Annotated in this window: 106 protein-coding genes, 2 pseudogenes and 1 riboswitch (2 of these 109 only partly in view); of the genes and pseudogenes, 54 read left to right on the forward strand and 54 right to left on the reverse strand. The window is 63.0% G+C overall.

The window, feature by feature from the left end:
- Both AC6LJY_RS05715 and AC6LJY_RS05720 read right to left on the reverse strand, forming a co-directional pair.
- A protein-coding gene (locus tag AC6LJY_RS05715; RefSeq protein WP_498135454.1) for a glycosyltransferase family 4 protein crosses the window boundary here: on the reverse strand, positions 1–602 show its 5' portion. Its footprint begins 553 nt before the window's first position; 602 of the gene's 1155 nt are visible here — the first part of the coding sequence; its start codon is at positions 600–602; its stop codon lies beyond the left edge, outside the window.
- On the reverse strand, positions 599–1006 hold the full coding sequence (locus AC6LJY_RS05720; protein WP_498135455.1) for a hydrogenase: 408 nt from the start codon (positions 1004–1006) through the stop codon (positions 599–601). Before AC6LJY_RS05720 ends, AC6LJY_RS05715 begins: the two co-directional genes overlap by 4 nt.
- Before the next feature lie 353 nt (positions 1007–1359).
- On the opposite strand from AC6LJY_RS05720, the gene nhaA reads away from it, so the two are divergent.
- From nhaA to AC6LJY_RS05745, 5 genes are all read left to right on the forward strand, one after another.
- The gene (gene nhaA, locus AC6LJY_RS05725; protein WP_498135456.1) at positions 1360–2592 is read left to right on the forward strand and encodes a Na+/H+ antiporter NhaA; all 1233 of its coding nucleotides are present in this window, start codon (positions 1360–1362) and stop codon (positions 2590–2592) included.
- A gap of 172 nt (positions 2593–2764) precedes the next feature.
- Positions 2765–3550 carry a 3-hydroxybutyrate dehydrogenase gene (locus tag AC6LJY_RS05730; protein WP_046803029.1) on the forward strand — a complete coding sequence of 262 codons (786 nt, stop codon included), beginning with the start codon at positions 2765–2767 and terminating at the stop codon, positions 3548–3550.
- Between the two features lie 45 nt (positions 3551–3595).
- A complete protein-coding gene (locus tag AC6LJY_RS05735) occupies positions 3596–4357 on the forward strand; it encodes a uracil-DNA glycosylase (protein ID WP_498135457.1) in 762 nt (253 codons plus the stop codon).
- 278 nt (positions 4358–4635) lie between these two features.
- A complete protein-coding gene (locus AC6LJY_RS05740) occupies positions 4636–6432 on the forward strand; it encodes a DEAD/DEAH box helicase (RefSeq protein WP_046803027.1) in 1797 nt (598 codons plus the stop codon).
- A 152-nt stretch (positions 6433–6584) separates the two neighbouring features.
- Entirely contained in the window at positions 6585–7772 is a 1188-nt protein-coding gene (locus tag AC6LJY_RS05745; protein WP_498135509.1) for a class I SAM-dependent methyltransferase, read from the forward strand.
- Positions 7773–7877: 105 nt separating this feature from the next.
- Here the strand turns inward: AC6LJY_RS05745 and AC6LJY_RS05750 are convergent, their stop codons facing one another.
- From AC6LJY_RS05750 to AC6LJY_RS05760, 3 genes are read right to left on the reverse strand one after another with little or no spacing between them, the layout of a single operon-like run.
- The gene (locus AC6LJY_RS05750; protein WP_498135458.1) at positions 7878–8987 is read right to left on the reverse strand and encodes a tRNA nucleotidyltransferase/poly(A) polymerase-related protein; all 1110 of its coding nucleotides are present in this window, start codon (positions 8985–8987) and stop codon (positions 7878–7880) included.
- On the reverse strand, positions 8984–11134 hold the full coding sequence (locus AC6LJY_RS05755; protein ID WP_219991374.1) for a lytic transglycosylase domain-containing protein: 2151 nt from the start codon (positions 11132–11134) through the stop codon (positions 8984–8986). Before AC6LJY_RS05755 ends, AC6LJY_RS05750 begins: the two co-directional genes overlap by 4 nt.
- 20 nt (positions 11135–11154) lie before the next feature.
- Positions 11155–11313 (reverse strand): hypothetical protein, encoded by a 159-nt coding sequence (locus tag AC6LJY_RS05760; RefSeq protein ID WP_498135459.1) that lies wholly within the window; start codon positions 11311–11313, stop codon positions 11155–11157.
- A 67-nt stretch (positions 11314–11380) separates the two neighbouring features.
- On the opposite strand from AC6LJY_RS05760, the gene AC6LJY_RS05765 reads away from it, so the two are divergent.
- From AC6LJY_RS05765 to AC6LJY_RS05790, 6 genes are all read left to right on the forward strand, one after another.
- Positions 11381–12055, forward strand: a complete 675-nt coding sequence (locus tag AC6LJY_RS05765) for a 5-formyltetrahydrofolate cyclo-ligase (protein WP_104142823.1) — start codon at positions 11381–11383, stop codon at positions 12053–12055.
- A gap of 221 nt (positions 12056–12276) precedes the next feature.
- A complete protein-coding gene (locus AC6LJY_RS05770; protein WP_046803025.1) occupies positions 12277–13707 on the forward strand; it encodes a circularly permuted type 2 ATP-grasp protein in 1431 nt (476 codons plus the stop codon).
- A 2-nt stretch (positions 13708–13709) separates the two neighbouring features.
- Complete coding sequence (locus AC6LJY_RS05775; RefSeq protein WP_046803024.1) at positions 13710–14684, forward strand: alpha-E domain-containing protein; 975 nt, start codon at positions 13710–13712, stop codon at positions 14682–14684.
- A 15-nt stretch (positions 14685–14699) separates the two neighbouring features.
- Positions 14700–15503, forward strand: coding sequence for a transglutaminase family protein (locus AC6LJY_RS05780; RefSeq protein WP_046803023.1), 804 nt, complete (start codon positions 14700–14702; stop codon positions 15501–15503).
- 54 nt (positions 15504–15557) lie between these two features.
- Positions 15558–16424: a proteasome-type protease gene (locus tag AC6LJY_RS05785; protein WP_046803022.1), complete on the forward strand. Its 867-nt coding sequence runs from the start codon at positions 15558–15560 to the stop codon at positions 16422–16424.
- 177 nt (positions 16425–16601) lie between these two features.
- A complete protein-coding gene (locus AC6LJY_RS05790; protein ID WP_498135460.1) occupies positions 16602–17672 on the forward strand; it encodes a tripartite tricarboxylate transporter substrate-binding protein in 1071 nt (356 codons plus the stop codon).
- 82 nt (positions 17673–17754) lie between these two features.
- Here AC6LJY_RS05790 and metF read toward each other — a convergent pair whose 3' ends face one another.
- The 9 genes from metF to AC6LJY_RS05835 form a co-directional block, all read right to left on the reverse strand.
- Positions 17755–18597 (reverse strand): methylenetetrahydrofolate reductase [NAD(P)H], encoded by an 843-nt coding sequence (gene metF / locus AC6LJY_RS05795; protein ID WP_498135461.1) that lies wholly within the window; start codon positions 18595–18597, stop codon positions 17755–17757.
- A complete protein-coding gene (locus AC6LJY_RS05800) occupies positions 18597–18932 on the reverse strand; it encodes a phage holin family protein (protein ID WP_006224804.1) in 336 nt (111 codons plus the stop codon). The genes metF and AC6LJY_RS05800 overlap by 1 nt, the downstream gene beginning before the upstream one ends.
- A gap of 124 nt (positions 18933–19056) precedes the next feature.
- The gene (gene ahcY, locus AC6LJY_RS05805) at positions 19057–20475 is read right to left on the reverse strand and encodes an adenosylhomocysteinase (protein ID WP_046803020.1); all 1419 of its coding nucleotides are present in this window, start codon (positions 20473–20475) and stop codon (positions 19057–19059) included.
- Positions 20476–20575: 100 nt separating this feature from the next.
- Positions 20576–20723, reverse strand: a riboswitch (S-adenosyl-L-homocysteine riboswitch).
- A 61-nt stretch (positions 20724–20784) separates the two neighbouring features.
- Positions 20785–21834: a glycosyltransferase family 4 protein gene (locus AC6LJY_RS05810; protein WP_046803019.1), complete on the reverse strand. Its 1050-nt coding sequence runs from the start codon at positions 21832–21834 to the stop codon at positions 20785–20787.
- A 111-nt stretch (positions 21835–21945) separates the two neighbouring features.
- On the reverse strand, positions 21946–22182 hold the full coding sequence (locus tag AC6LJY_RS05815; RefSeq protein WP_046803018.1) for a DUF1289 domain-containing protein: 237 nt from the start codon (positions 22180–22182) through the stop codon (positions 21946–21948).
- A 79-nt stretch (positions 22183–22261) separates the two neighbouring features.
- Positions 22262–23149, reverse strand: coding sequence for an alpha/beta fold hydrolase (locus AC6LJY_RS05820; protein WP_498135462.1), 888 nt, complete (start codon positions 23147–23149; stop codon positions 22262–22264).
- Between the two features lie 21 nt (positions 23150–23170).
- Positions 23171–23827, reverse strand: a complete 657-nt coding sequence (gene leuD / locus AC6LJY_RS05825; RefSeq protein WP_498135463.1) for a 3-isopropylmalate dehydratase small subunit — start codon at positions 23825–23827, stop codon at positions 23171–23173.
- Complete coding sequence (gene leuC / locus AC6LJY_RS05830) at positions 23824–25245, reverse strand: 3-isopropylmalate dehydratase large subunit (RefSeq protein WP_498135464.1); 1422 nt, start codon at positions 25243–25245, stop codon at positions 23824–23826. Before leuC ends, leuD begins: the two co-directional genes overlap by 4 nt.
- 173 nt (positions 25246–25418) lie before the next feature.
- Positions 25419–26402 carry a tripartite tricarboxylate transporter substrate binding protein gene (locus AC6LJY_RS05835; RefSeq protein WP_046803014.1) on the reverse strand — a complete coding sequence of 328 codons (984 nt, stop codon included), beginning with the start codon at positions 26400–26402 and terminating at the stop codon, positions 25419–25421.
- 163 nt (positions 26403–26565) lie between these two features.
- On the opposite strand from AC6LJY_RS05835, the gene AC6LJY_RS05840 reads away from it, so the two are divergent.
- Positions 26566–27489, forward strand: coding sequence for a LysR family transcriptional regulator (locus AC6LJY_RS05840; RefSeq protein WP_104142593.1), 924 nt, complete (start codon positions 26566–26568; stop codon positions 27487–27489).
- A gap of 95 nt (positions 27490–27584) precedes the next feature.
- Positions 27585–28115, forward strand: a pseudogene (locus AC6LJY_RS05845) (HipA domain-containing protein); the annotation flags it as partial.
- Between the two features lie 9 nt (positions 28116–28124).
- Here AC6LJY_RS05845 and AC6LJY_RS05850 read toward each other — a convergent pair.
- From AC6LJY_RS05850 to AC6LJY_RS05860, 3 genes are all read right to left on the reverse strand, one after another.
- Positions 28125–28766, reverse strand: coding sequence for a flavin reductase family protein (locus tag AC6LJY_RS05850; protein ID WP_046803011.1), 642 nt, complete (start codon positions 28764–28766; stop codon positions 28125–28127).
- A 1-nt stretch (position 28767) separates the two neighbouring features.
- The gene (locus AC6LJY_RS05855) at positions 28768–29538 is read right to left on the reverse strand and encodes a GntR family transcriptional regulator (protein ID WP_104142592.1); all 771 of its coding nucleotides are present in this window, start codon (positions 29536–29538) and stop codon (positions 28768–28770) included.
- Positions 29539–29725: 187 nt separating this feature from the next.
- The gene (locus tag AC6LJY_RS05860) at positions 29726–30688 is read right to left on the reverse strand and encodes a polysaccharide deacetylase family protein (RefSeq protein WP_185975329.1); all 963 of its coding nucleotides are present in this window, start codon (positions 30686–30688) and stop codon (positions 29726–29728) included.
- Between the two features lie 230 nt (positions 30689–30918).
- Here AC6LJY_RS05860 and AC6LJY_RS05865 point away from each other — a divergent pair, with 230 nt between their 5' ends.
- The 3 genes from AC6LJY_RS05865 (at position 30919) to AC6LJY_RS05875 (ending at position 35545) form a co-directional block, all read left to right on the forward strand.
- Positions 30919–32109 (forward strand): ABC transporter substrate-binding protein, encoded by a 1191-nt coding sequence (locus tag AC6LJY_RS05865; RefSeq protein ID WP_104142591.1) that lies wholly within the window; start codon positions 30919–30921, stop codon positions 32107–32109.
- Between the two features lie 65 nt (positions 32110–32174).
- Positions 32175–33053 (forward strand): branched-chain amino acid ABC transporter permease, encoded by an 879-nt coding sequence (locus tag AC6LJY_RS05870; protein WP_046803008.1) that lies wholly within the window; start codon positions 32175–32177, stop codon positions 33051–33053.
- A complete protein-coding gene (locus AC6LJY_RS05875) occupies positions 33053–35545 on the forward strand; it encodes a branched-chain amino acid ABC transporter ATP-binding protein/permease (protein WP_498135465.1) in 2493 nt (830 codons plus the stop codon). The genes AC6LJY_RS05870 and AC6LJY_RS05875 overlap by 1 nt, the downstream gene beginning before the upstream one ends.
- A gap of 7 nt (positions 35546–35552) precedes the next feature.
- Here AC6LJY_RS05875 and AC6LJY_RS05880 read toward each other — a convergent pair whose 3' ends face one another.
- Positions 35553–37190 carry a dipeptide ABC transporter ATP-binding protein gene (locus AC6LJY_RS05880; protein WP_314355286.1) on the reverse strand — a complete coding sequence of 546 codons (1638 nt, stop codon included), beginning with the start codon at positions 37188–37190 and terminating at the stop codon, positions 35553–35555.
- A 151-nt stretch (positions 37191–37341) separates the two neighbouring features.
- Entirely contained in the window at positions 37342–37470 is a 129-nt protein-coding gene (locus AC6LJY_RS05885; RefSeq protein ID WP_255444113.1) for a hypothetical protein, read from the reverse strand.
- Between AC6LJY_RS05885 and AC6LJY_RS05890 the strand changes: the two genes are divergently transcribed.
- The 9 genes from AC6LJY_RS05890 to AC6LJY_RS05930 all read left to right on the forward strand — a co-directional run bounded on the left by AC6LJY_RS05890 (position 37469) and on the right by AC6LJY_RS05930 (position 46847).
- Positions 37469–38341 carry a VOC family protein gene (locus tag AC6LJY_RS05890; RefSeq protein ID WP_498135466.1) on the forward strand — a complete coding sequence of 291 codons (873 nt, stop codon included), beginning with the start codon at positions 37469–37471 and terminating at the stop codon, positions 38339–38341. The two genes, AC6LJY_RS05885 and AC6LJY_RS05890, sit on opposite strands and share 2 nt — an antisense overlap.
- A gap of 1 nt (position 38342) precedes the next feature.
- Positions 38343–39452, forward strand: a complete 1110-nt coding sequence (locus AC6LJY_RS05895) for a M14 family metallopeptidase (protein WP_498135467.1) — start codon at positions 38343–38345, stop codon at positions 39450–39452.
- Between the two features lie 64 nt (positions 39453–39516).
- On the forward strand, positions 39517–40530 hold the full coding sequence (locus tag AC6LJY_RS05900) for a quinone oxidoreductase family protein (protein ID WP_498135468.1): 1014 nt from the start codon (positions 39517–39519) through the stop codon (positions 40528–40530).
- A complete protein-coding gene (locus AC6LJY_RS05905; protein ID WP_046803002.1) occupies positions 40527–40949 on the forward strand; it encodes a PaaI family thioesterase in 423 nt (140 codons plus the stop codon). Before AC6LJY_RS05900 ends, AC6LJY_RS05905 begins: the two co-directional genes overlap by 4 nt.
- A 27-nt stretch (positions 40950–40976) precedes the next feature.
- Entirely contained in the window at positions 40977–42623 is a 1647-nt protein-coding gene (locus AC6LJY_RS05910; protein WP_498135469.1) for an ABC transporter substrate-binding protein, read from the forward strand.
- 10 nt (positions 42624–42633) lie between these two features.
- A complete protein-coding gene (locus AC6LJY_RS05915; RefSeq protein WP_498135470.1) occupies positions 42634–43605 on the forward strand; it encodes an ABC transporter permease in 972 nt (323 codons plus the stop codon).
- Position 43606: 1 nt separating this feature from the next.
- Positions 43607–44494: an ABC transporter permease subunit gene (locus tag AC6LJY_RS05920; protein ID WP_314355278.1), complete on the forward strand. Its 888-nt coding sequence runs from the start codon at positions 43607–43609 to the stop codon at positions 44492–44494.
- Between the two features lie 23 nt (positions 44495–44517).
- Positions 44518–46059 (forward strand): class I adenylate-forming enzyme family protein, encoded by a 1542-nt coding sequence (locus AC6LJY_RS05925; RefSeq protein ID WP_498135471.1) that lies wholly within the window; start codon positions 44518–44520, stop codon positions 46057–46059.
- The gene (locus tag AC6LJY_RS05930) at positions 46056–46847 is read left to right on the forward strand and encodes an SDR family oxidoreductase (RefSeq protein WP_314355276.1); all 792 of its coding nucleotides are present in this window, start codon (positions 46056–46058) and stop codon (positions 46845–46847) included. Before AC6LJY_RS05925 ends, AC6LJY_RS05930 begins: the two co-directional genes overlap by 4 nt.
- A 24-nt stretch (positions 46848–46871) precedes the next feature.
- Here the strand turns inward: AC6LJY_RS05930 and AC6LJY_RS05935 are convergent, their stop codons facing one another.
- The gene (locus AC6LJY_RS05935; RefSeq protein WP_046802997.1) at positions 46872–47885 is read right to left on the reverse strand and encodes an Lrp/AsnC family transcriptional regulator; all 1014 of its coding nucleotides are present in this window, start codon (positions 47883–47885) and stop codon (positions 46872–46874) included.
- Positions 47886–47967: 82 nt separating this feature from the next.
- Between AC6LJY_RS05935 and AC6LJY_RS05940 the strand changes: the two genes are divergently transcribed.
- Together AC6LJY_RS05940 and AC6LJY_RS05945 are read left to right on the forward strand one after the other, a co-directional pair.
- Complete coding sequence (locus tag AC6LJY_RS05940; protein ID WP_046802996.1) at positions 47968–49296, forward strand: MFS transporter; 1329 nt, start codon at positions 47968–47970, stop codon at positions 49294–49296.
- A gap of 78 nt (positions 49297–49374) precedes the next feature.
- Positions 49375–50805: an amidase gene (locus AC6LJY_RS05945; RefSeq protein WP_498135472.1), complete on the forward strand. Its 1431-nt coding sequence runs from the start codon at positions 49375–49377 to the stop codon at positions 50803–50805.
- A 245-nt stretch (positions 50806–51050) separates the two neighbouring features.
- Here AC6LJY_RS05945 and metK read toward each other — a convergent pair whose 3' ends face one another.
- The gene (metK, locus tag AC6LJY_RS05950) at positions 51051–52214 is read right to left on the reverse strand and encodes a methionine adenosyltransferase (protein WP_046802994.1); all 1164 of its coding nucleotides are present in this window, start codon (positions 52212–52214) and stop codon (positions 51051–51053) included.
- A 275-nt stretch (positions 52215–52489) separates the two neighbouring features.
- Between metK and AC6LJY_RS05955 the strand changes: the two genes are divergently transcribed.
- The 5 genes from AC6LJY_RS05955 (at position 52490) to xerC (ending at position 57036) form a co-directional block, all read left to right on the forward strand.
- The gene (locus AC6LJY_RS05955; protein ID WP_104142578.1) at positions 52490–53350 is read left to right on the forward strand and encodes a lysophospholipid acyltransferase family protein; all 861 of its coding nucleotides are present in this window, start codon (positions 52490–52492) and stop codon (positions 53348–53350) included.
- A 39-nt stretch (positions 53351–53389) separates the two neighbouring features.
- Complete coding sequence (locus tag AC6LJY_RS05960) at positions 53390–54280, forward strand: lysophospholipid acyltransferase family protein (protein ID WP_498135473.1); 891 nt, start codon at positions 53390–53392, stop codon at positions 54278–54280.
- Between the two features lie 27 nt (positions 54281–54307).
- The gene (gene dapF, locus AC6LJY_RS05965) at positions 54308–55219 is read left to right on the forward strand and encodes a diaminopimelate epimerase (protein WP_498135474.1); all 912 of its coding nucleotides are present in this window, start codon (positions 54308–54310) and stop codon (positions 55217–55219) included.
- A 4-nt stretch (positions 55220–55223) separates the two neighbouring features.
- Entirely contained in the window at positions 55224–55901 is a 678-nt protein-coding gene (locus tag AC6LJY_RS05970) for a DUF484 family protein (RefSeq protein ID WP_046802990.1), read from the forward strand.
- Between the two features lie 199 nt (positions 55902–56100).
- A complete protein-coding gene (xerC, locus tag AC6LJY_RS05975) occupies positions 56101–57036 on the forward strand; it encodes a tyrosine recombinase XerC (RefSeq protein ID WP_046803134.1) in 936 nt (311 codons plus the stop codon).
- A gap of 11 nt (positions 57037–57047) precedes the next feature.
- Here the strand turns inward: xerC and AC6LJY_RS05980 are convergent, their stop codons facing one another.
- From AC6LJY_RS05980 to AC6LJY_RS06000, 5 genes are read right to left on the reverse strand one after another with little or no spacing between them, the layout of a single operon-like run.
- Positions 57048–58277, reverse strand: a complete 1230-nt coding sequence (locus AC6LJY_RS05980) for a nickel/cobalt transporter (RefSeq protein ID WP_498135475.1) — start codon at positions 58275–58277, stop codon at positions 57048–57050.
- On the reverse strand, positions 58268–58861 hold the full coding sequence (locus AC6LJY_RS05985) for a DUF1007 family protein (protein WP_498135510.1): 594 nt from the start codon (positions 58859–58861) through the stop codon (positions 58268–58270). Before AC6LJY_RS05985 ends, AC6LJY_RS05980 begins: the two co-directional genes overlap by 10 nt.
- A 50-nt stretch (positions 58862–58911) precedes the next feature.
- Positions 58912–59886 carry a metal ABC transporter substrate-binding protein gene (locus tag AC6LJY_RS05990; protein WP_498135476.1) on the reverse strand — a complete coding sequence of 325 codons (975 nt, stop codon included), beginning with the start codon at positions 59884–59886 and terminating at the stop codon, positions 58912–58914.
- 19 nt (positions 59887–59905) lie between these two features.
- A complete protein-coding gene (locus tag AC6LJY_RS05995; RefSeq protein ID WP_498135477.1) occupies positions 59906–60772 on the reverse strand; it encodes a metal ABC transporter permease in 867 nt (288 codons plus the stop codon).
- Positions 60769–61491 (reverse strand): metal ABC transporter ATP-binding protein, encoded by a 723-nt coding sequence (locus AC6LJY_RS06000; protein WP_498135511.1) that lies wholly within the window; start codon positions 61489–61491, stop codon positions 60769–60771. Before AC6LJY_RS06000 ends, AC6LJY_RS05995 begins: the two co-directional genes overlap by 4 nt.
- Before the next feature lie 366 nt (positions 61492–61857).
- Here AC6LJY_RS06000 and AC6LJY_RS06005 point away from each other — a divergent pair, with 366 nt between their 5' ends.
- The 5 genes from AC6LJY_RS06005 to hslU all read left to right on the forward strand — a co-directional run bounded on the left by AC6LJY_RS06005 (position 61858) and on the right by hslU (position 66578).
- Entirely contained in the window at positions 61858–62361 is a 504-nt protein-coding gene (locus AC6LJY_RS06005; RefSeq protein ID WP_046802984.1) for a Fur family transcriptional regulator, read from the forward strand.
- Positions 62362–62772: 411 nt separating this feature from the next.
- The gene (locus tag AC6LJY_RS06010) at positions 62773–63900 is read left to right on the forward strand and encodes a CobW family GTP-binding protein (RefSeq protein WP_046802983.1); all 1128 of its coding nucleotides are present in this window, start codon (positions 62773–62775) and stop codon (positions 63898–63900) included.
- Between the two features lie 126 nt (positions 63901–64026).
- On the forward strand, positions 64027–64491 hold the full coding sequence (gene dksA, locus AC6LJY_RS06015; RefSeq protein ID WP_006216410.1) for an RNA polymerase-binding protein DksA: 465 nt from the start codon (positions 64027–64029) through the stop codon (positions 64489–64491).
- Positions 64492–64623: 132 nt separating this feature from the next.
- The gene (hslV, locus tag AC6LJY_RS06020; RefSeq protein ID WP_006216412.1) at positions 64624–65163 is read left to right on the forward strand and encodes an ATP-dependent protease subunit HslV; all 540 of its coding nucleotides are present in this window, start codon (positions 64624–64626) and stop codon (positions 65161–65163) included.
- Between the two features lie 80 nt (positions 65164–65243).
- A complete protein-coding gene (hslU, locus tag AC6LJY_RS06025; RefSeq protein ID WP_104142571.1) occupies positions 65244–66578 on the forward strand; it encodes an ATP-dependent protease ATPase subunit HslU in 1335 nt (444 codons plus the stop codon).
- Between the two features lie 93 nt (positions 66579–66671).
- Here hslU and AC6LJY_RS06030 read toward each other — a convergent pair whose 3' ends face one another.
- Complete coding sequence (locus tag AC6LJY_RS06030) at positions 66672–66977, reverse strand: copper-binding protein (RefSeq protein ID WP_498135478.1); 306 nt, start codon at positions 66975–66977, stop codon at positions 66672–66674.
- Positions 66978–67179: 202 nt separating this feature from the next.
- On the opposite strand from AC6LJY_RS06030, the gene AC6LJY_RS06035 reads away from it, so the two are divergent.
- From AC6LJY_RS06035 to rfbA, 5 genes are all read left to right on the forward strand, one after another.
- Positions 67180–67740, forward strand: coding sequence for a cob(I)yrinic acid a,c-diamide adenosyltransferase (locus AC6LJY_RS06035; RefSeq protein WP_498135479.1), 561 nt, complete (start codon positions 67180–67182; stop codon positions 67738–67740).
- A 180-nt stretch (positions 67741–67920) separates the two neighbouring features.
- On the forward strand, positions 67921–68982 hold the full coding sequence (rfbB, locus tag AC6LJY_RS06040; protein WP_485813263.1) for a dTDP-glucose 4,6-dehydratase: 1062 nt from the start codon (positions 67921–67923) through the stop codon (positions 68980–68982).
- A 148-nt stretch (positions 68983–69130) separates the two neighbouring features.
- Positions 69131–70054: a glycosyltransferase family 2 protein gene (locus AC6LJY_RS06045; RefSeq protein ID WP_498135480.1), complete on the forward strand. Its 924-nt coding sequence runs from the start codon at positions 69131–69133 to the stop codon at positions 70052–70054.
- A gap of 8 nt (positions 70055–70062) precedes the next feature.
- Positions 70063–70959 (forward strand): dTDP-4-dehydrorhamnose reductase, encoded by an 897-nt coding sequence (gene rfbD, locus AC6LJY_RS06050; RefSeq protein WP_498135481.1) that lies wholly within the window; start codon positions 70063–70065, stop codon positions 70957–70959.
- Positions 70956–71837: a glucose-1-phosphate thymidylyltransferase RfbA gene (gene rfbA, locus AC6LJY_RS06055; protein WP_485813266.1), complete on the forward strand. Its 882-nt coding sequence runs from the start codon at positions 70956–70958 to the stop codon at positions 71835–71837. Before rfbD ends, rfbA begins: the two co-directional genes overlap by 4 nt.
- A gap of 65 nt (positions 71838–71902) precedes the next feature.
- Here the strand turns inward: rfbA and AC6LJY_RS06060 are convergent, their stop codons facing one another.
- Positions 71903–74359 (reverse strand): glycosyltransferase, encoded by a 2457-nt coding sequence (locus AC6LJY_RS06060; protein WP_498135482.1) that lies wholly within the window; start codon positions 74357–74359, stop codon positions 71903–71905.
- A 285-nt stretch (positions 74360–74644) separates the two neighbouring features.
- On the opposite strand from AC6LJY_RS06060, the gene wecB reads away from it, so the two are divergent.
- From wecB to AC6LJY_RS06100, 8 genes are all read left to right on the forward strand, one after another.
- Positions 74645–75808, forward strand: coding sequence for a non-hydrolyzing UDP-N-acetylglucosamine 2-epimerase (gene wecB, locus AC6LJY_RS06065; protein WP_498135483.1), 1164 nt, complete (start codon positions 74645–74647; stop codon positions 75806–75808).
- Between the two features lie 15 nt (positions 75809–75823).
- The gene (locus AC6LJY_RS06070) at positions 75824–76918 is read left to right on the forward strand and encodes a glycosyltransferase family protein (RefSeq protein WP_498135484.1); all 1095 of its coding nucleotides are present in this window, start codon (positions 75824–75826) and stop codon (positions 76916–76918) included.
- A 10-nt stretch (positions 76919–76928) separates the two neighbouring features.
- Positions 76929–79019, forward strand: coding sequence for a hypothetical protein (locus AC6LJY_RS06075; RefSeq protein ID WP_498135485.1), 2091 nt, complete (start codon positions 76929–76931; stop codon positions 79017–79019).
- 11 nt (positions 79020–79030) lie between these two features.
- Entirely contained in the window at positions 79031–81469 is a 2439-nt protein-coding gene (locus AC6LJY_RS06080; protein WP_498135486.1) for a glycosyltransferase family protein, read from the forward strand.
- Positions 81453–82481 carry a glycosyltransferase family 2 protein gene (locus tag AC6LJY_RS06085; RefSeq protein ID WP_498135487.1) on the forward strand — a complete coding sequence of 343 codons (1029 nt, stop codon included), beginning with the start codon at positions 81453–81455 and terminating at the stop codon, positions 82479–82481. The genes AC6LJY_RS06080 and AC6LJY_RS06085 overlap by 17 nt, the downstream gene beginning before the upstream one ends.
- Before the next feature lie 116 nt (positions 82482–82597).
- The gene (locus tag AC6LJY_RS06090) at positions 82598–83437 is read left to right on the forward strand and encodes a class I SAM-dependent methyltransferase (RefSeq protein WP_498135488.1); all 840 of its coding nucleotides are present in this window, start codon (positions 82598–82600) and stop codon (positions 83435–83437) included.
- A 75-nt stretch (positions 83438–83512) separates the two neighbouring features.
- Positions 83513–84445, forward strand: coding sequence for a GNAT family N-acetyltransferase (locus tag AC6LJY_RS06095; RefSeq protein ID WP_498135489.1), 933 nt, complete (start codon positions 83513–83515; stop codon positions 84443–84445).
- A gap of 42 nt (positions 84446–84487) precedes the next feature.
- The gene (locus AC6LJY_RS06100; protein ID WP_498135490.1) at positions 84488–85333 is read left to right on the forward strand and encodes a polysaccharide deacetylase family protein; all 846 of its coding nucleotides are present in this window, start codon (positions 84488–84490) and stop codon (positions 85331–85333) included.
- Here AC6LJY_RS06100 and AC6LJY_RS06105 read toward each other — a convergent pair.
- The 14 genes from AC6LJY_RS06105 to lipA all read right to left on the reverse strand — a co-directional run bounded on the left by AC6LJY_RS06105 (position 85330) and on the right by lipA (position 102157).
- A complete protein-coding gene (locus tag AC6LJY_RS06105) occupies positions 85330–86919 on the reverse strand; it encodes a GMC oxidoreductase (protein ID WP_498135491.1) in 1590 nt (529 codons plus the stop codon). The genes AC6LJY_RS06100 and AC6LJY_RS06105 overlap by 4 nt on opposite strands.
- Entirely contained in the window at positions 86916–88196 is a 1281-nt protein-coding gene (locus AC6LJY_RS06110) for an NAD-dependent epimerase/dehydratase family protein (RefSeq protein WP_498135492.1), read from the reverse strand. Before AC6LJY_RS06110 ends, AC6LJY_RS06105 begins: the two co-directional genes overlap by 4 nt.
- Positions 88197–88248: 52 nt before the next feature.
- The gene (locus AC6LJY_RS06115) at positions 88249–88614 is read right to left on the reverse strand and encodes a GtrA family protein (protein ID WP_498135493.1); all 366 of its coding nucleotides are present in this window, start codon (positions 88612–88614) and stop codon (positions 88249–88251) included.
- Positions 88614–89405, reverse strand: a complete 792-nt coding sequence (locus AC6LJY_RS06120) for a methyltransferase domain-containing protein (protein WP_485813279.1) — start codon at positions 89403–89405, stop codon at positions 88614–88616. The genes AC6LJY_RS06115 and AC6LJY_RS06120 overlap by 1 nt, the downstream gene beginning before the upstream one ends.
- Before the next feature lie 26 nt (positions 89406–89431).
- Positions 89432–90508, reverse strand: coding sequence for a rhamnan synthesis F family protein (locus AC6LJY_RS06125; protein ID WP_498135494.1), 1077 nt, complete (start codon positions 90506–90508; stop codon positions 89432–89434).
- 28 nt (positions 90509–90536) lie between these two features.
- On the reverse strand, positions 90537–91469 hold the full coding sequence (locus AC6LJY_RS06130; protein WP_498135495.1) for an NAD-dependent epimerase/dehydratase family protein: 933 nt from the start codon (positions 91467–91469) through the stop codon (positions 90537–90539).
- Entirely contained in the window at positions 91466–92725 is a 1260-nt protein-coding gene (locus AC6LJY_RS06135; RefSeq protein ID WP_498135496.1) for a glycosyltransferase family 4 protein, read from the reverse strand. Before AC6LJY_RS06135 ends, AC6LJY_RS06130 begins: the two co-directional genes overlap by 4 nt.
- A complete protein-coding gene (locus AC6LJY_RS06140) occupies positions 92722–93723 on the reverse strand; it encodes a glycosyltransferase family 2 protein (RefSeq protein WP_498135497.1) in 1002 nt (333 codons plus the stop codon). The genes AC6LJY_RS06135 and AC6LJY_RS06140 overlap by 4 nt, the downstream gene beginning before the upstream one ends.
- Before the next feature lie 57 nt (positions 93724–93780).
- A complete protein-coding gene (gene rfbC, locus AC6LJY_RS06145; protein ID WP_498135498.1) occupies positions 93781–94326 on the reverse strand; it encodes a dTDP-4-dehydrorhamnose 3,5-epimerase in 546 nt (181 codons plus the stop codon).
- A 192-nt stretch (positions 94327–94518) separates the two neighbouring features.
- Complete coding sequence (locus AC6LJY_RS06150; protein ID WP_498135499.1) at positions 94519–95652, reverse strand: glycosyltransferase; 1134 nt, start codon at positions 95650–95652, stop codon at positions 94519–94521.
- Positions 95653–95694: 42 nt separating this feature from the next.
- Positions 95695–98670, reverse strand: coding sequence for a methyltransferase domain-containing protein (locus AC6LJY_RS06155; RefSeq protein ID WP_498135500.1), 2976 nt, complete (start codon positions 98668–98670; stop codon positions 95695–95697).
- Positions 98671–98765: 95 nt separating this feature from the next.
- Complete coding sequence (locus AC6LJY_RS06160) at positions 98766–100067, reverse strand: ABC transporter ATP-binding protein (RefSeq protein ID WP_498135501.1); 1302 nt, start codon at positions 100065–100067, stop codon at positions 98766–98768.
- A complete protein-coding gene (locus AC6LJY_RS06165) occupies positions 100057–100875 on the reverse strand; it encodes an ABC transporter permease (RefSeq protein WP_498135502.1) in 819 nt (272 codons plus the stop codon). Before AC6LJY_RS06165 ends, AC6LJY_RS06160 begins: the two co-directional genes overlap by 11 nt.
- 271 nt (positions 100876–101146) lie before the next feature.
- A complete protein-coding gene (gene lipA / locus AC6LJY_RS06170; RefSeq protein ID WP_332609539.1) occupies positions 101147–102157 on the reverse strand; it encodes a lipoyl synthase in 1011 nt (336 codons plus the stop codon).
- A 215-nt stretch (positions 102158–102372) separates the two neighbouring features.
- Here lipA and AC6LJY_RS06175 point away from each other — a divergent pair, with 215 nt between their 5' ends.
- The gene (locus AC6LJY_RS06175) at positions 102373–103185 is read left to right on the forward strand and encodes a substrate-binding domain-containing protein (protein WP_498135503.1); all 813 of its coding nucleotides are present in this window, start codon (positions 102373–102375) and stop codon (positions 103183–103185) included.
- 151 nt (positions 103186–103336) lie between these two features.
- Here the strand turns inward: AC6LJY_RS06175 and AC6LJY_RS06180 are convergent, their stop codons facing one another.
- From AC6LJY_RS06180 to AC6LJY_RS06225, 10 genes and pseudogenes are all read right to left on the reverse strand, one after another.
- On the reverse strand, positions 103337–104056 hold the full coding sequence (locus tag AC6LJY_RS06180; protein ID WP_046802959.1) for a tetratricopeptide repeat protein: 720 nt from the start codon (positions 104054–104056) through the stop codon (positions 103337–103339).
- The gene (lipB, locus tag AC6LJY_RS06185) at positions 104053–104703 is read right to left on the reverse strand and encodes a lipoyl(octanoyl) transferase LipB (protein WP_120157282.1); all 651 of its coding nucleotides are present in this window, start codon (positions 104701–104703) and stop codon (positions 104053–104055) included. The genes AC6LJY_RS06180 and lipB overlap by 4 nt, the downstream gene beginning before the upstream one ends.
- 19 nt (positions 104704–104722) lie before the next feature.
- A complete protein-coding gene (locus AC6LJY_RS06190) occupies positions 104723–104995 on the reverse strand; it encodes a YbeD family protein (RefSeq protein ID WP_006216435.1) in 273 nt (90 codons plus the stop codon).
- 117 nt (positions 104996–105112) lie between these two features.
- The gene (locus tag AC6LJY_RS06195) at positions 105113–105979 is read right to left on the reverse strand and encodes a D-amino acid aminotransferase (RefSeq protein ID WP_162941297.1); all 867 of its coding nucleotides are present in this window, start codon (positions 105977–105979) and stop codon (positions 105113–105115) included.
- 139 nt (positions 105980–106118) lie between these two features.
- The gene (locus tag AC6LJY_RS06200; protein ID WP_498135504.1) at positions 106119–107381 is read right to left on the reverse strand and encodes a D-alanyl-D-alanine carboxypeptidase family protein; all 1263 of its coding nucleotides are present in this window, start codon (positions 107379–107381) and stop codon (positions 106119–106121) included.
- Positions 107382–107532: 151 nt separating this feature from the next.
- Entirely contained in the window at positions 107533–108186 is a 654-nt protein-coding gene (locus tag AC6LJY_RS06205) for an alpha/beta hydrolase (RefSeq protein WP_046802955.1), read from the reverse strand.
- 195 nt (positions 108187–108381) lie between these two features.
- Positions 108382–108981 (reverse strand): annotated as a pseudogene (locus AC6LJY_RS06210) (ABC-type transport auxiliary lipoprotein family protein); the annotation flags it as partial.
- Positions 108978–109934 carry an MlaD family protein gene (locus AC6LJY_RS06215; protein WP_046802953.1) on the reverse strand — a complete coding sequence of 319 codons (957 nt, stop codon included), beginning with the start codon at positions 109932–109934 and terminating at the stop codon, positions 108978–108980. The gene AC6LJY_RS06215 and the pseudogene AC6LJY_RS06210, both read right to left, overlap by 4 nt.
- Positions 109921–110760, reverse strand: coding sequence for an ABC transporter ATP-binding protein (locus tag AC6LJY_RS06220; RefSeq protein WP_046802952.1), 840 nt, complete (start codon positions 110758–110760; stop codon positions 109921–109923). The genes AC6LJY_RS06215 and AC6LJY_RS06220 overlap by 14 nt, the downstream gene beginning before the upstream one ends.
- A complete protein-coding gene (locus AC6LJY_RS06225) occupies positions 110760–111890 on the reverse strand; it encodes an MlaE family ABC transporter permease (protein WP_120157284.1) in 1131 nt (376 codons plus the stop codon). Before AC6LJY_RS06225 ends, AC6LJY_RS06220 begins: the two co-directional genes overlap by 1 nt.
- Before the next feature lie 96 nt (positions 111891–111986).
- Here AC6LJY_RS06225 and AC6LJY_RS06230 point away from each other — a divergent pair, with 96 nt between their 5' ends.
- Genes AC6LJY_RS06230 through AC6LJY_RS06240 form a run of 3 tightly spaced genes read left to right on the forward strand, consistent with a single transcriptional unit; the run spans position 111987 to position 113818 of the window.
- Entirely contained in the window at positions 111987–112838 is an 852-nt protein-coding gene (locus tag AC6LJY_RS06230; RefSeq protein ID WP_046803127.1) for a biotin--[acetyl-CoA-carboxylase] ligase, read from the forward strand.
- On the forward strand, positions 112835–113641 hold the full coding sequence (locus AC6LJY_RS06235; RefSeq protein ID WP_498135505.1) for a type III pantothenate kinase: 807 nt from the start codon (positions 112835–112837) through the stop codon (positions 113639–113641). Before AC6LJY_RS06230 ends, AC6LJY_RS06235 begins: the two co-directional genes overlap by 4 nt.
- Before the next feature lie 12 nt (positions 113642–113653).
- Complete coding sequence (locus tag AC6LJY_RS06240; protein WP_185975327.1) at positions 113654–113818, forward strand: hypothetical protein; 165 nt, start codon at positions 113654–113656, stop codon at positions 113816–113818.
- 45 nt (positions 113819–113863) lie between these two features.
- On the opposite strand, the gene AC6LJY_RS06245 is transcribed toward AC6LJY_RS06240, so the two are convergent.
- The gene (locus AC6LJY_RS06245) at positions 113864–115195 is read right to left on the reverse strand and encodes a 3-deoxy-D-manno-octulosonic acid transferase (RefSeq protein WP_498135506.1); all 1332 of its coding nucleotides are present in this window, start codon (positions 115193–115195) and stop codon (positions 113864–113866) included.
- A 1-nt stretch (position 115196) separates the two neighbouring features.
- A protein-coding gene (gene waaC, locus AC6LJY_RS06250) for a lipopolysaccharide heptosyltransferase I (RefSeq protein WP_046802948.1) crosses the window boundary here: on the reverse strand, positions 115197–115343 show its 3' end. 891 nt of this gene lie beyond the right edge of the window; 147 of the gene's 1038 nt are visible here — the last part of the coding sequence; its start codon lies beyond the right edge, outside the window; it ends in the stop codon at positions 115197–115199.

Below are 115343 nucleotides of genomic sequence, written 5' to 3' on the forward strand. Positions count from 1 at the left end.
ACGCACCCAACCACCAACGCGTCGGCTGGCAGGCCAAGCTCGCGCCGTACGCAGGCATGTTGCGCGGCTTGCGGCAGCACGATGGGCGAATGGATGGTGGCCACCGAGCCGGGCCGCGCGCCGCCATCCAGCAACTGTTGTTGCACATACCGGCTGACGGCAATGACGCGATGCGCCAGCCAGGTGTAGGCATAGAGCGAACCAATGGGCTTGGCCAGATGCCGCGTGCGCACGATCAGCGGCGCGCCGGCCAGCCTGGCGCCCCACGCGGCCAATACGGTGTCGCGGCGGCTGTGCGTGTTGACCACGTCAAAGCGCCCGCCCCGCAGCAGCCGGCGCACAAAGAACACGCCGCGCAAAAAATTGCCCGGGCCGTCCATGACGATGCGGTGCACCGTGAACCCGGCCTCGCTTGCCCGGTCGCCCAGTTCGGCACCGGGCTGGCACAGCAGTTCCAGGTGATGGCCCCGGTCGCGCATCGCAACCATTTCCTTGTAGACGCAGAATTCCTGCCCGCCAAATGAGGTGGCGGCTTCGGTATGCAAGATGCGCAGTCGGCCACCGGCATCCGCGGCCGGGGTAGCAACGGGTGCGGAAGTCATTGAGGCAGGCGGGCGTCGTGGGTATCGGCGTTCGTATCGCCGTTCGACCCGGCGTTCGACCCGGCCTTCGACTCGGCGCGGTGCCACGCTTGACCTAGAACCAGCAGATAGGCTTCCAGGTACGCCACGTCTTCCGGAGCCAGCGCCAGGACGCCGGGCTCGCGGCATTCATGCGGGCATTCAGAGGCAGCCAGGCGGGAGCCCGCCCACACCTGGATGCTGCCGTGGCAAGACATGTCAAAGCAGGCGCCCTCACCGTGCCACGCCAACAGGCGCGTGCTGGGGGCCAGGTGCATTACCTGATATCGACCATGGGCATCTGAGGACGGGGGTGCGCTGACGGCGCTGCCGATATCGACCAACCGGGGAGCCGCGCCGGGGCGGGCGGGCTGGTAGGTCAGCACGGAAAGCTGATGGAGAGGCTGCGGGGGCTGGGGGGGCTGAAATGGCATAAGACGCATAGGGCACAGGCAAGGATTAAGCCCGGCGATGCTAGCCAGGAACGCACGCGAAATACCCCAGAAAATTCTTACTTTCCGGGTGCCCCTCTTGCAGGGCCGATATATAGGACGAATCCGACCGAATGCCTGCCCAGGCACTTTTCAAGAATTACTGAGAATGCGTGGAATTTGGCCGACGTTGAACTACAGTTGCCTCACTTTGCCGGTGCCGCATCGACTTCACCGCACGGCATCGCCTCGCCTGTTCAGGTAAAATTCAGCAATTATTTCGACCCACCCTCACTCAAGGACGCTCTTTGACTCAGCCGGCCACGTCCCATCGCCCCGCCTCTTTTCTCCAGGCATTCCTGCGCTCGGAAGCGCTGGGTGGCTATGTGCTGATGGCCGCCGCGCTGGTCGCCTTGATCATCGCCAACAGCCCCGCCGCACCGGTCTACTTCGACGTGCTGGGCACCAAGCTGGGCTTCACGGCGGGGCCCGTCGTGCTCAAGGAAACGGTGCTGCACTGGATCAACGACGGGCTGATGGCCGTGTTCTTCCTGCTGGTCGGCCTGGAAATCAAGCGCGAGGTCCTGGACGGCCAGTTGCGCGGGGTATCCCGCATCGTGCTGCCGGGCGTGGCGGCGGTGGGCGGCATGGTGATGCCGGCCCTGATCTACGTGGCGCTCAACCTGGGCACGCCTGAGACCTTGCGCGGCTGGGCCATTCCCGCCGCCACCGACATCGCCTTCGCGCTGGGCATCCTGGCGCTGCTGGGCAGCCGCGTGCCGACGTCGCTGAAGATCTTCCTGACCGCGCTGGCCATCCTTGACGACCTGGGCGCCATTGTCATCATTGCGCTGTTCTATACGTCCCAATTGCAGGTGTTTGCGCTGGCCATGGCGGGCGCGCTGCTGGTCTGCCTGTTCCTGCTGAACCGCGCCGGCGTGCTGCGCCTGACGCCCTATCTGCTGCTGGGCGCCCTGCTGTGGTACTTCGTGCTGAAGTCCGGCGTGCACGCCACGCTGGCGGGTGTCGCCCTGGCGCTGACTATCCCGCTGCGTCCGCGCAACCAGGGCAAGCCCGAAGCCCATTCGCCCCTGCACGACCTGGAACATGCGCTGCATAAGCCCGTCGCGCTGCTGATCGTTCCGATCTTCGGCTTTGCCAATGCGGGCGTGTCCTTCGCGGGCATGGGTCTGGCCAGCCTGGCACAACCCGTGCCGCTGGGGGTGGCGCTGGGCCTGTTCCTGGGCAAACAGCTGGGCGTGTTCGGCTTTGCCTGGCTGGCGATCAAGACCGGCATGGCCAGCCTGCCGCGCCATGCCACGTTCAAGCAGCTGTACGGCGTGGCAATGTTGTGCGGCATTGGCTTCACCATGAGCTTGTTCATCGGCGCGCTGGCTTTCACCGACGCGGCCACGGTCGACGCCACCAAGATTGGAGTGCTGACCGGGTCGCTGGCTTCCGCCGTGGTCGGTTTCCTGCTGCTGCGCTCGGGCGGCGCCCCCGCTACCGAGGGCGCTCCCGCCCCGGTGCGCCAGGGCTGAGTCGGCGGGCACCGGGCGTTCAGCCGGCGCTCAAGCTGAAGGACTACCATCGGATCAATTCCTTGCGGATCACCAGCGCGGCACCGGCCGGCGATTCGCAAGGCCGTCTGTCGCCGGCCGTCGCGCCCTGGGCGCATACACCGGCCGGCAATCCTTGTCCGGAGGTAGCAGCATGTCCCAGTTGAATGGAAAAGTGGCCGTCGTCACAGGCGCGGCCAGCGGCATCGGCAAAGAAATTGCGCTGACCCTGGCGCGCGCGGGCGCCACCATCGCCATTGCCGACTTGAACCAGGCCGGCGCGGACGCGGTCGCGAAAGAAATCGAGCAGGCCGGCGGCAAGGCGATGGGTGTCGCCATGGACGTCACCAGCGAAGACGCCGTGAACCAGGGCATCGACAAGGTGGCGGCCGCCTACGGCAGCATCGACATCCTGATCTCGAACGCCGGCATCCAGATCGTCAATCCCATCGAGAACTTCGCTTTTTCCGACTGGAAAAAGATGCAGGCCATTCACGTGGACGGCGCCTTCCTGACCACCAAGGCGGCGCTCAAGCACATGTACAAGGACGATCGCGGCGGGGTGGTGATCTACATGGGATCGGTGCACTCGCACGAGGCCTCGCCGCTGAAATCGGCCTATGTCGCCGCCAAGCATGCGCTGTTGGGTCTGGCGCGCGTGCTGGCCAAGGAAGGCGCCGCGCACAACGTGCGCTCGCATGTCATCTGCCCGGGGTTCGTGCGCACGCCGCTGGTCGAAAAGCAGATCCCCGAGCAGGCCAAGGAACTCGGCATCAGCGAAGAAGACGTGGTCAAGAAAGTCATGCTGGGCAACACGGTGGATGGCGTTTTCACCACGGTCGAAGACGTCGCCCAGACGGCGCTGTTCCTGTGCACCTTCCCCAGCGCCGCCCTGACCGGCCAGTCGTTCCTGGTCAGCCATGGCTGGGTGATGCAGTAGGGAAACGCGCGGCGCGGCGGCCGGCCCTATGCCAAAATCGCGCCCATGCCGATTGATAACCGCCTGACTCCCAACGCCCTCGCCGCCCACACGGCCGCGCTGCCCGCCGCCTGGGCGGCGGCCTTCAAAGACCCCGCCGTGGCCGATGCCCTGGCGCGGGCCACCGCCCATGTTGAAAAGCGCCTGGTCGAAGGCGCCGTCGTCTATCCCGCCACGCCGCTGCGCGCGCTGCACGGCATGGCGCCCTCGGACGTGCGCGTCGTGATCCTGGGGCAAGACCCGTACCACGGCCCCGGCCAGGCTCAAGGCCTGGCGTTTTCGGTGCCCGACGACTGCAAGCGCCCACCCAGCCTGCGCAACATTTTCAACGAGATCGCCCAGGAATACCCAGGTACCCCTATCCCCGCCAGCAATGACCTGAGCCCGTGGGCGGAACAGGGTGTATTGCTGCTGAACACCTGCCTGACGGTGGAGGACGGCCAGCCCGCCTCCCACGCCAAGCGCGGCTGGGAAACGGTGACGGATGCGTTGATCGCACTGGTCGCGCAAGACCCCTCGCCCAAGGTGTTCATGCTGTGGGGCGCCCATGCGCAGGCCAAGCGCTTGTTGCTGCCGGACAACAACGGCCATCTGGTGCTGATGGCGAACCACCCCTCCCCGCTGTCCGCCCGCAGGCCGCCCGTCCCGTTCCTGGGTTGTGGGCACTTTCAGATGACCAACGCGTGGCTGGTGAACCAAGGGAAAAACCCTATTGATTGGGCACTGGACAAAAAAATAATTCCCTTGCAAGGCGAAATCGGGTTATGATCGCCGCACTGCACAAAACGAGTTCGGCATTTACCGCTTTGATTTAGCGGAATTTTTTGCAGTCTGCCAGGCAAGCTAGCCTGGCCCCCATGCCGAACTATCATCGATTCCTGACCTCCTTTCCTTTCGCCCTGCGTTCCAATCTGTATAAGAGAACGCGCCACGCGCACGGTTGATTCGGTCGGCACGATGCTCCATCAACCGTCGCCTGGATCCGGCCGCCTACTCCCCTGGCCCGACCAAGCACTGCGTCGCATTGTCTGCGGCAAGGGAAAGTAATGTCTTTCGAAACTCTGGGTCTTGCACCCGCTCTGTTGTCGGCCGTTCAAGAAGCTGGCTTCAATACCCCTACCTCCGTCCAAGCCGCTGCCATTCCGCAAGCGCTGGCCGGTCACGACCTGATGGTTTCCTCGCAGACGGGCAGCGGCAAGACCGCCGCCTTCATGCTGCCGGCCCTGCACCGTATTGCCCAGATGCCCGCCAACAAGGGCGTCGGCGTGCAAGTGCTGGTGCTGACCCCCACCCGCGAACTGGCTCTGCAAGTCACCGAAGCCACGGCCACCTACGGCCGCAAGCTGGCTGACCTGCGCACCGCCACCGTCGTGGGCGGCATGCCCTACGGCGCCCAACTGAAGGCCCTGTCGCGTCGCGTTGACGTGCTGGTCGCCACGCCGGGCCGCCTGATCGATCACCTGCAATCGGGTCGCGTCAAGCTGAACACCGTGCACACGCTGGTGCTGGACGAAGCCGACCGCATGCTGGACATGGGCTTCATCGAAGACATCGAAACCATCGTCAGCCGCCTGCCGGAAGATCGTCAGACGCTGCTGTTCTCGGCCACGCTGGACGGCACGATCGCCAAGCTGGCTGCGAAGATGATGCGCGACCCGCAGCGTATCGAGATGGCCGGCGCCAAGGAAAAGCACACCAACATCACGCAAAGCCTGCTGTACGCGGACGACGCCAGCCACAAGATGCAATTGCTGGATCACGTGCTGCGCGACGCCAAGCTGGATCAAGCCATCGTCTTCACGTCCACCAAGCGTGGCGCTGACGATCTGGCCGATCGCCTGGCCGACCAAGGCTTTGCCGCCGCTGCCCTGCACGGCGACATGAACCAGCGCCAGCGCACCCGTACGCTGTCGCAACTGCAACGCGGCCAGCTGCGTATTCTGGTTGCCACCGACGTTGCCGCCCGCGGCATCGACGTGCAAGGCATCAGCCACGCCGTTAACTTCGACCTGCCGATGCAAGCCGAAGACTACGTGCACCGTATCGGCCGTACCGGCCGCGCCGGTCGCAGCGGCCTGGCGTTCACGCTGGCTACGCACTCCGAGCGCCACAAGGTTCGCCGTATCGAGCACTACATCGGCCAAACGATTACGCCGGAAACCATCGCCGGTCTGGAACCCAAGCGCACGCCGCGCCCGTCGGCCGGCGGCAGCGGCGCCCCGCGTGGCGGCAAGCCGTTCGGCAAGCGTCCTGGCGGTTTTGGTGGTTCGCGCCATGAAGGCGGCGGCTACCAAGGCAACCGCGAAGGCCGTTCGTTTGGCGGCCCGCGTGAAGGCGGCGCACCCCGTGGCGAATTCAAGCCGCGTGAAGGTGGTTACCAAGGCAACCGCGACAGCGCCCCGCGCGAAGGCGGCTACCAAGGCAATCGCCCCTTCGGCGACCGCCCGGCCCGTTCGTTCAGCGATCGTCCCAGCTTCGGTGATCGTCCCCAGCGCGAAGGCGGCTACCAGGGCAATCGCCCGTTCGGCGACCGCCCCCCGCGTGAAGGCGGCTTCCGTGGTGGTGACCGTGACGCCCGCCCCAGCTTCGGCGGCGACCGTCCCAGCTTTGGTGACCGCCCCCAGCGCGATGCCCGCCCGTTCAGCGAGCGTGCTCCCCGCGAAGGTGGTTTCCGCGGCGCTGACCGTGACGCCCGCCCCAGCTTTGGCGATCGTCCTGCCCGTGAAGGCGGTTTCCGTGGCGGCGACCGTCCGGAAGGCGGCTTCCGCGCCAAGCCCGCATTCGACAAGCGCCCCGGCGGCCCCGCCAAGCGCTTTGCCAAGCCGGCTGATCGTCGCGGCTAAATCGCCCCGCTAAGGCCGCAGTAAAAAACCCCGCGTTCGTCGCGGGGTTTTTTTTTGTTCATTGTGCATTACCGTCGCCAGACACCCGCCCGCAGCCGGACGGCTACGCCTTTTTTTGGGAAAATGCCGTCATGCCTACGCCCGAACCCGCCATGCAACGCCCTGCCCCCGCCAACCTGCCCCCGTTGTCACCCGCCGCCCAGGCGCACAGCGACGCCGCCGCCGCCCAGCTGCGCGCCGCCATTACGGCCAATGGCGGCTGGTTGCCGTTTGACCACTGGATGGCGCAGGCGTTGTATGCGCCGGGGTTGGGCTATTACGCGGCCGGCAACGTCAAGTTGGCCGATGGCAACGACGACGCCAAGGCGCCAGCGGGCGACTTCGTCACCGCGCCGCAACTGACCCCGCTGTTTGCCCGCACCGTTGCCCGTCAGGTTACGCAGGTGCTGCGTCAGACGCAGACACAAGCCGTACTGGAATTTGGCGCGGGCACGGGCGCGCTGGCCGAAGGTGTGCTGCGCGAGCTGGATGCGCAGGGCCTGGACCAGACGCAATACCTGATCCTGGAAGTGTCTGCCGACTTGCGCGCGCGCCAAGCCGAACGCCTGGCCGCTTTCGGGGACCGCGTGCAATGGTTGGACGCCTTGCCCAACGCCTTCGCCGGCTGCGTGCTGGCCAACGAGGTGCTGGACGCGATGCCCGTATCGCTGTTTTGCTGGAGCCAGGACGGCGCCGTGATGGAGCGCGGCGTGGCGCTGGACGCGCAGCAGCACTTCGTCTGGAGCGACCGCCCCGCATCGCCTGCCTTGGCCGAAGCCGTCGCCGCGCGCATGCCAGCGTTGCCCGGCTACGTGTCCGAAATCAATCTGCAAGGCGAAGCCTGGATTGCCGCGATGGGCAGTTGGCTGGAGCGCGGCGCCGCGCTGCTGGTGGACTACGGATTTCCGCGCAATGAGTTCTACCACCCGCAACGCGCGGGCGGCACGCTGATGTGCCATTTGCGTCATCACGCGCACGGCGATCCCTTCACCGCGCCGGGCTTGCAGGACATTACCGCGCACGTGGATTTCACCGCCATGGCCGATGCGGCGCTGGAAGCCGGCCTGCAAGTGTTGGGCTACACGTCGCAGGCGCGCTTCTTGATGAACGCCGGGTTGATGGATTTGCTGGGCCAGTTGAACCCGTCGGATGTGCAGCAATACGCGCAGGCTGTGGCGCCGGTGCAAAAGCTGCTGTCCGAGGCGGAAATGGGCGAGCTGTTCAAGGTGCTGGCCGTGGGCCGTGGCATCACGGAACCGCTGACAGGTTTTTCACGCGGTGACCGTTTGGGCAAGCTGTAGCGGTGGGGCAAGCTGTAGCGGTGGGGCAAGCTGTAGCGGTGGGCGAAGTTGTAGCGGCGGGCGAAGTTGTGGCGGCGGGCCAAGCCGTCCCGCTGGCACGCCGACCTATCCGGCTCGCAGCCGGTCCAGCCTTGCTTGCCGGACACTGTCCTTGATGCGCGCCGGGTCGCCCGCGCAAGCTTTCGCAATGGCGCCTGCGTCCACACCGCGCACCGCATCCGCCCTTGCCTGCCAGGCGCCCATGTCCACCGGGCGCAGGATGGCGGCGGTTTTCAGCAGGTCGAAAAAGCGCTCGGGCTTGCGCAGCGCGTCGGCGCGTTCCATCAGCGCCAGCTGCGCCTCGGTGGCGTCGTTGTTGTTGGCGGCTTGTTCAGCCGCGTCCAGGCCCAGCAATACCTCGGGCAACAAACGCGCATAGTCGTTGCATTCGGTGGGCACGCGCATGCGTCGGCCCAGCGCCTCGCGCTCGGGCGTCAGGCGGCACAGCAGCGCGTATCGGCCGGCCATCGACACCCCCAGCCCGGCCGCGCGATCCACGTCGGCACCCACGTCGGCAACGCCTTGCAATTCGGGCATCACGCGCGCCAATGCGCCGGAATCTTGCAGCACATCCAGCATGCGCGACGGCTTTTTAGCCATCAGCCCGCGCGACAATTCCTTCCACACCCGTTCGGCGACCAACGCGTCGGCCTCGCCCGCGTCGACCATCGCGCGGCAAAGCGCCATCGTCTCGGGCGCCACGGAAAAATCATCAAAGCGGGCGGCGAAGCGGCCCAGCCGCAGGATGCGAACCGGGTCTTCCTGGAAGGCTTCGCCCACGTGGCGAAACACGCGCGCATGCACGTCGGCCACGCCGCCCAACGGGTCTACAAGCGTGCCGTCCTGCGTCTGGGCGATGGCGTTGACCGTCAGGTCGCGACGCCGCAAGTCTTCTTCCAGCGTCACGTCGGCGCCGGTGTAGAAAGTAAAGCCCTTGTAGCCACGGCCCGACTTGCGCTCGGTGCGCGCCAGGGCGTATTCCTCTTTGGTGCGCGGGTGCAGGAACACGGGGAAATCCCCGCCGACGGGGATGAAACCCCGGCGCACCATGTCTTCGGGCGTTGCGCCCACCACCACCCAATCGTGGTCACCCGGCTTCAAGCCCAGCAGCGCGTCACGCACCGCGCCGCCCACGATATACACCTGCAAGCCGTTGATGGCGGGGTCCTGCGTCATGGAATCGAGGTACTTTCGGCGCCCAGCGGCACGATGTTGCCCAGGCGCTCTTTCAGGGACTGCGGCTGGCCGGTGAACATTGCCGCGTAATACACCGAGTTGGACATCACGTTCTTCACGTAATTGCGCGTTTCGTTGAACGGGATGGTCTCGGCAAAGATCGCGCCTTCGACGGGATGCGAGAACGTCGAGCGCCAATTGTGCGGACGCCGCGGCCCGGCGTTATAGCCCGCGCTGGCCAGCATCTGCGACCCGTTCAGGTCGCGCAGCACCATGTTCAGGTAGTTGGTGCCCAGTTCGGTATTGGTGTCGAAATCGTTCACGCTGGCGGGCGTGAAATCGGTCATGCCGATCTTGCCCGCCACCCACTTGGCCGTGGCCGGCATCAGTTGCATCAGACCCGAGGCGCCCACGTGCGAACGCGCGTCCATGATGAAGCGCGATTCCTGGCGGATCAAACCGTAGACCCATGCCGGGTCCAGCGCGATGGCGTTGGCCTTGGCGGTGACACGGCCTTCAAACGGCGCGATGAAACGCTGGCTGAAGTCGAACTCTTTTTCGGTGCGATCCGACGTGTTGACCACGCGGTCGTAGATGTTTTCGGCGCGGGCCAATTCGGCGGCCGCCATCAACTGGCGGTCGCTCATGCCGCGCAGCGTGAAGTTCCATTCCGGCACCGCTTCGGCACGCCAGCCCAGGCGGAACAACTGCACGGCGCGCTGCAAGCCGGGGTTGGCGCGGGCCTCGGCGATTTCGCGGTCGTTGATGGGCGCCGGGCGCGGCGGCACATTGATGCGGCGGCCCAACTCTTCGGCCGACAGCTGGCCGTAGAAATCGAAGCGGTCGGCGATGCTGGCGTACAAGGCGTTGGCTTGATCCTTGCGGCCAGTGGCCGCCAGGCCGCGCGCCTTCCAGTACACCCAAGACGTGTCGTTGCGCTGCGCGGGCGGCATCTCGTCGATGGATTCGATCACCCACTTCCAGTCGATCTTGGGTTGGCGCAATGCGGCGCGCACCTTCCAGCCGGCGTTGTATTCCGTCATGCGGATGTGGCCGGCTTCGTGATACCAGTCGTCGGCGCGGCTATCGAGCTTCAGCGCCGCCATCAGGGCGTATTGCCCGCGCACCCAGGCCAGATTGGGCTTGGACATGGACTTGGCCCATTCGCGGCGCAGGTAGGAATCGGCCACGCTGACATCCGATCGCGCCAGCCGCGCCAACGCGATGGTGACCAGTTCTTTTTCGTTGCGGCCCACCGGCATGCGGTCTTGGCGGGTCAGCCATTTCATCGGGTCCTTCATCAGGACGTCGTACGTTTTCAGGTCGCGCGGCTCGAACATGTACTGCACCAGCTTGCGCGCGTCCGTCGTCTTGTCGGCCTCGATGGCGTCGCGCAACTGCGGCTCCAGCTGTTCCCAGCCCAGGATGCCGTCGGCCACCAATTGGTCGTACAAGGCCCAGCAGGCGCTGCCGGGCGCGAAGGCGGACATGGCTTGCGCGGCGGTCGCGCGCTGGCCGGTCATGTGCTTGGCGTCAAGAATGGCGCATTCGATCTGGGCGTTGCTGTTCTTGACCGGCGCCAGCTTGCGCACGGTTTCGAAATCGCCACTGCGGGCGGCGGCCAGCAGCCAGTCGCCCCGCAGCCGGTCGGCCAGGTAGGCGTCGCCATTGCTGCTGATGAAGCGTTGCAGGTCGGCCGTGGGGCGGCCGGTGGCCGGCGGCGTCCAGAGCTGATAGCGCAGCAGCCAGTATTCGGGGTACATGCCCAGCGTGTCGGACTTGGCCTGCGGCACCAACGCGCCCAGGATGGACCACTGCTTGCGGTTCATGGCTTCGCGCGCGGCCACGACGGCGGCCAGGGCGGGCGTGTCGGCGGTAGGGGGCAGGCCGGCCAGCACGGCGGGCGGAACGGCAATCAGCGGCTGTGCCGCCGATTGCGCCGACTGCACGGGCGGCTGGGGTTGCGTGTTGATGGCGGCGCTGCGCTGTTGCGCATCCACCGGCGCACAGGCGGCGGTGAACAGCGCCAGCAACGGCAGCCAGCGGCGCAGGGCCAGGCGGGTGTCGGGCGTGTCAGGCTTGTCCCTGGCTTGCGGGGATTTCCGGTGGATTTTCTGATACCGTCCAGATTGCTGCGCACGTGTCATGCCGCGTCCCTGATTTGCCGTCATACGAAGGCCTTGCCACACAGCTGCACGACATTGCCCGACAGCCGCATGGCCGATGGCATGTCCGCGTGCATGTCCGCGTGCATGTCCACGTGCATGTCCACGTGCATGTCCACGTGCATGTCCACGTGCATGTTCGTGTACATATCCGTACACATGCCTCTATTCCGCATGCCCGATTCCAGCACGTTCGCCTTCATTGTCCACCCCCATTACAGCCACTGCATGACTACGCAAAATACTCCAAAGGATACCGCAGTCCAGCACCGCACGCGATTGCGGAAACTGCGTGCCGAAATGCCTGAAGACCAGCGCAGCCGCGGCGGTTTGTTGATGCGCGCGCGCCTGTTCACCTGGCTGAATGTGGCCCGCGACGAAGCTGTGCGCGCCGGCCGCCCCGCCCCCGCCACGGTCGCCGCGTTCTGGCCCATGGACGACGAGCCCGACCTGCGCCCCCTGCTGACGCAGTGGGTCGAAAACGGCGTCGGCGTGGCGCTGCCCGTGGTGCGCGAGCGCAATGCGCCGCTTTCCTTCCTGTCCTGGACGCCCGACGCCGAGCTGCGCGCCGGCCCCTACGGCATCCAGGAACCCGTTGCCGGGCCGGACGTGCTGCCCGACGTGGTGCTGGTGCCCACCCTGGGTTACACGGAACACGGCGACCGCCTGGGCTACGGCGGCGGCTACTACGACCGCACCCTGGCCGCGCTGCGCGAGCGCGGACATCCTTTCATCACCATCGGCATCGCCTGGAGCTGCGGCGAGCTGGATGCCGACTACCAGGCCGCTCCCCACGACTTCCCGCTGGACGCCGTGCTGACGCAAGACGGCTGGGTGCCCGAGGCGCCGCTGTCACAAGGCGGCCCCGGTGGCACCACCTTGCATACGTTCCGCATGAACTGACGCACCAGATGCGCCCGGTGGCGCGCACCAAAGCGGTGCCATCGGTCGCAGCGGGGATGGCGTTTTTGCGTCCTTCAGAGGATATTGTGCTCACGGGCCCTGTGTCCCCGAAAGCTGGCATGCAGGTTGCTTATTGTTTGTGACCGGCCAATCATCGGCCGGGTTGACCGCGTGCAAGCCGGCCACCACAAGCCGGCAGCAGGCACAGCATCGGAGGAGCCATGAAGGACAGACCATCCCGTCCCGCCGCTTATGACGAAATGCGCGACAGCGCAGGCGGCATACGCTCCCAATACCAGGCGTTCGAACGCTGGCACCAAGAGCAGTCGGCCGAGGCCATGGCCGTGCGCCGGCTGGAAGCCGACCTTAGCTTTCGCCGGGTCGGCATCACGTTTTCCGTCGCCGGCGACGCCGCTGGCACCGAACGCCTGATCCCGTTCGACCTGATCCCGCGCATCATTCCCGCCGACGAATGGCGCCACCTGGAAGCCGGCCTGAAGCAGCGCGTGCGCGCGCTGAACATGTTCATCCACGACATCTACCACGGCCACGACATCGTGCGCGCGGGCATCGTGCCGGCCGAACAGGTATTCCTGAACGCCCAGTACCGCCCCGAAATGCAGGACGTGGACGTGGCCGAGGACATCTACTGCCACATCGCCGGCGTGGATATCGTGCGGGCCGGTGCGGGTGAATTCTATGTGCTGGAAGACAACCTGCGCGTGCCCTCGGGCGTGTCGTACATGCTTGAAAACCGCAAGATGTCGATGCGGCTGATGCCCGATGCGTTCAGCCGCATCAAGGTCGAACCGGTGGCGCACTATCCCGACCTGCTGCTGGACAACCTGCGCGAAGTGGCCCCGCATGGCGGCGACGATCCCACCGTGGTGGTGTTGACGCCCGGGATGTACAACTCGGCCTACTTCGAACACGCGTTCCTGGCCCAGCAGATGGGCGTGGAACTGGTCGAAGGGCAAGACCTGTTCGTGGAACAGAACACCGTCTACATGCGCACCACGCAAGGCCCGCGCAAGGTGGACGTCATCTACCGCCGGCTGGACGACGATTTTCTGGACCCGCTGTCGTTCCGGGCCGATTCGGCGCTGGGCGTGCCCGGCCTGCTGTCCGTTTACCGCGCGGGCCGCGTCACGCTGGCCAACGCCATCGGCACCGGCATCGCCGACGACAAATCCACCTATCTCTACGTGCCGGACATGATCCGGTTCTATCTCAGCGAAGAGCCCATCCTGTCCAACGTGCCAACCTGGCGTTGCGGGCGGCCTGATGAACTGTCACACGTGCTGGCCAACATGCACGACCTGGTGGTCAAGGAAGTGCATGGCGCCGGAGGCTACGGCATGCTGGTGGGCCCGTCCGCCAGCCGCGCCGAGGTCGAGGCCTTCAAGGAACGCGTGCGCGCCAACCCGGCCAACTACATCGCGCAGCCCACGCTGGCGCTGTCCACCGTGCCAACCTATGTGGAATCCGGCGTCGCGCCGCGCCACATCGACCTGCGCCCGTACGTGCTGTGCGGCAAGGACATCCGCACGGTGCCCGGCGGCCTGTGCCGCGTGGCGCTGACCGAAGGCTCGCTGGTGGTCAACAGCAGCCAGGGCGGCGGCACCAAAGACACCTGGGTTCTGGAGGACTGAACATGCTGAGCCGAACCGCCGACAACCTGTTCTGGATGTGCCGCTACATTGAACGCGCCGAAAACACGGCGCGCATGCTGGACGTGAACCTGCAAATGTCGCTGCTGCCGCAAGACCCGCAAACGCGCGAAGGCTCGTGGCTGGGCGTGCTGCGTATCTCCGAGCTGCAAGGGCTGTATCAAACCAAGTACGCCTCCATCTCGCCCAACGACGTGTTGCAGTACATGGTGCGTGATCCGGAGAACGCATCGTCGATCTATTCCTGCATGCGCGCGGCCCGGGAAAACGCGCGCGCCGTGCGTGGCAGCCTGACCACCGAGGTCTGGGAAACCTACAACACCACCTGGCTGGAATTACTTAAGCATCTGCATACCGGCCTGCTGGAACGCAATCCCGGTGAGTTTTTTGAATGGGTGAAGTTCCGATCGCATCTGGCGCGGGGCGTCACGATCGGCACGATGCTGGAAGACGAGGCGCTGTATTTCCTGCGCATCGGCATGCACCTGGAACGCGCGGACAATACCGCGCGGATGCTGGACGTGAAGTTCCACGAACGCGGCAGCCAGGCCACGACGGAAGCGCGCGGCGAAGGCTCGGGCACTGCGGCGCTGCAAAGCGAGTTCTATCGTTGGTCGGCACTACTCAGTTCAGTGTCCGGGCTGGAGATCTACCGCAAGGTGTACCGCGACGTCATCACGCCGGACCGCGTGGCCGAGCTGCTGATCCTGCACCCCGACATGCCACGCTCGCTGCTGTCGTCGATGCGAGCCGTGTCCGAAGACCTGGCGCGCGTCTCCAACCAACGCTCAACCGAGACCCAGCGCCGCGCGGGCATGCTGTGCGCCGAGCTGCAATTTGGCCGCGTCGAGGACATTCTGGATAGCGGCCTGCACCAATACCTGGACCATTTCCTGGACCGCATCAACGATTTGGGCAACCGGATCAGCCAGGACTTCCTGGTCCCGCTGTCGGCATAACACGGAGACAGCCCCATGAAACAGTTCATCACGCACGTCACGCACTACCGCTACACGGCGCCGGTTACCTACAGCATCCAGACGCTGCGCATGACCCCGCGCGACGACGAACACCAGCGCGTGCTGCGGTGGCACATTGAAGCGCCCGGCGCGTTGGAAAAGCAGGTGGACGCGTACGGCAACATCACCCACACGCTGACCTTGAACCGCCCGCACACCGATATCGAACTGCGTGTGGTCGGGCAGGTGCAGGTGGCGCCGCTGACGCGTGGCCTTTTAGGTAGCGAAGACAGCCGCCTGCCCGTGCACGCCTATTGCGTGCAGACGCCGTTGACCCAGGCGGACGACACCATACTGGCCTTCGTGCGCGGCGTGCTGCCCAACGGCCTGGGCACCCAGGACGACATCCTGGCGCTGGCCAACGCCATCAGCGACCGCGTGGCGTACGAACCCGGCACCACCGACGTGACCACGGCCGCCAACCAGGTGCTGGCGATGGGCCACGGCGTCTGCCAGGATCACGCCCACCTGTTCCTGGCCTGCGTGCGCGGGTTGGGCGTGCCCGCGCGCTACGTCAGCGGCTACGTGCACACCACCACCGAACACTCGGCCAGCCACGCCTGGGCCGACGTGTTTTTGCCCGACATCGGCTGGACCAGTATCGACGTCACCAACCGCCAATTCGCGTCCGACAGCCATTGCCGCCTGGCCGTGGCGCGGGATTACGATTCCGCCTCGCCCGTGCGCGGCGTGCGCAGCGGCGGGGGTGAAGAATCCATGGAGATCAGCGTGCAGGTGCAGACGTCCGGCCAGCAATAACCGCCGCGCCCACGCCGCAATACAATGCGGCGTGGTTTCTTTGAATGATCGATCATGACCTATTGCGTAGCCGCCCGCCTTGATGCCGGCCTGGTTTTCCTTTCTGACTCCCGCACGAACGCCGGCGTCGACCAGATCAGCGTCTTCCGAAAAATGACCGTCTTCGAGCGCCCGGGCGAGCGCGTCATGGTGCTGATGAGCTCGGGCAACCTGGCCGTCAGCCAGGCGGTGCTGCATGCGCTGGCGCGCCAGCACGACGAAGGCGGCGACACCATCTGGAACGCGCCCGACCTGTTCGAGGCCACCCGCTGCGTGGGCGCGGCGGTGCGCGAGGTCTACCGCCGCGAGGCGCCCGCGTTGCAGGAACAGGGCGTGGAGTTCAACGTCAGCCTGATTTTCGGGGGACAGATCGGCACGGAAGGCTGCCGGCTGTTCCAGGTCTACGCGGCCGGCAACTTCATCGAAGCCAGCCAGGAATGCCCGTACTTCCAGATCGGCGAAGCCAAGTACGGCAAGCCCATCCTGGACCGCGTGCTGCGCCCGGACACGTCGCTGGACGAGGCCGCCAAGTGCGCGCTGATCTCCATGGACTCGACCTTGCGGTCAAACATCTCAGTGGGCCTGCCGCTGGACCTGCTGGTCTACGACACCGACACGCTGCGCGTGACCCACTTTGCCAGCATCGACGAACGCAACGAGTATTTCCGCATGATCCGGGGCACCTGGGGCGAGCGCCTGCGCCAGGTCTTTGCCGAAATCCCGGACCCGCTGTGGACCAACCCCAACGACCCCGGTTCGCTGGTGCCACCCAGCCGCGTGCACCAGCCGCTGCGTGTTGAACCCGTCAATGCGCCCCCGGCCAGCAGCTATCCCGCGCCGCAAGTGCTGGCAGAGGACCCGGGCAAGGATCAGGCCAGTTAGGCGGCAAGCGGCAAGCGCCAATCCCCGTTACATCACCCGCAATCCGCGCCAGCCAAGCGGCAATCCGCGTTAACCCGCCTTTCCGCCCGCTGAAACCTGGCTTGAAAAACGGCGAATTCTCATCCTTGTTCCGACGGGCCACACTGGGGTCCATCAAAAAACCACAAGGAGCGAGACATGCCCCATCATTTCGCGCGCGCGGCCGTTCGCGTGGCCGATCGCGCCTCCGTTCGCGCCTCCCTTCGCGCGACCATTCGCGCCTCTATTCGCGCCTCTATTCGCGCCGCCTGGCCGGCACTGGCCCTGTCCTGCCTTGCCTGGGGCTCCGCCAGTGCGCAAGGCGCTTACCCCAACCACCCCATTTCGCTGGTCGTGCCGTTCGCCGCTGGCGGGCCGACGGACGTCGTGGCGCGCAGCCTGGGCGCGTCCATGGCCAAGACGCTTGGGCAAAGCGTCATCATTGAAAACCGCACCGGCGCGGGCGGCACGCTGGCCTCGCAGCATGTGGCGCGCGCGGCGCCGGACGGCTACACGTTCCTGATCCACCACAACGGCATGGCGACTGCCCCGGCCCTGTATCGCAAGCTGTCGTTCAACCCGCTGACCGACTTCGCTTACGTCGGCCAGGTGGCGGACGTGCCCATGACGCTGCTGGGCCGCAAGGACTTGCCGGCCGACGGCATGGCGGGCTTTATCAAATACGCGCGTGAAAACGGCAACAAGATCAACCTGGCCAACGCGGGCCTGGGCGCGGTGTCGCAGCTGTGCGGCATGCTGTTGCAGGAATCGCTGGGCGTGCAGTTCACCACCGTGCCCTATGCCGGCACGGCGCCCGCGATGACGGCGCTGCTGGGCGGCCAGGTAGACGTGCTGTGCGACCAGACCACACAGACCATCCCGCAGATCAAGGCCGACCGCGTCAAGCTGTTCGGTGTCACCACACTGGACCGCATCAAGACGCTGCCGGACGCGCCGACGCTACAGGAAGGCGGCTTGAAGGGCTTTGAGGTGAAGGTGTGGCACGGCGTCTATGCGCCCAAGGGCACGCCGCCAGAAGCCATCAACAAGTTCAACGCGGCGTTGCGCGCGGCGCTGAAGGACCCGGCGTTCTCGCAAAAGATGGCAGAGCTGGGCGCCGAGATCGTGCCGGAATCCAAGCAGACACCCGAAGGCTTGCAAACCTGGCTGCAAGCCGAGGTGGACAAGTGGGGCACCGTCATCCGCAAGGTAGGGGTGTACGCGGATTAAAAAAAAGGGGGGCATTTCTGCCCCCCCTTCTGCTTGCCGGATACCGCTTAGCGCTTAGCGCTTAGCGTTTACCGTTTACCGCTTACAGCGCCAGTTCCTTCCACACCGCCAGCGGGGCTTCCGCGTGGTTCAAGGTGTAGAAGTGCAGTCCGGGCGCGCCGTTGTCCAGCAGGGTCTGGCACAACTCGGTCACCACATCCACGCCAAAAGCGCGGATGGATGCCTTGTCGTCGCCAAACTCGGCCAGGCGCAGGCGGATCCAGCGCGGCACTTCGGCGCCGCACATTTCAGAGAAACGCAGCAGCTGGGTGTGGTTCGTGATGGGCATGATGCCCGGCACGATCGGCACCTTCACGCCCTTGGCCTGGGCCCGGTCGACAAAGTCGAAATAGGCGTCGGCGTTGAAGAAGTACTGCGTGATGGCCGCATCCGCGCCCGCGTTTACCTTGGCCACGAAATGGTCCAGGTCAAGCGACGGGTTGGCGGCCTGCGGGTGCATTTCGGGATAGGCCGCGACTTCAATGTGGAACCAGTCGCCCGTTTCCTCGCGGATGAACGACACCAGTTCGTTGGCGTAGCGCAGTTCACCCGCATCGCCGCCCATGCCCGAAGGCAGGTCGCCACGCAGCGCCACCACGCGCCGCACGCCTTCGTTCTTGTAGGTTTGCAGAATGTTGCGCAGATCCTGCCGCGTGGCGCCCACGCAAGACAGGTGGGGCGCGGCATCGCAGCCCAGGTTACGCAGCGTGCGCACGGCGTCGGCCGTGCCGGCGCGCGTGGAACCACCCGCGCCGAAGGTCACGCTGACGTACTTGGGCTGGATGGCCAGCATCTGCTTGGCCGCGCGAACCAGCCGTTCCTGACCAGCCAGGTCACGCGGCGGAAAGAACTCCAGGCTGAAAGCAGGGGAAGTCGAGTCAGACATTAGGGGATCAGTTTGGTAAGCAGGCCAGAGATGATGCTGTACAGAATGGCACCGCCCACGGCCCACCAGAACCCGTTGACCTGGAAGCCCTTCAGCACGGAGCCGACGAACCAGAACAACAAGGCGTTGATGACGATAAGGAAGAGCCCAAGGGTGACGATCGTGATGGGCAGCGTCAGCAGCACCAGCACCGGCTTGACCAGCATGTTCACCAGACCCAGCACCAGCGCGGCGATCAGCGCAGACCCGAAACTGGCCACGGCAATGCCGGGCAAGAGGTAAGCAACAGCCAGCAGGGCCACCGCGTTCAGAATCCAGACGAGTATCAATGTCACCATGTTCGAACTCCTGTATTGACGCTCCGCGGCCCTGGCTTCGACAGACAAAAACAGGGGAATCCGCGGTTCGGAAAACCCGCGCCAACATGGCGCGGGTCTTTCCTATTGTGCTTTCAACCCATCAATAACGGTAGTGCTCGGGCTTGAAGGGGCCTTCGACCGGCACGTTGATGTAGTCGGCCTGATCCTTGCGCAGCGTCGTCAGCTTCACACCCAGCTTCTTCAGGTGCAGGCGGGCAACCTTTTCGTCCAGGTGCTTGGGCAGCACATAGACTTCGCCCGACTTGTAGGCTTCGTTGCGCGTGAACAGTTCGATCTGGGCGATGGTCTGGTTGGCGAACGAGGACGACATCACGAACGACGGGTGGCCGGTGGCGCAACCCAGGTTCACCAGGCGGCCCTGGGCCAGCAGGATGATGCGCTTGCCGTCCGGGAAGATCACGTGATCGACTTGCGGCTTGATCTCTTCCCACTGGCAATCGGCCAGGCCGGCAACGTCGATTTCGTTATCGAAGTGGCCGATGTTGCAGACGATCGCCTGGTCCTTCATGGCGTTCATGTGCTCACGCGTGATGACGTGGTAGTTGCCGGTGGCGGTGACAAAGATGTCGCCATGCGCGGCGGCCTCGTCCATCGTCACGACCTTGAAGCCTTCCATCGCGGCTTGCAGGGCGCAGATCGGGTCGATTTCGGTGACCCAGACCTGCGCGCGCAGCGCGACCAGCGCCTGGGCGCAGCCCTTGCCCACGTCGCCGTAGCCGGCCACGACGGCGATCTTGCCGGCAACCATCACGTCGGTGGCGCGCTTGATGCCGTCAACCAGCGATTCGCGGCAGCCATACAGGTTGTCGAACTTGGACTTGGTGACCGAGTCGTTGACGTTGATGGCGGCAAAGGCCAGCTCGCCCTTTTGCGACATCTGGTACAGGCGATGCACGCCCGTGGTCGTTTCCTCAGTCACGCCCTTGATCTGCGCCAGGCGGGTCGAGTACCACTTCGGATCACGCTTGAGCGTTTCCTTGATGGCGGCAAACAGGATGCGTTCTTCGTCGCTGCCCGGGTTAGCCAGCACCGACAGGTCTTTCTCGGCCTTGGTGCCCAGGTGCAGCATCAACGTGGCGTCGCCGCCATCGTCCAGGATCATGTTGGCGTGCTGGCCATTGGGCCATTCGAAGATCTTGTGGGTGTACTGCCAGTACTCTTCCAGCGTTTCGCCCTTGACGGCGAAGACCGGCGTGCCCGACGCGGCGATGGCGGCGGCGGCGTGGTCTTGCGTGGAGAAGATGTTGCACGAGGCCCAGCGCACTTCGGCGCCCAGGGCCACCAGCGTTTCGATCAACACGCCGGTCTGGATGGTCATGTGCAGGCTGCCCGCGATGCGCGCGCCCTTGAGCGGCTGCGCGGCGGCGAACTCTTCGCGGATGGCCATCAGGCCGGGCATTTCGGTTTCGGCGATGGCCAGTTCACGACGGCCCCAGCCTGCCAGCGACAGGTCGGCAACCAGGTAATCGGAGAAGGATTTATCAGTTACAGCGTTCATGGTGTGTAGGCTCCACGTGAATTTCGAACGGCGCACGATATGGCCGGACAACGCGAATACACCACGACAGTCGAGTGCTCGCCTTTCCCGCCATATGCGACAAAGGTGAGCGCCGTTGCTGTAGCGACGCGCAAGGCGCGGCGCTTGAACAAGGATTCCTGAGCCTGGCGAGCCGGGTTCCGCGTAGATGTGCACGATGTGCCGTGCAAGGCGGTAACCACGGGGTCGTCGCAACGCTCCTCAGGATTGCCGGGGATTGTACCGGTTTGGCCGGGGGTGCGGAAACCCGTCCCTGAAAAAAAACGCGCGTCATCCCGCCTGCGCGGGCGTGGGCCGGGACGTCGATTCCGGGGGCAGCGGCTTCAATGGCACCAGGGCATCCAGCAAGGAGGTCGCCACGGCGTCCCAGCTGCGGGTCAACGCGTGCGCGCGCACCGCGTGGCGGTCCAGCGGCAAGGCGGCGCGGCAAGCATGCGCCAGGTCGTCGTCCAGGCAGCCGGTCACGCCGGGCGTCACCACCGCCAGCGGCGCCTCGCTGCGAAAGGCCGCCACGGGCGTGCCGCAGGCCATCGCTTCCAGCATCACCAGGCCAAACGTGTCGGTCAAACTGGGAAAGACGAACACGTCGGCGGCGCCATACAACGAAGGCAGTGCATCGTCCTGTTGCATCCCCAGGAATACCGCACCGGGAAAGCGTTTTTTCAGCCGAGCCTCATCCGGGCCGGCGCCCACCACGACCTTGCTGCCCGGCAGGTCCAGCGCCAGGAACGCGTCCAGGTTCTTTTCCCGCGCGACGCGGCCCACGCTCAGAAAAACAGGGCGGGGCAGATGGGCGAAAGCCTGGCTGGCGCTGGGTTGGAATTTGCGCGGGTCCACGCCGCGCGACCAGATGCGCAAGTTGCTCAAGCCGCGCCGCACCAGCACATCGCGCACCGTCGGCGTGGGCACCAGCACGCATCGCGACGGCCGGTGAAACCAGCGCAGATACCGCCACGGCAAGGCGGCGGGTATGCCCATGCGCGCTTGCAGGTAGTCGGGGAACATGGTGTGGAACGACGTGGTGAACGCCCAGCCGCGCGACAGGGCCATGCGTCGCGCCGCCAGCCCCAGCGGGCCTTCGGTGGCGATGTGCAGGGCGTCGGGGATGGTGTCGCCCAGGATGCGGCGCAGTTGCCGCCCGGGTTGCAGGCAAAGCCGCAGATCCGGCTCGGATGGCGCCGGCACGGTGCGGCTGCCTTCCGGGCTGACCACGATCAGTTCGTGACCCCATTCCTGCAGGATCTGCCGCATGGTCGTCCAGGTGCGGACGACGCCGTTGACTTGCGGATGCCAGGCATCCGTGACCAGGACGATGCGCATGATAAGGCCGGAAGTGGGCGATACCGCGATTTAGCCCGCTTCATGTGACATGACCAAGACGGCGGCGATGATCGGCCGCCGGGCGCGGTCACCCGCGCCGCAATGCGCCTTTCAGTTATTGCGCCGGGGATACCCCTGCGCCTTGATGCGCACCCAGACGTCGCGCTTTTCCTCTTCCGTCATGAAGACCCAGTTGGCCACTTCCATGGCCGTGCGGCCGCAACCCCGGCAGATGTCGTCGAACAGCGTCGAGCACACGGCCACGCAGGGGGAGTCGGTTGCCTTGAAGACGCGTTGCGCGTCGTCGGGGTCGGGTAGTTCGGAAAGGTTGGCGAAGTGGCGATTCATGGGGCGAAGGTTACCACCAGGGTTGTGTCCCTTTTTGGATAGCCCTATCGCCCGCCAAGGCTTGGTTGACGCCTGCCGCCTACCGCCATCCGAAGAAGGCGCCGGCCTCTTGCAGCAGCGCGTCGGGGCACTCTTCGGCCAGGTAATGCGCCCCCGGCAAGGGGCCGCCCGACACGTCATCGGCGATGGCGCGCCATAGCGCCAGCACGTCAAAATTCTTGCCCACCGCGCCGCGTTCGCCCCACAGCGCCCGCACGGGCATGCGCAGCCTTTCGCCGTTGGCGCGGCCGGCGCGGTCATGGTCCAGGTCCACCGTGGCGGATGCGCGATAGTCTTCGCAAAGACCGGTGGCCCAGCCCGGCAGGCGCGCCGCGCGTTCGTATTCGGCCATCGCCTCGGCGGAAAAATGCGCCAGCCCGCCGGGCCGGCCGCCCATCACCGACCGCAGATAGAACACCGGATCATGCTCGATCATCGTCTCCGGCCCGGGCGCGGGCTGGATCAGCCAGAACCAATGGAAGTACGCCTGAGCGAACGCGCGCGTCGTGCCCTCGTACATGTCCAGCGTCGGCGCGATATCCAGCAGCATCATGCGCGACACGGCCTCGGCATGGTCCAGGCCCATCCGGTGCGCCACGCGCGCGCCGCGGTCGTGCGCCAGCACGTCGAAGCGCGCATGGCCCAGCGCTTGCATCAGCCCAACCATGTCGGCCGCCATCTCGCGCTTTGAATGCGCAATGTGGCCGGGCGAGGCCGCAGGCTTGGTGCTGTCGCCATAACCCCGCAAATCGGCCGCCACGCAGGTGCGATGCTGCGTCAACGCCGGCCACACGCGGTGCCAGATGGCGCTCGTTTGCGGGTGGCCGTGCAGCAGCAGCAACGGCGGGCCCGCCCCGTCGATGCGCGCGGCGATCTCAACGCCATTGGTCTGGATACGGCGCACCGGCAAGTCGAAGAATGCGGTCATGGATACTGCCTCCTTGTGGATTTATCGTGCTGCCCGGTCCAGGCGGTCGCGCACGGTGCGCGCCACATCCTTCATCCACGGATGCCGCGCCCAATGCGCCGCCTCGAACCGTTCAACATCGGGCAATTGCAGCAGCGACGCGCCCACCATGTCCTGGCCTTGCGCGTACATGCGGCGATGGCGTTCGGGCAGCGCAAAGCCTGCCGTCCAGCCATCCGCCGCGCGCACCTGCCCCGCCATGACGTCGATGGTCACGCGGTTGCCGCCCGATTCCTTCGTATTGGACACCCGCGCGAGCAAGGCGTCGACTTTCAAGGCGGGCAGGCTGACCAGCAGCAAGCCGTTGTTGACCGCGTTGAAGTAGAAGATCTCGCCAAAGCTGGGCGCGATCACGGCGCGGATGCCAAATTGCTGCAAGCCCCACACCGCGTGTTCGCGGCTGGAGCCACAGCCAAAGTTGGGTCCGGCCACCAGCACCGACGTGCCCGCGTAAGCGTCCTGGTTCAGCACAAAGTCCGCACGCGGTGCACCATGCTCGTCAAAGCGCAGGTCGTACAGCAGGCCACGGTCCAGCCCTGCCTTGTCGATGATGCGCAAAAACTGCTTGGGCATGATCTGGTCGGTGTCCAGATTGGAAAACGGCAGCGGCGCGGCCACGCCTTCGATCAACGGGTTCATTTGGCAAGACTCCATTCACGGACATCGACAATGCGGCCGGCCAGCGCGGCGGCGGCGGCCATGGCGGGGCTCATCAGGTGCGTGCGCCCTGCCCGCCCCTGGCGGCCTTCGAAATTACGGTTGGTGGTGGACGCGCAGCGCTCGCCGGGCCGCAGCACATCGTCGTTCATGGCCAGGCACATCGAACAGCCGGGTTGCCGCCATTCGAAGCCCGCTTCGATCAGCACCGCCGCGAGTCCTTCGGCCTCGGCCTGCGCGCGCACCGCGCCCGAGCCCGGCACGACCATGGCGCGCACGCCATCGGCCACTTTTCTGCCGCGCGCCAGGTCGGCCACGACACGCAGGTCTTCGATGCGCCCGTTGGTGCAGGACCCGATGAAGACACGGTCCACCGGCACGCCCGCAATCGGCGCCCCCGCTGCCAGGCCGATGTAGTCCATCGCCTTTTCCAGCGCCAGCCGCGCCAGCTGATCGGGTTCGGCTTGCGGGTCAGGCACGTGGCCCGTGATCGGCAGCGCCTGGTCGGGGCTGGTGCCCCACGTGACAAACGGCGCGATGTCGGCGGCGTTGAACGCGTGTTCCACATCAAAGGCCGCATCCGAGTCGCTGCGCAAGGTGGCCCAGTGCGCACGCGCCTGCATCAGCAGGTCGCCATGCAGTTGCGGCGCGTGCGCGGTCACGTAGGCGTCGGTGGTGGCGTCCGGGGCGATCAGCGCGGCGCGCGCGCCGGCCTCCACCGTCATGTTGCACAAGGTCATGCGGGCCTCGGCGGACAGCGCCTCGATAGCCTGGCCGCTAAATTCCACCGCGTGCCCGCGCGCGCCTTGCGCCCCCATCCGATGCACCAGATAAATGACCAGATCCTTGGCGGACACGCCCACGCCCAGCGTGCCGTCCACGCGGATGCGCAGGTTGCGCGCCACGCGGTACACCAGCGTCTGCGTGGCCAGGATGTGTTCAACCTCGGACGTGCCGATACCAAAGCCCAGCGCCCCCAGCGCGCCGTAGGTGGTCGTGTGGCTGTCCCCGCACAACACCACCATGCCGGGCAGGATCATGCCGTGCTCGGGCGCGATCACGTGTTCGATGCCCTGCAACGGGTCGGTCGTATCGAACAGCGCAATGTGCTGCGCATCGCAATTGCGCTTCAAGTTCACGGCCTGGCGCGACGAGGCCTCATCGGCAATCACGCGCAACGCCGACGGCACGGGATGCGTGGGGATGATGTGGTCCACCACCGCCATCTGCTGCCCTGGCCGCAACACGGCCCTGCCGCGCGCGGCCAGTCCGCTGAAGGCTTGCGGGCTGGTGTATTCGTTCATGATGTGCAGATCGACGTACAGCAGGATGTGCTCGTCGTCGATGCGGGCCACCTCATGGCTGGCCACCAGTTTGTCGTACAGCGTCATGCCGGGCATGTCTTGCTTCCTTATGTCTTGCCTGATTGCTTGATTGCTTGATTGCTTGATTGCTTGATCGCTTGCTTGTCTGAAGCGGGGCGCCCGCCTTGCCAACGGGCGGGTCTTGCTGCGTCTTGCTGTGTCTTCTGTGTTTTCTGGGCCGGATCAGTCGGCCGGCTCAGTCAGCCGGCTCAATTCGCCTGGATGCCGGCGTCCTTCACCACCCCTGCCCAGCGCGTCATCTCGGCGGCCACCATGTCGTCCGTCTTGGCGGGCGTGGAGACCAGCGGGTCAAAGCCTTCGCGCTGCATGCGCGCCTTGAGCTCCGGCGATTGCAGCGCCTGGGCCAGCTTTGCGTTCAAGGTGTCGATCACCGGCTGCGGCGTACCGGCCGGCGCGCTGATGACGAACCAGGTGTTGAACTCATACCCGGGCAAGCCGGATTCCGCGATGGTCGGCACATCGGGCAACAGCGGCGAACGCGTGGTGCCCGTCACGCCAAGCGCACGCAACTTCTTGCCGTCCACCTGCGGCTTGGCGGCCGACAGCACCGGAAAGCTCATCTGCACTTGCCCGCTGATGGTGTCGACCATGGCCGGCCCGCCGCCCTTGTACGGCACGTGCAGAATCTGCGTCTTGGACACCGACTTGAACAGCTCCGCCGCCATGTGGAAGGTGCTGCCCGTGCCCGCCGAGCCAAAGCTCAGATCGTTGGCGGGCCGCGCGCGCACATAGGTCAGCAGTTCACCGACGTTCTTCACGGGCAGGGCGTTGGTCACCGTCAGCACATGTTGCGACGTCCCCACCGTGCCCACCGAACGCAGATCCTTCTTCGTATCGAACGGCATGTCCTTGAACAGCGCCGGGTTGATGGCCAGCGACATCGTGTTGATGGCCAGCGTGTAGCCGTTGGGCTGCGCGCGCGCCACGGCGGCCATGCCGATGTTGCCCGACGCGCCCGCGCGGTTTTCAACGATCACGCTTTGCCCCAGCGCGCGCGCCCACGCGTCCGAGATCAGCCGCGCGGCGATATCGACGCTGCCGCCGGGCGCAAACGGCACAACCAGCGTCACGGCGCGGTCGGGAAATGCGTCGGCGGCGGCAGCCGGAAGGCTCCAACAGGCGCCAGCAACTAGCGCCGCGCACCAGGCGCGCGTGGTCGGTTTGATCTTCATGCGGTGTCTCCTCGATTGGCCGCGTTGATGGGAGGTCCCGTGCGGCTCTGCTTGGGTGAGGCCAGTGTATAAGCGGGGTCGATTCTTATAATTCGCGGTAAAACGAATTCTTTATTAAATTGAATTTATAAATACCGCTACGCGCCTGCCTGCGCTGCCTGCCATGGACGCCCTTTCCGATCTCGCTTTCTTTTCGTTGGTGGTCAAACACGGCAACCTGTCCGCCACCGCGCGCGAACTGGGCCTGACCCCGCCCGCCGTCAGCGCGCGGCTGGCCAGGCTGGAACAGCGGCTGGGCGTACGCCTGCTGAACCGCACCACACGCCGCGTCAGCGTCACGCAAGAAGGCGAGCTATATCTGGCCGAGGGCGGCCGCATCCTGGCCGACCTCGAAGCGCTGGAACGCTCGGTATCCAGCGCCCGCGCCCAACCCCAAGGCCTGCTGCGGCTGAACGCCACCTTCGGCTTCGGCCGCGCCCACATCGTGCCCGCCGTATCCGACTTCGCGCGGCAGTACCCCGACGTGGAAGTGTTGATGCGGCTGACGGACCGGCCGCTGAACCTGATCGAAGAAGGGTTCGACGTTGCCGTTCGCTTCGGCGACCTGCCCGACGCCCGCCTGACGGCCCGCAAGATCGCCTCCAACCGCCGGCTGCTGTGCGCCTCGCCGCGCTACCTGGACACCTACGGCGAACCCCGCACGCCGGGCGAGCTGCAACGCCACCGCTGCATCGTCGTCCGCGAAAACGACGTCGCCTACGGCACCTGGCGCCTGCAAGCCGGCCAACGCACCGAAACCGTAAAGGTGCGCGGCCCGGTCAGTTCCAACGACGGCCAAAGCGCGCTGGAATGGGCACTGGACGGCCACGGCATCGTCATGCGCTCCGAATGGGAAACCGCCGCCTACCTGCGCGACGGCCGGCTACGCGAAGTGCTGGCCGACTGGCGCACTCCCCCCGCCGACATTCACGCGCTATACCCGGAACGCCTGAACCTGCCGGCCAAGACGGTGGCGTTCGTGGACTTTCTGGCCCAACGATTTGCGCGGTATCTGAAGGCGCCGGGCGGGGCGGGAGGAGCGTGGTGATGCACGCCGCCGACACGGTCGACTTGTAGCCTCGGGGCTACAAAACGCCTTGTCGTGCCAGATTTTGTAGCCGGCGGGCTACATGAAGCCTGCACTATGCGTGGCATCTGCTCGCGAACTATGTGGTCCGTAACGCGGATTGCCATGCCAAGAACATCGCGCTGTATTACACGTCACGCGCCGATGTGGCTTACACGCCGATCTATGACGTCGTCACCACCCAGGCCTATCCCCAGTTCAGCAACAGCGCCCCTGCGCTATCTGTCGACGGGCGCAAGACGTGGGCGCCGGGAAACACGCTGGCCAGGTTCATGCTGGCCCGGCTAGGCATCGCTTCCAGGCAGTACCACGCCATGGTCGAACAACTATGTGAATCGGCAGTGGAGGTGGGTAATGAAGTCATCGAAGCGGCAAAGAACGAGCCGCAATGGCGTTGGATCGCCAAGCAAATGGTGCACGCCTGGAACGACGGCATGTGCGCATTGCGCAGTCCAAAGCTCGGTCGACAATATCGTGGCCTTGAAGACGCGATCGCCAATGCCGGCTATGAGGCCGCGGACACACCGTTAAATACCGCGCGGGTCATCGGACGGTCCGACGGGCTGGCCGCGCCACGGCGGGCGTAGCCGCCCCCCTCAAATTTCATCAATCGCCGTACTTGCCGTTGTTCCCGCCGGGGCTTCCCCCGCGCCGATGGCGTAGCGGTCGCGGGTGGTGACGTAGAAGCTGGCGCCGAAGCGGCCTACCGGGAAGTAGTCTTGCAGGCGCACGCGCCAGGTGTCCGTGTCGATCAGGCCGTCGCGGGCGTGCAGCCAGCGGACCTGGCCGATGAAGATCTGGCGGCTGGCGGTTTCCATGGTTTCGTACAGCGTGCATTCGAAGGCGACGGGCGCCTGCACGATGCGCGGCGGCTTGACGTGGTGGCTGGGCGCGGCGTCCAGGCCCGCGTGGGCAAGCTCGCTGACGTCGGCGGGCAGGCGGTCGCCGCAGCGGTGCATTTTTTCGGCCATGGCTTCGTCGGTCAGGTGCACCACAAATTCCTTGTCGCGGGCGATGTTGCGCGCCGTGTCCTTCAGGCCGCCGTCTTCCAGCCGGTTGATGCTGACCATGACGATGGGCGGATCTTCGCCCAGCATGTTGAACATGCTGAACGGCGCGGCGTTGACCACGCCGGTTTCCGACAAGGTGGTGATCAGCGCAATCGGCCGGGGCACGATCAGGCTGGCCATCAGCTTGTAGCGCTGGTATTCGGTGATAGCGTCGAAGTCGATTTCCATATCAGGCCAGTCCCAGCATCTGGGCAAGGGTTTGCGCGGGCTGCGGGCGCTCAAGGCTGATGCGCCGCTCCAGGTCCGCCAGGTGGTTGTCGTTGATCTTCACGGCCTCGGCCACGTCGCCGCGTTCCATCAGGTCCACGATCAGCACGTGTTCGCCGTGTTCGCACGCGGCATTGCCGGGCGGTTCGTACAGGGCCACGATGAGCGAGCAGCGCGACACCAGTTCCGCCAGGTAGCCGTGCAGGATGGCGTTGCCGGAAAGCTCGCCCAGGCGCACGTGAAAAGCGCTGGCCTGGCGTGCCCAGGCGGGCTGGCCGGCGCGGTGCAAGAGCGCGTGCTCATCGCGCAGCTGCTTGCGCAGCGATGCGTAGTCGGCCTTGGTGGCGCGCGCGACGGCCAGCGGCAACAGCGCGGCCTCCAGCGCGCGGCGCGCCTGAAAGATCTGGCGCGTGTCTTCGGGCGTGGGCTCGGCCACCACGGCGCCCCGGTTGTGGTGCAGGTCCACCACATGCTCGTGCGCCAGCCGCTGCAAGGCCTTGCGCGCCACCGAGCGCGACACGCCGAACAATTCGCAGATGGCCGCTTCGGGCAGCTTCGTGCCGGGCGTCAGCCGCTGGCTCATCACGCTTTCATAGACGGCTTCGCAGATGCGGCGCTCCATGTCGCTGTCGGGCGCTCCTTCGGGAACGACGGCACCTGGGTCGGGCGTGGCGCCGATGTTGTCACGGGCGGCGGGCTTGGCGCGGGGTTTGGCGGATTGTCGGGTTGGCATGCTGGACTCGGGCAATGGACTCGGGCAATGAAAGGGCAAGACGGGCAAGACAGGCGGACGGACAAGCGGACGGGCAAGCGGGGCGAGGGATGGCGCAATCGGTGGCCGCTCTGGATGGCTGCTTTAGATAGCCCCTCATGATGGCTGCTCTGGATGGCTGCTCCGGATGGCTGCTCTGGATGGCTGCTCAAAGCGCCGCGATCACCCCCGGTGGCAGGCCGTCCACATGGCGGCAGATTTCACCGGGCGTGGTGAACCAGATCTCGCCGCGATCGCGCGCGGCGGCCAGCGGTTCCAGTGCCCGCCGCAGATGACGCAAGCGGTACGGCTGCCCGACGATATAGGGATGCAGCGCAATGCCCATCACGAGCGGCTGGCGGGCCGACTGTGCGCGCATCTCTTCGAACTGGTCAAGAATCATATCGGCAAAGTCGCGCGCGTCCATCTTGCGGCCCATGATCATCGGGATGTCGTTGAGCTCTTGCGGATAAGGAATGGCCCACAGGTCGCCCGCGCGGGTGCGCATGCGCATGGGCTGATCGTCATGGCACCAGTTCAATGTATAGCGATAGCCGGCCTCGGCCAGCAGGTCGGGCGTGGCGTGGCTTTCGGATATCCACGGCGACAACCAGCCCGCCGGCGCCTGCCCGACATGCTGCTCGATGCGATCGCGGCAATGCGCCAGCAGCGCGCTTTCCTCGTCTTCCGGCAAGCCGCCCTGGCGATGCGCGTTGCTGTAGCCGTGGCCGATCAGTTCGTCGCCGCGCGCGCGAAACGCCTCGACCAGTTCGGGGCAGTGGTCATACAGCGCGGTGTTGATCAGCACGCCGGCCGGCAAGCGCAGTTGGTCGAACAGATCCAGGCAGCGCCACGCGCCGACGCGGTTGCCGTATTCGCGCCAGGCGTAGTTCAGCACGTCAGGATGCGGTGACGCGGGCCCCAATTCGGCTCCCAGCCCCTCGCCAAATGCAAAGTGTTCGATGTTGAAGCCCAGGTACACGGCCAGCCGCGCGCCGTTCGGCCAGGTGTAGTCGGGCCGGTCGGCGATGCCCTGATAGGCGAAACGGCCATGGCAGGCCAACGCGGCGGGCGTCCACGCATTGGCGTCGTCACGCCCCGGATTAGTGCTTGCGAGCAAGGTTGGATTCATTTTGGTGCAAATCCTGATGCATGATTGTTAACAAAATTCCAGAAGCTTTGGAAACAAAACTCGGCTTTGACGCAGACAAACCACGTTCAAAGACGCTGCTTGCCCCTCGTGGCGCAGTGATCAACACCCCCGGCGACCAGGTCGGCACAGATGGCATGGATCTTGCATGGGCTACGCAAGCAGCACTTATCCCCATGCAAGATCCGTTCCACTTTTTCAGGAGTGCCCCGATGGTCCCGACCCGCCGTTCCTTCCTGCTTCGCGCCACCGCCGCCGCCCTCTTCACGGCCGGCCTCGCCCTGCAACCGGCGCTTGCCGCCGACCCCATCAAGATCGGCCTGATCACCGCGCTGTCGGGTGAATCGGCGCGCGCCGGCGAAGCGCTCACGCGTGGCATGACCATCGCCATCGACGAGATCAACGCCAAGGGCGGCTTGCTGGGCGGACGCCAGATCGTGCTGGTGCGGCGCGATGACGAAGGCAATCCCGCCAAGGGCATGGCCGCCGCGCGCGAGCTGATCTTCAAGGAAAAGGTGGCCGTGCTGTTTGGCGGCCTGGACACGCCGGTGTCGATGGCCATCGTGCCCATCGTGAATCAGGAAAAGGTGCCGTTCATGGGCCCGTGGGCCGCCGGCACCGCCATCACGCAGAACAAGGGCAACCCGAACTTTGTGTTCCGCGTGTCGGCCATGGACGAAATCGTCGACAGCGCCATGCTTCAGTACGCGCAAAAGACGTTTCAGACGGCCAAGCCCGGCCTGATCCTGGTGAACAACCCGTGGGGCGAATCGAATGAAAAAGGCCTGAATGCGGCCATGGCCGCCGCCAAGGTCACGCCGGCCGGCACTGAAAAATTCCAGCCGAATGATCTGGACGTCGTGCCGCAACTGAGCCGTCTGAAGGCCGCGGGCGCCGACACGCTGTTCCTGGTGGGCAACGTGGGCCCGTCGGCGCAAGTGGTGAAGTCGCTGGACCGCATGGGCTGGAAGGTGCCGATCGTGTCGCACTGGGGCCCGGCCGGTGGCCGCTTCACGGAGTTGGCCGGCCCCAACGCCAAGAACGTGCACTTCGTGCAGACCTACAGCTTCTTTGGCAAGCAAGGGCCGGTGGGCGACAAGGTGATGCAGGCGCTCAAGACCAAGTATTCCGACATCAAGGGCCCGCAGGACATCACCCCCGCCGTGGGCGTGGCCAACGCGTACGACGGCATGCAGTTGGCGGCGCTGGCAATTACGCAGGCCGGCTCGACCGATGGCGATGCCGTCCGCCAGGGCTTCTACAAGATCGGCAAGTACGACGGCCTGATCAAGACCTACGAACAGCCCTTCACGCCGACCTCGCATGACGCGCTGCGCGAGGACGACTACGTGTGGACGCAGTTCATCGACAACCGCATCCTGCCCGTCAAGGGCACGCAATAAGGCGGCGCGGCACGGCATCGCCGGCCGCCACGCAAACCAGCACTTGAATCACGCGGGAGACGCGCATGTTGTTGATGTCCGCCATAGTCAGCGGCCTGGGTCTGGGAAGCATGTATGGGCTGATGGCCCTGGGCTTCTACCTGACCTACGCCGTGTCGGGGACGGTGAATTTCGCCCAGGGCAGTTCCATGATGTTGGGCGCCGTGCTGACCTATACCTTTGCGCAGACACTGGGCTGGCCGCTTGCGCCCGCGCTGTTGGTGGCGCTGGCCTTGTGCGGCGTGTATGGCCTGGTGGTCGAACGCCTGGCGGTGCGGCCGTTCGCCAGCCGGGGTTCCAACGCGTGGCTGATGTCGACGGTGGCGCTGGGCATCGTGCTGGACAACGTGGTGATGTTCACCTTCGGCAAAGAGCCGCGCAGCCTGCCGTCTCCGCTGGCCCAGGCCCCGCTTGAAATCGGTGGCCTGGGGCTGGGCATCTATCCGCTGCAATTGCTGATCCCGCTGGTCGGGCTGGCGCTGGCGGCCGCGCTGCATACGCTGTCGCGTCGCACGCGCTGGGGCGTGGCATTGCTGGCCGTGGTGCAGAACCCGAACGCCGCGCGCCTGATGGGCATCCCGGTGCGCCACGCCATCATGGCCGCGTTTGCCGTGTCCACGCTATTCGCGGGCGTGGCCGGCGCACTGGTCGCGCCGCTGTTCAACGTGCAGGCGGACATGGGCACGCTGTTCGGGCTGAAGGCGTATGTGGTCGCCATCCTGGGCGGCATCACCAGCGCCTGGGGCGTGATGATCGCGGGCCTGTTGTTCGGCGTGGTCGAAGCGCTGATCACCGTGGCGCTGGGCTCCGGATACACCCAGATCATCAGCTTCACGCTGGTGATCGTCATGCTGGCCGTGCGTCCCAACGGACTCTTCGGCCGCGCCGATGTCAGGAAGGTCTGATGAATAAGCAACTTGCATCGCGCTGGCTACCGCTGGCGCTGTACGCCGTGCTGGCCGTGGCGGCGCTGGCGCTGGCGGCCACCGTCAACGGCTACTACGTCTTCGTGCTGGGCAACGTGGCGCTGCTGGCGCTGGCCGGCATCGGCCTGAACGTATTGCTGGGCCTGACCGGCCAGATGTCATTCGGACACGCGGGCTTTTACGCCATCGGCGCCTACACCGTGGCCATCCTGACGGGCCAGGCGGGCTGGAGCTTCTGGTTGGCGTGGCCGGCCGCAGCGCTCGTGGCCGGCGCCTTTGGCCTGCTGCTGGCGCTGCCGGCGCTGCGCGTCAAAGGGCCGTACCTGGCGATGATCACCATCGCGTTCGGCTTCATCGTGGAACACGCGCTGATCGAAGGCGGCGATATCACCGGTGGGCAGAACGGATTGATGGGCATCGTGCAGCCCTCGCTTGCCGGTATCGGCGGCGACCGGGGCGTGGCGATGTTGGCCATCGTTGCCGTGTTCGTGGCGTTGGCGGCTTATGCGCTGCTATCGCGCGGGACTTGGGGCGCGGCGATGCGGGCCGTCAAGGACAGCGAGACGGCCAGCGAATCCATCGGCATCAACCCCTTGATGGTCAAGACCGTGGCGTTCATGGTGTCGGCCGCCGTGGTCGGCCTGGCGGGCGGGCTGGTTGCGCCGCAAGCCGGCATGATTACGCCGCACAACTTCAACTTCATGCAGTCGATCCTGTTCGTGCTGGCGGTAACGCTGGGCGGCGCGGGCTCGTTGGCCGGCCCCTTGTTGGGCGCGGTGGTGGTGGGCCTGCTGCCCGAACTGCTGTCCAGCCTGGAGGAATACCGGCTGCTGTTCTTCGGCGCATTCCTGTTGGTGGTGTTGTGGGCCGCGCCGGATGGCGTCGCGGGCTTGCTGTCACGCTGGCGGCGCCGCGCGGCGAACCACGCGCTGGCGCCGCGCCAAGGTGGCGGCATGGCGGCCGCCGCGCGCGACCGGCGCGTGTTGCGCGCGGACGCGCTGACGATGACATTTGGCGGCGTGCGCGCGGTGCAGTCCGTGTCGTTCGACGTACCTCCCGCCGCCGTCACCGCGCTGATCGGGCCCAACGGCGCGGGCAAGTCCACCGTCATCAACATGCTTAGCGGCTACTACCAACCGACCAGCGGCGCGGTGTCGCTGGGCGATGCGCCGCTGGCCGCGCTGCCCGCCTATCGCGTGGCGCGCAGCGGCATTGCGCGCACCTACCAGACGTCACAGCTGTTCGACACGTTGACGGTGGAAGACAACGTGGCGCTGGGCATGGTGCGCGGCCGACTGGGCGGCTTGCTGGCCTCGCGCCGCTACCTGGCAGCGGACGTGCGCGAGCGCGCCCGCGCGCTGCTGGCCTTCTGCGGCTACGAAGGCGCGCTTGACGTGCCCGCCGCCGACCTGCCGCACGTGGACCGGCGGCTGGTCGAGATTGCGCGCGCGCTGGCCACGGATGCCGACATCCTGTTGATGGACGAGCCCGCTGCCGGCCTGTCGCGCGAAGACAAAACGCGCCTGGCGGGTCTGCTGCGACGCATCGCCGATGCGGGCGCCGGCGTGCTGCTGGTGGAACACGACATGGCGCTGGTGATGGGCGTGTCCGATCACATCGTGGCGATCGACGCCGGCCGTGAACTGGCCAAGGGCAACCCCGCGCAGATCCAGCAGTCGCCAGCCGTGCGTCAGGCGTATCTGGGTGATGAAAACGCCCGGCGCGCGCCCGCCGCCCGGCAGCGCCCGGCCGGCGCCGCCATCGGGCCCGAAGTGCTGGGGGTCGGAAATCTGGCCACCGGCTACGGCGCCAACCCCGTGCTGCACGGCATCGACCTGCAAGTGCGGCAAGGCGAGATGGTGGCCTTGCTGGGTGCAAACGGCGCCGGCAAATCCACGCTGATGCGCACGCTGGCCGGGCTGCATCGGCCGGCCGAGGGCGGCATGCACCTGCAAGGCACCGAACTGAACGGCCTGGCCGCCGACCGCATCGTTGCGCGCGGGCTGGTGTTGGTGCCAGAGGGGCGGCAGGTGTTTCCCGGCCTGAGCGTGCTGGACAACATCCGGCTGGGCGCGTTCCTGCATCCGCAAGACCGCGAGGCGCGCGTCGAGGAAATGCTGACGCGTTTTCCGCGCCTGCGCGAACGCCTGCATCAACGCGCCGGCCTGTTGTCAGGCGGCGAACAACAGATGCTGGCGATTGCGCGCGGCTTGATGTCCAAGCCCGTGATCCTGCTGCTGGACGAACCATCGCTGGGCCTGGCGCCCAAGATCATCGACGAACTGTTCGAAGCGCTGGACCGCCTGCGCGCGGAATCCATGACGATTCTGCTGGTGGACCAGATGGCGGCGCTGGCGCTGTCATTGGCCGACCGGGCCTATGTGCTGGAATCGGGACGCGTGGCGGCGCATGGCACGGCAGCGGAAATTGCACAGGACGGCGCGCTGGCACGCGCGTATCTGGGCGCATAGCGGCGCATCAGGCCGCTTGTCGCACCGCCACGCTGCCCGGGTCCCAGCGGCGGCCAGGCACGGCGGCAAGCAGCGCTTGCGTGTACGGATGCGCGGGGTGTCTGAAGACGTCCGCGCAGCCCCCCTCCTCCACGATCTTTCCATCTTTCATGACGGCCACGTGATCACAGACCTGCGCCGCCACCCGAAGATCGTGCGTGATGAACACGATGGACAAGCCCAGTTGCTGGCGCAGCCGCGCGAGCAACGCCAGCACTTGCGCCTGCACCGACACGTCCAGCGCCGAGACGGGTTCGTCCGCGATCAGCACGCGCGGCCGCATCGCCAGGGCGCGCGCCAAGCCCACGCGCTGCCGCTGTCCGCCCGAAAATTCATGCGGATAACGCCTCACCGCATCCGCCGACAGGCCGACCAGTTCAAATAGCTCTTGTGCCAACCCCCATGCCTCGCGCCGGGGCATGCCGTGCACCATCGGGCCTTGCGCCACGATTTCACCCACGCGCTGGCGCGGGTTCAACGACCCATACGGATCCTGAAACACCATCTGCACGCGCCTGGCATGCGCGCGGCGCGCGGTGGCTCCCTTGAACGCCAGCGGCTCGCCCGCCAGCACGATGCTGCCCGCATTTGGCGCCTGCAAGCCCAGCAGCGTGCGCGCCAGCGTGGACTTGCCCGATCCGCTTTCGCCGACGATGCCCAACGTCTGGCCCTCTCGCAGCGTCAGGCCGACGTTGTCCAGCGCATGCGTCACGCGGTCCGGTCGCCAGAACGCGCCGCGCTTGCGATACGTCTTGGACAGCGCCCGGGTCTGCAAGATGACCGGCGCATCGGCGTCCAGCGTCGCGCGCACGGCGGCCGGTTCCAACGGCGGCACCGCTGCAATCAGCGCGCGCGTGTACGGGTGCTGCGGGCGCTCCAGGACCTGCTCAGCGGAACCGCTTTCGACCAACACCCCCTGCTGCATCACCGCCACCCGATCTGCAATCTCGGCGACCACGCCGAAGTCATGCGTGATGAACAATACCGCCGTGCCTTTGCGCCGTTGCAGGTCGTGTATCAAGTGCAGTATCTGCGACTGCGTGGTGACGTCCAGCGCGGTCGTCGGTTCATCCGCGATAAGCAGCGCCGGCTCCAGGGCAAGAGCCATGGCGATCATCGCGCGCTGGCGCTGGCCACCAGACAGTTCATGCGGATAGGCGTGTACGGCCTGCTTGGGATTCGGCAGGCGGACCGACTCGAGCAGGTCCAGCGTGCGCCGCGCGATTTCAGCGTTCGGCAGACGGGTGTGGGTGCGAAAGACCTCGCCTATCTGATCGCCGATGGTGCGCAGCGGATTCAAAGCCGTCATGGGCTCTTGGAAGATCATGCCGATACGCCGGCCGCGCAAACGGCGCAAGGCCTCGGGCGACATTTGCAGCAGGTCCTGGCCTTCCCAATGAATCTGTCCGCCGCTGGCCCGCACGCCCTGCGGCAACAGGCCCAGGATGGCGCCCGCCGTTAACGATTTTCCGGACCCGCTTTCGCCCACCACGCACACGATCTCGCCCGCCTTCACGCTAAGCGTCAGGTCTTTCAATGCGTGCGGTCGGTCGGCGCCCGGCGGAAGGTCCACCGTCAAATTCTGGATGTGAAGCAATTGGGTCATGTTGGTTCAAGCCTTGCGCCGCCTAGGTAGACCCGCACAGGCTTGCCGGGCTTGCAAGGCGACGTGATGGTTCTGCCGGGAGGAAGCCGACGATAGTAGGCCCGCGCCACACGCACTGCGAAATGCTGATTTCTCATTTGTTCATATTGGATCAGGCACGCAGCCCGTCGTACGCGACATGAAATGAAAACCAGATATCCACATGCGAATTCAATCGTTCAAGCGCGCCGCCACGTGCGACAGACTTCAGGTCTTCCCAACGCGAATCCAGGAATTCCATGTCTCTTCCCTCAGTCACCGGCCTAGACCACTACATCATCCGGGTCAACGATCTGCAGGCGGCGACGGACCGCTACGTGAAGCTGGGATTCAGCCTGGCCCCGCAAGGCAGGCACCATCGCGGCACGCGCAATCAGACCATCATTCTTGATGCGAACTATCTGGAGCTGCTTTATTTCCCAGAAGAACTGAAAGCCGAGTCGCGCTTCAGCGGTTACGACGATGCCTACGAAGGCCCCGTCGCCACCGCGCTGCAAACCACCGACAGCACGGCCGTGCACCAGGAACTGGCGCGGTTGGGCATTACGGCTGACGATCCGCAAAGCGGCGGACGCCCCGTGCATCTGCCCGAAGGCAGTGAAGACGCGGCGTGGATCAACACGAATTTTCCGGCCGGCCTGTTGGGCGTGCCCGACTTCTTCACGTGCGGCCATCTGACGCGCCACCTGGTGTATCGCCCGCAATGGCAGGACCACGCCAATGGCGCTCGGCGCATCGAATCGCTGGTCGCCGTGCACCCCGATCCCGCCTCTTTGCGTGCGGGTTATGAGCGCGTGTTCGGCTCCATCGCCATCAGCGCGCTGCCCGACAACGGCCTGCAAGTGCGTCGCGGCAGCCTGCGCATCGACTTCCTCAGCCCTGCCGCGTTTGAACAGCGTTACCCCCGCGTTCGCGTTCCGGCCGGTTTGCCGGCGTCGGCGGGCGGCGGCTGGTTTGCCGGATCGGTCATCGGTGTGCGCGACCTGGCAAAAACGCGCGCGCTGTTCGACGCCAATCAAGTGAACTATCGCGCCAACGCCCAAGGCGAACTGGTGGTGCCGCCCGAGGCAGCCGCGGGTGCGCTGCAAGTTTTTGTGCAAGAGGCGGCCTGACATGAGCGACGTCCTGCCCGATTATTGGGACTGCTTCAGCACCGACTACGCGGCGGCGCGCGACGCCTTTGTGGCGATAGCCCAAGCGCGTGGCGCGGTGCTGTCCCGCCATGAACATCCCACGTTGAAAGACCCACACGGCCGCGCGCTGAGCGTGGATGTGGCCGTGCTGGGCCGCATCGACGCGCCCCGCACGCATCTGGCGATCAGCGGCACGCACGGGCTGGAAGGCGCGGCGGGCTCCGCCGTGCAGATCGGCTGGCTGCGCGCCGATGGCGGCACGCCCTTGCCGGACGACGTCAACGTCGTGCTGGTGCACGCGTTGAACCCGTACGGCTACGCATATGACTCGCGCACGACTGAAAACAACGTCGACCTGAATCGCAACTTCATTGACCATACGGGCCCCACGCCGGCCAACCCGCACTACGCCACGCTGCATCCGCACCTGATCCCGGCCGCCTGGACGGAATCCAGCCTGGCGGCCGGCGCGCGCGAGGTCGAAAAATTTGGCACGACCCACGGCGCCGACGTGCTGTTCAACACAACGGCCAGCGGCCAGTACACCCATCCGGACGGCCTGGTCTACGGCGGCAGCGGCCCCGAATGGTCCAACCGCATCTTGCGCCGCATCGTCGACGAACATCTGGCCGCCAGCCAACGCGTGTCGTTTATCGACTGGCACACCGGCATCGGTGAATACGGGGAACCGTTCTTCCTGTGCTTCAACGACGAAGGCAGCGCAGAACAGGCGCAGGCCGCCCAATGGTGGGGCGCCGAACGCGTGCGCGACCAGCGCCCGCATGGCCTGGCGCGACCCGACTACCAGGGCCTGGTGTTTCGCGGCGTGCAGCAGGCGTTGGGCAGCCGCCCCCTGGCAGGCGCCGTCGTGGAGTTCGGCACGCGTGGCTTGCAGATGCGGGCCGCGCTCAGGCTGGACCAGTGGCTGCGTTTCAAGGCCCCGCAGGCACCCGACGCCGCGCGCGACAAGCAGTTGCGCGCCGACCTGATCGACGCCTTCGTGCCGGTATCCAGCGTGTGGCGGCGCAGCGCCCTTGCCCATGGCCTTGCCATCACCCGCCAGGCGATTGCCGGCGTGGCGTCCTGGTAAGCCCGCGTCCTATTTGTTCCTATTTCTTCCTATTTTTTCCTATTCCTTTTTCCCTCAAGCATTCATGAAAGCAATCGTATTGCGTGAACACGGCGGCAACGACAAGCTCCGCCTGGAAACCGAATTCCCTGACCCCGTCGCCGGGCCGGATGACGTCGTCATTCGTGTGCGTGCGTCATCGTTGAACTACCACGACGTATTCACGCGCCGTGGCATGCCCGGCATCAAGTTGCCCTTTCCCGTGATCATCGGCCTGGACGTGGCCGGCGAGGTCGTGCAGACCGGCCAAAACGTCCACGACTGGAAAGCCGGCGACCGCGTGCTGGTGGACCCAATCGACCGTGTGGACGGCGGGCTGGTGGGCGAGACCATCCATGGCGGTCTGGCCGAGCTTTGCCGCGTACCCGCGCACCAGTTGATTCGGCTGCCCGACGAGGTCAGCTTCGAACAGGCCGCGGCGTTGCCGGTGGCCTATGGCACCGCGCTGCGCATGATGAACCGCATCGGCCAGATCCAGGCCGGCGAAAAAGTGCTGATCCTGGGTGCCAGCGGCGGGGTGGGCGTATGTGCGGTGCAACTGGCCAAGCTGGCCGGCGCCGAAGTCATTGCCTGCGCGGGCACGCCGGAAAAAGGCGAGGCGCTGCGCGCGCTGGGCGCCGACCACATCATCCTGTACACCGAGGATGACTTCCTGAAGGCTGTGCAGGAACGCTTTGGCCGCCCTGCCCGCCGTCGCGGCGCCAAGTCGGGCGGCGTGGATGTCGTGGTGAATTTCACCGGTGGCGACACGTGGGTGAAATCGTTGCGCTGCCTGCGCCTGGGCGGCCGCCTGCTGACCTGCGGCGCCACGGCGGGGTTCGACCCCAAGGAAGACCTGCGATACATCTGGACGTTCGAACTTCAGATACGCGGCTCGAACGGCTGGGACCGCGACGACCTGCATGAGCTGCTGGAGCTGGTGCGCAGCGGCAGGCTGCACGTGCAGGTGGACCGTACCTGGCCGCTGGCGCAAGGCGCTCAGGCATTGGCATCGCTGGAAGATCGCAAGATCGTCGGCAAAGTGCTGGTGACTTCATGAGCGCGGTGCTGAACGCCAGCCAGATACAGGCCAAATTCGACGATTCGCCCTTCATCGCATGGCTGGGCCTGTCTGTCAGCGCCGTGGATCACGAGCGCGGCGAACTGACCGTGCTGGCGCCGATGCGGCCGGAGTTCGAACGGGGTGCCGCCAGCGGCCAATGGCATGGCGGGCCGTTGGCCGCCGTGATCGACACGGTGGGCGATTTTGCCGTCGGCATGCTGCTGGGCCGTGGCCTGCCCACCATCAACTTTCGCGTCGACTACCTGCGGCCCGCCATCAACACCGGGCTGACCGCCGTGGCGCGCGTGCGCCGCAATGGTCGCAGCGTCGGCGTGGCGGATGTGGACCTCTACAACGATCAGGGCGCGCTTGTCGCCATCGGCCGCGCTACCTACGCCACGCTCAGCCAAGGCTGATAGCGCAACACCATAAGGATGCCCATCATGACTCAAGCCCCGCGCCTCGGAAGGCGCGCCTTCCTGACCCGAACCGCCGCAAGCGGCCTGGCCGCCAGCGCGCTGGGCGCGGTGCCGCGCACGCTGCTCGCCGCCACCGCCCAAGCGGGTACGGACGCCGGCCCGCCGCGCAAGGGTGGCACGCTGGTCGCGAGCTGGGGCGGCCTGGAGCCGCAAGCGTTGTTCGTGCCCGGCGGCGGCGGATCCAGCCCTTTTCAGACGTCCACCAAGATTCTGGAACGGCTGCTCAAGCTGGATGCCGACTTGAAATTCCAACCGGCGTTGGCGCTAAGCGTGACCCCGGCGGCGGACTTTCGCAGCTACACCATCAAGCTGCGCGAAGGGGTCACCTGGCATGACGGCACGCCCTTCACCTCCGCCGACGTGGTCTACAACGTGTTGCAGCACTGGAAGCCGATTTCCGCCGGCATCGCGCTGAAGTCGTTGACGGACGCCACTGCCCCGGACGCGCACACGGTTGTGCTGACGTTCAACGCACCGGTGCCGGAGTTCTTTTTGAAGTCCACGTTGTCCGGCCAGTATCAGTTGCTGGTTCCCAAGCATTTGTATGATGGCAAGGACCTGATCACCAATCCGCTGAACAACACGCCCATTGGCACGGGCCCATGGAAATACGGCAAATGGGTGCGCGGCAGTCACGTGGAATACCTGCGCAACGACCAGTATTGGAAGCCGGGAGAACCGAATCTGGACAAGCTGATCATCCGCTGGTGGTCCGACCCGGCCTCGCGCGGCGCGGCGTTGGAAACAGGCGAGCTGGGCCTGGCCTATTCCAACCCGGTGCCGGCGCGCGACATCGACCGCCTGGTCAAAACCGGCAAGGTCGTGGTGGACACGCGGGGCTACCAGAACACCGCGTGGACCGTCACGGTGGAATTCAATCAGCGCCGCGACATTGTCAACCGACGCGACGTCCGCCAGGCCATTCTTCATGCCATCGACCGCCAGTTCATCGTCGACACGATCTACTACGGCCGAGGCAAGCCCGCCATCGCCCCCGTCTTCAGCAGCAACCCGCTGTTCTACACCGAGGACGTGCCGCGCTACCCCTTCGATCCGAAGAAGGCCGCCGCCTTGCTGGACGCGGCGGGCCTGCCCGTCAAGGACGGCAAGCGCTTCACCGTGAACCTGGTGGCAGCCGCGTGGTTTGAAGAGAATGCCAAGCTGGGCCAGTACCTGAAGCAGGCGCTTGAAGACGTGGGTATCGCCGTGAAGCTGGATTCGGTGGACCGCGCCACGGCGCTCAAGCGCATTTATGGCGATTACGACTACGACATCGCGGTGGCCAACTTCACGTCGCCGCTGGAATTGGTGCCGACCGTGACGCAGTTCTTCACCACCGACGGCATCGTGAAAGGCGCCGCCTTCCGCAACGCCACGGGTTATTCGAACCCCGAGATGGACGCCGTGGTGGCCAAGCTGGCGGTCGAGACCGCGCCCGAGGCCCGCAAGGCGCTGGCCGCGCAATTCGCGCGCCTGGCCTCGACCGACGTGCCGCTTGTGCCGCTGGTTGAAATCCAGTCTTTCACGCTGGCCGGCAAGAACGTACGCAACTTCACCACCGGCGCCAACGTCCAGGGCGAAACCCTGGCAGACGTCTGGCTGCAAGCGTAAGAGGCCCGCCATGCCCGTGCGTCTGATCTTGCGCCGCCTGCTCCAGGCCGTACCGCTGCTGCTGGGCGTGGTGGTGCTTAACTTCGCCCTGATCCAATCCGTGCCCGGCACGTTTCTGGACGTGATGACGGCCGAGCAGCAGGTCACCGACCCGGCGCTGATCGAGCGGCTGCGCGTGACGTACGGACTGGACCAGCCGCCGACGGTGCAATTGCTGAAATACATCGGATCGGTTGCCAGCCTGGACTTCGGCTACTCGTACCGGCATAACTTGCCAGTGCTTGATGTGATCCTGGCGCACCTGCCGGCCACGCTGGTGCTGATGGTGGCCAGCATCGCCATCGCCGTGCTGGTGGGCATGGCGGCGGGCATCGTGTCCGCCATCAAGGTCAACACGTGGTGGGACAGTGCGGTCTCGGCGTTTGCCGTGCTGTGCTTTGCCGCGCCCAGTTTCTGGCTGGGCATCATGTTGATCATTCTGTTTTCCGTGAAGCTGGGCTGGTTTCCCGTGGGCGGCATGGTCACCATAGGCTTGGATGGCGGATGGTGGACGCAGGCGCTCGATGTGCTGCACCACCTGGCGTTGCCGGCCATTGCGCTGGGCCTGTTCTATTCGGCGGCGTATGCGCGCGTGATGCGGGCATCGATGCTGGAAGTCAGCCGCATGGACTACGTGCGCACCGCCCATGCCAAGGGCCTGACGCGTACGGCCGTGGTGCTTCGACACATTCTGCGCAACGCGATGCTGCCCATCGTTACGCTGCTGGGCCTGCAACTGGGTGCGGTGCTGGGCGGCAGCATCGTGGTCGAAGCTGTATTCAGTTGGCCGGGCATCGGCGGCGTGCTGTTCGACAGCGTCATGAGCCGCAACTACCCGGTGGTGCTGGGCATTCTGGTGCTCAGTTCCTTCGTGGTGGTGGTTGCCAACATCATCGTCGACCTGCTTTACACGCGGATGGACCCGCGCATCAAGGCTGCCTGATATGTGCACATCCCCTGCATTTTCCGCCGTGCCCGCTACCCGGCTTGCGCCCCCGCCCGCATCGTTCGCGGCCCGATTCATGCGCAATCGCGGCGCGGTGGCCGGCGCGATCGTCCTGCTGCTGGTGGCGCTGCTGGCGGCCGGCGCGGGCTGGCTGTATCCGACCAATCCGCTGCGTATTGTGGCTGCGCCGGAGATCTGGCCTTTTGAATCCTGGCGTTACCCCCTGGGCACGGATTCGATGGGACGCGACATTGCCGCCCTGATCGCGCACGGCGCGCGCGCCACGCTGTTGATCGGTCTGGTCGCGGCCGCCGCCGCCACGCTGATCGGCGTGAGCATCGGCGCGGCGGCCGCCTGGTTCGGCGGCTGGGTCGACGAAGCCCTGATGCGCGTCACCGAGCTGTTCCAGATCATTCCGAACGTGGTTTTCGTGCTGACGGTGGTATCGATTCTGGGACCGCATATCGAAGCCATCACGCTGGCCGTCGGGCTGGTGTCCTGGCCGCCCATTGCCCGGCTGACGCGCGCCGAATTCCTGTCATTCAAAGAGCGGGAATTCGTGCAGGCGTGCCGCGCTGTCGGCATGAACCCCTTGCGCATCGTGGCCGGCGAGATCCTGCCCAACGCGCTGCCCCCCGTCATCGTCATGTCGTCGCTGGTTGTGGCGGGCGCCATTCTGTATGAATCCGTCGTGTCGTTCCTGGGGCTGGGCGATCCCAACATTGCAAGCTGGGGCCGGCTGGTCGGCGAAGGCCGCAGCCTGATCCGATCTTCCTGGTACATCTGCGCCGTGCCGGGCGTGGCCATCATGCTTGCCGTGCTGTCGCTGAACCTGGTTGGCGACGGCCTGAACGACGCGCTTAACCCCAAGCTGCATAAGCAGTAAGCCCCCACCGCCGGAACATTTTCATGACGCATACCCTGAACAATCTGGGCGACCTGACGGCCCCGAGCGTGCCCGCCGATCTGCCCGCCATCGTAGACCTGCGCATCCCCGATGCCCCCGTCCATTACTCGCACGGGCAGATACGCGAACGCGCCTGCGGCGTGGCCGCATGGCTGACGGCACGCGGGCTGCCGGCGGGTTCGCGCATTGCCATCGCGGCGTTGAACCGCGCCGAATATCTGATTGCGTATTTCGGAATCATGCGCGCCGGCTTCGTGGCCGTGCCGATCAACATCAAGCAGACGCAAGAGAACATCGATTACGTCATCCGTGACGCGGACATCGCGCTGGCGTTCGTCGATACCGCACGCCGCGCATCGTTCGAGAACACCGTGCCCGTACTGGACTTCGACGACGCGGGGCCAGAGGGCTTTGCCGCGCAGATTCAGCCCGCGCACTTTGCCAGCGTCACGCCCGCTTCCGAAGACGTGGCGCAGATGCTTTACACGTCCGGTTCCACCGGCAAGCCCAAGGGCGTGCCGCTGACGCACGCGGGGCAGTTATGGGCGCTTGCCGCCACCTCGGGCGCCGCGCCCCGACGCGAGCGTCAAGAGCGCTATCTTCTGGCACAACCCCTGTTTCACATGAATGGGCTCTTCATGGCCAAGCGCGCGTTCGCCAGCAACAGCCTGCTGGTGATCCAGCCCGCGTTCGACGTCAGCGCCTATGCCGACGCGCTGGAACGCTATCGCATCACCGTGCTGACAGCCGTGCCGACGATGTTCGCGCGGCTGGTCAAAGAGCCCGGCTTGCTGCGTGACCGCGACTTGTCGGCCCTGGGGCGCGTCATGCTGGGTTCCGCGCCCATGACCGTCGCGCTTTATCAGCGCATACAAGAAGCGTTGCCGCAGGCCACCATCACGCACGGCTACGGCACCACGGAAGCCGGACCCGCCGTATTCGGCCCGCATCCCGCCGGCCTGCCCACGCCGCCGCTATCGGTGGGGCACCCCCTGGACCCGTCGCAAGTGCGATTGGCGGACGGCCCGAGCGCCGATGAGGGCGTGCTGCTGATGAACAACCCGGCCGTGTTGTCCGGCTATCACAACCTGCCTGAAAAAAGTGCGCAGGTGCTGCAAGACGGTTGGTATTACAGCGGCGACGTCATGCGCCGCGACGCGGACGGCTTCTATTATTTTGTCGGGCGCGCGGACGACATGTTCGTATGCGGCGGCGAGAACATCTATCCCGTTGAAGTGGAAAAGCTGCTTGAGTTGCATCCCGATGTGCGCCAAAGCTGCGTGGTGCCGCTGGCCGACGAAGAACGCGGCCAGATCCCGGTCGCCTTTGTCGTGCGCCGCGACGGCAGCGCGTTGGATGCCGACGGCCTGAAGCAACATGCCCTGGCCAATGGGCCCGCCTATCAACACCCGCGCCGCATCCGATTCGTCAGCGAATTGCCGTGGGCCGGCACCAACAAGGTGGATCGCAACGCCTTGCTGTTGCAGGCGCGCCAGCTGGAAGCGCATCAGGCATGGACAAGCTACGAAACGGAGGCCGCATGAGCCAGAACCAGAGCCAGAACCAAACCCCGGACAGTCTTGTCGGCAAGACAGCGTTGGTCACGGGCGCCAGCCGTGGCATTGGCCGCGCCATTGCGTTGGCGCTGGGCAAGCGCGGTGCGCATGTTGCCGTCCACTACAACGCCGCGGGCGACGCTGCGATTGAAGTCGCCGGCCTGATCCAGCGCGAAGGCGGCCACGCGTGGACGCTGCAAGCCGATCTGTCCCAGGCGGACGGGGCCGCCACGCTGGCGCGCGAGCTGCGCCGCACTTTGCTGGAACGCAATGGCGTGGATGGGCTGGACATTCTGGTGAACAATGCGGGCGTGGGGCTGCGCGCGCTGCTTGCAGATGTCACGCCGCAAGACTTCGACCGCGTGCTGCAAGTGAATCTGAAGTCGCCCTTTTTTTTGATCCAGCAGACCCTGCCGTTCCTGCGCGGCAACGGCCGCATCATCAATATTTCGTCGATGGGCACGCGGGCTGCCTACCCGGAAATGAGCGTCTATGCGCCTGCCAAGGCGGGGCTTGAAGCGTTGAGCCTGCTGCTGGCCCAGCAGTTGGGCGAGCGCGGCATTACGGTGAACGCGGTTTTGCCCGGCGCCACCAGCACGGACTTGAACCCACGTGCACGCGACCCGGAGCTTAGCCGCGTCATCGCCAAGAGCGTAGCGCTGGGCCGCGTGGGTCAACCCGAGGATATCGCCGACATCGTTGCTTTCCTGGCGTCGGATCAAGGGCGCTGGATCACTGGCCAACGCATCGACGCCACCGGCGGGCAGCGGCTGTAAATCTGGCGAGCGCGACGCGCTGCATCAATCCCCGCCGTCGCCGTTGCTGGCCAGGCGCGCCCCCGCGCGCACGATGCCGCAACGCTTGTGCGCCCGCATCACCACGCCGACTTCGCTGTTTAGCACGCCGTCCAGTTCGCCCAGGCGGCGTGTGGTTACTTCCCACAGATGCAGGCTGTCGCGGCACAGCACGTGCCAGAACAACTGCGACGCCCCGCTGGTGCCGAACAGGCAGCGGGTGTGCGGGTCCAGCGCCAGATGCGCCGCCATAGCGTCGACGGCTTGCGGCCGCACCTGCACCGAGATCACCGCCTCAACCGGAAAGCCCACCAACGCGGGCTCCACCTCAACGCGAAAGCTCAGTGCCCGGCGCTCGACCAGGTGGGAAAGCAGGCGCTGCGCGGTGGGTTCGCTGACGCCGGCCTGCTCGGCCAGTTCGGCCAGGCTGGCGCGGCCGTCGCGCATCAGATGGGCCACCATGCGCGACTCTGCATCGCTTAACGCGGCGGGCGGCTGGGCCTGCGGCGCGTCCGGCACGGCGTCCGGTTGCGCCTGGATGCGCCATTGCCCGGCACGACGAAATGGCCGCAGCACCAGCCGCGCTTCCACATGTTCGACGCCGTCGATAGACGGCAGCACGCGGGTGACCACGTCGGGCATGTCGGCCGCATCGGCCAGGGTCAGTTCGGCCATCAGATCGGCGGTGCCGGCCAGCGTGACGACCAGCTGGCTGATGTCCAACCTCGCCAACTGTTCGGCCACCTCAGGCACGCGGCCGGACCGGCAGCGCACCCACGCGTGCAACACCACGCCTTGCCCCATGGCCAACGGGTCGGGTTCGGCAATGACGCGCAGCGCATCGGCGTCCATCAGGCGGCGGATGCGACGCGCCACGGTGCGTTCGGCGATGCCGGTGGCCGCGCCCAGCTCGCGCCAGGATGCGCGGGGGTCTGCCTGCAACGCGATCAGGCAGGCCAGATCGGTGTCGTCCAGCGCTGGCATTAGGGGCTTACCCTTACTTGACGTGACCATATTCATTAATCTAACGTTCGAGCATTGATAAAAACACAAAATTAAACGGTCTTTTTGACTAAAAATAAATTCTTATGTTGAGGACGTCATGAGCAGCCCATCCGCGACCTTGCGCAGCAAGCAAGGGGCAAGCGCCGCGCCCGCCGCCGCGCTTGCCGCCGCGCCCATATCCCGGTCACGCACCATCCTGGCCGGTAGTGTAGGCAATGCGGTCGAATGGTTCGATTGGACCATCTACGCGTCGTTCGCCATCTTTTTTTCGGGCCAGTTCTTTCCAGAAGGCAATGAAACCACCGCGCTGCTTGCCACCTTCGGCATCTTCGCGGTGGGGTTTTTCATGCGACCGGTGGGCGGCTGGGTGCTGGGCATCTTTTCCGACCGCTACGGCCGCAAAGCCGCGCTGGGCCTGACTATTTTGATGATGGCGGGCGGATCGCTCATCATCGCCATCACCCCCACCTACGCCACCATCGGCCTGGCTGCCCCGCTGCTGCTGACCGCCGCGCGCCTCTTGCAGGGTTTGTCGCTGGGCGGAGAGTATGCCTCGGCCACGACCTTTCTGGCTGAAATGGCGCCGCCTGAAAAGCGCGGTTTCTATTCCAGCTTCGTGTTTTTCAGCGCCGCCGTGGGCATCCTGGCCGCGTCCGCCGTGGGCTGGATCCTGACGTCCACGCTGACCAAGGCCGACATGGCCTCGTGGGGCTGGCGCATTCCGTTCCTGATCGGCGCCTTCGGTGGGCTGGCCGGCATGTGGATCCGCCGTTCGGTACCGGAAACGGAGGCGTTTTCGCACGCCAAGAAGACCGGCATCGAAAAGCAGCCGCTACGCACGCTGCTGCGCGACCATCCGCGTGAAGTGCTGCGCATCGTGGGCTTCTCGGTGCTGACCACGTTTGCGTTCTACATCTTCGTGGCCTATGTGCCCACGTATGCCATCCGCCAGGTGGGCGCGGACCCCAAGACCGCGTTCGCCGCCAATACCGTGGCCTTGATCGTGTTCATGCTGGTGCAGCCGCTGTTCGGCATTTTGTCCGACCGCATCGGCCGCAAGCCGCAGTTGATCTTCTTTGCGGCCGGCTACCTGGTGTTCTTCTACCCGCTGATGACGACGCTGGGCCCGTCGTTTGGCTCGATCCTGGCGGTGGAACTGTTCGGCCTGGTGCTGTACGCCATGTACACGGCGATTGCGCCTGCCATCATGTCGGAACAATTTCCCACCAGCGTGCGCGCCGTCGGTATCGGCACGCCGTACAACCTGGTGGTGGCGCTGCTGGGCGGCACCACGCCTTACCTGCTGACCTGGTTGCAAAGCCGTGGCATGGAGCGCTGGTTCTTCTATTACGTGCTGGCTGGCGCCGTGATCACGTTGATCACCTTCATCCGCATGCCTGAAACAAAGGGCCAGACGCTGAAATAGCCGCAACGCGCGCCCTGCAAACGCAATGGCTTTCCGGTCCGGACAGGACCGGAGAGCTTTTCCTTTTTGAAGAGACTCATGCCCGCACAAGACCACACCGACCTGCATTTTCGAGACGCCCGCGAGCTGGCGCGCGCCATCCGTGAAGGCGAGCTGAGCGCCCGCCAGGTCACCACGCATTTCCTGGACCGCATCGAACGCGCCGCCCCGCTGGCCGCGTTTAGCGAAGTCACCGCCGAACGCGCGTTGGCGCAGGCCGACGCCGCCGACCGCCTGCGGGACGCCGGCCTGCTGCTGGGGCCCTTGCACGGCGTGCCGGTGGCCGTCAAAGACAGCGTGCAGTGGCAAGGCATACCGACCACGGGCGGATCCGAAGCGCGGCGCGGCGTGATCAGCGGCGACACGTCGACGGCGGTGCGCAGGCTGGCGGCCGAGGGCATGGTGATTCTGGGCAAGACGCGCATGACGGAATTCGCGTTCGGGCTGTCGGGGCAGAACCCCACCCAAGGCACGGCGCGCAACCCGTGGGACGCGAAGGTTGCGCGCGCGCCGGGCGGTTCGTCCAGCGGCGCGGGCGTGGCCATGGCGGCGGGGCTGACGGCCATTGCGCTGGGCGGGGACACCGGCGGTTCGGTACGCGCGCCGGCTGCGATGAACGGCGTGGTGGGCTTCAAGCCCTCTTCCGGCCTGATCAGCCGCGCGGGCTGCCTGCCCCTGTCGGACACGCTGGACGTGCTGGGGCCGCTCGCCCGCAACGTGGCGGACGCGCGCCTGTTGACGCAATTGCTGGCCGGGCCGGACGTGGACGACGCCGCCACCTTGGCGTTGCCCGCGTCCTGCGTGACCGCGCTGCGCCACCCCGCGCCGCGCCGGCCCCCCGCCGTTGCCGTGCTGGCCCCGCAAGCGTGGCCCACGCCGCTGTCGGACGCCGGCCTGGATGCGTGGCATCGGGCCCAAGAGCGACTGGCGCAAGCGGGCATTGCGCCCACCGCCTGGCATCCGCCCGCGTCGCTGTCCTTTGCGCGCATGGCCGATGACAACTCGCTGGTGCTGGCGTACGAGGCCTATGCCTATTACGGCGCGTTGGCCGAAAACCCCGCCGCGCCGTTGTGGGACGTGGTGCGGGCGCGCATCGCAGCGGGCGGCCGCATTGCGCGGGCGGACTACGAAGCCGCGCTGACCCGGCGCCAGGCCGACATGGCCGCCTTCGCCGCCGCCATGCAGGGGCTGGACGGGCTGTTGATGCCCGCGTGTGATCAGGCGGCGCAAGCGCTGGACGCCGAAGACGTACGCCACGTGGGCTTGGGCAAGCTGCTGCGCCCCGCCAACTTCCTGGGCGCGGCAGCCATCGCGCTGCCGGCGGGTGCGGACTCTGAAGGCATGCCGATGGCCGTGCAGCTGCTGGCCCCCGCCGGTGGCGATGCCGCCCTGCTGGACTGCGCGGCGGTGCTGGAGCCGGTGCTGTCGCCGACGCGGCGCACGCCGGACCTGTCGGCGTGGGGGCTGTAGGATCACGGGGCGCGCGCGTAACGTCGCGACGCAGCAACGCAAGCAACGCAGCAACGCAGCAATGCAAAAAAATGCCCCCGCCGGAGTCCGGTGGGGGCATTTTTTGTTCAGGACCCGGGCGTTGAAAGCCGGGTGGCTGAACGAAGGTGAAAGGAGGCTGCAGCTAACAGGCCCGCAATAGAAGCCAGCAGACTGGAGCCGACCGACAGAAGCCGGCCGACAGAAACCGCCCCGACTGCCGTCGCTTACAGCGCCTTCTTCAGTTCCTGGACCTTGTCCGTGGCCTCCCACGAGAATTCCGGCTCGGAACGGCCGAAGTGGCCGTACGCGGCGGTCTTCGCGTAGATCGGGCGCAGCAGGTCCAGCATGTTGACGATGCCCTTCGGACGCAAGTCGAAGTGTTCGCGCACCAGCTTGGCGATCTGGTCGTCGGGGATGACGCCCGTGCCTTCGGTGTAGACGGTGATGTTGATCGGTTCGGCCACGCCGATGGCGTAGCTGACCTGCACCTGGCACTGGCGCGCCAGGCCGGCGGCCACGATGTTCTTGGCCACGTACCGCGCGGCGTAGGCGGCCGAACGGTCGACCTTGGACGGATCCTTGCCCGAGAACGCGCCACCACCGTGCGGGCATGCGCCGCCGTAGGTGTCGACGATGATCTTGCGGCCGGTCAGGCCGCAATCGCCTTGCGGGCCGCCGATGACGAAGCGGCCGGTCGGGTTGACCAGGAACTTGGTTTGCGGCGTGATCAGGCCTTCGGGAAAGCTGGGCTTGATGATGTCTTCGATCACCGCTTCGCGGATGGTTTCTTGCGTGACTTCCGGCGCGTGCTGGGTCGACAGCACCACGGTATCGACTTCAGCCGGGCGGCCGTCGATATAGCGGAACGTGACCTGGGACTTGGCGTCCGGGCGCAGCCACGGCAGGCGGCCGTCCTTGCGCAGTTCGCTCTGGCGCTGCACCAGGCGGTGCGCGTACCAGATCGGGGCCGGCATCAAGTCGGGCGTTTCATCGCAGGCATAGCCGAACATCAGGCCCTGGTCGCCCGCGCCCTGGTTCAGATAGTCTTCCGAGCTGCGGTCCACGCCCTGGGCGATGTCCGGCGATTGCTTGTCGTAAGCAACCAGCACGGCGCAACCCTTGTAGTCGATACCGTATTCGGTGTTGTCGTAGCCGATGCGGCGGATGGTGTCCCGGGCGACCTGGATGTAATCCACGTTGGCGGTGGTGGTGATTTCACCGGCCAGCACGACCAGGCCGGTGTTGCACAGCGTTTCGGCTGCGACACGCGCGTTCGGGTCTTGCGTGAAGATGGCGTCCAGGATCGAATCGGAAATCTGGTCGGCAACCTTGTCGGGATGCCCTTCGGAGACGGATTCGGAAGTGAAGAGAAAATCGTTATTGGCCACAGATGCGTCCTTGGTGTCCGGCGTTGCCGGCGTATAGGTTCATGAGGCGCGTTGCACCCCGGACCGCATGAAATACGCTATCTGGGCGCGACGCTTTAGCGGATTTGGCAAAGGGCGCGCCATGCGCTGCACCCTTGCCGTCGCCCCGCAAGTTGTCGGTTAACTCGGCGACTGAGCGGATTTTAAGCGAAAATGCCGTTCTTATGCTCGCGGCGGGGGTGTAAACATATTCCCGAATACCGGCATAACCCTGCCCGACCTTTCCTATTTGCCGAATGCTGCTCGCCCTGTTCCGACTCTTTGCCGCCTTGCCGCTACCGGTTGCGCACGCCCTTGGGCGCGCCGCGGGGCTGGCCGTGTACGCCTGGCCCGGCAAGTATCGGCGCCGCCTTCAGGCCAATGCCGCCCAGGCCGGCTACCCCGGCGCGGCCTTCGCGCGCCGTGCCGCCGCCGAAACCGGCGCCATGATTCTTGAGAACCCCCGCGTGTGGTTCAAGAACGAGCAAAGCCTGGCGCAGGTGGTTTCCGACGACAACGCCGTGGTGGACACGGCGCGCGCCGAGGGGCGCGGCATCTTGTTCCTGACCCCGCACCTGGGCTGCTTCGAAATCACCGCCCGCTATCTGGCCCGCCAGATGCCCATGACGGTGATGTTCCGCCCCCCGCGCAAAGACGTGCTGGCCCCGCTGCTGGAGACCGCGCGCAACAGCTCCGCCGTCAATGCGGTGCCGGCCACCATGCAGGGCGTGCGGGAATTCGTGCGGGCGCTGCGGCGCGGTGAATCGGTGGGCATGCTGCCTGACCAGGCGCCCAGCGTGGGCGATGGGGTGTGGGCGCCGTTCTTCGGGCGCCTGGCCTACACAATGACGCTGCCCAGCAAACTGGCCACGCAGACCAACGTCCCCATCATCCTGACGGCGGGCGAACGCCTGCCCCACGGCCGGGGCTGGCGCATCCACTATGTGCGCGTGCCCGAGCCGCTGCCGGCCGATCCCACCGCGCAGGCGGCGCTGATCAACGCCGCGATGGAAACCCTGATCCGGCGCTGCCCCCAGCAATACCTCTGGAGCTACAACCGCTACAAGACCCCGCGCGGCGCGCCCCCGGCGCCCGACGCCGCCCCGTCGGCTCGCTGACGTTTTCTGGTTTCCGCCGCCCGGTCCACTCCCGACACGATGAAAGATTCAAAGACGCGTACGCTGGTTTCCCTGTTGAAATGGTTCGGCCGCATCCAGCCGTCGACGCGCTTGCGCATCGGCGCCGTGCTGGGTTGGCTGGCGCCCAGGCTGGCTAAATCCCGGGCGCGCATCGTGCGGCGCAATCTGGAATTGTGCTTTCCCGATCAGCCCGAGTCGGTGCGCGAGCAATGGGTGGCGGAACACTTCCGGGCGCTGGCGCAATCCATCGTTGATCGCGGCGTGCTGTGGTACGGCACGCCCCAGGCCATCAAGGACATGGTCACGCAAAGCGGGGCCGAGCGCATCAACGAACTGATCGCGCAAGGCCGTTCGGTGATATTGCTGGCGCCGCACTTCATCGCGCTGGATGCCGCCGCCACCCGCCTGACCATGGAAGTGCCCAGCGCTGCCACCATGTACACCCCGCAAAGCGATCCGCACATCGACGCGGTCGTGGCCGCCGGACGCGCGCGCTTCAACGAGGTTTTCCTGGTCAGCCGCAAGGACGGCGTGCGCGACCTGATCCGCCACCTGCGCGCCCCGCGTCCCGTCTACTACCTGCCCGACATGGATTTCGGCCGCCAAGGGTCGGTGTTCGTGCCGTTCTTCGGCGTGCAGGCCGCCACGCTGCTGGCCACCGCGCAACTGGCCCAGAAATGGAACGCGGCGGTGCTGCCCATCGTGGGCTTCTGGAACCCCGGCACCGGCCGCTACCATGTGGACGTGCTGCCCGCCCTGGCGGACTTTCCCGGCGACGCGTCCCTGGAAGAGGCCACCGCCCGGCTGAACCGAGAGCTGGAAACCTGGGTGCGCCGCTGCCCCAGCCAGTACTACTGGGTCCACCGCCGCTTCAAGACCCGTCCGCCCGGCGAAGCCAAGCTCTATTGATCTCGGCCGGCTGTCCGCGCCCGAATAATGGGCGATAATCGCCCGATGAACTGGAACTTCACCAAAATGCATGGCGCGGGCAACGACTTTGTCGTGCTCGACGGGGTCCGCCAGACCATCGAAATGACGCCCGAGCGTGCCCGAGCGCTGGGCGATCGGCACTTCGGCATCGGCGCCGACCAGATCCTGCTGGTCGAACGGGCTACCCGCCCCGATGCGGATTTCCGCTATCGCATTTTCAATTCCGACGGCAGCGAAGTCGAACACTGCGGCAACGGCGCGCGCTGTTTTGTGCGCTTCGTGCACGAACAAGGGCTGTCCGACCGTAATCCGCTGCGCGCGGAAATCGCCACCGGCATCCTGGTGCTGGACGAAGGCGACGACGAACAAGTCACGGTAGATATGGGCAGCACCCGGTTCGAACCCGAGGCCCTGCCATTCGACACCGCCGGCCTGCCTTCAGCGCGCGAAGGCGAAGACACCCTCTGGGAACTTGAACTGGACGCCCCCGCTGGCGTGCCCAACAAAGTGTGGCTGTCGGCCGTGGCCATCTCGAACCCGCACGCGGTTCAGGTGGTGGATAACGTGGACACCGCGCCCGTTTCCGTTCAAGGCCCGCTGATCGAAACCCACCCGCGCTTTGCCCGCCGCGTGAATGCGGGCTTCCTGCAAGTCATGGACCGCCACAACGTCCGCCTGCGCGTTTTCGAGCGCGGCGCGGGCGAAACGCTGGCCTGCGGCACGGGCGCCTGCGCCGCCGTGGCAGCCGGCATCCGCCGTGGCCTGCTGGAATCGCCGGTGCGCGTGCAAACGCGCGGCGGCGTACTGACCGTGGCCTGGAATGGCGACCAACTGCGCATGACCGGCCCGGCCGAATCCGTGTTCACGGGGCAAGTCGACATCGACAAGCTCGTCTTCTCCATGGCGCTGAACCGCTGACCCTATGACTGATACCGCTTTCACCGCCCAAGACATCGCCGCCTTCCTGCAAGACCACCCCGGCTTCTTTGACGAACACGCCGACGTGTTCGCCACCATGCAGGTGCCGCACCCGCATGGCTCGCGCGCCATCTCGCTGGGCGAACGCCAGATCCTGACCCTGCGCGAACGCAACCGCGAACTGGAATGGCGCTTGAACGAACTGGTGCGCAACGCCACCGCCAACGAAAGCATCGGCACGCATGTGGCCAAGTGGTGCAGCCGCCTGCTGTCTGAAAACGACGCGCAGCGCGTGCCCGGCGAAATCGCGCTGGGCCTGGCCGAACAATTCGACCTGAACCATGTGGCCCTGCGCCTGTGGGATTTGTCCGAGTTGGCGCCCACCGGTTATGGCGAGCCCGTCTCGCAAGATGTGCGCACGTTCACCGACAGCCTGAAGACGCCGTACTGCGGCACCGACACCGATTTCGAAGCGGTGGGCTGGCTGGACAGCAAGCCCAAGTCGCTGGCCCTGGTGCCCTTGCGCCTGGAAGCCGACGGCCCGGCCGTGGGCCTGTTGGTGCTGGGCTCCGACGACCCGGAACGCTTTACGCCCGAGATGGGCACGGCATTTCTGGAATCCGTCGGCCAACTGGCATCGGCCGCGTTGCATCGCTTGAACCCGGCCTCGCCCAAGGCCTAGCGCAACGCGACGGCGGGCGGACATGGACCAGAACTCGCACAACGCGCCCCCGCCCGGCAGTGCCCAGGACGGCGTCGATGCTGCGCCCGCGTCCGACAGCAAACGGTCCACCGTCGGCACCGTGCCTTTGCCCGACGGAGCAAGGGCAACCGCCGGCCCCTCGCAGCCCGACGCCGGCGACCAGGCGCTGCCCGAACCGATGCGCGCGTGGTTGCGCCATCTGGAAACCAACCGCCGCTATTCCGTGCACACGCTGAGCGGCTATCAGCGTGAGCTGCACTTTCTGCACCAACTGGCCGACCGCGCCGGCCTGCCGCTGGACAAGATCGCCAACGGCCATATCCGCCAATTTGTCGCACGCCTGCATGCCCAGGGCCGCGGGCCACGCAGCCTGGCGCGCACGCTGGCCGCCTGGCGCGGCTTCTACCAATGGTGGGCCCCCGCCGTCGACCTGGCCGGGAACCCCGTGGCTGGGGTACGCGCGCCCAAAGCGCCGCGTGGGCTGCCCAAAGCCTTGTCCGTAGAACAAACCCAAGCCCTGCTAGACCGCGCGCCCGCCAAAGTGGCCAACGAGCCCGTCGCGCTGCGCGACCAAGCGATGCTTGAACTGCTGTATTCCAGCGGGCTGCGCTTGTCAGAGCTGGTTGGGTTGGACTTGCGCTACACGCGCACCCCCGATTACGAATCCGCCGGCTGGTTGAAGCTGGAAGAAGCCGAGGTCGAAGTGCTGGGCAAAGGCGGCAAGCGCCGCTCGGTGCCGGTGGGGCAGGCAGCGATTGCCGCCTTGCAGAAATGGATTGCCGTGCGCCCGCAGCTGTCGCCCCCCCATCCGCTTACTCAGGACGCCTGCGCCTTGTTCCTGGGCGCGCGCGGCAAGCGCATTTCTCCACGCGTCGTGCAACTGCAACTGGCGCAGATCGCCCAAACAGCGGGCCTGCCCACGCATGTGCATCCGCACGTGCTGCGCCACAGTTTCGCCAGCCATGTGCTGCAGTCGGCGCAAGACCTGCGGGCCGTGCAGGAAATGCTGGGCCACGCCAATATCTCGACCACGCAGGTCTATACCCGCCTGGATTTCCAGCATCTGGCCAAGGCCTACGACCAGGCGCATCCGCGCGCGGGCCGCAAATCCTGAACGGGCGGGGCTTACCCGCCGCCCGCCAACATGCCGCCCAGCAGCATGACACCCAACAACATCACCGCCATCGCGGCCAGTGCCTCTACGCTGTAGCGCAATCGCGCCGCGCCCTTGCTGGACAAGCGCTGGCCGACGCGCGTGGCCGCGCCGCCGGCGGCAACCGCCAGGCAGGCCAACGCCGCCACCGTCAAACCGGTGCCGGCGCCCATGGCCAGCGCCGACGCCACGCCGGCCATAAAAAAGCCTTGCGACAACGCGAACACCAGCACGATCAACGCACCGCTGCACGGTCGCAAGCCCACGGCCAGAATGGCGGATGCGGCGCGACGCCAGCTCAAGTTGCCCGCCACCTGCTCAGGCGCGGGCACATGCGCATGTCCGCAACCGCAGTCGTCGTGATGATGATGGTGATGTTGATGCGGCAACCCCACCGTCACTGACGCAGCGGACGCATATACCGGGATCGCATTCAACGCCGCAGCGCCCTTTCGCGAGGCGCCCTTTGGCGGGGCGCCCTTTGGCGAGGCGCCCTTTGGCGGTGCGCCCTTTGGCGGTGCGCCCTCCGGCGGAGCGCCCCTCGGCGGCGATGCACCCGTCGTCAATCCGGCACCCGCCATTGGCACAGCGTGCGTGGACGCGGTGGCCGAAACCGTTCCTGCCACCGCCCCTTGGCGCCTGCCTGGCAGCAGCGGCCGAATCGCCTTGACCCAGACCAGCCATGCGCCCAGCAACGTCACCAGCGCATACGACGCCAGCTCAAGCGAACGCGTCGCCTGGTTCATCGTGGCGGCGGTGGCGTTGAACACCAGCGCCAACACCGCGACCAACACAATCGCCACCAGCGCCTGGATCAATGCGGACGCCAGCGCCAGCAGCGCGCCGTTGCGCGCCGTCTGCCGATTGGCCAGCACGTACGAAGAAATCACGGCTTTGCCGTGGCCGGGGCCCAGCGCGTGGAACACGCCGTAGGCAAACGACAGGCCGATCAACGTCCAGGCCGCGCCGCCATCGGCCTGCCAGGCGCGCACCGCGCCCGTCAGTTGACGGTAGAAATGGCTTTGCCAGATCGACACCTGACCGAAAAAACTGGCCAGCCAGCCGGGGCCGCCCATGCCCGTGCCGCTTTCCGGCACGCCAAACGGATGCGCGCCCTGCGCCGCGGCCGCGCCCATGCCGCCAAGCAGCAGCAATATCGCGAACCCCAGCACAGCACCGCCACGGGACAACGCTAAGGGCATTGCACCTCGATGCGGTGCGTCAGCCCTTTGGTGATGGCAAAAAGTTCGTCCGGCAGTGCCTCCGGATCGGCCGGGATTGCGGCCAATTGCTGCATGGTCTTCCAATCCAGTTCCTTGGGCTTGCGATAGTCGGATGTGCAGGCCGACGCCTTCGGGCCGGCCAGCGACACCGCGCCTTTCTCGTCGAACGCGTAAGCGACGAAATAGGTAGGGTCGTAAATGTCCACTTGCGCGCCCTCAGGGCCGATGGGCATCGGGCTCGCCAGCGGCAAGGTGAACGACAGCGTCAGGCGCGTCGTCTTCGGGTTCCAGTCAACACGCGCATCGCGCGGCGCCGCGAACGTAGCGGTCTGCCCGCCCACCGTGACGCGAGTGAAGTAGTGCGAGATCGGTTCGCCCAAGGACTTCATCCAGTCATCGGCCATGCCCTTCAAGGTGGCGGCGGGCAAGGCGCCGCCCTTGCCCTTGGCCATGCCCTGCGTGGCGTAAGCGCCGAACATTTCGTCAAACAGCCATACCTGGCGCACGGCGGTGACGCGCTGCTGCGCGTCGATGTCGACCACCGCCCGCGCATCGATCCACATGTGCGGATGCGCGCTGGCGGAGCCGGCCACCAGCATGGCCGTCGCGGCGGTCAGGGCTGCAAGGCCGCGGCAAGCTGACGTACGTTCCATTCAAACATTTCCATATAGGTCGCGCCGGGCTGTCCAGGCTTGGACAGGGCGTCGGAATAAAGCGTACCACCCACCTTGGCGCCCGTTTCCCGCGCAATCTGCTGCACAAGTTTGGGGCTGGAGATGTTCTCGACGAACACCGCGGGGACCTTGTCGCGCTTGACCTGTTCGATGATGCGGGCCACTTCGCCGGCCGACGGTTCGGCGTCCGTCGACACCCCCATCGCGGGGATGAACGACACCCCGTAGGCGTCGCCAAAATACCCGAACGCGTCGTGCGACGTCACCACCTTGCGGCGGTCGGCGGCAATGGCGGCAAACGTCTTCTTGGCCGAGGCGTCCAGCGCTTGCAGGCGGGCGATATAGGCGGCGGCGCGCTGACGATAGGCGTCGGCACGGGCGGGGTCGGCGGCGGCCAGGCCGTCGGCCACGTTGCGCGCATAGATCACGCCGTTGGCCAGGCTTTGCCATGCATGCGGATCGGCGTCGCCATGATGATGATGGCCATCGCCATCGCCGTGGTCGTGTTCGTGTTCGTGTTCAGCGTGCTTATGGTCGCCGCCCACCTGCGCGAACTTGCGCGGCGTGACGCCCTGTGAGGCCACGACCGTCTTGCCGGCAAAGCCCGACGCCTTCGTCAACTTCGGCAGCCAGGTCTCGAAATCCAGCCCGTTCACAAACAGCACCTGCGCGGCGGACAGCTTTTTTGCGTCGCCCGGCGTGGGTTCATATTCGTGCGCATCGCCGTCAGGCCCCACCAATGTAGTCAAGCTGACATCGTCGCCCCCTACTTCGCGAACGATATCGCCCAGGATGGAAAAGCTGGCCACGGCCTTAAGCGGTTCCGCGGCGTGCGCTGCGCCAAGGACAGCCGACAGGCACAGGCCCGCGACAGTCAACAGGGCGCGGCGGCGCGACGGCAGAATGGAACGCATGGCGAATCTCCTTGTGAACTCAGGCTTGGCGCGTACGGCGCGGTGCCCGCAGCAGCCCGCCTTGCGGGCCGCCAACGATGGAAAGCAGATAACAGGCGCCCGCCGCCAGGATGATCGACGGCGAGGCGGGTACGTTGAAGTGGTAGGACACGAGCAAACCGCTGACGGACGCCAGCACGCCGAAGCCGGCTGCCAGCGGAATCTGCCGGGCGGCCGAGCGCACCCAGAATCGCGCGGCGGCGGCGGGCAGCATCATGATGCCGACGACCATCAAGGTGCCCAGCACCTGGAAACCCGCCACCAGATTCACCACCACCAGCACCAGGAACCCCATATGCACCCAGCCGCCCCCGCCCCCACTGGCCCGCAGGAAACCGGGGTCCAGGCATTCGGCTACCAGCAGGCGGTAGATGGCGGCCAGCACCAGCAAGGTCACGCTGGCCGTGATGGTCACCAGCAGCAGCGAGGCATCGTCCAGGCCCAGCACCGTGCCGAACAGCACGTGCAGCAAGTCCATGTTCGAGCCGCGCAGGGACACCAGCAGTACGCCCAGCCCCAGCGATATCAAATAGAAAGCGGCAAAGCTGGCGTCTTCACGCAGCGGAGTCAGGCGCGCCACCAGGCCCGCCAGCAAGGCAACGGCCAGCCCGGTGACGATGCCGCCCAGCATCATGGCGCCCAGCGACAGGCCGGACAGCAGAAAGCCCGCCGCCACCCCCGGCAGGATCGCGTGCGACATCGCGTCGCCCATCAGGCTCATGCGCCGCAGCACCAGGAACACGCCCAAAGGCGCGGCCCCCAGCGACAAGGCACACGCCCCCGCCAGCGCGCGCCGCATGAATCCATAATCCATGAAGGGCGAAAACACCCATTGCGCCAGACTCATTCGTAGGCCCTCGCGTGCCACTGGCGCGCCATTTTCAGATTTGCGTCGCTTAGCGCGGTCGCGGTGTCGCCCCAAGAGACCACAGAGCCCGACAGCAGCAAGGATTCCGGGAAGTGGCCGCGCACCAAGTCCAGGTCGTGCAGCACCGCGATAACCGTGCGGCCCTGGCCATGCAGCCCGCATAGCAGGGCCATCAGGTCGTCGGCGGTATGGCTGTCGACAGCGGCGAAGGGTTCGTCCAGCAGCAGCACGGGCGCATCCTGCACCAGCATCCGCGCAAACAAGGTGCGTTGCATCTGCCCCCCCGACAAAGTGTCCACGCCGCGCCCGGCCGCATCGGCCAGACCGACGGTTTCCAGCGCGTGCATGCAGCGATCAAGCTCGTCGGCGGGAAAGCGCCGCCACGCGCCGACCCGGCGCCAGGCGCCCATGGCCACCAGGTCCAGCACCGTCACGGGAAACGCCCGGTCCAGTTCAGCCGCCTGCGGCAACCACGCCAGTTCGGAACGCCCGGCCCCGCTGATGCGCACGCTGCCCGTCATGGGACGCAGCACCCCCATGATTCCCTTGATCAGCGTCGACTTGCCGGCGCCGTTGGGCCCGACCACCGCCGTCATCCCGCCCGCGGCGAAGCGGCCCGACACGGCCTTCAGCGCGGGATGCCCGTGCCAGCCGAAGGACGCCCCGGACAGTTCGATCGTGACCGGCGCCACGCTCATCGCGGCCACCAATCCAGCGCCCAGCCCGTCAACACCCACAGCAAGGTTGCGGCCACCAACGCGACCGCCATGCGGCGCCAGGCGGATACGAGAAATGCAGAGCGAGGAGGCTTGCCGTGCCGCGGCGCGGTGCCGGACCGTGCGGGCAGAAGCGTGAAGTGAGACATGGGAAAGCGCAAACACCAAAAAGGACAAGCCGAAATCAAAGCCAGACGCCGCGAGATGCGGCGCCTGCGATTTTTACAATGTTATATCATAACTAAATCTGCTTGATTCCGGCGGGGCTGCCCGCATATACGACTTTTCTGCTACCTTCCAGGCATCTCGCGCGCGTCGCGCGCGTCTTTCATTCAGATAAAGTCCGCCATGCCCGCTCCGCCCCGCCCCCCCCGCAGCGACACCGTAGGCGCCCAGCTCAGCGTCGCCGAAACGCTGTGCGAGCAGCGCGGACGCCGCCTGACGCCCATCCGCCGCAAGGTGCTGGAACTGCTGCTGCGCCATGGGCGCAGCCTGAAGGCGTACGAGCTGCTGGACGCCATGCGTGAAGTCCACCCCGGCGCTGCGCCCCCCACCGTGTACCGCGCGCTGGACTTCCTGATGGATGAAGGGCTGATCCACCGGCTGGACGCAGTCAACGCCTGGAGCGCCTGCCACGACGCTGGCGGCGCGCCCCACGACCTGCTGGTGGTGTGCACCGGTTGCGGCGCGGTGGCCGAAGTGTCCGACCCCGCCATGAGCCGCCAACTGGCCGAACGTGTCGCCCAAACGGGCTACGCCCTGGCCACACAAGAAACCGAGATCCGGGCGCTCTGTCCCCAATGCCAGCAAAAGCAGCCCGCTGACGCCGGCCATCATCACCACCACCATTGAACCGGCTGCGGCGCGGCGCCCGCGCCGCCATGCCGCGCTGCCCACGTCTGCCCGCCCGTGTCCGTGTCGACGTTGCCAGGCCCCCGCTTGCCGCAACGCCAATTTGCCAGGCACCGGACAAGGTCCGGTCGCGACGAGGTCGCACCGACTCTTGAAATCCGGAAAACCGCCCCAAAATAGTGATATCGCCGGATACTTTCCAGGCTACAGACGCGATCCGGCGGGCTTCGGCCCCTGGGTTGACCCGGGGTTTGCCCCCTGCCCCCGACTGTGCTGTAATCCTGCGTCCGGCCGCTGTTGGCGGCCCACGCAGCCTGTGGCAAACACCATCCTGCACGGGGCAAAACACCCTGTCAGGGCCTGTGTTGAATGCCTAGACTTCAGCCTTGACTTCACGCTAGCAGCTTCGCCATGAACACCCCGCGCAGTTTGGACAAAATGGTTCCCGTCACCATCCTCACCGGCTTTCTCGGTGCGGGCAAGACCACCCTGCTCAAACGCATCCTGACCGAATTTCACGGCCGCCGCGTAGCGGTCATCGAAAACGAATTCGGACCGGAAAGCATCGACAACGACCTGCTCGTGCAAGACAGCGATGAAGAAATCATCGAGCTGTCCAACGGCTGCGTCTGCTGCACGGTGCGTGGCGACCTGATGCGCACCCTGTCCGAGTTGCGCGTCAAGCGCGAAGCCGGCGAACTGACATTCGAACGCGTCATCCTGGAAACCACCGGCATGGCCAACCCCGGCCCCGTGTGCCAGACGTTCTTCATGGACGACGACATCGCCGAGTACTACCGCCTGGATGCGGTGGTAACCGTGGTGGACGCCAAGCACGGCATGTCCACGCTGGACGAGCAACCCGAAGCCCAGAAGCAAGTCGGTTTCGCCGACCGCATCCTGATCTCCAAGCGCGACCTGGTCAACGAAGTCGACTACGAAGCGCTGCGCCACCGCCTGGTTCACATGAACCCGCGCGCGCCGATCACGCCGGTCAATTTTGGCGAAGTCGACCTGAAGTCGATCATTGACATCAGCGGCTTCAACCTGAATTCCATTCTGGACATCGACCCGGAATTCCTGGCCGATGAGCACCCCGACGCCGCCCACAGCCACGCCCACGACCATGGGCATGACCACGGGCACGATCATGGCCATGGTCACGACCATGACCATGATCACGAAGGCGACTGCGGGGCACATTGCGATCACGCCCACCATCACCACCCCAAGCACGACGACGAAATCGGCGCGTTTGTTTTCCGTTCCAACAAGCCGTTCGATCCCGCGCGCCTTGAGGAATTCCTGGGTGGCGTGGTGCAGGTCTATGGCCCCGACCTGATGCGCTACAAGGGCATCCTGTACATGAAGGGCATCAACCGCCGCATGTTGTTCCAGGGTGTGCACATGATGATGGGCGCCGAACCCGGCAAGCCGTGGACCGCGGCCGAAAAACCGTCCACCAAGATGGTATTCATTGGACGTAAGCTGCCCCAGGAGATTTTCACCCGGGGCTTGGAGCAGTGCCTGGCGGGGTAATCCCCCTTCCCGACGTGACGCGATGCGACGAAGGCAGTACTGTGAGGTACGAGTAACGTAGTCAGCAAGCAGCACCAACCGGGAAAGGACGCCCGCGCCAGGATCGATTCATAGTGGAGTGTTTTCATGGCTACCAAGGCAGCAACTAAAAAATCAAGCAAGTCGACGAGCGATACGGCGATTGATCTGCCCAGCGAGAAGGAATTGCTGGCCATGCCCGAGTCCGACTATATGAACGAACGCCAGTTGGCTTTCTTCAAGGAACGGCTCAAACAACTCGAACAGGACATCCTGGCCAACGCCGGCGAGACCACTGAGCACCTGCGCGAAACGCAGTTCGTGCCCGACCCCGCCGACCGCGCCACCATCGAGGAAGAACACGCACTTGAGCTGCGCACCCGCGATCGCGAGCGCAAGCTGCTGAAAAAGGTGCAACAGTCCATCGCCCGCATCGACAGCGGCGAATACGGCTGGTGTGAAGAAACCGGCGAACCGATCGGCGTCCCGCGCCTGTTGGCCCGCCCCACGGCCACCCTGTCGCTGGAAGCGCAGGAACGCCGCGAGATGCGCCAAAAGCTGTACGGCGACTGATCCGTCCCGTTTTCACGCCATGCCCTGAAAGGCTATGCTGGTTTCCAGCATGGCCTTTTTTATTGGCCGTCGCGCACCGCGCTTGATTTCCTTGGAACCGCCCCCAGCTAGTCCTTTCAAAGGAAGGAACGCATGGAACAATTTCACGCCACCACCATCGTGTGCGTGCGCCGCGGCAACCGCGTCGCACTGGGCGGCGATGGCCAGGTCACCCTGGGCAACATCGTCGTCAAGGGCACGGCCCGCAAGATCCGCCGCCTGTATCACGACAAAATCCTCGCTGGCTTTGCCGGCGCCACCGCCGACGCATTCACGCTTCAGGAACGCTTCGAGGCCAAGCTGGAAAAGCATCAGGGCAACCTGATGCGCGCCGCCGTCGAGCTGACCCGCGACTGGCGCACGGACCGCGTCCTGCGCCGTCTTGAAGCCATGCTGATCGTGGCCGACACCGAGCACACGCTGGTGCTGACCGGTAACGGCGACGTGCTTGAACCCGAACATGGCCTGGCGGCCATCGGATCGGGCGGCGCCTACGCGCAATCGGCCGCGCTTGCCCTGCTGCGCAACACCGAATTGTCGCCCGAGGCCGTCGTCAAGCAATCGCTGGAAATCGCCGGCGACCTCTGCATCTACACCAACCAGAACCACGTCATCGAAACGCTGGGCGACTGACGCCGCCACACGGCGCTTGGGGTGTTCCCCGCGCCGTGGCCGCTTCCCCAGCCCGCCTCAAGCTTCAAGGATTCGCCCTCATGTCCGCATCCAACATGACGCCCGGAGAGATCGTCTCCGAACTCGACAAATACATCGTCGGCCAGAACCGCGCCAAGCGCGCGGTGGCCGTCGCCCTGCGCAACCGCTGGCGCCGCCAGCAGGTGGCTGAACCCCTGCGCCACGAAATCCACCCCAAGAACATCCTGATGATCGGCCCCACCGGCGTGGGCAAGACCGAAATCGCGCGCCGTCTGGCCAAGCTGGCCAACGCGCCCTTCATCAAGATCGAAGCCACCAAGTTCACGGAAGTGGGCTATGTCGGCCGCGACGTCGACACCATCATCCGCGACCTGACCGAATACTCGATTAAGCAAACGCGCGAACTGGAAATGCGCCGCGTGCGCACCCAGGCCGAAGACGCCGCCGAAGACCGCATCCTGGACGCCCTGGTGCCGCCCGCCCGCGGCGCCTCCGGCGAGCCGGAGCGCGGTGAAGACAACAGCGCCCGCCAGACCTTCAGAAAGCGCCTGCGCGAAGGCAAGATCGACGATCTGGAAATCGAGATCGAGGTCGCCCAGGCCGTGCCGCAAATGGACGTCATGACGCCCCCCGGCATGGAAGAAATGGCCGAGCAACTGCGCGGCATGTTCGCCGGCATGGCCCGCGACAAGAAAAAGCCGAAGAAGATGAAGGTGCGCGAAGCCTTCAAGTTGATCGTCGACGAAGAAGCCGCCAAGCGCGTCAACGAAGAAGACCTGCGCACCGTGGCCATCAATAACGTTGAGCAGAACGGCATCGTCTTCCTGGACGAAATCGACAAGATCGCCGCGCGCCAGGAATCGGGCGGCGCCGACGTGTCGCGCCAAGGCGTGCAGCGCGACCTGCTGCCGCTGGTTGAAGGCACCACCGTCAACACGCGCTACGGCATGGTCCGCACCGACCACATCCTGTTCATCGCGTCCGGCGCGTTCCACCTGGCACGCCCGTCGGATCTGATCCCGGAATTGCAAGGCCGTTTCCCGATCCGCGTGGAACTGGAATCGCTGACCGCGGAAGACTTCGTGCGCATCCTGTCCGACACGGACGCGTCGCTGACCAAGCAGTACACCGCCTTGATGGCGACGGAAGACGTGCAGCTGGAATTCACGGATGAAGGCGTGCGCCGTTTGGCCGAACTGGCTTACGAGGTCAACGAAACCACCGAGAACATCGGCGCCCGCCGTCTGTACACGGTCATGGAGAAGCTGCTGGACGAGTTGTCGTTCGACGCGACGTCCAGCCAGGACAAGCACGTGAAGATCGACGCCGCCTACGTCAACTCGCAACTGGCCGAAGCCGCCAGCAGCCAGGATCTGGCTCGCTACGTGCTGTAAGCGCGCGCGCCGCGCGCCCCTCGCCCCTCGCCCTTTACGGCAAAACGCCGGGTGCCGCAGATGCGGGCCACGGCGTTTTTCATGGGCGCGGCATCAGTTCGTGATCGCAGTCACCACGTATTTGCCATCCTTGCGGGTGGCCGTGAAGCGGACCTTATCGCCCGCCTTGATCTTGGCCAGCAGCGCCGGATCGGCGTCATAGACGAGCGTCATGGCGGGCAGGTCCAGCGCCTTGATCTCGTCGTGCTTGATCGTGACCTTGCCCGCGGCCGGATCCACGCGGCGCACTTCGCCGCTGGCATCGGCCTGCTGCGCGAACGCCAGCGGCGTGCCCAGCGTCACAACGGCCATCGCGGTGGCGACGGCCATGGGCATTGCATATTTACGGTCAAAAGCCATAAAGGCATCCTCCTTAGACAGCGAAAGCGTGGGCACACGCCCGACGGCTTTCCACAATGCTAGGATACCGCCGGTATGAAGCAGTTCCGGCGATAGAACGCAACAATCCTGACGGATGATTGCCAGCCTGCCCCTGCCACGGGGCCGGCGCTTACCTCCGGACGCAACCCCATCCCCTCTTTATTCCGATTCAGGACGTTCCATGGCCAACCGCTTATCTGTCATAGCCACCCGCACGGGCGACGGTGGCTCCACCGGGCTGGGGGACGGGTCACGCATTCCCAAGGACGCCCCCCGCGTGGCGGCGCTGGGCGACGTGGACGAGCTGAACAGCGTCATCGGCGTGATGCTCACAGAGCCCCTGCCGCCAGAGGTCTCGCTGGACCTGATGGCAATCCAGCATGATCTTTTCGACATGGGCGCCGAACTTTGTATTCCCGGCCACACCGCGGTCTCGGACGCCCAGGTTGAGCGGCTGGATGCCCGCCTGGCGCACTACAACGCGGCATTGACGCCCTTGCGCGAATTCATCCTGCCGGGCGGCACGCGGTCAGCGGCGCAGGCCCACATGGCGCGTACGGTGTGCCGACGGGCGGAGCGGGCGGTGATCACGCTGGCCCGCGTCGATACGGTAAATACGCCGGTGCGACAGTACCTGAACCGGCTGTCGGACTTGATGTTCGTGCTGGCGCGATACATCAACAGCCGCCAAGGGTCACCCGATGTCTTCTGGACCAGCCCGATATCGCGTAAGTCCACGTAACTCGTGAGAAGAATTGCAAAGCAGCAGCGTTGAGCTCCGCTGCGCTTAGACGTTGTAACTTGCATATTTCGCACCACACTTTGTTTCATTTATAAGGTGGGCTCAAAGGCCTTGCGGCATAATTACAGGTTATTCGAGCGGGTTAGCGCACCGCGCTCACGGCTCAAGGACTATATAAGAATGAGTATTATTGTTACCGGCGGAGCGGGTTTTATCGGCTCCAACTTCGTCCTCGACTGGTTCCAGGAACACAACGAACCCGTCGTGACCTTGGACAAACTGACCTACGCGGGAAACCCGGACAATCTTGCATCGCTCAAAGACAACCCCGCACATAAGCTAGTGCAAGGGGATATCGGCGACTTCGACCTGGTCAGCCGGCTGTTAGCCGAACACAAGCCTCGTGCGATTCTCAATTTCGCAGCCGAATCGCACGTAGACCGTTCGATCCACGGCCCGGGCGAATTCATCCAGACGAACATCGTCGGCACGTTCCATCTCCTGGAAGCTGTACGCGCCTATTGGAGCGCCTTGCCCGATGATGAACGCGCTGCGTTCCGCTTCCTGCACGTGTCCACCGATGAGGTCTACGGCTCTCTGGAAAAGGACGATCCCGCGTTCAGCGAGACCAATCGCTACGAGCCCAACAGCCCGTATTCGGCTAGCAAAGCAGCCAGCGACCATCTGGTGCGCGCCTATCACCACACGTACGGGCTGCCGGTGCTGACCACCAACTGCTCGAACAACTACGGCCCCTATCACTTCCCCGAGAAGTTGATCCCGCTGGTCATCCACAATGCGCTGGCCGGCAAGCCGCTGCCGATCTACGGTGACGGGCAACAAATCCGCGACTGGCTGTACGTGAAAGACCACTGTTCGGCGATCCGACGCGTGTTAGACGACGGCAAATTGGGCGAGACGTACAACGTCGGCGGTTGGAATGAGAAGGCCAACCTTGACGTGGTCCACACCCTTTGCGCGCTGCTGGACGAACTCAGCCCCCGAGCTGATGGCCAGCCGTACAAGAACCAGATAACGTTTGTGAAAGACCGTCCTGGCCACGATCAGCGTTACGCCATCGATGCCTCGCGTCTGGAGCGCGAGTTGGGCTGGAAGCCCGCCGAGACCTTTGATACCGGCATTCGCAAGACGGTGCAGTGGTATCTGGAAAACCAGGATTGGGTCGCCAACATCACCAGCGGCGCGTATCGCGATTGGGTTGATACCCAGTACAACGCCTGACCCGCCGATATCGGCCTCGCTGCCGCAAACCTCACCCAAACGGTGGGTTGCCGGACACTCCCCGAGCATCGGGGAGTGTATGTCGCCAACTATGCCTATCCCGAGTACTTTTTTTGCCACATTGCCGACTATTCATGCAGGTAGCCCAGTGAACCAGCAAGTTGCCATCCTTCTTTGCACCTATCAGGGCGAAAAGTATCTGGCCGAGCAGTTGAACTCGTTCACGGCGCAAACCTATCCGAATTGGACACTGTGGACCTCTGACGACGGATCCACCGATTCGACGCTTAGCCAACTGTCGGCCTTCGCGCAACAAAACAATCCGGGCCAAGTCACCGTGCGGCCAGGGCCGCGTAAAGGGTTTGTGAAGAACTTCATGTCCTTGATCTGTGAACCGACTCTACACGCGGACTATTACGCCTTGTCGGATCAGGACGACATTTGGCACGCTGATAAGCTCGAACGTGCCGTAAATTGGCTCCGCCAGATACCTGAAGGGCAACCGGCGTTGTATTGCACGCGCACCGAATTGATTAACGATGCGGGTCAGCGCATCGGCTTCTCGCCGCTGTTTTCGCGCCCTCCCGCTTTTGCCAATGCCCTCATGCAGAACGTCGCGGGGGGCAATACCATGGTGATGAATCACGCGGCTCGTGAATTGCTGCGCGAGGCTGGCGCGGATGTGGATGTGATAGCGCACGATTGGTGGGTATACATCGTTATCAGCGCTTGCGGAGGCCAAGTTCATTACGATGGCCAGCCCTCACTGCGCTACCGTCAGCACGGAGACAACCTTATTGGTGCCAACGCGGGCTTAGGCGCCCGCCTCTTACGGATCCGAATGTTGTTTCAGGGGCATTTGAAACTCTGGACCGACCAACATATCCATGCCATTACCCCGTTGCTGCCCAAACTGACGCCTGCCAACCGCCGTATTTTCGACCGATTCATTAGCGCCCGCCAACGCAGTCTGCTTCCCAGGGTGGTAGGCATCAAGCGTTCAGGCGTTTATCGTCAGACAGTGCTGGGCAATCTCGGATTATTAGCTGCCGCAGTGTCCAATCGAATCTGAAGACTATTATGAAAATTCTACTGCTCGGCAAAGATGGCCAAGTCGGCCATGAATTGCAACGCACACTACTGCCGTTGGGTGACGTCTGTACTTTCGGTCGTCAGGGCGCAAATCTTGAGGACGCGGATGGCTTGAGGCAGTTGCTTCACAGTCAAACGCCCGACATTATCGTCAATGCTGCCGCCTATACCGCGGTGGACAAGGCTGAAACCAATCAAGAGGCAGCCTACGCCGTCAATGCGACTGCAGTGGCCGAAATGGCGCAGTACGCAAAAGAGACCAATGCGCTACTGGTGCACTATTCAACAGACTACGTGTTCGATGGCGGCAAGGCCGGCCCCTACGACGTCAGCGACCCGACAAATCCGCAGAGCGTCTATGGCGCCACCAAACTTGCAGGCGAAATCGCCATCGCAAACAACGGCTGCAAAGCGCTGGTATTCCGCACAAGCTGGGTGTTCTCAGCCCACGGAGGCAATTTCATCAAGACGATTCTGCGCCTCGCCAAAGAGCGAGATGCCTTGAATATCGTTGCTGACCAACATGGCGCTCCGACCTCTGCCGAACTAATTGCGGATGTCACCGCGCTGGCCATTGCCGGCCACCAGCAAGGCATATTGGCTAGCGGGCTCTATCACCTGACCGCCGCGGGCCACACGACCTGGCACGGCTTGGCCACGCACGTGGTCGATCGAGCCCGTCACAATGGTTTGGAGCTCAAGGCAGAGACTGCCAATATCAAGCCAATTCCGACCGAGCAGTACCCCGTACCTGCCACTCGGCCCAAGAACTCGCGGTTGAATACGATCACCCTGACCGCCCCGCTGAAGCTGCAACTGCCGGATTGGACCGCACACGTCGACCGCACGGTAGATCAACTTACGTCATTGGAACTTTCCGCATGAAACGCAAAGGCATTATCTTAGCCGGCGGCTCCGGCACCCGACTGCACCCCGCCACTTTGGCCATCAGTAAACAATTGCTGCCGGTATTTGACAAGCCAATGATTTATTACCCGTTGAGTACGCTGATGCTCTCCGGAATCAAGGACATCCTGGTTATTTCCACCCCCCAAGATACGCCGCGTTTCCAGCAGCTGCTGGGGGATGGGTCGCAGTGGGGCCTCAATCTGCAATATGCCGTACAGCCATCGCCGGACGGCCTGGCGCAAGCTTTCCTGATTGGGGAAACCTTCCTTGGCAACGATCTTTCGGCACTCGTGCTGGGGGATAATATTTTTTACGGCCACGACTTCCACCAGTTGCTCGCCAATGCCAATGCTCGTGTAGATGGCGCCAGCGTGTTCGCCTATCACGTGCACGACCCCGAACGCTACGGTGTGGCGGAATTCGACGACAACGGCACTGTCCTATCCTTGGAAGAAAAACCAGTCAAGCCAAAATCCAACTACGCGGTCACGGGGCTGTATTTTTACGACAAAGACGTGATCGATATCGCCAAACAAATCAAACCGTCACCTCGCGGCGAGCTGGAGATTACGGATTTGAATCGGGTCTACCTCGATCAGGGCAAGCTCAGTGTGGAAATCATGGGCCGAGGCTATGCCTGGCTGGACACCGGCACGCACGAGTCGTTATTAGAAGCCAGCCAGTTCATTTCGACTTTGGAAAATCGGCAAGGGCTGAAAGTTTCCTGCCCGGAAGAGATCGCATTCCGCAATAAATGGATTACCCCGGACCAACTGGAAACGTTGGCGGCGCCCTTGGCCAAGAGTGGCTACGGCAAATACCTGCAACGCCTCTTGGTTGAAAAAGTCTACTGATAAAACCTGAGATACGCGCGTTGGCTGCAAGCCATGAACGCGCGTATCTCAGTATGAAGCAACCATCACTCCTTGGGCTTCACGCCCTCGCGATATTCATGGGGCACCCACGGCCCCCACTTGCTTTCATACACCTGGCGGTTATCGTTAAACAACTTAATCCGCCTTTCCATTCCCATCAGATTGAAAGAAGCTGAATGATGGTGGTGGATAAATACGTCTTCCGCGCACACCACCGTATGGCCAATCTGTTGGACCCGCCGGCAATAGTCATCATCCTCGAACATGCCGATACCAAAGGCTTCATCGAGATCGCCCACCCTTTCGTATATCGCTCGGGGAAAGGCCACGCAGAAGAAAGCCGCCGTATGCAGAGGAAGCTCCTTCCCCATATTGCTAGACGTATACATCCGAGCCGCAGATTCCATTTCTGCCATCGAATCATATGAGATCTGAATCTTCGATTCATTTCCAATATTGTTCGTGACAGGCCCCACGATGCCGATGTCTGGATTTCTTCTCAAATGGCGAACCAACGTTCCCAACCAGCCAGGCGTCACGTAAGTATCGTTATTGAGCAGGACCAGGTATTCGCCGCGCGCTTCCTTCATACCTTGATTGTTTGCGGCAGCAAAACCCCGATTATCCGAATTTAGGATAATCTTACGGTTCTCTCCGCGACTTGCCCACTCCCGAAGGTACTCTGGCGTTGAATCACGGGAATCGTTGTCAACAACGACTACCTCGAAATTCTTGTACTGAGTATTTTTCTCCAGGCTGTGGAGGCAGGCATCAGTCAGCTCCAGCTTGTTGTATGTGACCAGAACCAGCGTCACTAACGGTGGAATATATTGTTCGATATGCTGGATGATGACGCGTGCTCGGTTCACGCCCACATCATCATTATCGACAGCGGGCAAAAGCACGTTGCCACCTAGGTCACGCACCTGCTGGGCAAGCGCTTCCGATGGAGCCAAAACAAGGTCGGCAGCACGAATTGCCCGCTCATGCAGGTTACCCAGCCCAGGCTCTTGACCGACCCAATTCTGATAATCGCTCGAGATCTCATAGATCAAATGGCGATTGGGTACCTGATCTGCCCAGGTCGACCAAAAGGGATGCTGCAAGATTGAAATAATAGACGCCGGGGCAGCCTGAATCAAAAACAATACCAAACTGGCTCGCAAGGCTTCCGCCATCATCGAACTAGCGCTCAGGTCATCAATGGACCCAGGATTGCCCACATTCAGGTACACAACGTTCAAGAGGCCATTGTCGGTAACCGTCTCCAGCCGGAAGCCCGGTTTCTCGTCGTCTCCGAATCGCGGCGTGAAAAAGTAAACGCGGTGACCCCTATGCGCCATATCCAGCGCCGTTTGCCGCTGTGGGGCGCTCTGAGCTTGCCAATCCGCTTGTCCCCAGACAAAAACGTCGGCTCGGCCCAGCCCCCCTCGAAGCGGCGGGGTGAACACCGGTGCTACTGCCCACTTGCCTTGTGCGGCGGCCTGTGGCGTTGTCGGCGACGCGGGAGTGGACGGCGGCGCCTCACCAATCAGTGAGCGTCGAACGGCCTGCTTCCAAGCCGTAGGCAAGGGCATGCGCCGGTAGGCTAGCCGCGCCACAGACAGAAGCGTGCGCTTGCCATGGTGAGCAGCCGAGCCCAGGCTGCGTAGCGGAGAGGTCACACGCCAGGAGGTGCTATGACGGACAGCAGACAGCTCGTGATTGCGCGCCGACAGCTCTGCGTCGCGTGCGCGCAGCTTCGCTTCCAACTGATGGGTTCGATCAAGAAATAATTGATTGGTGGCCTTGAGTTCCTTGCGCAGGCGTTCCAGTTGTTGTTCCGGGCAAACAGAATCTTTCCTAATTTTCAAATCACCCAAATATAGGCCTAGCGTCGGGATTTCCAGACCTGAAGCATATATAAGGACAATTTGTTCGCCATCGACGCCCGTATCTTCGGGCGCGGAATTTTGCATAACAGTCGAATAAATAAGGGTAAAAGAGCCCGCCACGGAAGCCGGGATATTTCCTTTATCAAACGATGATGCATGGCTGGGCGAGCGGCGATACTCCCGATAAGGAATAACCACTACCAAGTATTTTTTGGCTCTCGCCGCGATATTTTCAAGGACACGCTCAGGGTTGGTAAAACGCTGGAGCTTATTGATGACGAAAACCACATCGTATGTCGCAGCAGGATTATCAATGTCGGAATCCAGATAATTGGCCACCAAAAATTCTGGCCTTGCATACCTGCTACGAGCGGTCTCGATTAAATCGCCTGCCGCATCGACCCCCGTGACCTTGATATTCAGTCTTTGTGCCAGAAGGTCCGTACCTTGCCCGGCCGCGCAAAGCCAATCGCATGACGATGCCGCGTCTTTTCTTATTTTTCTTATAAACCAATGGGGCAGATTATCGATAGCCGCTAGATAGAAAACTTCAGGCCCCACCCTATTTTTTAACGGGTCTTCGCTATCGTTCGAAATTTCGTGAGCTTCGCTGTTGGGAATTAGCAATTTTGAATCCGCGAGTTGTCAGCGCTCGACCGCGCCCCCTTTTTCAAGTTAGACGCTTGTTGGTGCTTACAAAAAATAAAAAAGCCGGGGGGCCTGTGGAGCCGCAAACCTTGAATAAAAATGCGGATATAGATTGAGCGATGGTAACATTGCACCCTCGAAGTCGCCAACTGGTCCCCATGCTCGGAGCTGCGTTTTTTCTTCGTGCCGCGAGCGACAACGCTCAGATTGAGACGACTACGGCTGCGCTTGGCGTGCTTAGTCACGAAACGTCAAAGTAACTATATGAAACTGAAAAAAAGGGTCGTTTGCATCGTGGGGACTCGCCCCGAAGCAATCAAGATGGCACCAGTCATCCGGGCGTTCCAGGATTGCGATTGGACCGACACCATCGTGCTGTCTACAGGCCAGCATCGTCAAATCCTGACGCAGACGTTAAGCGACTTTGGCGTCCGTGTTGATCGGGACCTTGACATTATGCAGGCCAATCAAAGCCTTGGCGCCCTGACTGGCCGCCTGTTCCTGCAACTTGACGCCGCGCTGGAGAATCTCGCCCCTGATCTGGTGCTTGCCCAAGGTGATACGACCACAGTGATGGTCGCGTCCGTAGTCTGCTTCTATCGGCGCATACTATTCGGCCACGTGGAGGCTGGGCTGCGTACAGGGAATCTGCATCATCCTTTCCCGGAAGAATTCAATCGCATCGTGACGGGCAGAATTTCCGCCTTGCATTTCGCCCCGACCGAGTTGTCTAAGAGCAACCTGGAGGCCGAAGGCATCGACGCGGCATCCATAAAGATCACAGGCAACACGGTCGTCGACGCCCTCCTGAGCATGGCGAACCGAACAGAGCCGGCGGATTTCGGTACCTCCGGGCCCCTCGTACTGGTTACGGTGCATCGCCGAGAGAACTTTGGAGAACCGTTAAAGCGCATCTGCGCGGCGCTACGCCAGCTGCACGACGAATTCCCGGATCTGACCCTTGTCTACCCTGTCCACCCGAATCCCAACGTCCACGACGTTGTGTCGGGCCTGCTGGGCGACCTGCCTCGCATGAAACTCATACCGCCGGTCGGCTATCGAGAAATGGTGGGGCTTTTGAAGCGCTGCACCTTTGTCATTACTGATAGCGGAGGCATTCAAGAGGAAGCGCCGGCCCTTGCCAAGCCTGTGCTCGTCGTCCGCGAAGTGACGGAACGCCCCGAGGCAGTGGCTGCCGGCGTCGTCAAGATTGTCGGCACGGAGACGGGCAACATCGTGGAAACGGCGACGCGTCTGCTTCACGACGCAGACTACTTCGGCCAGATGAGCCGCGGTGATTCACCTTATGGCGACGGGCACGCCAGCGCGCGAATTGTTGCCGCCGCTCACGCAGCCCTGTTCGATACCCCCGGCGGTCTTTCGGCGGTTGCCGACTGGGACCTCACGCAAATCCCCAAGGGCGCTTAAAGGCGGCCCGATGGTATGCAAGACATCCTGCATCAAATTCAAGACCCGGTCATCGTTATGGCGAATGGCGTCAACCCTATGGATGACAAGCCCCGCGAGGGCTATCACCAGCGGGTCGCCACGGTCGACTCCTACTTGAGCGGGCGCAATCGTATATACGTAACTGTCAATGCCGCTATCGGACCCAATCATCATGTTCGACGGCTGGGGGATGACTGCTTCGAACTTGAGATTGGAGACCAACCAAGCACCGCGGTCCTTCAACTGTATCGGCGCGCCATCGCCATCTATTCGCACAGCATTTTCCCCTTGGCCCACCCGCAAATCCGCGACCTTATAAACTCGCGCGGCGGAAAGTTTATTGTGGACATGCACGGAGTGGTGCCCGAAGAAACGGCTTTCATGGGCGACAAGGAATACGCCCAGGTCCTCGATCAACTGGAATCCTGGGCGGTACTTGAAGCAGACATTCGTATCTATGTCACGCGCAGAATGTCATCGCACTTCAAGAAAAAGTACCCCTGGTCGGAGGGAATTAATATCGTATGTCCGATATTCCCGGAGGCCCAAAAAGGAAAACGGGTTGCTAAACAGCCCAATGGGACGGTGGTGTACGCCGGCGGCGCACAAGCGTGGCAAATGGTGGATCGAATCGTGGAAGCGGTTCACAAATCTTTGTCGATGTACACGGCGAAAATACTGACACACGAACCCGAGATATTTCGGCAGAAATTTATTGCAAGAGACTGCTCGATAGATGACGCGCGACTATCTATCTACGCAGCAAGACCCGCCGACGTGCGGACGGTCTATTCCGAAAGCAGCTATGGAATTTTATGCCGCGAGCCTCATATATTGAACCGTGTTGCCTGTCCGACCAAACTGATTGAGTATCTCAGCTTCGGGCTTTTACCTATTATGGGCACACCTGCGGTCGGGGACTTTGTCGACCTGGGAATGCGGTACGCGCGCATGGAAGACCTTTCCGAGTGCCGCTTGCCCGTGGACGATGAATACAGAAATTTGGTTTCGAGCAACTTCATCGTGCTGGATCGGTTGGCTGAGCTTGCTGAAAGAGGCCGAAAGCAGTTGCTGGTCGCAATAAGCTGAAGAGAATCCATTGCGAAACGCTAATAAGAACACAGCAAAGGGTTTGGGCGGTGGGCTGCTTTGTGCGCTGGCATTCCTGGGTTTCCGATACCTCTGGCAGGAATCCGCTTGGCCGCTTCAAGGACTGCACGATGATGTCATCTGGTCAATGGGAGTTGTCCTGACTGGCCTGGCATTTGCACTCTTGTCATTCCGCCACGCCCATGCACTGCTGCTGGTCGTTACGCTCGGATGGATTGGCCTGGGGGTAGGCATAGACCATCTTGCAGTGGTGGCAATTTGGCTTGGCGCATCGTGGTCGCTTGGCGGGTTACTACTTGGCGCGGTGCACAGAGACCAAACCTACGCCTTGACGTATCCCGTCGAAGCCACGGTGGTGGGCATTACCGCCTGGCTTGCCGTCTGGGGCGTCATGCTCCATTTCCAAGCCAACTACCGAGGGGTGTACTGGGGACTGTGCCTGTTACCCTTCGCGCACCTGAGACAATTACCCCAGGGCAGCCTTCGCCTCACGATATCAGGGCGAATCTTCGCTTTTGAAAAGTGGATGCGATCCGTTCCATTTTGGATGTGGGTACCCGGTGTCGCGGTCATGGGCTGGGTGCTACGCTGGAGCAGCATGCCCAGCGTGATGTTTGACGACCATACGCTGCATCTCCGAATGTGGACCACGTTCGTCCATCAGCATCGAGCGGAATTCAATCCAACCGATCACATCTGGTCGGTGGCCCCCTTTGCTTCCGACCTATTGCATGCTGCCCTGTCGTTGATGGCAGGCAGTGACATTCGCGGCCCGTGGAATCTGGCCCTTGCGTTGATGGCCCTCGGACTGACAGCGTCTATTTTGTCGCAGGCCGGCATACGTCCGCGCTGGCAATGGCTTTTGCTGATTCTGCTGGCGAGCACTCCGATGTTCGGAAACCTGTTGCTATCGCTGCAGACAGAGTTGGCGCTGGCCGTTGTTGCCCTAGTCGCCCTGGACCTGATTGGTCGCGCCACGAGAATTGGACGCAACCATATTGTTGGGATTCTGGCGTGCGCCTCGCTTTGCGTTGCGATCAAGCTGCCTGGAGCGGTGCTGGGACTGCTATGTATAGCAGCCCTCACGATGCGTGTGGATTTCCGAAGCCTCATCCCGCAGAAGTGGCCGAATAAGGCCGCATGGCTAACTCTGCTTATCGTGGCATTCGTTGCCCTGCACTCATATGGCGTAGCGTGGCATTTTACGAAAAATCCGACATTCCCCTTATATAACGAAATATTCAGGTCACCTTTTTTCCCGCCTGAAAATTTTAGAGATACGACCTGGTCTGCCGGCTTTTCGCTACGCAGCTATGTTGGCGCCTTCTTTGAGACTTCCAAGTATTTCGAATCCGGCAACTACGCTGCGGGTTGGCAGTATTTGATTCTGTTGCCTATCGCGTTGGTTATGGTCGCGCTTCCAGGAGCACCCCTGCTATTGCGCATTTCCCTCCTTCTGCTGTTTGGATTCGGAGTCGCAATGTTTGCGGCCGTTCAATATTGGCGTTATCTGTTTCCCGTAATGCCCTTGGCCATCATATTGATGGGCGTTCTTTTCATCGATGGACGACCAAAGACACGAATTATATTTTCCTTGTTGGTGGTCGCCTGCATTGGTTTTAACATGCAGCATTACCGCAACATAACCGGATTAATGCAAATACCCGCACAGAGCTTGTTTACCGCAAAAGGACGCGAGTGGGTAGTTCAGACCTTCGCGCCTGTCGCTGCACTTACGAAAACGGTGAATATGCTCTCGCCAGATGCACGGGTGCTTTATCCATTCGAATCGCCGTCGGGCGCAACCCTTTACGGCCATCCGATCTATACCCCATGGTATGCCCCGGCGCGCTCCCTGCGCTTCCAAGGAATCAAGGACGAGCGCGATGCGGCCGCTTTCATAGCTGAAGAGCGTCCAGGCTTTGTTATTGTCAATCAAACCGATACGGGCCCAACAAAAATACCAGCTCGAGCAGTTCGTGAATACGTGGTCAGCCGAAGCCGTCTCATTGACCAGGTAGGGCCATACATGTTGTACCAATTGAGCAGATCCCCGGGATCGCTCACACCCCCAAACTAAAGAGAGCGTTAGTGCAAAGCCCATTCAACGGTATTACCAAGGGTCTCGCTTGGACAATACTTTTCGCAATCACCTTGTTTGCGCCACTTTATTTGTGGCAAGAGCCAGCCTGGCCGCCCTTCGCTCAATATGATGGCGCCATATGGACGGCTGGCGTTTTAACCATCGGAATGCTTCTGTGCGTATTGACGCGACGCCATGCAAATGTCGTATCGCTCGCCATCGTGCTTGGATGGCTCGGCTTGGGCGTTGGGCTCGACAATCTGGCGATCATCGGCGCGTGGGCTATCAGCGCATGGGCACTGGGTGGAGTCTTGCTCGGCCGCATCCATAAGGAACCCGACTACGCACTCAACCATCCGCTGGAGTCCGTCGTGCTGGGCGTAGCGCTTTGGATTGGCGTGTGGAGCCTCATGCTTCACTACCGGGTTAATTATCGCGGAGTCTATTGGGGTCTGTGCGCGATCGCGCTAGCTCCTCTTTTCCGATATTCAGCAGGCCAGTACCAGCATGCCATCAACAATCGGCTCCGAGTCGCTGGGGAATGGATAAGGGCTATTCCGCCATGGGCATGGTTGCCTGGGCTGGCCGCCATCGGCTGGGTATTGCGCTGGAGCGGTTTTCCAAGTCTGATGTTCGACGATCATGCAATGCATCTACGCTTGTGGACCAGTTTTTCCACGCAGCATAAGGCTGAACTTGATCCCACTGGCCAAATCTGGTCGCTTGCGCCATTTGCTTCCGATTTGGTGCATGCAGCGCTATCGTTGATGGCGGGCATGGACCTCCGCGGCGCATGGAATTTGGGGCTTGCACTGTCACTCTTGTCCATGACCGCAGTCCTGCTTCATCGGGCCCGCGTGCGTCCCCCCGTGCAATGGCTTCTTCTCGTCCTGTTGGCCAGCACGCCCATGCTTGGCGTGCTGCTGCTATCACTGCAGACCGAATTGGCGTTGGCGGTAATTGCAATGGCTGCCATGGTGCTCATTGGCGGCGCTACCAAGGGAGGTCCCACCCACGCATGGGGCGTACTGGCTTGTGGCGCCTTGTGCGTCGCCGTGAAGCTGCCCGCCGCTGCACTGGGCGTGCTTTGCATCGTCACGCTTCTCCTGCGTACCGGCCTGGGCAACATACTTCCGCGACGGGAAGGGGCCATCTGGGCGTTGATGACGCTGCTGATTCTGAGTTTTGCGGCTCTGCATAACTATGCGTTTGCGTGGAAAGTCACCGGAAACCCCGTATTTCCGCTCTACAACGCGATCTTCAAATCACCTTTTTTCAGTCCTGAGAATTTCATTGATACGACTTGGACTAAGGGATTCTCGCTTCATAGCTACGTAAGTGCTTTCTTTAATACATCGGATTACTTTGAATCGACGAACTACGTTGCGGGCTGGCAATACCTGTTCCTGCTTCCGTTCACGCTGATATTTTTAGCGCTCAAAGGCAGTTCCCGCCTACTTCGCTTGACGCTGATTCCGATACTCGGATTCGGTTTTATTATGTTCGCCGCCATTCAATATTGGCGATATCTCTTCCCGGTTATGCCGCTTGCCGTGGCGACCATGGCCGTACTGTTTACTGAACGGCACCGCATTTTGCGCATCCTTTTTCTCGCAGTGGCACTTATCTGTATTGCGCTGAATCTGTACGCCTTCCGCGGTATTTCCTGGTTGATGCAAGGGGCGGCGCAATCCGCATACACTGCTGAAGGCCGTGACAGGCTCGCCACTAATTATGCGCCTGCCATCAAGCTGAACGATAAGATCAATAGCATTGCCCCTGGCGCGCGGGTTCTCTACCCAATGGAGACTCCTTACGGTGCTACGCTACATGGCGCGCCTTTGTATGTGAACTGGTACACGCCGAGCCGCGCTGCGCAGTTCAAGGCAATCAAGAGCCCCCAAGCGGCTGCAGACTTTCTCGCCGCCGAAAAAGTCGAATTCGTTATTACAAACCAGGCAAATGCCGAAACAGGCGCTACTCCCGCTGCTCTGTTGCGGGAATACCTTGCCAACCATGGCAGAGCCATCGAGCAGTCCGGGTCGCTTGTTCTATATCGAGTCGGCACTGAAAAGCTACGCTACAACGATGGCTTCAGTCTTCAGACGGCACTCGCTACTGCCGGAACGGACGATGCCGGGAACACCAAGCGGACGATTGAGGCCAACATCCAGCCAAAGTCTTTCAACTGGTTCTCGACAGGCATTGCAAACCAGATCAAGTACACAGTACAACTACGTTGCACCAGCAATAAAGGGTACTTCGTTGCCCAGGTGAACTGGGATAGCGGCAATCCTTATTATCGACTTATAGCCTGCCGCGCGGAGAGCTTTACGTTCTCTGAAGCAGTTGTAGTGCCCGTGGGTGCGCGTCAAGGGCTACCCTACATTACTACCCGCGATGACACCTCCGCAGTCGTGGAGGACTTGCATGTGGAACTCTATTGATATGACCCAGACCCGAGTCGACCCGCGCATTGCGGTTGTTATCCCTTCATACAAGGTGACCCGCCATGTTTTAGGGGTCATCGCCCGCATCGGTCCGGAATGCAATCGCATTTATGTGGTGGACGACGCATGCCCCGAAGGTAGCGGTCGCTATGTTGAAGAAAACTGCGACGATCCCCGTGTACGTGTCATTTTTCATGAGCAGAACAAAGGTGTCGGAGGAGCGGTAATCACCGGGTACCGCGCAGCGATCGAAGAAGATCAGGATATCGTTGTAAAGATTGACGGCGATGGGCAAATGGATCCCGCCCTGCTTCCGGATTTTGTCGAACCGATAATCAGCGGCGAAGCCGATTACACCAAAGGCAATCGTTTCTACGATCTTGAAGAAATACATGGCATGCCGAAGATAAGATTATTTGGCAATGCCATGCTTTCTTTCATGGCGAAATTTTCGTCTGGCTATTGGGATCTTTTTGATCCCACCAATGGCTATACGGCTGTTCACGTAAATGTGCTGCGCCGCCTGCCGTTGCACAAGCTGAGTCAGCGGTACTTTTTTGAAACTGACATCCTTTTTCGCCTGAATATCGTACGCGCCGTCGTAGTGGATGTCCCCATGGATGCCAGTTATGGGGACGAAGTCAGCAATCTGAAAGTCTCCAAGATCATTGGAGAGTTCATGGCAAAGCACCTACGAAATGCGTGCAAGCGGATTGCCTATAACTATTATCTCCGCGATATGTCGCTGGCCTCACTCGAACTGCCGATGGGCATATTTCTTGTCCTGTTCGCTATGTTTTTTGGCGGCTCGAACTGGATTGCTTCAGCCAGTCACAATACTTCCGCACCCGTCGGAACCATCATGCTCGCGACGGTTTCCCTGCTGATGGGAGTGCAGTTCCTGCTTGCATTTGTTGGTCACGACGTAGCACAGGTGCCCAGAAGAATCATTCACCGTCAAACTCGTTTTGCCAAAAGTAGAACGCAACTCAATAATTCGACTAAATAATTCGACGGGTAAGCTCGATGTATAGTTAGATTTGCTAAATTTGCGTGGTGTTTGCGTAAATTTTTAGTTTCTGTAGTTTCGCTTTTTCGCATGCCATATTTAGTGGAACCATTAAAATGAACACGCTAAAGCCTGACCAGAGAGTAAAGTTTAAGTGCAATATCTGTAGCGCAGCAAACGAGGTTATCTCCACCATCCTTACCCGGGAGGAGGCATCGTGTTCCGGTTGCGGCTCAACAGTGCGCATGCGCGCCATGGTTCAAATATTGACCGCCGAGCTGTTTGGCGAAAGCATGTCCATAGATGATATTTCGCCCCCACGGCCGGACATAGTGGGAATCGGAATGAGTTGCTGGGATGGGTATGCCAATCGCTTGGCGCACAAATTAAAGTACATCAACACCTATTACCACCAAGAGCCATTTCTGGATATCACCAACGTCGGTGGAAAAATGACGGAATCATTGGATTTCGTCGTTTCGACGGATGTATTCGAACATGTCGCGCCCCCCATTTCGATAGCATTTACAAACACCAGGCGGCTTCTAAAAGAAAATGGTGTCTTCATCATATCGGTCCCGTTTGATCGACCGGGCGAGGCCAATGCGGAGACTAGAGAATGGTTCCCGAACCTTCATGATTGGAAACTTGAGGAAGTTGACGGGCAATGGGTGTTGCATAACGTCACTCGGCACGGTACGGTCGAAAGGTTTGATAATCTTTGCTTCCATGGGGGGCCGGGCACCACGCTGGAGATGCGACTATTTTCAGAGGCGTCATTAATCCGCGAGCTGATTTCAGCCGGTTTTAACGACATTACAATCTATAGCAAACCACATCTGGATTTGGGGATTCACTGGCCAAATCGATGTTCTATACCAATTGCCGCACGCGTGACTCCGCCTCGATTTTCTTTTTTTAAACGGGCAAGGCCGCCCGTCATTCGAACAGCTTAATCAGCCGTCAGATACGAAATGGGCGGTCCATTTCGGACATGACCCGATACCGCCTTTTTCCTCGAATTTTTCCCTATGACCGATACGACTCCCACACTTCAGAATCAAATGCAGCTGCTGAACCGTGTGTTCCCCGACAGCGCATTTTCTCATGAGTATTTGGAGTGGCTTTATTTTTCTGCTCCAGACGGCCACCATATCCCGAGCGATTATTTTGAGGACGGCGAACTTCTCGGGCACTATACGGTGGTGCCTCAAGCCTGGAGATTCGGACGGGAAATCAAGTCCCTCGCGCTCTCTCTCAACACTGCCGTCCACGAAAAGGCGCGCGGCAAGGGGCTTTTTACAAAGCAGGCCGAAGAGTCCTACGCGAAAGCCGCCGAGCAGGGTGTTCAAGCCATTATCGGCGTCGCCAACGCCAACTCCACCCCGGGCTTCCTCCGCCGGCTAGGTTTCAAACTTGTCTGCCCGCTGCCGGTCATTGCCGGTGCTGTTTTTCCCATGGGCAGAGGGGACGCAGTTTCCCATCGCGCGACGCCGCAGTTTTTGCAGAGTCAGGAGTTCAACGCGATCTGCACGGCTATTGAGGCCGGCCAGGCCATGACGGGCACCGTCCAAAACTGGACCGGCGACAAGTTGCGTTGGAGGCTATCCAGCCCCCGCGCCAAGTATGCCGTTCACACGCATCGCACTGGTACGCTTGTCACGACCTCCGCGCCCTTGGCAGCCGGCATTCCCGCCGTCATGGCACTGAAGTTCCTTCCGCACTCACCTGCGCAACAGGTTGATAGCAAAGCACTGCTGCGCAAAGCTGCCGGCTTCCACCGTAGCCCGTTTTTCGTTTATTCGGGATTCAACGCGCAAGCGTCACCTCGCGGACTGCCTCTTCCGCGTCGCCTTCTGCCCTCGCCGCTCAATCTCATCTACCGACGGCTGGATGATTCAATGCCTAGCCCGGAAGAGGTCAGCTTCAGCACCTTCGAATTTCTGGACTTCGATGCGTATTGACGCATAGCAATCAGTCCTCTCTCTACCCAATCCCAGCCAACGATGACCAAAAACGTCCTTTTTACGCTCGACCTGGAAGACCATCTTGGCCGATACGACAGTACAAGCAGATATCCGGACGTGACTCGTCGGGTGATGGGAAGTTTGGCGGAACGGAATATCAAAGGCACCGTCTTCACGGTTGCGCGGATAGCCGAGAAGGAGCCCGGATTGTTGCGGGAAATCGCCTCGTTGGGCCATGAGATCGCCTGTCACAGCCTGGATCACACTCCCTTGGACAAGCAATCACCCAAAGATTTGCGAGACAGCACGGCCCGTGCCAAACATATCCTGGAAGATTGCGTTGGCAAAGAGATAACCGGATTCCGCGCGCCAATCTTTTCCCTTGTCGAACGCACCGCTTGGTTCGTAGACGATTTGCGCAAGCTGGGATTTACTTACTCGTCAAGCGTCATGCCGACGCGATCGCCGCTATATGGCTTTCCCAACACGCCGCAAGAACCCTTCAAATGGCAAAATGGCCTGGTCGAACTTCCCTGCCCCGTGGGCAAGCTGGGAAGTGCCAGGTTGCCCTATCTGGGCGGCTTTTATCTTAGGTATATGCCGCAAGGGGTAATCAATAGGCTGCTGCGCCAGGCGTCAGATACGTCGTGCCTCTGGACCTACTGCCATCCCTATGACTTCGACGACAAAGAGCCATTCGCACAAATCTCTGGCGCCGCCCTGTGGACAAGTGTGTTGTTGTGGTTCAACCGGCGCAATACCATGCAGAAAATTCTGAGCGTGGTTGACGCACATTCTTCAACGACGCTCGATGCCTGGGTCTCCAGTTTCTCGCATACGCTGCGGACCTTCGACTACACGCCCAAGCCAGCTGAAGGACGCTAGGCGCGCCCTGCGACCAGATCGGCGGCCAACCGCCGCCCGATGCGATCAGCGTTAGCCATTATCGTCAGTGTGTGGGGTTTGGCCGGCAGATTGGAGAGGCTCGCACCGTCCACAATGTGCAGCCCCTGCACCCCGCAAACTTCGCCCCACGGATCGGTCTGCCCCGGTTCGGGGCGATGACGCATAGGGAACGAGGCAGCGTAGTGAATGTCGGAGCCCGGGCGCCCGATGGTGAAGCTCCGAGGCAGCACCCAAGCCCCAAGGCGGCGGAACTCCGCCCGCAGCTGCTTGGCAGCATCCGCGATCAAGTTCGGCACCTCGTCATCGTACTGTCCGGCGACATGCAAACTGTCATTGCGCAAGGAGAGCGTTGCCTTCGTCAGACGCCCCGGCAGGAATAAATTTCCCACGGCGCAAGAGCTCAATAAAGAGGACAGCACGTCGACACCAAAGCGCTTTCCGAGTGGCATGAATTTCGAAAATTCTGCCATCGGAATGCCGGTCGTGTCGAAGAGCGCCCCATAGCCTTTGTGTCGGCCATCTCCGATGTACAGCGTGTATGCCAGTTGCCCCAACCCGAAGGCGGGCGAGCGGCTCCGCCCCCATACGCGGGGAACCCAAACCATAAACGCTGCCGTGGGACAGGATTGCATCCCCACCGAGGATATGTTGTCCGTTGCCATCAATGCAAGGCGCGTAGACGCAATGGTCCCGGCGGCGAGCAAGACGCGACGCGCGCGCCAGCTTTGCTTTCCCGTGCCGTCATCGCCCTGCACCACCATGCATCCCGAATCACGCAGCACCCGCTCGACGACAAACCCCGGGAGATAAGAAAAATTGGCATACCGCTGCAATAGACGCAGGTCCTCGGTCGCGGAGTACAACGATCGCCGGGAACACCCCCACATACACGAGCCTGATAGGTCGCACGCCTGCCTGCCGTCTTTCGCTTGCGTCAGGACTGCGGAGCGCGCTCGCCCCATGCGAAATCCCGCGGCGACCGAAGCCTGCCGATGCATTTCATATCGCGCAAGCAGTCTGCTTTGCAAAGGGTCTAGCGCCACGGGCGGTTGTGCATACTGATCCAGCCCAAGTTCGGACGACAGGTCGTCCTGGGCTGCGCCGCTCACCCCTATTCTCAATGCCACAGCTTCATAGGAAGCATCAAGCGCCTGGTGTGGAAATGGGAAATCCGATAACTCGTCAGCAGATAGCTTGGCCACGCCACAGCCCCAAGCATTCGAGAGCCCGCCTCTGGCCAAGGAGCCGACGGCAATGAAGGATTCAGCTTCGATCCGATTGACGCGAGCATAATCCTCGAATACATACGCCTGAGTGGGCGTCCGGAATTTTGGTGAAATCGCGCCATCATGACGTAAGGCGTGGAAATCCGAACCGAGTATCCAATCGAACTGATCGCGTTGCCGCTGACGCAGGTCCAAGAACTGCCCACTGGGCGCAGGGACAGGCGGGATCTTTCCGCCATCGACCATCAGAACGCGCAGTCCAGCTTCAAGCAAAGGGAAGGCCGCCGAGACGCCGGCCGGACCACTTCCCACAAGAACGACGTCAAAATCCTGATTCACTCTCGCTGGCCCCTCTTGCCCTTCAAACCGACGATCAAGGGAATCACGAGCAGCTTGCCCAATCGCGCAAGTGCCTCACTCGCAATCGCCCGGCAGACATAAAACGCCTTGACCAGCCCGCCTTGTCGTCGCTCACCCAACCATAGAAATCGACGAGCCCCCTGAGGGTTGGCTTCGGCCAGCGTCACCGCCGCGTTGAACCGCCAAGCCAACTCCTCCCGCAGGTCATCCTGCAGCGACGCCCCGCCTTCCAACAAGGCAAGCAACGAGGGACGGCGCAGCGCCCAGGAAGGCAGGTCGAGCGCACCAACGGTGCGCAAGCTTTCAACAACGCGCACATATCGACGTATCAATTCACCGGTGGGTTCCTCGCGCAGGACATACGTCAACATCGCTCGCCCTTCCTCTATTAGCCAGCGGCGGCGTGCAGAACCTGAGTAAGTCATGCCACTGGCCAGTGGCCTGGGCGTGATGCCAAGTCGGTCCAGATCGGCCGCCGTTTGCATCAAGGGCAGCGCAAACAGGGAAAGCAGACGATCCAAGCCTATCCGGCGACTGCTTTCCGCACCCAGCACCGCGATGGCCGCCTTGACCAACACCACAGGAACTGGAACAAAGACGCGCTTGCGCCTGATACGTCCGTGCGCGATCGCTGACAAAAAGGTGGTGAAGGTGATGGGATCGGGCTCGGCGATCTGGAAGATTCCAGATTGTGGTCGACGTTCAAGGCAACTCAACAACGCCAGCACCAAATCATCAACATGCACCGGTTGGACGCGCGGTGCAGGTACAAACGCGGGAAGTATGGGGAGCCGTCGCACGACATTCACAAGGACGCCGAATAGGCCGGCCTCGCTGCCGCCATAGACCTGTCCGGGGCGCACCACCCAGCCACGCTGCGCCAACACCGATTGCTCGATCTTCCATTTGTTCCGCCCATAAGCGGTGGGCGCATCCGAACGCGCCGTTTGGCTGGAAACGAACAACACCGGCACGCCGGCGCGTGCCGTGGCGTCGAGCAGCGACTGCCCGGCGACAACTTCCCTGTCTTCGAGCTCAGCACTGGACGATGTCACCACCGCCAGGTGAAGCACTGCATCCAGACCATCTGGCAGCTCGACCGCCTGAGGATTGGTCAGGTCGAAATGCACCCAGTCAATGTCCATGTCCGAGGGACGCTTACGACCTGACACCACCACTTGGTGTCCACGCTTTACGGCAGCGGCGACCAATCGCCGTCCGATGTAGCCGGTCGCTCCGGTAATCAACAACTTCATTGAGGGGTCCCCAGGAGCCGACGACAAGGCCACGTATGAAGCAAGTGCGCTCTCACAAGAACACGAACCGCTTGCTCAGCCAATAGCTAAGAAATACGCAAATAACATCGGAAAAGAACTTAGCGAGTACCGGCCAAGCCACCACCTGCAGCACACCGTGCAAGATGAAGGCAGACAAGGGCAAGTTCAAACCCAGCAGCGCGAAGTAGGTCACCGCCTGCCGCCAGGTCCGATCCGAATCGCTCACGCGAAAAGTGAAAACCCGATGAACAAAAAAACCAAACAAGCCTGCGCAGAGCTTACTTATGATGTTCGCCACCAAAATCGGCGTGAGCAGGTACTTGCTGAGCAACACAAAACCGCCCATGTCTATGACATAAGCGCCGATCTGAACTGATACGTAACGAGCAAATCGCATCAGATCTCTTTGCGCAAAACAACCACATGATGCAGTCCGAGCAGGCGCGAGAACGGCTTCAACGCACCCTGAATTCCGGAAAGCAGGGGAAGCGCTCCGTCCGGCCATAGCTGGCGAAAATTCAGCCCACCGGAAAGGAGATAAGGTAAATAGTTATTGCACACTTCCTCGTGGACAATGCGCAGCTGTGGAAACTTTTGTTCGAACATCTTTCTATCGCGTTTAAAAACTATATAGCTCAAGGCTTGATTGGCGCCATTCATCGGCCCCGCCACTGGGGTTTCCCAGGACGGAAATTTCTTGTCATAACCTTCGGTACTAAACAGGCGCTTGAACGTAAAGGCTGCTGCAGGCCCGTAATATGGCTCAAGCAGAATGCACCCGCCCCCTTCCGGCAGAACCCGCAACAATTCGTTAAAAAAACGATCGGGATGGGGAAAATGATGAAAACAATTTTGTCCGAATATCGCTCTCACGGACCGATCGGGAAAATCCATCTCTTCAGCATTCACCACCCGATCAAGATGGGGCCCATGGACAATATCTGTAGCAAGAACATCGGGATAGCTATCTCGAATGGGGGCAACGCCGGCCCCTAGTTCGACACGCAAACCCGACGCAGTGAGAAAGCGACGATCCAACCGCTCAAACGTATGATGAAAACTGTTGAACACGGCTTGCAGCATGGGTTTTCGCGCCAAAATCTGACTATGGATCAACAGTCGGTCACCGCCGTCCACATTCATATCCTTCACGCTTGAATCGCGTAGATAATCCGCAAGCCAGTTCATGTTCTCACTCAGTCAGAATCACATTTTTAGGATTTCCGCTTCACTGTAGTCACCTTCGACCCCAGTAATGATCGGTACACGCGTGACATGCCTTGCTCAATATCGACGATGCTGTGAACTGGTACGATCGTCGAAGGTAAAGGATAAGAATTTCGCAACACCACCTTGGCCCATTTATAGCCCGCCCCCTCAAGACTGTAGAGGAAGGCCCGTTCTATCGCGTGGGCGAGGGTGCCGTCGGTTTGCCCAGCCTCATCGGGAAAACTGTCAAAAGTCAGATTCAATCCCAGCAAAGGCTTCAAAGCGTCGGTTCGGCACCAAAACATGGACCCCGAGGGGCACTCAAGATACGCGTCTGCTTCTACCGCGACACCAAGCGGCTCCAGCAGCGCGCGCGTAGGCTCAAAGTTAGGACCCCAGGCAAGGTGATTTCGCAAGGGGAAGAAATGCTGTGGAAATACCATGCCAATCCGATCTTGGCGCAAGAGCTCAAGATTGGACGCAACGATCTCCGGGGACCCAAGTAGATGATCGTACAGATAGTCACGCCAGGGCGCCAACATCTCGCCCCCATGCGGGGACTTCTTAGTGTGCAGACTGAGCGCGACATCGTACCTGCTGTAGACATCGGCAAAGCCCACTAGCTTGGGCGCAATATCCCGTCCCCGATTCTCGAACACCCGGACTTCGACGGAGCCTCCCGCATAGTCAAGCATCGCGGCTTCGATGATGTTGCGCTTCTCATCGGATGTGGTCGAAATGTAGACATCGAGCTGACCGGGCACCCTTTCGAGATAGCTTCGAATTTGCGGCACCAGTTCGGGGTAAAAGGCGTGGACGACCGCACAGATGCGTAGCGATGGATCGCGACTGACGGGATACGCAAAAGGAACTTCGAATGCAAAATCGTCCGCATCGCTTGGGCGATTGGGAATCGGTCCCGACAAAGCGTGGCCGCGCACAGCAGCCGAAAAGAGGCGCTTGAACCCACCAACGCCTTCTTTTTGATACATGCGGACAGTTTTGCGGAGCAAGCCTGGCAGCCCGCCTCCAGACGTGCCCAAGGCACCCATCGTCCGCAACGCACGAAAATACTTCTTCATTTTTTCAATTCGAATTCGATCGCCGGGCCTAGGAAAGGCTGCGCATCCAGTCCCAGGTCAACTGCATCCCGGACAAGAAGTCGTGTTGTGGCTGCCAGCCCAATTCCCGACGCGCCAGCGTAATGTCGAGGATGCTGCGCGGCACGTCAATTGCGCGGGCTGCGCCGTACTGAACCGGAATTGTCAGCCCCGAAACATGTTCGATTGCTTCGACGATCTCGGTCAGGCTGCGGCCCTCGCCCCTGCCAACGTTAAACACCCGCGAAGGGCCTTCATGCGTCGCCGCCGCGAGCATAGCCGAGATCACATCGTCGATGAAGATGTAATCGCGCACAATCGATCCGTCACCCCAGACATTGATCGACTCACCCCGCAGCGCGTGACGCATGAATGCAGCAATTACGCCCTGATTCTTGATAGCAGTCTGATACGGTCCGAATGGGTTGGCGACACGAAGTATTCGGTACTCCAATCCATAAAGGTGGTGATAAAGATGTAGATATTTTTCAACGGAGAGCTTCGTGACGCCATAGGCCGTAATCGGTGACGTTGGCGCACTTTCCGGCGTGGGGATCCGTTGCGGAATGCCGTATATCGTCCCACCGGAGGAGATATAAACAATGCGGCGTACGCCTTCCGCGCGACAGGCATCGAGCAGGCGCAACGTCCCCGCAACGTTGGCATTCAAGTCGCCAATCATATCGAGATTCGCACTAGCGGGTGTCGTGGCCGTCAACAAGTGAAAAACGGTATCGCAACCCGCTACCACCTCCGCGACCTTATCGGTATGCTCGAAATCGCCCGAAATCCACTCGATACCGCTAACGGCCGGTGGAAATGAAAGTCGTCGGCTGAAAATCTTCATTCCCGCCACGCGGCCCTGCAATGCCCGGCACAGATTGGTGCCGATAAAGCCCCCTCCGCCAAGAATCGCGCAGCGAGATTGCGACAGGTCGATCATGTCGGCGCCGCCATCATTCGAGAGGAAGAATCCTCGTTGGGGGATTCAACAATATGGTGCAGGATGTCCGCCATGCGACGCCCCTCGACTGTCCAGTCCGTCGTGGCGGCAAGGCGCAAGCCGCCTTCACGCAAGCGAGCAGCCTCTGAGGGATCTTCGAGAATGGAGCTGATCGCATCAGCCAGGCCCTCGATTGTGGGTGCTTCAAGACGAGCATTTTCCTCTGTCAGCAGCCATTGCGTGCACGCGGCACGGTTGCTGACCACCGGAACGCCACACGCCATCAGCTCTAGCGGCAGCAGGGAAAGATTGGTGAACGACAGCACCAATGCGACATCGCAACTGTTGTACAGCTCGCTCAATTTGGCAAGGTCGACGATATCGCTATCAACATGCTTGAACGGAATCTCCCATTGCCCCAAACGGCCCCCGGCCAGCACGGCCACGACGTCAGGATGCCGCCTGGCGACTTCATCCAGCACCGCAAGTCCCAACTCGAAGCCACGGCGCGGCGTCGAAGGTCTTGTATAGAAGAAGACGCGACGCCCCTCATGCGGGACGGGCTGCGGTCGGTATAGCTCGCGGTCATAGGAAAAGCCTACGGCGTAGGTCCGCATGCCGTACTCGCCAGCCAACTTGTCGGCTAACCAACCCCCTGCCGTTATACCGGTGAAACCAAACCGGTAGGTCTCCTCAGCCAGCGCATAGTCGGTTCCGACCGGATAGAACTGGGGCTCGAAGTCCTGCACGAAGTAGCACTTGTGCAAAGTGGATTGGAAATTCCGCACATCGTAAGCGGTATGCCAGCCAGTTGCGATCGATATGGCAGCGGGGGGAGCATTCTCTGCTCCGATGTACACCTTCGCCTTAAGCGGGAAAAACCAGCTGGCAATGTCCGCTTCCATTTGCTCTGGAGTCATGCCTGGAATATTGGTGACGGTCGATATCAGGCGACACTCGAACCCCAACGCCTCCAAATTCCGCACGAAGCGGAAAATATTCAGATGGCCACCCGACCCACGGCCAGGCCGCGGAATAAACCAGTTGACGGTATTGGACCCCGCCTGTTCGGCCTTGGACCTAGCGCCAAACGGTTGATACTTGGTGAATGCCAGTGATTCGACGACCTTTAGCTTTTTGAACGCGCTGGGGTTCAGCAAAGCGTTCAACGCTCGCAAAATCAAAGCCTTAGTCCCGTGATCTCGGCGGAACCGCCAGACACTCTCGGCACGTTTCTTGAGGATGCCAAAATTCATGATTTCTCTTCCGCTCTTACAGAAACCGACATGCCGGCCATCATGCGCCGATCCCTCGAAAGCCTATGGCGCAACCCGGCCGGCAACCTTTCGGCACGCGAACCGAGATAGTGCCCCGATACACGCATCAGATTTCGGAAAGGCATACTCAGCACCGCCAATGGGTCACGTCGGAACAACCCCTGCCCCCACGCGTAGCGGGAGTCCAACAGAGTCGCCGCTGCCCACGAGCAAAAAAGCCGGTACAACGAGGGGACCAGCGTATAGCCAAAAAGGCGAAACAGCGCATAAGCCTCGTCAAAGCTACGCTGCAAATATTCAAAGAGGGGGAAGTCGTGAGAGTGATACACCGCCCCCTCATAGGAGTAGGCTTTCTTCCACCCTTTCTTGATGACCGTTTCAGCCCAAATCTGATCCTCTGCGAAATCCACATCCGGATACGGAAACTCTTGCCAAACGCTACGGCGAATCAGCGCGTTGTTGTCCGAAAAGAAGTGCAGGAACTGCCGATAGCCGGGGTCGCGCTCATAGCGCGCACGATCATCCAACCTGACAACAGGGGTAGATTCGAAATGGGCGAAGTGCCGTTCCAAGTCACGCTTGGTGAAGGGCGATGCATCGGGGTATGCCAAATGCCTGCCGAATACCCCCGCCACCTCCGAATCCTGGTCCGCGGGCGCCACCATGGCAGCCAACCAACCATCGCTAGCGGGCAAAGCGTCATGCGTGATAAGCACGGCGAACTCACCCTCGGTTAGCGAAACCCCCAGGTTGCGCGTCTTTCCATGGCCGAATTGCTCCGGTGCAATCTCATACAGCCGAACACGCTCATCGCCAAACTGGCGAACAAACTCGACGGTGCCGTCTGTGGAACCCGAATCAATGACCAATACATCGAATTCGAAGGGCACCTTCTGATTACAGACAGCAGAAAGCACGGAGCGCAGAATGCCACCGGGGTTTTTCGTCGGAATAATGACGGAAGCCTTCTTCACCATGATATGGCGCCTCGCAGGCCGCGCGCGTCATCAACGCACGCGCTTGTGATGACTGGATCAAGCAAAAACGTCCGCCTCAAGGAACGTCAGCCCTTGCTCATCCTTTTGCGAGAGACGCGGCGTCACATCGGCGGGCCAATCTATTGCCAGAGTCGCGTCATTCCAGACAACGCACCGCTCATGTTGCGGTGCGTAGAAATCGGTCGTCTTGTAAAGAAAGTCAGCGGTTTCCGACAGGACCTGGAAGCCATGGGCAAAGCCCTCCGGAACCCACAACATGCGTTTGTTCTCTGCGCTGAGCACCTCGCCCACCCATTTTCCAAACGTGGGAGAACCTTTGCGCATATCAACAGCCACGTCAAACACCGACCCGATGGCAGCCCGAACCAACTTGCCTTGCGGTTGCACGATCTGATAGTGCAAGCCCCGCAACACACCCTGTACGGAGCGCGAATGATTGTCTTGCACGAAGTTGACTTCGCGACCTACGGCCTCATTGAATAAACGGCTGTTGAAACTCTCGAAGAAAAAACCTCTGTCGTCACCGAAAACGCGGGGTTCGATGAGCAAAACTTCCGGAATGGCGGTAGGAATGATTTTCATGGTAGTACCTCGATCTTCAACAACGACTGGACTGGCGCAGATGAAACCTCGACCAAGCAAGCCGTCTTTTCGTTTTTTGGATGGATCATGACTTTCTTCGATAACCTTTGCCGGACATAGCTGCCCCAGCGTTGGCTGGGCCTACCGTGTCGCGAACGACGCACATGGACATACGTCCGGCAGTCTTGGACGTCAGAACTTTATAAAGCGCTTGAGCTTGCGTACCAACGCCCCTATCAGCGATTTACCACCATGCGCAGCTGCCTGCTCCTGGTTCACACCATCAAATTTGCGCTTGTACGCATCCAGCTCCAGCCACAGTCTCTCGTTCTCGCTCTTGAGCGACGTTGCCCAATCCGAGATCTCCATCAGTTCGGCATGCTTTTTGGCCGCGATCCGATTTGAGAGTTCGACTGATGAAGACTGCAGGGCGGCCTCTTCCTGCCGCCGCGACTGGCGCAGCGTATCGTCCATCAACGAGACCCTGCTGCGTACCCTGGCCTGCGCAGCCTGATCTCCCGACATCGCCTGCTGCATATCCTGCTTGAGGCGCTTCCAGGCTGCTATGGCAATATCGGTATAAGTCCATGTCGCCGCATGCTTTTCGAAGAAATATGCGAGGTTTTTGAAGAATAAACCCTGATATTTCTCTGCACCCAGCTTGCTGAATGAGACGCTACCCTTGTGATACACGAAGGAGCCCTCGGAAATAAGTAGACGATATCCCGCACGTGTCGCACGCACGCACAAATCATCATCTTCGAACATTCCAATACCGAACGCCTCATCGAGCACTCCGATTTTTTCGATGAGGTCTCGACTGATTGCGACACAGAAAAAACCCAGCTTCTCCGTCTCGGAGTACGCACCGGCCTGCATCTCCAGATAGGGCGCGGTCGCCCCCACAAACGAATCAGAGGTGACATCGGGCAGGACAATGCGCTGCTCATTGCCTGCGGAATTTGTCACCGGGCCTACCATGCCTACGCTCGGATCGCTGTCCAGCGCGTCCACCAAAGGCGCAAGCCATCCTGGACCGACCAGCGTGTCGTTATTCAACAGGATCAGAACGCGCCCTTTGGCCAGGCGAATCCCGTCGTTGTTGCCGCCGGCGTACCCCTTGTTCACATCATTCAAGCAAAGCTGTACATCCGGATGCTTTGCCTGGAACTCCCGCAGGTAGGCGGCCGTACCATCGCTAGACGCGTTATCGACAACGATGAGCTCATTGCTGTTCAGGTCGGTATGCTCAAGTATCGACTCCAGGCAAGGTGCCGTGGTCTCCTGGAGGTGGTTGTAAGCCAGAACGATAATGGAAGCGTTCATGTCAGTCGCATATTGAGGGCAGCTAATAAGGGAGCAATCGACTTAACGCTTCGCAAACGCATCGGCCTGCAACAGCGCCGCGACGCGTGCATCCCATGAATTATCCTTGGCGAGCGCGATGCGTCGGGCAATCTTTTCGGGATCATCCTTTTGCGCCATAGCCGCTTCCAACTGGGCGACAAACTCCTTGCCGTTGTGCGCCAGGTAGCAATCGTCCGAATAAATCGCCAACTCTGGCAGATCTATCGACACCACCGGTTTGCCTGCGCTCAGGTATTCGTAGAACTTGACCGGATTCGTCGCCAACGTCAGCGGCACGATTTTGAATGGAATCGTGCACACGTCAAAATACGCGAAATATCCGGGCAGCTCTGCGTAGGGCTTTTCGCCAAGCAGATGCACATTTGCCAGTCCCTGCACCGGCGCCAAATCTGCACCCATCGTCGATCCGATCAACACGAAATTCCACTCGGGCTTGGCGCGGGCGCAATGAGCAAGCAGGTCCATATCGAACCAATCGGAAATGGCGCCGTAGTATCCAACGATGGGGCGATCGGCATACTTATCCAGCAGGCCATTGCGCTTGGGCTGCGCGAAATGGTCGAACTCCGTACCATTCTTGATTTGAACGGTCCGCGGATTCAAGACATGGCAGCGGTCTTGAAGGAGCAATGACGAGGCCACAACCAGGTCTGCCGCCTCGATCAGCTGCTGCTCCATCTTGATTGCATCCGCTGAATTGGTGAAGAAACCCGCGTGATCGTCCATGCAATCAAAGACTACTGTCCCGCCCAAGGCCTCTTTCAGCCGCTGCGCGACCGGCCACCACCCCGGGAACTGAACCAAATAATGAATCGACGCGGGTTTTGCATGACGGATAAGTTGCGTCAGCGACGTGGCCAGGTTATCAAGGTCCTCGCCGGACAGTACGTTGGCATAGACGTTGATCGGATCTCGCGACTGCAAGCGAATCTGGAAAATATCCTTGTCCAGAACGTCCACCCCAAGCGCTCCGGCCGCCTCGGCTCCCGAGACAAATTTCCGACCAAGCGGGTCCAGATTCATCGATAAATAGCATGCCGCGTAACCGTGGTCACGCAGCCCGGATACGATGTGCTGGGGCCGCTGCCAACGAAAGTCCCAATTGATGATCGGAAATGCCAGCACGAGGCGTTCGCTATTGCGCGCCACTGCCTGCGCGACGACATCCAATCTCGCGCGGGCCTGCTGCTTGGCCTTGTGGCCGCGAGCGAGGCGCACGACGTCGCCAACAGGTGTTGCCGCCAAGCGCCTCCGCGCCGCCGCCTTCATCAGGCGCATGCCAAGACGAACACTACCGCGCTGATGGACGCTGGCGATATCGTTGAATTCACTTTGCAGATGCTGGTGGGCACTAGAGAGATTACCAAGCTCGCTCTGGAGTTGCCGATGAGCGCTGGAGATGTCGCTAATTTCAGCCTGAAGCCGAGAAACTTCCACATCGTGCTGGGCGATGGTTTCCACCAAGGACTGGGCCCAAACCGAGGTTTGATGTAGGCCGCTGCTCAGCTTGGAGACTTCCTCTTCCTTGCGCTTCAGTTCACCTACGGCCCGTTCCAGGACGCGCTGGTCGAGTTCGTCCACGATCGCGTCAAATTTGCGATCCAGATTTGCCAACTCGTCGGCAGAGGGCTCATACCGATCAGCGGGACGAGACTGCGGTTCCTTGGTAGCCGAAAGAAAAACCCGATAGTGCGGCTCGGCAAAATCCTGGTCGGCAAGCTCGCGATTGAATGCCTCGGAGGCAGCCAACACTTCAGGCTTCAGGGATTGAACGTCCCAGTAGCAGATCACCTTGGAAAGCAGGCGCTTTAACCAAGGCGTATGGCCATGCCCGACCACCGAGCAATTGAAACCCCGCGCGCGGAAACCTGCTTCCACCTTGTGCGCCGAGGGCAGTCCATACTCGTAATGTTCGTCGAGCCAGCTGTATGTCGTGCCATGTACGCGACGATATTCCTCGTTGACGTGATTGTCGGTCTCAAGACCATGCCCGTCTTCGCTCGGCGGAAATCCCAACAGCACCGCAGTGCCTGCAAGATCCATGAGTCGGCTCAGGAAAGCATCTCGGTATTGGGGCGGAACGTGCTCTAAAACGTCCACCGCGCACACGAAATCGAATTTCTTGCCATCCAGGCGCTCGGCAAACACGTTGCCGCTGACCTTGTTGACCCCTTCCTTGCCGGCTAGCAGCGGGTCGACATAGGTGACCTCGGCTTCCTCGATGAATCCGCCAAGCAAGCACTCTGGTCCGCTGCCCACGTCCAATACGCTAGAGCCACGCGTTACTCCAGAGTCCCGCAACAGTCGGGCACACGCCAGGTAACGGCTGTATTGGTCAAAAATCATGCCTTCAGAAGTCCCCCTGGCTACGGTTTCAGGCTTCAGATCTTTCGCGGCCTGCTGATTGGCCTTATTCGACACCGCATACATCGGGACGGAGCGCAGTCCTGCCATCCAGGCTTCGAGGGCCTCGTCGGAACATGTGCGCCTAACGACAACGCCCACCCCGCGCGGCATATCCTGTGCCATGTCGTCTCCGACCGAAATTAAGTCGCCCAGCGGGGAAAAGATGTCGACGAAGTCCTGATGAGAAAAGCGCCAAAAATCTGCCGGATGATCGTGGTGTTCAACTCCCGGCGAGCGTGCAGCCACCACCAGCACGCCGCCAACGCGCAAGGCAGCCGCCATCTGATGCAGAGCCCCTTGCCAATCGTGGCAGCGCTCCAGCATCCCGCAAGTGACCACCGCATCAAACGACTGGCGGCCGAACTGACTGACGATGCCCGAAGGGTCCAGCACCAGATCGACGCCGGGGCCCTCAAGCACATCTATGCCAACGTACTGGCCTTCCTGATCGGAAAAGATCTCGCGAAGCGTCCCACTCTCATCGCGGGCACCGACTTCCAATAGCCGGGCGCCCTGTTGTACGTGTGGCTGTGCCTGCCTTCCCCAAGCCTTACACCAAGCATTACACATCGCTATTCCTCAGTAAATTCTGCTATTCCGACAACTTGTCATTTGGCCGGCTTGGGCCACCTTCGATTGGTTCATTACACCGGCGGCAAAAGAAATCACGCCGGCGTGTTCATCACCGACACAGAGGTCGGCAGGTTCATCATCGCGTGGATCTGCTTCACCGACGACACCATGAACACAATCGCATTTTCCACACGATCAGCCATATTGATATCGCCCAGTTCGGTACGATACGCAACCGTGGGGCTGAACGCATAAGAGCCTGGATGCAACAGCGGCAAATCGACGGTAAACGTGACCGTCACAATGCTGCCGATCTCTTCAATCGTGATTGGCACCTTCTCCACATCACTGTGCGTGCTCGCCAGCTCGATGCCTTTCTGGGTACGGAATATGTAGCCCGCGATGAGCTTTCCGCCGCCCTCCATGGACTGATTGCGGATACTGAATCGGAGGATGACGCGAGAGCCGTGCGTGATCGCCTGGATCGGGCTCATTTTTTCGTCATAGAGGTTCACACCCATAATCGAGTATTTGCCGTCACCAATACGCTGATCGATATTGGGAATTCTCAATTCGAGCCCATCGCGTGCTGCGACAGGTGCGCTGCCATCTTCCAGAGCAGCCACCGGCTCTTCGTTCACGGTGTCGGCCTGTTCGTAGCCAAACAAAGCGGTGAGGTAGCGATCCACGACTTTCGAGGCCGTATCGAAGGCAACCATCCGGCCGTTCTCCAGCCAGATGCATTTCTCGCACAATGCCCTTACCGCGGTTGCGTCGTGCGATACGAAGAGGATCGTAGTGCCCCGTTCACGTAATTGCTCAAATCGCAACATACACCGGTGCGTGAAGTAAGCGTCGCCTACCGCCAACGCTTCGTCGACAATCAGGATATCCGGGTCAATATTGGCCTGAATCGCAAACGCCAACCGCACGTACATCCCGCTGGAGTAAGTCTTGACCGGTTGGTCGATGAAATCACCGATCTCGGCGAAGGCAAGAATGCGATCCATCTTGGACGCGATTTCCTGTCGGCTCAGGCCAAGAATCGCACCATTCAGGAAGACGTTCTCGCGCCCCGTGAATTCGGGGTTGAACCCGGATCCCAGCTCCAGCAGCGCAGCAACGCGTCCGACGGTGGTGACCTCGCCCGAACTTTGATTCAAGGTGCCGCAAATCAGTTGTAACAGGGTCGATTTTCCCGATCCGTTACGACCGACAATGCCGATCACTTCGCCTTTCTTGATTTCGAAAGAGATGTCCCGCAGCGCCCAGAATTCCTTGAAGAATTGCTTGCGGCCGCGCGTGAGCATCTGCAAGAGGCGATCACGCGGCCGTTCATAGACGTGATAGCACTTGCTGACATCGGATACCGATATTGAAATTTCAGAGGACATCGGCAAACCCCTTCCGGGTCTTCTGGAACCAGGCAAACGCCAGGCACGCAAACGCGGCAGCCGCCACGGCGTATGCCAACAGGCCCAGTGCGTTCGGCTGGTTACCAAAAAAAGCCACGGCGCGGACTTGCTCCACGATGAAAGTCAGTGGATTCAGGTACAGCAGATCCCGATATGGCTCTGGCAAGTTCTCTGGCGGGTAAAAGATGGGGGACATAAACATCACCACTGTCGTCACGATTCCGATGAATTGGGACACGTCGCGCAAGTACACACCCAGGGAAGCCAGTATCCAGCACAGCCCCAAGATGAAAAGACAAAATGGCAACAGGACGAGCGGCACGTAGAGCACCGTCAGGGGGGGCAATCCGAACAGGACGAGGTACGCCAACAGCCACACCATCAGACTTACAAACGTGTGGAACAGGGCTGCGCCCAACGTGATCCAGGGAAGGATTTCAAGTGGAAACAACACCTTCTTGACGAAGTTGGGATTACCGACGATCAGTCCTGACGCCTTGTTGAAGCACTCGGCGAACAGATTGAAAACGATCAAGCCCAAAAACAATACCAACGCGAACTCGGTGCGCGACGCACTGCCCGTATTCCAACGCGCCTTGAACACGACACTGAACACGAAGGTATAGATTGCAAGCATGATGATGGGGTTGATGAAGGTCCACATCAATCCCATGATGGAGCCCTTGTAGCGCCCAACGACTTCGCGCTTGATCGATGCGAAGATTAAATCCCCGTTACACACCCCACTCAATACAAGCGCACGCGGGCTGCTCGGAAACTGCCTCATTGTGGAAGAACCTCCATTGACGCCGCAGCGGTATCTCTGTCCATCATGCCGATGAACCACGAGCGCTGCGGGAAACACAAGGACTGGACTCGCGAGTCCAGTGCCGGATAGGAACAATTAGTCGGGGCAGCATCACGCATGCTATCCGTACCGCTCTCTCGCTGGGCCACGCATTATTTCTTCAGCTTTCCGCGTGCAAGCGAACATCGCCATTTGCCTGTCAATTGGCAATGGGGAGTGCAACCCCGGCAGAGCTTCTAGTGCCTGGCCATTAATTCACCCCAGCCGCATGCGCCTGTTCATCCGCGTGATACGAAGACCGCACCATCGCCCCCACCGCCGCATGGGAAAACCCCATCGCATAAGCTTCACGTTCAAACATCGCGAACGTATCCGGGTGCACATACCGCAGCACCGGCAGATGATGCTCCGACGGCTGCAGATACTGCCCGATCGTCAGCATATCCACGTTGTGCTCACGCATATCGCGCATCACCTGCAAGATCTCTTCATCCGTCTCGCCCAACCCCAGCATCAGCCCTGACTTGGTCGGCACTTCGGGGTGCAGCTTTTTAAACTCTGCCAGCAGCTTCAGCGAATGCATGTAGTCCGAACCCGGACGCGCCTGCTTGTAAAGACGCGGCACGGTTTCCAGGTTGTGGTTCATCACATCCGGGGGGCCGGCATTCAGGATGGTCAACGCGCGGTCCAGGCGGCCGCGGAAGTCGGGGACCAGCACTTCGATGCGGGTGGTGGGCGACAGTTCGCGGATGTGGGTGATGCAGTCCACGAAGTGGCCGGCGCCGCCGTCGCGCAGGTCGTCGCGGTCCACCGAGGTGATGACGACGTACGACAGCTTCAACGCGGCGATGGTGCGCGCCAGGTTTTCGGGTTCTTTGGTGTCCAGCGGGTCCGGGCGGCCATGGCCCACATCACAGAACGGGCAGCGGCGGGTGCACTTGTCGCCCATGATCATGAACGTGGCGGTGCCCTTGCCGAAGCATTCGCCGATGTTCGGGCAAGACGCTTCTTCGCAGACCGTGTGCAGATTGTGCTCGCGCAGGATGCGCTTGATGTCGTAGAAGCGCGAGCCGGGCGCGGCGGCTTTCACGCGAATCCACTCGGGCTTTTTCAGGCGCTCGGCCGGCACGATCTTGATGGGGATGCGCGCCGTCTTGGCTTGCGACTTCTGCTTTTGCGTCGGATCGTAGACGGCTTCCGTGGTGGCGGGAGCAGCGGCGGATTCGTTCGGGGGAACAGCGGACTCGGCAAGCGTAGACATTGGGCACCTTCGCAACCGGCGCGCAGGACGGCCCGGTTTAAGACAAAAATGGCATTTTACCCCCGCCGCCGCCTCACGCCTCCACCGCCGCCTGTTGCACCAACCCGCCCGCCGCTTTGCCCTGGGCCAGCCGGCTGCTTGTCCACATCGCGCCTTGCAGGCTGAGTTATCGTCTTGCCTGGCAATTTCGCTGAATTCCCCCTAAGCCCTTCTCCATGTCCCTTATTTCCCCGCCCCGCCTCGTTGCCCTGATCGCCCCCCGCCTGGATACCGGCCCTGTCGGTCGTGCTGTTCAAGCTTGCGCGGAGCGGCTGGCGGGCGAGGGCTATTTCCTGGCGGCGGGGCCGTGGCACGACGCCGCCATGTTGCCGCAGTTGGCCGCCTTGCAGCCGGCTGCGGCGCTGGTCATGGGCCCGCTGGACGAGCCCAATCTTCGCGCCGGCCTGGCCGCGATGGAAATTCCGGTGGTGGAAACGTGGAGTGCCTCGGCGCACCCGCTGGATACGGCCGTTGTGATCGACAACGAAGAGGCCGGTCGCATGGCCGCGCGCCATCTGGCGGAAAAGCGGCATGCGCTGGTCGCCTGCGTCAGCGCGGACAACGCTTGGGAACGCGCGCGACGCCAGGGGTTTATCAGCGCGGCGGCGGCGCTGGGGCTGGATCGGGTTGCGGACATCGTGCAGCCCGAAGTGCTGCAAATGAACGACGGGCGGATGGCGTTTTTGCGGCTGCTGGCCACCAATACGATCTTTGACGCGGTGTTTTGCACGTCGGATCTGCTCGCGGCGGCCGCAGTGTCCGAGGCGCACAACCGCGACCTGCACGTGCCGCAGGATGTGGCGGTGCTGGGTTTCACGGATGACGGCAGTGCGGCGCAATGGGCGCAAGGGCTGACGACGCTGGGCATAAACGCGGCGGACCTGGGCCGCCGGGCAGCGCAGGTGTTGCTTGATCGACTACAGGGCGAACTGGCTGCCGGCCAGCATCAGACCTTGGAAGTGACGTTCGAAGCTCGGCTAAGCACGTAGAAAAGCGCGGCGCTGGGCGCTATACCGCTGCTATACCGCTGCTATACCGCTACTATACCGCTGCGATACCGCTATACCTTTTCGGCCTGCAAACAACGCGGCAAGCCGATAGTCTGTCGACACCTTCACGCCAGCAGAAACCCCAGACCCTTCAGACCTCGTACAACGCCGGAAAGCCCGCGTCTTCCAGCATGGCGTTGGCTTCCTTCAAGAACCCCGGCGTGGCGGTTTCAGGCACGCGGACCAGCCATTGAACGGCTTCCTGCTTCTTGCCGCGCAGCAGCAGCAAGCGCCCCAGATGGAACATGCCCCGGAAATCACCGCCCTCGGCGCAGCGCTGATAGCAATCGAAAGCGCGGTCGATGTCCTGCTCGACCACCTCGCCCGCTTCATAGAACCGACCCACCACGCCAATCGATTTCACATGGCCGCCCTGCGCGGCTTGTTGGTACAAGGCCAGTGCCGCCGCCTTGTTTTGCGTGACGCCGCCCCGGCCGGCGCGCAGCATGTGCGCGTAGTTGTACATGCCCCAGTCCAGGCCACGGTCGGCGGCGAGCCGGAACCAGTACGCCGCGACGGTGTCGTCCGCCGCCACGCCCCAACCGTTTTCGTAGCAGCGGCCCACCATGTTGATAGCCATCGGATGGTCGGCATTGGCGGCGCGCTTGAACCAGGCCAGCGCGGCGTCGGGCTGGCGCGCCACGCCCACGCCGTCCAGCAGCATCTGGCCGTAGATGGTCTGGGCTTCGACCATCCCCATGTCAGCCGCGGCGCCGATCCATGCGGCATAGGATTCCGGCGGCCCTTCGCGCAGCTGGGCCAGTTGTTCCGGCGTGGTGGCGGCGACATCGGCGGCGGTGTAGGTCTTCAAATCGTGCTCCTTCTACGGCGCCAGGCGTCCGCCAGATTTTGCGCCAGCGCGTTGCCCACGTCGGTGGGCGAGCGATGCGCGCCGCAGGTCGCCATGTCGACAGTGCGCAGGCCTTCGTAGCCGCAGGGGTTGATGCCCAGGAAAGGCGCCAGGTCCATGTCCACGTTCAGCGACACACCATGATAGGCGCGGCCGTTGCGGATCTTGATGCCCAGCGCGGCAATCTTGGCAAGCTCGCCACTGTCGGGGCCCAGGTCAGGATCAGGCACATAGACGCCTGGTGCGCCGGGCTTGCGACAGGCGCCATTCACGCCATGCTGGGCAAGCGTGTCGATCACCGCGCCCTCAAGCAAGGTGACGTATTCCTTCACGTACATGTCCACGCGGCGCAGGTCGAACAGCGCATAGGCCATGATTTGCCCGGGCCCGTGATAAGTCACTTGGCCGCCACGATCGCAATGGACGATGGGGATGTTGCCGGGGTTCAGCACATGTTGCGGCAGACCGGCCTGGCCCAGCGTGTAGACCGGCGCGTGCTCGCAAAGCCAGATCTCGTCAGGCGTATCGGCGCCGCGCAGCGCGGTGTACGCCTGCATGTCCTGCCAGACCGGCAGGTAGTCCGCCGGCCGCGCGAGCCATTTGATCACGGCGATTCCGATTGCACGATTACAGAACGATCGACACCATCGGATGGCCGTGCAGCGCCTTATACAGGTTGTCCAACTGTTCGCGCGAGGTGGCGCGCACGATGAACGTCAGGCCCATGTAATTGCCGCCCTTGCTGGGACGCATCTCGACCGTGGCGGCGTCAAAGCCCGGGTCGAACTGCAACACGACGTCAGTCAGCGTCTGGGCAAATTCGGGATGTTGCTTGCCCATGACCTTGATGGGAAAGTCGCTGGGATATTCGATAAGCGATTCTTCGGGCGGAATATGCATGAGAGTTACCTAGAGAGGTGGTTGCCCCTGAATGTTCTTATATGGGGGCAAGCTGCGCACAGGCAAGGCCGGCCGAAAGAGCGACGGGCGGCTGCGGCAGCCGCCCGGGACAACGGTTTACAGCGCGGCGATGCGGGCATCATAACCCGCTCGCAACTGCTCAAAAACAGGGCCGGGCTTGCCCGAGCCCACCGGCTTGCCGTCCAGCGAAACGATCGCCAGCACTTCCTTGGTGGCGGAAGACAGCATCAGTTCATCGGCGGATTCCACCTCTTGCTGGGTGATGCGGCGCGCCTCGAACGGGATGCCCGCCGCTTCGGCCAGCTCGCCCATCAGGCCATAGCGGATGCCTTCCAGGATCAGGTTGTTCTTGGGCGGCGCCAGCAGCTTGCCGCCAGAGACTACCCAGATGTTGGTGGAGGACCCTTCGGTCAGGTAGCCATCGCGAAACTGCACGACTTCGTCGGCGTTCGCATCCACCGCCTGCTGCTTGGCCAGCACGTTGCCCAGCAGCGACACCGACTTGATCTCGCAGTGCAGCCAGCGTTCGTCCGGAATGCTGATGGCGGTCAGGCCTTGCGCGCGCTGCGCGGCGGGCGGCGGAGACCACGCCGAAATCATGCCGAACACGGTCGGCGTGATGGCCGCAGCGGGAAACTGGTGGTCGCGCTTGGCAACGCCGCGCGTCACCTGCAAGTACACGATGCAGGTGTCCAGATTGGTGCGCGCCAGCAACTGTTCGATCAGATCGACCCAGCCCGCGCGGTCCATCGGCGGCGTGATGCGCAAGGCGGCCAGGCTGCGGTCCAGGCGGTTCAGGTGCTCCGCCATGCGGAACGCCTTGCCCTGGTACACGGGAACGACTTCGTAGATGCCGTCGCCAAAAATAAAACCGCGGTCCAGGACAGAGACTTTCGCCTCGTCGACACGCAGGAACTCGCCGTTGAGATACACCTGGCTTTCGCCCGGCACGCCCGGAATCATGGGGTACTCCTGAAGGATCAAACGTCGCGGACAAGCCCGATGGGCTTGCCTGTAAATGGAAAACGGGCGTTTCGCACGAAACGCCCGCTGCTAGCTTACACCCGTGGCCGCACCCGTGGCACGGCGCGGTACGGTGCGCTTACTGGAACCAGCGCTTGACGGTGTCGACCATGCGGCCAAAGAAGCCGGCGCGTTCGACGGCGTCCTGCACGACCAGCGGCTCGGTGCGCAGCACCTTGCCGTCCAGCGTGAATTGCAGCGTGCCCACCTGTTGGCCCTTGGCCAGCGGCGCGATCAGCGGATCGGTGCGCTGGGCAACCGGCTTCAGGTCGCCGGCCTTGCCGCGCGGCACGGCAATCGACACGGGCTTGGGCGGACCCAGCTTCACGTTTTCAGCGGTGCCTTCCCAGACGCGCGCATCGATGCCGGGCTGGCTCTTGTCGAACAGCTTGACGGTGTCGAAGTTCTGGAAGCTCCAGTTCAAAAGCTTCAAGCTTTCTTCGGCACGCGTGGCTTCGCTGTCCGTGCCCACCACCACCACCAGGATGCGGCGGTCGCCGCGCACGGCGGTCGACACCAGGCAATAGCCGGCCGAATCGGTGTGGCCGGTCTTCATGCCGTCCACCGACGGGTCGGCCCACAGCAGGCGGTTGCGATTGGGCTGCGTGATCTTGTTGTACGTGTAGCTCTTTTGCTTGTAGTAGTGGAAGAAGTCCGGGTGATCGGTGATCAGGTGCGCGGACAGCGTGGCCAGATCGCGCGTGGACGTCATGTGCTGCGGGTCGGGCAGGCCGGTGGCGTTCATGAAGTGGGTGTTCTTCATGCCCAGGCGTTCGGCTTCCTGATTCATCAGCGCGGCAAACGCCGATTCGCTGCCGCCCACGGCTTCGGCCAACGCCACCGAGGCGTCGTTACCGGACTGCACGATCATGCCTTGGTTCAGTTCGTCGACCGTGACGGGCTTGCGCGGTTCGATGAACATGCGCGAACCGCCCGTGCGCCAGGCGTGCTCGGACACGGGCACGGTCTGTTCCAGCGTCAGGCGCTTTTCTTCCAGCGCGTTGAACACGACGTAGGCCGTCATGATCTTCGTGAGCGAAGCCGGTTCGACCTTCATGTCGGGATTGGACGCGGCCAGGGTCTGGCCGCTGTTCACGTCGATAACGATCCAGGCCTTGGCCGCGATGGTGGGCGCCGGCACCGCCGACACATCACCCACCGGCACCACGCCCGAGGCTGACGGCGCCGGCGCGGTGGCGCCCGCGGCGGCAGGGGCAGCGGCGCGCGCTTGTTGCGTCCAGGCCGGCATCGAGGCCGCAAGCAGCGCCGACAATACCGCGCCCGTCAGCAGACGGCGGGTAAAGACAGCGGGGGATTGAGCGGAGTAAGGCAAATTCTTCATCGGCAACGTGGGTCCAGGAAAGACGCCCGCCGGCGCGGGGCTAGTGGCTGACAATTATAGGCAGGCGATTGGACCCGGCCGGTTCGCGCGGGGTTCCCGGTGCATTTAAAACATGCAACCTGATGCAACCTGCTGCCTTCGTGTGGCCGGTTCAGTCCAACGCGACCTTCAGCCGCGCCTGGATCAACTGGCGCAGCACCAGCAGCTTGCCGTGAAAGAAGTGCGATGCGCCCGGCACCACCACCACCGGAATCGAACGCGGACGCGCCCAGTCCATGGCTTCGGACAGCGGCACCACCTCGTCTTCTTCGCCGTGGACCATCAGCGTGTCGTCAGGAACCTGGACTTCATGCGACTGAAACCGGTTCACCGCCGGCCCCATCAACATCAGCGCGGACGGCAGCTTGGCATCGCCCGCATCCGCCAGCGCCGCGTAGGTTTGCGCCGCGACCGCGGTGCCAAACGAAAAGCCAGCCAGTACCCAGGGTGCGTCGGCCAGTTCGGGATGCAGCTCGCGCATTTGCGTCACCACGGCAAGCATGTCCTGGGTTTCGCCGACCGACTTGTCGAACACGCCTTCGGACTGCCCGACGCCGCGAAAGTTGGGGCGCACCGCCACCAGGCCATGCTGCACGCAGGCGCGCGACACGGTGGTGACCACCTTGTTTTCGCGCGCGCCGCCTTGCAGCGGATGCGGATGCAGGACCAGGGCCCAGCCTCGCGGCGTGCCGGCAGGCCAATCGACGGCGCAATCAATGCGGCCGGCGGCGCCGGTGAAGGCGTGGGTATCAGTGCGTGCGGACATGGTTCAACTCAAGGTGCAAAAAAGGAAATGGGGAAACGAGGAAACAACGAAACGGATTCAATTGCCGGGCCGTGACCCGGCAGAGGGATTGAATGCGGGCTCGAAGTTCGGTCCGGGCCGGGGGCCGAATCCGCGCCGGGGCGCGGTTTCTGACGTAGCACCGGATGCCACTGCGGAGGCGGGTTCGGACGTGGCGGCGGAGGCGCTTCGCACCGTCGCCGCCAACCATTGCGCCAGCTGATCCGAGGCCTCGTCCGTGGCTTGCCGCAGCGCCGCGACGCCGCCGGCGGCGTCTTGCGTCGGGGTCGGCACGCGCACCTGGATGCGCTTTTGATCGACCACGTTGCGACCATTGAGCAGCACTGCCTGCAACAGGATGCGGCCTTCGCTGGACTGCCCGTCATCGGCATACACCTGCTCGAACTGCATCAGCGTCAGTTGCAGCTGCGGCATCTGAAGGTTGACGCGGTCGGCCAGCACGGCGCCCTGACGAGACAAGCGGTCGGTGATGCGCTGGCGCACGAGTTCGGACGGCGACGAGGCCCAGCGGAACGTGGCATACGCCCGGGGCGCGGCGCTGTCGCCCACGCGCCAGATCATGCTGGTGTCCGACAAGGCGGGCGGCGCTTGCACGCTCATGGCGATCGGTGCGCGGGCAGGCAGCGCCGGCACGGGTTTGGCGTCCAACCCCAGGTCGAACACCGAGGGCGGCGCCGGCACGCGGCCGATGCCGCAGCCCGCCAAGGTCAGAGTCAGGGTCACGGTCAATAACAGTACGGCGCTGCGCATTTTCATTTGGGCTGTCTCCCGAATCCGGCAAAGCCGGCTTCGCCAGGCCCGGGCGCAACGGGCGCCGGGCCGAACAAGAACGATTGCGGCGTGCTGTCGACACGGCGCAGGGTGACGGTCGCGCCACGCGCGGCGGCGCTGACGTTGGTGGCCATATTGGTAACGGCGGGCAGGGTTTCGCCATCCAGGCGCGCGGCGGCCAGCGCAATGTCGTTAAGGCTGCGCGTGGCGACCGACAAGGGGCCGTCGGGCGCATTCAAGCGCGCCAGCGCCTGCCGCGCCTGCTGCGCCAGGTCGGCAATCTCGCGCGCGGCGCGGTCGGCTTGGCGCGACGTCGTGCCCAGCGAGTCGATCAGCGGTCCCAGCTTGGCCATGGTGGGCGCAAGGTCGCGGCTGGCTTGCCGCAACGACTGCGTGATGTCGGTGGCATTCTGCAAGGTGGCGGTCAGCGCTTGCACGTTCTGTTCGCTGAGCACGCGGCGCAGTTGCTCGGTAGCCTCTTCCACGTTGGATATCAGCTTGCCGCCGCGCTGCTCGATGCGATCAAGAAAACCGGGGCGCAGCGGAATGGCGGCGGGATGCTCGGCGGACGAAGCCAGGCGCTTGAGCGACGAGCCGTCGTCGCGCAGTTCCACGTTGGACATCCCCGTCACGCCTTGCACGCCCAGTTCCGCCCACGTTGATTCGGTGATGGGCGTATTGGGCGCCACGCCGATACGGATGCGCACCTGCCCCGGCTTGTTCGGGTTCAGCGCCAAGGACTGCACCTTGCCCACCGGCACGCCTTGATAACGCACGGCCGATTGCGGATTCAAGCCGCTGACGGCGGTGGCCGACACGATCTCGTACGTTTGCAACTTGGTGCGATCCCGCCCGATCCACACGGCGATCAGCGCGGCGGCAACCAACAGGACCAGCGTGAAGATGCCGGCCATGAGCGCATGACTACGGTTTTCCATGATGCAACCCCTTCGGCGCCAGGTCCCCAAGCGCGCGCAAGCCGCGTTCGCCCAGAAAGAATGTATGAATGAACGGGTGATCGACCTTCAGGACTTCCTGCACCGTGTCGCACACGATCACCCGCTTGTCGGCCAGCACGGCGACACGCGTAGCCAGCGCCAGCAGCGTGTCCAGATCGTGCGTCACCATGACGACGGTAAACCCCAGCTGGCGGTGCAGGCTGCGCACCAGATCCACGAATTCGTCCGAACGCAGCGGGTCCAGCCCGGCGGTAGGTTCGTCCAGGAACAGCAATTCGGGGTCCAGCGACAACGCACGCGCCAGCGCCACGCGCTTGACCATGCCGCCGGACAGGTCCGACGGCCGCTTGTCGGCGTCCTTGGCGGATAGCCCGACCATGGCCAGCCGGCACATGACGACATCGCACACCAGGTCTTCGGGCACCGTTCGCAGTTCGCGCAATGGCAGCGCCACGTTGTCGAACACGGACAGCGCCGAGAACAACGCCCCCGCCTGAAACAGCATGCCCCAGCGGTAAGACAGGCGCCGGCGCTCGCCGGGCGACAGGTCGAACAGCGAATGCCCCAGCACTTTGACGGAGCCGGCGGCAGGTTGGTCCAGGCCGATGATTTGCCGCAGCAGCACCGTCTTGCCGGTGCCCGATCCGCCCACCAGCACCAGGATTTCGCCGGGGAAGACGGTCAGGTCCAGGTTGTCGTGCACCACATGGTCGCCAAACGCCGTGCGCAGCCCGCGCACCGTGATAACGGGCTCGACGGTGACGCTGTCGTCGGTGAACAGGCGGTTTTGCGTGGCGCTGTTCATCAGATGCCCACCGAACTGAAGATGATGGCGTAGAAGGCGTCCAGCAGGATCACGCCGGTAATTGATGTCACCACGGATGTGGTTGTGCCCCGGCCCAGGCTTTCGGTATTGGGCTGGATGCGCAAGCCAAAGTGGCAGGCGATCAGCGCGATCAAGATGCCGAAGGTCACGCCCTTGAGGATGCCGATCCAGTAATTGGTCAGCGAGATGGCGTCCGGCAGCGAGGTCAGGAACCACTGCGGCGAGATACCCAGCTGCATCTGCGCGGCCAACATGCCGCCCAGCAAGGCCATGGCGTCCGTCCACAAGACCAGCAGCGGCATGGTCACGGCCAGCGCCAACACACGCGGCAGGATCAGGCGCTGCCCGTGCGAGATACCCATGACGCGCATGGCGTCCAGCTCCTGCGTGACGCGCATCACGCCAATCTGCGCGGTGATTGCAGAACCAGACCGGCCCGCCACCAGAATGGCCGCCAGCACCGGCCCAAGCTCGCGCACGATGGACACGCCCAGCAGCCGCACGATAAAGCGGTCGGCGCCGATCATCTGTAGCTGCTGCGCCGACAGATACGACAGCACCACGCCGATCAGAAACCCCACCAGCGCCGTGATGCCCAGCGCCTGCGCGCCCGTGCGATACACCTGCGCCGAGATCTCGCGCCAGGGTCCCAGGCGCGGCCGGCGCAGCATGGCGCCCAGGTCCAGCATCAATTGGCCCAGCATGATCAGCAGCGCCCGGCCGTTTTCGGCGGCTTGCAAGATGGCGCCGCCCAGACCGCGGATCCAGGCAAAGGTTTCGGGCTTGGGCGGGGCCGTCTGGGCCTCGCCCTTGTTCATGGCCAGCGCGTTGAAAACATCCTGCTGGCCGGCCGACCAGCGCACCCGTTCGGGCAGTTTTTCGCCCCAGGCCTGCCAGATCAGCAAGGCGCCGATGGTGTCCAGGCGGCTGATGCCGTGCAGATCCCAGCGCACGCCTTCCTGGGCCGCGCGGGCCATGGCGGTGCGCCGGCGTTCGACTTCGCCGGCCTGTGCCAGGGCCAGGACGCTCCAGTCGCCCGCCACATGGCAGACTTTTCCGTCCAGACGGAAAGGCGCGGCGGCGGACGCGGATGAAGCGGAATGCGGCATGTAGGCGGGGCACCGGATGCAAAATGTATCGCCAATGATAAACGCTTGCGCCCCGAAAGACCGCGCGTGGCGGCCGCGTGCCCTACAATCGCCGCCATGTCCGAACACGTCCGCCCTATCGACCTGCCCGCGCCGGAAGCCCTGGCCCGCGAGCTAGGCCAGCGCCTGCCTGTATTCCAAGACATCACCTGGACCGGCAACACCGGGTCGACCAATGCCGACCTGCTGGCGCGAGCCCGCTCGGGGCTTGGCGCGGCCAAACCCTGGCTGTTGGGCACCCATCTGCAAAACGCCGGCCGCGGCCGCGCCGGCCGCCCTTGGCAAAACCGCGCGGGCTCCACGCTGATGTTTTCGTGCGCGTACGACGTGCACCTGCCCGCCGCGCAATTGCCCGCGCTATCGCCCTTGGCCGGCGTCGTCGCCTGCGAGGCGCTGCGCGCCGTTGCCGGGCCGCGTGCGAACGGCCTGTGCATGAAGTGGCCGAACGATGTGCAGTGGCACGACGCCAAGCTGGCCGGGGTGCTGGTGGAAACCACCCGCAATCCCGGTGGCCGCGAGGCCGGCTACACCGTTGTCATCGGCATGGGTGTCAATTTGCGCGACGCGGCCGAGCTGTCCCGCGCGCTGGATCGCGATGTGGCTGATTGGACTCAGGTGCAGGCCGAATCCGGCCTCCTGCCCGACGCGGCTGACCTGATCTGCGCCAGCGCCACCGCCTGGCACGACGCGGTTCAAACCTTGGAACGCGAGGGTTTTGCCGCGTTTCAGCATCGTTTTGACCGGGTCGACGCGCTGGCGGGCCGGCCGGTGAACGTGCTGGAAAAAGGCGATATCCTACTTAGCGGCACCGCCTGTGGCGTGGACGAACATGGCCGCCTGCTGGTGCAAACGCCCCAGGGCGCCACACCGATTTCAATTGGTGAAATCTCGATTCGACGCCAAGCATGATTATTCTTATTGATTCCGGCAACAGCCGTTTGAAGGTGGGTTGGCTGGACGCCAGCAACCGCGATATGCCGCGCGAGCCGGCGGCGGTCGCCTTCGACGGCCTGGACCTGGATGCGCTGGATGGCTGGCTGGCCGCGCTGCCGCGCCGCCCGCTGCGCGCGCTGGGCGTGAACGTGGCCGGCGAAGCCCGCGGCACGGCCATTGCCGCCATCCTGCAAAAACACGGTTGCGCGGTGACGTGGTCGCCTTCACAGGGCACGACGCTAGGGCTGGTCAACAGCTACCGCGTGCCGACGCAATTGGGCGCCGACCGCTGGGCGTCGCTGCTGGGCGTGCTGTCGCGCCTGCCCGGCGCCCATCCCCCCTTCGTGCTGGCCAGCTTCGGCACGGCCACCACCATTGATACCGTCGGCCCCGACAACGTCTTCGCCGGCGGGTTGATTCTGCCGGGCCCGGCCATGATGCGAAACGCCCTGGCCCATGGCACCGCCAACCTGCCCATCGCCAACGGCCAGGTCGTGGCCTACCCCATCGACACGCACGAAGCCATTGCCTCCGGCATTGCGGCCGCGCAGGCGGGCGCGGTGGTGCGCCAATGGCTGGCGGGCCGCCAGCGCTACGGCGAGACCCCGCAGATTTACGCGGCGGGCGGCGGCTGGCCCGAAGTGCATCAGGAAATAGAACGCCTGCTGGCCGATGCCGGCGGCACATTCGGCGCCGCGCCGGTGCCGGTGTACCTGGACCACCCCGTCCTGGATGGCCTGGCCGCAGTCGCCCGCGCCACCCTGGACCTCAACGCCTGAGCAAGGCCCGCCATGCGAGTGCTCTTCATCCTGATCCTCTTGGCGAACCTGTGGGTGCTGGCGCTGGGCCAAGGCTGGATCGGCGTGCGGCCAGAAGACGAAGGCCGCGATACAAGGCGGTTTGGTCAGGAATTGAATGCGGATGCGGTGAAGCTGGTGGGGCGGACGGCGCAGTGATCGGGCGGAACCGCTGCTGATTCAGGGGTGCGCGGCGACCCCAGTTCAGTCCAGCCAAGACGCCAGCGCGTCCATCGTCCGACGCGTGGCGCCGGCGTGCAACTCGAACCAGCGACGCGCAGCCCGGCTAGCCTCTTGGCGCAGCGCCTCATCTTGCACCATCGCTATCGCGGCATCCACCGCCCCGGCAGGATCGGGCTGGCGCACCACCGCCCCCGCCGCAATCGCATCTTCGGCCGCCTGCTGGAAGTTGAAGGTGTGCGGCCCCACGATCACCGGCACGCCCGCTGCGCAGGCTTCGATCAGGTTCTGCCCGCCCAGCGGCGCAAAACTGCCCGCGACGATGGCGACATCCGACGCAGCGTAATAGAAGGCCATTTCGCCCAGGCTGTCGCCCAGCACCACGGCGGTTTCCGGGGTCGGCTCGACGCCCGCGCTTCGCCGGATGAACGGTAGCTGCGCATCGCTCAACAGCCTGGCCGCCTCGTCAAAGCGTTGCGGGTGTCGCGGGATCACCATGAATAGCGGAGCGTCCGGCTGCCCGCTGTAGCGCTTGATCGCGTCGATAAAAGGGGCGTCCTCGCCTTCGCGGGTGCTGGCAATCGACACAACCGGCCGACCCAGACGCGTGCGCCATTCTCGGCCCGCCTGAACCTGCGACGCCGGCAGCAACAGGTCGAATTTCAGATTACCGGTCACAGCGGGCACGGGCGCGCCCGCCTGCACCAGCCGCGCCGCGTCTTCCACCGTTTGCGCCAGGACCATATCGAGGCCGGCCAAGGCTTCGTGCATCACGCCGCCCATGCGTTTTGCCTGGCGTAGCGACGACGCGGAATATCGCGCGCTGACCAGCGCCATCGGCACCTGCGCGCGTCGGGCGGCGGCCAGTAGATTTGGCCAGATTTCACGTTCGATCAGCAGTCCGCAGCGCGGCTGGTAGCCGCGCATGAAGCGGCGGGTGGCGCCGGGAAAGTCGTACGGCAGCCAAGCTTGGCGCAGTTGGCCCCGGCCCATGGCGTCGGCGAACAAACGCTGGCCTTCAGCGCGGCCCGTGGCCGTCATGTGAGTCAGCAGCACGGGCAAACCGCAGTCTAGCAACGCTTGCAGCAATGGCTGGGCGGCGCGCGTCTCGCCCAGGCTGACGGCGTGCACCCAGACGGGGCGGGTCCAGGGGCAATCGGCGGTAGTGGAGACAGGGGCAGCAGCCTGGGACGCGGCAGTCCAAGCGAAAAACGGTTGCCCATCCGCTGGGTGGCCAAACCGCTCACGCGAAAACACCTCCCACTGACCGCCTGCCCGTTTGGCGCGACGCGCCATCCACAGCCACAGCAGCGGCGCCAACGCCCGCAGTGCCAGCGTGTAGACGCCGCGATTCATGTCAGTGCGCGGCCAGCGCCTGCTCAACCGAGGCCATCACCGCTTCGCGCGATGGAGACGCGCCGCGGTCGCCCAGGCTGGCCGTGTAGTTCGACCCGACCAGCGGCGTGCGAACGGGGGTGGAAGCGCGGTAGATGCCGATGGTGGG

Source organism: Achromobacter sp. RT286_PF (assembly GCF_059760425.1).

Bases quoted from the DNA above. Each gene is read 5' to 3' on its own strand.
- AC6LJY_RS06230 (WP_046803127.1), top strand. From the start codon at position 111,987: ATGTCCGAACACGTCCGCCCTATCGACCTGCCCGCGCCGGAAGCCCTG.
- AC6LJY_RS05820 (WP_498135462.1), bottom strand. From the start codon at position 23,149: ATGACCGCATTCTTCGACTTGCCGGTGCGCCGTATCCAGACCAATGGC.
- AC6LJY_RS05980 (WP_498135475.1), bottom strand. From the start codon at position 58,277: ATGCCCTTAGCGTTGTCCCGTGGCGGTGCTGTGCTGGGGTTCGCGATA.
- AC6LJY_RS05905 (WP_046803002.1), top strand. From the start codon at position 40,527: ATGAGCGCGGTGCTGAACGCCAGCCAGATACAGGCCAAATTCGACGAT.
- AC6LJY_RS05955 (WP_104142578.1), top strand. From the start codon at position 52,490: ATGCTGCTCGCCCTGTTCCGACTCTTTGCCGCCTTGCCGCTACCGGTT.
- AC6LJY_RS06240 (WP_185975327.1), top strand. From the start codon at position 113,654: ATGCGAGTGCTCTTCATCCTGATCCTCTTGGCGAACCTGTGGGTGCTG.
- AC6LJY_RS06200 (WP_498135504.1), bottom strand. From the start codon at position 107,381: ATGAAGAATTTGCCTTACTCCGCTCAATCCCCCGCTGTCTTTACCCGC.
- AC6LJY_RS06010 (WP_046802983.1), top strand. From the start codon at position 62,773: ATGAACACCCCGCGCAGTTTGGACAAAATGGTTCCCGTCACCATCCTC.
- AC6LJY_RS06165 (WP_498135502.1), bottom strand. From the start codon at position 100,875: ATGAGGCAGTTTCCGAGCAGCCCGCGTGCGCTTGTATTGAGTGGGGTG.
- AC6LJY_RS06155 (WP_498135500.1), bottom strand. From the start codon at position 98,670: ATGTGTAATGCTTGGTGTAAGGCTTGGGGAAGGCAGGCACAGCCACAC.
- AC6LJY_RS05790 (WP_498135460.1), top strand. From the start codon at position 16,602: ATGCCCCATCATTTCGCGCGCGCGGCCGTTCGCGTGGCCGATCGCGCC.
- AC6LJY_RS05915 (WP_498135470.1), top strand. From the start codon at position 42,634: ATGCCCGTGCGTCTGATCTTGCGCCGCCTGCTCCAGGCCGTACCGCTG.
- rfbC (WP_498135498.1), bottom strand. From the start codon at position 94,326: ATGAAAATCATTCCTACCGCCATTCCGGAAGTTTTGCTCATCGAACCC.
- AC6LJY_RS05925 (WP_498135471.1), top strand. From the start codon at position 44,518: ATGACGCATACCCTGAACAATCTGGGCGACCTGACGGCCCCGAGCGTG.
- AC6LJY_RS05865 (WP_104142591.1), top strand. From the start codon at position 30,919: ATGGTCCCGACCCGCCGTTCCTTCCTGCTTCGCGCCACCGCCGCCGCC.
- AC6LJY_RS05945 (WP_498135472.1), top strand. From the start codon at position 49,375: ATGCCCGCACAAGACCACACCGACCTGCATTTTCGAGACGCCCGCGAG.
- AC6LJY_RS05890 (WP_498135466.1), top strand. From the start codon at position 37,469: ATGTCTCTTCCCTCAGTCACCGGCCTAGACCACTACATCATCCGGGTC.
- AC6LJY_RS05900 (WP_498135468.1), top strand. From the start codon at position 39,517: ATGAAAGCAATCGTATTGCGTGAACACGGCGGCAACGACAAGCTCCGC.
- AC6LJY_RS05740 (WP_046803027.1), top strand. From the start codon at position 4,636: ATGTCTTTCGAAACTCTGGGTCTTGCACCCGCTCTGTTGTCGGCCGTT.
- AC6LJY_RS05960 (WP_498135473.1), top strand. From the start codon at position 53,390: ATGAAAGATTCAAAGACGCGTACGCTGGTTTCCCTGTTGAAATGGTTC.
- AC6LJY_RS06235 (WP_498135505.1), top strand. From the start codon at position 112,835: ATGATTATTCTTATTGATTCCGGCAACAGCCGTTTGAAGGTGGGTTGG.
- AC6LJY_RS05760 (WP_498135459.1), bottom strand. From the start codon at position 11,313: ATGTGTACGGATATGTACACGAACATGCACGTGGACATGCACGTGGAC.
- AC6LJY_RS06195 (WP_162941297.1), bottom strand. From the start codon at position 105,979: ATGATTCCGGGCGTGCCGGGCGAAAGCCAGGTGTATCTCAACGGCGAG.
- AC6LJY_RS05940 (WP_046802996.1), top strand. From the start codon at position 47,968: ATGAGCAGCCCATCCGCGACCTTGCGCAGCAAGCAAGGGGCAAGCGCC.
- AC6LJY_RS05730 (WP_046803029.1), top strand. From the start codon at position 2,765: ATGTCCCAGTTGAATGGAAAAGTGGCCGTCGTCACAGGCGCGGCCAGC.
- AC6LJY_RS06090 (WP_498135488.1), top strand. From the start codon at position 82,598: ATGAACACGCTAAAGCCTGACCAGAGAGTAAAGTTTAAGTGCAATATC.
- AC6LJY_RS05855 (WP_104142592.1), bottom strand. From the start codon at position 29,538: ATGCCAACCCGACAATCCGCCAAACCCCGCGCCAAGCCCGCCGCCCGT.
- AC6LJY_RS05995 (WP_498135477.1), bottom strand. From the start codon at position 60,772: ATGAGTCTGGCGCAATGGGTGTTTTCGCCCTTCATGGATTATGGATTC.
- AC6LJY_RS05850 (WP_046803011.1), bottom strand. From the start codon at position 28,766: ATGGAAATCGACTTCGACGCTATCACCGAATACCAGCGCTACAAGCTG.
- AC6LJY_RS06135 (WP_498135496.1), bottom strand. From the start codon at position 92,725: ATGAATTTTGGCATCCTCAAGAAACGTGCCGAGAGTGTCTGGCGGTTC.
- hslU (WP_104142571.1), top strand. From the start codon at position 65,244: ATGTCCGCATCCAACATGACGCCCGGAGAGATCGTCTCCGAACTCGAC.
- AC6LJY_RS05755 (WP_219991374.1), bottom strand. From the start codon at position 11,134: ATGACACGTGCGCAGCAATCTGGACGGTATCAGAAAATCCACCGGAAA.
- dksA (WP_006216410.1), top strand. From the start codon at position 64,027: ATGGCTACCAAGGCAGCAACTAAAAAATCAAGCAAGTCGACGAGCGAT.
- AC6LJY_RS05750 (WP_498135458.1), bottom strand. From the start codon at position 8,987: ATGACGCAGGACCCCGCCATCAACGGCTTGCAGGTGTATATCGTGGGC.
- AC6LJY_RS05840 (WP_104142593.1), top strand. From the start codon at position 26,566: ATGGACGCCCTTTCCGATCTCGCTTTCTTTTCGTTGGTGGTCAAACAC.
- rfbD (WP_498135481.1), top strand. From the start codon at position 70,063: ATGAAAATTCTACTGCTCGGCAAAGATGGCCAAGTCGGCCATGAATTG.
- AC6LJY_RS06125 (WP_498135494.1), bottom strand. From the start codon at position 90,508: ATGAAGAAGTATTTTCGTGCGTTGCGGACGATGGGTGCCTTGGGCACG.
- AC6LJY_RS05920 (WP_314355278.1), top strand. From the start codon at position 43,607: ATGTGCACATCCCCTGCATTTTCCGCCGTGCCCGCTACCCGGCTTGCG.
- AC6LJY_RS05875 (WP_498135465.1), top strand. From the start codon at position 33,053: ATGAATAAGCAACTTGCATCGCGCTGGCTACCGCTGGCGCTGTACGCC.
- AC6LJY_RS06140 (WP_498135497.1), bottom strand. From the start codon at position 93,723: ATGGTGAAGAAGGCTTCCGTCATTATTCCGACGAAAAACCCCGGTGGC.
- rfbA (WP_485813266.1), top strand. From the start codon at position 70,956: ATGAAACGCAAAGGCATTATCTTAGCCGGCGGCTCCGGCACCCGACTG.
- AC6LJY_RS06110 (WP_498135492.1), bottom strand. From the start codon at position 88,196: ATGAAGTTGTTGATTACCGGAGCGACCGGCTACATCGGACGGCGATTG.
- ahcY (WP_046803020.1), bottom strand. From the start codon at position 20,475: ATGAACGCTGTAACTGATAAATCCTTCTCCGATTACCTGGTTGCCGAC.
- AC6LJY_RS05810 (WP_046803019.1), bottom strand. From the start codon at position 21,834: ATGCGCATCGTCCTGGTCACGGATGCCTGGCATCCGCAAGTCAACGGC.
- AC6LJY_RS05870 (WP_046803008.1), top strand. From the start codon at position 32,175: ATGTTGTTGATGTCCGCCATAGTCAGCGGCCTGGGTCTGGGAAGCATG.
- AC6LJY_RS05745 (WP_498135509.1), top strand. From the start codon at position 6,585: ATGCAACGCCCTGCCCCCGCCAACCTGCCCCCGTTGTCACCCGCCGCC.
- AC6LJY_RS06115 (WP_498135493.1), bottom strand. From the start codon at position 88,614: ATGCGATTTGCTCGTTACGTATCAGTTCAGATCGGCGCTTATGTCATA.
- AC6LJY_RS05885 (WP_255444113.1), bottom strand. From the start codon at position 37,470: ATGGAATTCCTGGATTCGCGTTGGGAAGACCTGAAGTCTGTCGCACGT.
- AC6LJY_RS06070 (WP_498135484.1), top strand. From the start codon at position 75,824: ATGCAAGACATCCTGCATCAAATTCAAGACCCGGTCATCGTTATGGCG.
- AC6LJY_RS06245 (WP_498135506.1), bottom strand. From the start codon at position 115,195: ATGAATCGCGGCGTCTACACGCTGGCACTGCGGGCGTTGGCGCCGCTG.
- AC6LJY_RS05930 (WP_314355276.1), top strand. From the start codon at position 46,056: ATGAGCCAGAACCAGAGCCAGAACCAAACCCCGGACAGTCTTGTCGGC.
- AC6LJY_RS05735 (WP_498135457.1), top strand. From the start codon at position 3,596: ATGCCGATTGATAACCGCCTGACTCCCAACGCCCTCGCCGCCCACACG.
- AC6LJY_RS06035 (WP_498135479.1), top strand. From the start codon at position 67,180: ATGGCCAACCGCTTATCTGTCATAGCCACCCGCACGGGCGACGGTGGC.
- AC6LJY_RS05895 (WP_498135467.1), top strand. From the start codon at position 38,343: ATGAGCGACGTCCTGCCCGATTATTGGGACTGCTTCAGCACCGACTAC.
- AC6LJY_RS06005 (WP_046802984.1), top strand. From the start codon at position 61,858: ATGCCCGCTCCGCCCCGCCCCCCCCGCAGCGACACCGTAGGCGCCCAG.
- AC6LJY_RS05935 (WP_046802997.1), bottom strand. From the start codon at position 47,885: ATGAATATGGTCACGTCAAGTAAGGGTAAGCCCCTAATGCCAGCGCTG.
- AC6LJY_RS06130 (WP_498135495.1), bottom strand. From the start codon at position 91,469: ATGATCGACCTGTCGCAATCTCGCTGCGCGATTCTTGGCGGAGGGGGC.
- AC6LJY_RS05780 (WP_046803023.1), top strand. From the start codon at position 14,700: ATGAAACAGTTCATCACGCACGTCACGCACTACCGCTACACGGCGCCG.
- AC6LJY_RS06205 (WP_046802955.1), bottom strand. From the start codon at position 108,186: ATGTCCGCACGCACTGATACCCACGCCTTCACCGGCGCCGCCGGCCGC.
- AC6LJY_RS05765 (WP_104142823.1), top strand. From the start codon at position 11,381: ATGACTACGCAAAATACTCCAAAGGATACCGCAGTCCAGCACCGCACG.
- dapF (WP_498135474.1), top strand. From the start codon at position 54,308: ATGGGCGATAATCGCCCGATGAACTGGAACTTCACCAAAATGCATGGC.
- AC6LJY_RS06000 (WP_498135511.1), bottom strand. From the start codon at position 61,491: ATGAGCGTGGCGCCGGTCACGATCGAACTGTCCGGGGCGTCCTTCGGC.
- AC6LJY_RS05785 (WP_046803022.1), top strand. From the start codon at position 15,558: ATGACCTATTGCGTAGCCGCCCGCCTTGATGCCGGCCTGGTTTTCCTT.
- AC6LJY_RS05835 (WP_046803014.1), bottom strand. From the start codon at position 26,402: ATGAAGATCAAACCGACCACGCGCGCCTGGTGCGCGGCGCTAGTTGCT.
- AC6LJY_RS06175 (WP_498135503.1), top strand. From the start codon at position 102,373: ATGTCCCTTATTTCCCCGCCCCGCCTCGTTGCCCTGATCGCCCCCCGC.
- AC6LJY_RS06215 (WP_046802953.1), bottom strand. From the start codon at position 109,934: ATGGAAAACCGTAGTCATGCGCTCATGGCCGGCATCTTCACGCTGGTC.
- lipA (WP_332609539.1), bottom strand. From the start codon at position 102,157: ATGTCTACGCTTGCCGAGTCCGCTGTTCCCCCGAACGAATCCGCCGCT.
- AC6LJY_RS06085 (WP_498135487.1), top strand. From the start codon at position 81,453: ATGTGGAACTCTATTGATATGACCCAGACCCGAGTCGACCCGCGCATT.
- AC6LJY_RS06150 (WP_498135499.1), bottom strand. From the start codon at position 95,652: ATGAACGCTTCCATTATCGTTCTGGCTTACAACCACCTCCAGGAGACC.
- AC6LJY_RS06220 (WP_046802952.1), bottom strand. From the start codon at position 110,760: ATGAACAGCGCCACGCAAAACCGCCTGTTCACCGACGACAGCGTCACC.
- AC6LJY_RS06190 (WP_006216435.1), bottom strand. From the start codon at position 104,995: ATGCATATTCCGCCCGAAGAATCGCTTATCGAATATCCCAGCGACTTT.
- AC6LJY_RS05860 (WP_185975329.1), bottom strand. From the start codon at position 30,688: ATGAATCCAACCTTGCTCGCAAGCACTAATCCGGGGCGTGACGACGCC.
- AC6LJY_RS05910 (WP_498135469.1), top strand. From the start codon at position 40,977: ATGACTCAAGCCCCGCGCCTCGGAAGGCGCGCCTTCCTGACCCGAACC.
- AC6LJY_RS05815 (WP_046803018.1), bottom strand. From the start codon at position 22,182: ATGAATCGCCACTTCGCCAACCTTTCCGAACTACCCGACCCCGACGAC.
- AC6LJY_RS05770 (WP_046803025.1), top strand. From the start codon at position 12,277: ATGAAGGACAGACCATCCCGTCCCGCCGCTTATGACGAAATGCGCGAC.
- AC6LJY_RS06225 (WP_120157284.1), bottom strand. From the start codon at position 111,890: ATGCCGCATTCCGCTTCATCCGCGTCCGCCGCCGCGCCTTTCCGTCTG.
- AC6LJY_RS06120 (WP_485813279.1), bottom strand. From the start codon at position 89,405: ATGAACTGGCTTGCGGATTATCTACGCGATTCAAGCGTGAAGGATATG.
- wecB (WP_498135483.1), top strand. From the start codon at position 74,645: ATGAAACTGAAAAAAAGGGTCGTTTGCATCGTGGGGACTCGCCCCGAA.
- rfbB (WP_485813263.1), top strand. From the start codon at position 67,921: ATGAGTATTATTGTTACCGGCGGAGCGGGTTTTATCGGCTCCAACTTC.
- AC6LJY_RS06030 (WP_498135478.1), bottom strand. From the start codon at position 66,977: ATGGCTTTTGACCGTAAATATGCAATGCCCATGGCCGTCGCCACCGCG.
- AC6LJY_RS05990 (WP_498135476.1), bottom strand. From the start codon at position 59,886: ATGCGTTCCATTCTGCCGTCGCGCCGCCGCGCCCTGTTGACTGTCGCG.
- leuD (WP_498135463.1), bottom strand. From the start codon at position 23,827: ATGAACCCGTTGATCGAAGGCGTGGCCGCGCCGCTGCCGTTTTCCAAT.
- AC6LJY_RS06095 (WP_498135489.1), top strand. From the start codon at position 83,513: ATGACCGATACGACTCCCACACTTCAGAATCAAATGCAGCTGCTGAAC.
- leuC (WP_498135464.1), bottom strand. From the start codon at position 25,245: ATGCCCGGCATGACGCTGTACGACAAACTGGTGGCCAGCCATGAGGTG.
- AC6LJY_RS05880 (WP_314355286.1), bottom strand. From the start codon at position 37,190: ATGACCCAATTGCTTCACATCCAGAATTTGACGGTGGACCTTCCGCCG.
- AC6LJY_RS05775 (WP_046803024.1), top strand. From the start codon at position 13,710: ATGCTGAGCCGAACCGCCGACAACCTGTTCTGGATGTGCCGCTACATT.
- AC6LJY_RS06100 (WP_498135490.1), top strand. From the start codon at position 84,488: ATGACCAAAAACGTCCTTTTTACGCTCGACCTGGAAGACCATCTTGGC.
- hslV (WP_006216412.1), top strand. From the start codon at position 64,624: ATGGAACAATTTCACGCCACCACCATCGTGTGCGTGCGCCGCGGCAAC.
- AC6LJY_RS06160 (WP_498135501.1), bottom strand. From the start codon at position 100,067: ATGTCCTCTGAAATTTCAATATCGGTATCCGATGTCAGCAAGTGCTAT.
- metF (WP_498135461.1), bottom strand. From the start codon at position 18,597: ATGTCTGACTCGACTTCCCCTGCTTTCAGCCTGGAGTTCTTTCCGCCG.
- xerC (WP_046803134.1), top strand. From the start codon at position 56,101: ATGCGCGCGTGGTTGCGCCATCTGGAAACCAACCGCCGCTATTCCGTG.
- AC6LJY_RS05985 (WP_498135510.1), bottom strand. From the start codon at position 58,861: ATGTGGATCGATGCGCGGGCGGTGGTCGACATCGACGCGCAGCAGCGC.
- AC6LJY_RS05970 (WP_046802990.1), top strand. From the start codon at position 55,224: ATGACTGATACCGCTTTCACCGCCCAAGACATCGCCGCCTTCCTGCAA.